This is a genomic window from Thalassobellus sediminis (assembly GCF_044386045.1).
Lineage (GTDB): Bacteria > Bacteroidota > Bacteroidia > Flavobacteriales > Flavobacteriaceae > Thalassobellus > Thalassobellus sediminis.
In genome coordinates, this window is record NZ_JBISCD010000039.1 from 288356 (window position 1) to 403698 (window position 115343).

Sequence of the window (115343 nt, forward strand, 5' to 3'; positions counted from 1 at the left end):
TAATGACACTTTCATAGGGAACCGTGTCAATTGTTTATTATTCTATTTATTGGTTTCGATTGCGCTCTAGCTGACAATGTGCTACAATTAAAACAAGACATAAAAAAAAGCCCATCAATAACGATGAGCTTTCTTTTAAACTTGAAAGTATATGTATTAGATAACTTTTACGTTCACTGCGTTTAATCCTTTGTTTCCTTCTTGAAGATCGAACTCAACAACATCGCCTTCGCGAATCTCGTCAACTAATCCAGAAATGTGTACAAAATGATCTTTATCTACGCCTTCTTCAGTGATAAATCCGAATCCTTTAGAATCATTGAAAAATTTTACTGTTCCTTTACTCATTGTAATGTAATTAAATTTATAATATTTATTGATTTGCAAAGGTGATACCATTTATTGGACATACAACATATTAATTCACTTATTTTCAATTCATTATAATTCATACAATATTTAAGGTGTTTCCATACTGATTTTAGGTTCTATAATTTCAATTAATGATCAAGATCCTAATACTTGTTCTAGTAAATTATATTGTAGTATAAAATATTGAACTTTAATGATTGAATATAGTTAATAGTTTAGTTTAAAATAAAATCGTCTTTCTTAAAACCATTATTAAATTTGATGTCGCTAAATGTATAAACTCCAATAGGTATATAGCTTCCGTCTTTATTAGGCATGAATCCTTTACGTACCGTAGAAATTAAAATACCATCCACTTTTTCGTAAGTCAAAGTCATTTTTAATATTGGTTTGTTAATACCCCAATCTGGTAATGAGAAGAAAAATTGATCTACTAAATGCGTCTTTGGGTTAAAATATAAGATGTATTCATCGTTTTTTTCTTTTTTTGTAATATTAGCATCATATATTAAACTGACCTTATCATACGTGATATCGCCTACTTTTTCTGTCCCTAGATATTTGTAATTTGTACCTGGATCTTTTAATTTGTACATCATCGTAAACCAATAAAAATTTACTTTACGTAAAAATATAGTGCCACCAATAGCTTTGGCCTCTGTTATTGCTTGTCCATCTAAAGTTAATGCAGGTTTACCATCAACATATGATTGTAAAGCAATCCCTTTTTTACCAGGTAACACATTTAAATCATGTTGCACGTAAGACGCCCAAGAATGCTCGCCATGAAATATATGACGTTCTATTGATACATCTTTTCCTTTTTCAAAATTATCATATACATAATGAAATTGAACATCTTTTTTTGCTGCTAATGTTTTGTAACCACCGTTTATAGCAACCAAAGCATCTAATAATTCGGCTGATTTTGTATCTGTATTTTGTGCACTAACTGAAAGTGTAAATACGAGTGTTACTAGAAAACTGGTAAGCGTACTTTTAATTTGCGAATTCACGTTTATAGAGGTTTTAAGTTAATAATTACTATAAAAGTCGTTATAAGTTCTAAAACTTACAGTTATACAAACTCTTTCTTATATCATTGCTTTATTGCAATACGTTGCCTTTTCAAAATCTCTTATACTCATTGAGATAATTGGAACGTTTGGAAACATAACTGTTAATGCTTCTATTATTTTTTTTGAAAGATTACTTTTTTGATCAACAGTGCGTCCTTCCATAATATTAGAAAATATATGAATGAAACTGTCTTTATCGTTCCCTATATTATAATATTTATATGGATTAATTCTGACCTTGATATCTCCTTTATCAAAAAGATTTGTAGATTCTGCAGTATCATACACGTTTTGCATAATATCCTTTGGAGATTTTAATGATGTTATATTTTCTGAACAATCTATTATAAAATGTGGCATGATTACTTTTTTAAAGTTTAAAACTTATTATACTCTTTCAGAATTTAGACGTATTTATATTTAATTCCAAACACCAGTCGCTGCTGTCTCTTTTGCGTATTGACTAAAATCTTTTGGCTTTCTTCCTAAAACAACTTCAATATCGTTGGTGATTTCAGAATTAGTTGGGTTACCTAAAACTTCAGAAAATAAATATTCAATCAACCATATAAAATCTGCAGGAACCCCTTGATCTTTCATAGCTTTCACATAAGCTGACAAACTAATTGGAGTAAAGGTGATTGCTTTTCCTGAGGCAATAGAAACCTCTTGAATAGCTTCATCGAAATTTAAGAGCCTTGGTCCTGTTAGTTGATAAATTTTTCCATTATGCTCCTTATTTAATAATGCGGCTACAGCAACATCTGCAATATCATCTGTGTCAACATAAGGAACTTTAGCTTCTGCTTGTGGTAATGCTACAAATCCTTCTAATATAGATTCTAGAAAAAAGCTTTCGCTGAAATTTTGATTAAACCAACTTGCGCGAACAATGGTATAATCTAATCCTGAATGAATAATTACTTGCTCACAAAGCTCTGCTTCTCTTTCACCTTTTCCAGAGAGTAATACTAGCTTTTTTATCCCGCTACGTTTTGCTTGTTTTGTTAGTTCTTCTATGGCTTCTAATGCTCCTGGAACTGCTAAATCTGGCTGAAAAGTGATATACACTTTATCCATGCCTTGCATGCTTTCTGACCATGTATCAGGATTACTCCAATCGAAAATAGGTGTTGCAGATCGGGAACCAACGCGTACATTATGCCCCAGATGATTTAAATTATCGACTACTTTACGACCTGTTTTTCCTGTTCCTCCGATTACTAAAATGTTTTCTTTCATGATTTTGTTATTTATTTATTATTGTTTAAATATTGTTTTTTGTTATTTGAATAAGGCTCATTATGAGTACTATAAATGATGCTATTGCGCTTAATGTTCTAATGAGATGAAATTGATTCCACTTGACTTCAAAGTTATTTCGAAGAGTTGTTAATTCTTCTTGAGATGCCGTTAGTAAATCTCGGTTATCTAGCATTTCATTTAGAGGTACGTTTCCAAAAATGGTAACTAATACAATTCCTAAGAAGTATACTAATACCGCTAAACCTAAAGGCCAAATAACTGAGCTTGAAGTGTTTTTGAATACAAACAAATTGATGATTCCTAGTATAAAAGGACCAAAAAACACTATAAAAAAAATGGGGTTTAAAATGGTTCTATTCATTTGTTGAAAGGACATTAAATACCCGTAATCATCTAGTCTTCCAATACCAGGGGTAATGGCATTAGCCCATGTAAAACACAAGCCTGCTGATAATCCTGTAAGTACTACTAATAAGCCTAAGCTTATATGTTGAAAAGTAAATTCCATAATCTTAAAGTTTTGATTTTATATGTATTGGATAAACACGCGCATAAAAATATAATGCTGCTACTATTAGAATTTCGAAAGCGATGATCCAGAAATCTAACGCAGTAAAAAAACTAAAGTGACTGCCTCCATTTGGTATAACATAAAGAGGCACCGTAATAAGTGCATCTAATGCAGCAGCAGTTATAAGTATGGTCTGCCCTACTTTAAGTCCGTGAGTGTTTTGATCCTTTTTGTAATAGAAAGCACAAGCAAACCATACCAAAGGCATAATGGTAATAAACAAGACTACGTTTGCCTGTGTATCTGCATTTTCTAAAATTGGAATGGCATATGAAATTGAATATAAAAGGAATGCAATTGTCCAAAGAATGATTCCTGTTAAAATGGCTCGTTTTGTTTTCATGTCTTTTTATTTAAAAGTTACATGGCAAAACTATAGCGTAAGCAAAAAAAGGATTTGTTTTAAAAGGAGGAAGAGTTGTTCGAAAAGGAGCTTACTTGATTTGACTAGGTCTGTAGCCAAACTTTTTTTCGAAAGCATTAGAAAATGAACTTAGGCTGTCATACCCAACATGCCATGCAGCTTCCTGAACAGTAAACTCTTGGTTTCTTATCATTTTATGAGCCATTGTAAGGCGTTCGTTTTGAAGATATTTAAATACTGGGACACCAAAAAAGGCTTTGAATTCTTTTTTTAAAGTAAACGTATTTAGCCCAATTTGTTTTGAAATTTCATTTAAAGAAGGTGGATTATCTATGTTTTCCAATAAAAGATCTTTAGCCTGAATCAACTTTTTACGTTCGAGTGATTTTATTTTCTCAGTTTTTAAAATTGCTAATTGCCCAAAATAATGAGAAAGTAAGGTGGTGATTTGACTTCTAAAAAACATCATTTTAGTTATTCCTTTATACTGAATATTGAAAAGAGAATCTACAATATGATGCATTTCGGGTGTCATTATAAATCTAGGTCCTTCAACATAATGATCAGAAGGGTTTACAAGCTGACTTAACATATCTCCAAATAATTCACCTTCATGATTAGGAAGTTTATCCAATAACTTAGTAGTTGTAGTAATTAAAACGCATTGCAAGGATTTATCTGCAGAAACTGAATGCTCAAATTCTACGTTTTCATCTGCATAAAAGGAAAGTGCTAATCCTTTAGTTTGCTTATAAGATTGTTGTTTTTCTCCATACTTGATATTTAAATTGACATTTCCAGAACCGTAAAAAGCTACAGCAATAAGCGGCTCATCAAAATAGCATGAATCTACTGTAGGTATACTAGCTTCAGCTTCTTCAATTAAAATAGTAAAATCATTTATGTCTATAATGTCTCTAGTCATAAAACGTATTTCAAAATATTACAAGATTTAAATTAATATACAGTAAAATATCCTGTTGTTAGTATGTTTTTACCTGCCCATACTTCAACACGATAATTTCCAGGAGACCAATAGGAATAGCTTTCACTATAACCATAGCCATTCCATAAATTAGCTACTTGCCAACTTTTAGGAACTAGAAATTCAAGTTTTGGCGAGCCTAAAAGTGTGCCATCTGGGTTAAAATATTTTAGAGTGAAATCGGTTGTAAAATCGGTTTTATTGTAATTTGGATTAGCAAATTTTATATTAGTAAATACCTTTCTTGTATTATTTCTTGAGAACCTATTAGTAAACACTTTATCTTCAGGCGCTTTTTCTCCTCCTTCGAAAAAATTAATCTCTGAAATTTCTCTTACAACTTTTCCGTCAGTAATATAAAATGATGCAGAACCTATTTCATAACCTTTAATACTAGCTTTAACATAATATTTTCCTGTTTCCCATATTCCTGCTTTATCGTACCCAAAACTTCTAGCAACAAAAGTTTCACTCTTTGTTTTAGGAATAATAGTTTCAACATTTGTAGTACCAAATAATCGCCCATCTGCAAAATAATAATCTAATGTAATATTGATGGGGTTATCACTTTTATTATAAAGATCATTTTTAAGCTTAAAATAAGTACCTATATGAGTTGCTTCACTCTTAAAAAACGAATTTCTAAGCATACTTGTTCCTTCTAAATGCTCGTAAAATGCCATGTATTTAACCGTTACATTTTGTGAATAAACAGCAACAAGGCTATAAAAGAAAAAGTATAGAAAAAAGTAAATTTGTTTTCTTTTCATGCTGCAATATACTATTTTTTATAATTTAGGTTTTACTGCTCCAGTATAACGTATTGAAGTTCTAGATGAACCATTAAGCACCAATTCACTGCTTAAATTAGGACGAAGTTTTATGTACACATTAAAACTTTCATTATTACTTTTAGCATTAAATGTTATATCATAACTCTGGTTCTTGTTTTTTATGACTTTATAGTTTTTAATTAAACCGCTAAATTTTATAGTGTTATCTCCGCCTCCATAATCAATTTGAGTCTGACGTTCTCCAAAATATGGTAAAAAAGAAGTAATAGTGTCTCCAGAAATGGTTAAAAAATTTGTATTACCAATTAAATTTATATTTCCTGCTGAGTTACCTGGTTGTAAAATGCCAGAATTTAAAGCACGTTGCATCGCAACTGTTACTTGCGGATATGCCCAATCAGATTTTATAGTAAATTGTTTTTTTTCTATTAGTTTACTTAAAGCTTTTTTTTCAGCATCTGTAGTATTATTTTTAGATGTAGCACAGGAAATAAAAGCGAGTGTTATAATAAATAGATAGTAATTTATAAGTTTCATTTTAAATGATTATTTATACGATCTAAAATACAAAAGATATGTCGCATTTTTTATAAAAATAGATAGATTGTATTTTTTATCTAAACAAGAACTTATACTTTAGTGTTTCATGGATTTAAAATTGAAGCAAATACAATTACAATATCAAGGTTATTTTAATACACCATTACTATGGAAAACGCATGAGGTTTTTGGCTTAATGCAATTAGAAATAAGCAATCAAAGACATTTTGTTTTTAATGACATAATTCCTGATAATCTACGATTAGGAAAACGTGTAGAACGCTTTGTTAGTAGAGAACTTGAAAAGGATGACCGCATAGAGGTTTTGCTAGAAAACACTCAAATACAGAACCAGAAACTAACTATTGGAGAGCTTGATTGTATTTTAAAGTTTAATGAAACACCTATTCATTTAGAAATTATTTATAAGTTTTATTTGTATGACCCCACTATTGGAGCTACTGAAATTGAACATTGGATTGGACCAAACAGAAATGATAATTTACTAAAAAAAATAACAAAATTAAAAGAGAAGCAATTACCGTTACTATATAACGTACACACGAAACCGCATATAGATGCGTTAAATTTAAATACTGAAAGCATTTTACAACGAGTTTGTTTTAAAGCACAATTATTCATACCATACAATACAAGTGCGGTAGATTTTAAATTACTAAATAAAGGCTGCTTAAAAGGATTTTATATTCCTTTTTCTGAAATTGAACAATTTACTTCTTGTAAATTTTATATTCCGAACAAAGTAGATTGGTTATTAGAAGTTCAAACTCACGTAAATTGGTTGTCCTATACCTCATTTGTTGAAAAAACAACCATTTTAATAAATAAAAAAACAGCACCTTTATGTTGGATAAAATTTCCTAAAGGAGCTGTTCAAAAATTTTTTATTGTGTGGTGGTCTTAAACACCAAAATTATGTGTTACTACTGATTTAATATTGTATTTTCATTTAAAATAATATCTTTTGTTGCCACATACATATTCTCTTTTTTATTAAGTTTTAACATACTCATAACAGCTTTTGCTCGACATGCTAAAGTTAAGTCTGGCAATAATGGATCATCATCAAAAAAGAATGATGTTAATTCATATTCTGCTTTTCCAGGTTCTTTAATAGTACGATGTATTTGTCTTAACTCCTTAGAACGTAAAAACTTCCCAGGAATAAAGGTATAAAAAGTGTATTGTCCGTCGGAATTGGTTTTTATCCAACCTCTATGTTTTATGTAACGCTTACGGTTTTCATCTCTTTTAAGGTCATAATTTCCATCTTCATCTGGTTGATGTATAAAAAGTATAACATTACTAGCAGGCGTTTTTCCATCACTTTGATAAATAGTTCCTGTAATTTTAAGCTTGTCTGCTTTCGTAGCGAAATCAGGAATAGTATCTGTATTATTTAGTTGTTTTTCAGAATAATCGAAGACTGCATTTCGCTTCTTGTAGTTTAGCGGAATATCGTTACTAGTACTTGCAGATTCTTGTGCAATAAGTGTGCTAAAACTTATTAAACACGCAAAAAACATTAGGGGCGTTAGTTTTTTCATGATAGTATTAATTGTTTAATATTCTCAAAACTAAACCATTATATTATCTCTTCCTAAAAAATCTTATGAACTATAAAATATACACGATGAAATGATAAAATCTAGATGAAATGCAATTAATAAAGAAATATTATAAAAAGAATGTACTATTCTATTTATTTATAACTAACGAATCAAGCACAGCACCACCCATAGATGCAATTGTTTTTAGTTTAAGTTGTCTTCCATCAATATTTATAAGTGTAAAATGCCCCCTATGAGCCGAAGCTGCTACAATATCTTTATCACATTGCCCTGGGTTCCAATCTTTTTTTAACTTCCCTCCTGCACCTGTAGTAATTTGTATAAAACCATTTTTTATATTGGCGTATTCATTTAGTGGCTTATTATATTTTTCAATAACATTTCCATTTTTATCAAAAGGCATAAGTCTTTCATAGGTATGTGCATGCCCGTTTAAAACTAAATCAACGTTGTATTTAGTAAATAACGGATACATATCAACCACAGCTTTATATTCAGGTTTGTAAGTGCAACTAATGCCGTTATGATGAAAGTATACAAATATCCAGTCATACTTATTTTGTGCGTTTTTTAAATCGTTTTCAAACCATTTTAATTGATTTTTCTGATCGTACATTTCTCCACTTCTAGTATCCAATGCAATAAAATGAGCGTTGCCGTAATCAAAAGAATAGTAGTGTTCATTATTAGGAAGTTTCCATTCGGTAGTAAAATTAGTATCAGGATTAACATGCCAATCATGGTTTCCTAAAGCAGGGTAAAACGGAATGTTTTTTAAGATAGGTTCCATAGGCTTAAAAAGATAAGCATCAGCAAAGAAACTTTCCCCGTCAGGATAAATAATATCTCCTAGCCCAAGTCCAAAGTTTGGACGATCCTTCAAATTATGTATTTGCCAAGATGTAATTTCAGGAAAACCTCCTTTGCTTACAGGTTCTCCAATATCTCCCATGGCATAGAAGGAAAAACTAGTGTTTCTTTCAGCTGGTTCCGTTTTAAAAAAGTACTCTTCACCCGAAGCTAGTAGTTTTTCATCTGTATAAATCGAGTAATAGTATTTTTTACCTCGCTCAAGACCGTTTATGGTAACAGTATTTCTTGTTTTAAAACTATCTTTTAATATATAACCATCAGCTGTTTTATTCATAGCTTTAGAGGTGCCATATTTTACTTTAGCATGCTCACCTTTATTTGTAATCCATAAAATACTAATACTATCTTTAAAAGCATTTTGTAAATATGGTTGACGCACCAACTGTACGGTATTTGTTTTATTGTAAGATGATTTGCAATTAAACACCAAGAATAAACAGGTTAGTATTGTTATTAATTGAAGAAAGTTTTTAGTTGAAGATTGCATAATTTAAATTTAGTGAGTAAAGATATAAGCTTCTGTATTATGCTAAGGTTAATATAATATTACAAAATTATGTTGAACAAGTACCCTGAAATAATAATACATAATGTTACTACAATAAAAAAGATAATAATTAATTTTATTGACATTATTTTTTTAAGAAGCATGGCTTCGGGTAATGATAGTGCAACAACCCCCATCATAAAAGAAATAGCAGTACCTAACGGAATGCCTTTACTTACTAAAACTTGAACAACAGGAAGTATGCCTGAAGCATTTGAATACATAGGAACAGCTAAAACAGTAGCAATAGGGACAGCAAAAACATTGCTTTTATTCATATACTGCTCAAAAAAACCTTCTGGAACGTAACCATGCATCATGCCTCCAATAGCTATACCTATTAACACATAAAGTATAACGCCTTTTAATATTTTAATAGTATCATTATAAATAACAGGTAATTTCTGTATAAATGATATCTGTTCTTCATTTTTGATATTCGTATTTTTATTAGATGTCATTAAAACTTCTTTAGCCCAAGGTGTTAATAAATTATCAAGTTTTAAGTGTTGTAAAATAAATCCAGAAATCGTTCCTAATAAAATACCACTAACTATATAAATTGTGGTAATTTTAATTCCGAAAAGCCCTAAAAACAAACCTATAGCAACCTCATTTACAAGCGGTGATGTTATTAAAAATGCATACGTTACTCCTAACGGAATACCACCTCTTACAAAACCTATAAATAAAGGAACAGAAGAACATGAACAAAATGGTGTGACAACACCAAAAAGACTTGCCATTAAATAGTCTAACCCAAAGAATTTATGTGTTGTAAGATAGTTTTTTACTCTTTCTACAGGGAAATAACTATTAACAAACCCCATTAAAAAAATGATTAGGATAAGTAGTGTAATAATTTTAATGCTATCGTAAATAAAGAAGTCTAAAGCTTTAGCAAAATGACTTGTAGGATCTAAATGAAAAAGCATTTGTTTTAAATTATCAATAAAATATGACAATAAATGAAACATAGCTATGATGTTAACAACTCTAATACTTCTGTTTTAGATGGTATTCTCCCTTTAATAACAACAACACTATTAACAACAATTGCTGGAGTTGACATAACATTATAATTCATTATTTCAGCAATATCTTCTACTTTTATAATACGAGCATCAATATTATTCTCATTTACAACTTCTTGAACAATACTTGTTACTGCGTTGCATTTTGCACAACCTGTTCCTAAAATACCAATTTTTTTCATCTGTTTTGTTTTATGATTTTTTTATTAGTAAGATGTAATACTCTATTAATTATATAATGAATATTCCAAAATAAATATGCTAAGAGATGATAAGTTAATATAAATCCGTGTAAAGTTACTCTAACTAAGTAAGGCTTAACATGATAATTATCATGTTAAGCCTTACTTAGTTAATTAAATAAATTAAAAATTTAGGTGACATTTTGTAAAAAAAATACTGATGATGATTTTTTAGTGAATTGAAGTTCTCAGTTAAAAATAAATTGTGATTTCTCACAATCATTAAAAATACATTAAAAATGTTTTTTTATAATTTATTCGACAAAAAGAAGCTTCTATATTTTGTTATATTTCATTTTTCAATAAATACACCACACAAATTTATTTTTATTTAAACCAATCAAAACTAATTAATTTATGCAAGATGTAATAGCTAATGTTGTTGAACAAAAAGAACTTATTTCAGCTATTGATACTGTTTGGGTTTCAATATGTGCAGCAATTATTTTTTTAATGGAAGGCGGTTTTGCACTTCTTGAAGCAGGATTTGTGCGTGCCAAAAACGCCATGAGTATTATTGCCAAAGTAATGATAGATATTGCATTTGGAGGTCTTGCTTTTTATGTAGTAGGGTTTGGTATTGCCTATGGAGCATCAAATGGGTGGTTTGCTTTTGATTTTGGAATAACAGAAGGAGATTTAGGCTTAGGATTAACGGTTTCTAATAAATTATTTTGGTTCATTCAATTAGGTTTTGCTATTGCAGCTATTTCAATAGTTTCTGGAGCTGTTGCAGAAAGAATGAAAGTATGGGCCTATGCCATTTTTGTTATAATTTTCTGTGCTATTATGTATCCATTAGCAGCTAATTGGGTTTGGAACCCAAACGGTTGGTTGGCAGTAAGAGGATTTAATGATTTTGCAGGATCTGCAGCGGTACATGCTATGGGAGGGTTTGCTGCTTTAGCTGCTGCCATTGTGTTAGGGCCGCGTTTAGGGAAATATGATGCTAATGGAAAACCCGTTGCAATTCCAGGGCATAATTTGCCATTAGCAGCTGTAGGTGGTTTTATACTATGGTTTGGCTGGTTTGGGTTTAACCCAGGGTCTACATTAGGTGCTGTAGGAAATTGGGAGTTAATAGGAACCATTGCTACTAACACTTTTTTAGCTTCTGCAGCTGGTGGTGTTGCCACTATGTTTTATACGTATTTTAAGTACGGGCAAATCGATGTAACAATGACCATAAATGGAGTTTTAGCGGGTCTAGTTGCAGTTACTGCTGGTTGTAATATCGTAGATTCAGGCGCTGCTATTATAATTGGATTAATTGCAGGTGTTTTAGTAGATGTTGCTGTACTTTTTATTGATAAAATTAAAATTGATGATCCGGTTGGAGCTATTGCAGTTCATGGTGTTAATGGATTATTCGGAACCATAGCTGTAGGTTTATTTGCAGCTGATGGTGGTTTATTCTTTGGTGGAGGAGCTAATTTATTAATTACCCAACTAATAGGTGTATTGGCTATTGGAGCTTTTTCTTTTATAGTCACTTTTATTATTATGAAAATCATGAAAAAGACTATTGGCATTCGTGTTAATAGATCGGAAGAAAGAGCGGGTATTGATGCCGTTTCGTTTGGAGTTGAAGCTTACACAACTTTTGAATAAAAATTAGTAGATTAAATTTAAAATTACAAAAATGAAAAAAGTAGAAGCTATTATAAGACCATCAAAACTAAAAGCAGTGCAACGGGGATTAAAAGAAGCCGATATTCCTTGTATTACTGTTATTCCTGTAAAAGGAACAGGATTACAAAAAACATATTCAGAACGTTATAGAGGTACCGAACAATCTATGATTCTTCAAAGTCGTGTTATGATTAATTGTGTAGTTAGCGATAAGCATTTGCAAAAATGTATTGATGTTATTAAAGATAATGCATGTGAAAATCAAGCAGGTGATGGTAAAATATTTATATATCATGTAGAAGATGCTATACGCCTTAGCACAGGAACGCAAGGTGTTGATGCTATTCTTTGAAATCTTTAATTTACTGAGGATTACAAGCTTTTAAAGAGCCTATAATTAAAAATAAAAGATACGTAATTGTTATATAGGCTATATATTTATATGAACCTAAAGTTGTAAATGAATAACTAAATAAACTAGGAGCAATTGCACTTGCGATGACTAAAAAACTCATCACCTTACCTGTTATTGCTCCTAAATATTTTCTTCCGTAATACCGTGGACATGTAACTGCATTTACTACTGCAAACAGCCCTCCAAGTATTCCTAAACCAATTATTAATAAATAAACACCTATTGGACTGGAAAGAAATAACAATCCTAACGAAGCTAGTATTCCACTAGCTTGCATGATGTATAAATAGATTTTATGGTGAATATAATCACTTAAAATATTGCAAAGTGTAGATACTGAAATAGCTATTATTGAAATTGGCACAAAAATAGCAATAGCTTGTGATTTAGAATAATCCTGACTAGCAAAGACTGACACCACATGAAAGGTAAAACCTGTTATAAAGAAACTATTAAATGCTAAGGTTAAACTAATCATCCAGAAGGCTCTTGTTGTTTTTGCTTCTATTAATGTGAAGTTTTTTTCTACTTTTTCTTTTGTTGTAATGGTTTTTACACTTTTAATATTTCCATCAGGTTTTAAATTAAAATCTTCAGGCCTATTTCTATAAAATTGAATGATGCAAATACTAAAAACAAATAAACAAAAAGCTAGTATTTGCCAACTCATTTCCCAACCATTATTATCAATAAGTTTACTAATTAAAATTGGAGAAACCGAAAAACCTAAAGAAACAGTAATACTACTTATAGAGTTTACTTTACCCCTATTTTTATCAAACCAGATCATAATCATATTACGAGATGCCATAGTTAAAACACCTTGACCACAGAACCTTATGAATAAAAACAAGATAGACATTAATGCAAAAGGTACTACCCAAGACTGTAAATCTATTAAAGATTTTAATTCCTCACTTATTTCAACGGAAACCGAACATAATAGTAATGATACTCCTAAAAAAAGCGCCGCAAAAAACGCAACATATCGAGCACCATAAGTGTCAAATAACACACCAGCTCTTGCTACAAAAAACGCACTTAAAAGGGTGCCAATCATGTAAGCATTACTAAATTGGTTTCTAGTAAGCCCCAGTGCGTTTTTTAAAGGATCTGTAAATACAGAAACGCCTACTGTTTGACCTGGAATACTTGCTAATACACCAATACTTCCAACAACTAATACAATATAGCCGTAATAAAATGGTGATTTATTTGGATTGATTAAAGAAAATCTATTCGTTTTCAGCATATATATAGATAGATGTTACATCTATTTTAAATTATTATGAATACAACAATTTTGAATTTTTAAAGAATTTCATTAATTACTTTAAACCAATCTTCAATATTCGATTTATTAGTATTCAAGGCTATACTTCCATTGCCATAGGGTGCATAAATATTTTCATTTGTAATAGAGAAGAAACCAACGGTTGGTGTTAACGAAGCACTTGCTAAGTGCATGACACCATTATCGGCTGCTAAAAAAACAGATGCATTTTTTATGATGGCTCCCATTTCTCGAATGTCTTTACTGTAGAAATTTGGTGCTTTGAAATTGATTTTTGAAATATTTTCAATAGGCAACATTTCTATAATATTATAATTAGGAAACTCTTTTTGTAAACGCTCATAAAAAGTTAACCACCAAGCTTCAGAATAGCACTTATCGCCTGTGGCATTGGTGTATATGCAAATGGTTTTTCTATCGTTTTTAATAATTTCATCTAAAATTTTCTTACCATTAGAAAGTTCAGAATCGTTCAATTTTATATCTAATAAAGGTACTTGATTTTCATTTTTAGGAAATCCTATTTTAGCTAAGTAATCTCTCAAATTATAAACAGGATACTTTGAAATGTGCTGGTAATCTTTATGCAGCTTCGCAATATCTTCATTTGCTTCGCCAAAAATTTTTATGGAAGCTTTGGCTAAGTTTGTTAATAATCTTCCAGAAGATGAGTTTTTATCACCATTAATTACTAAATCGTAGGTTTCTTTTTTTATTGATAACCATGACTTTGCATATTTAAATAAGTTACTAAATGGTTTTCTAGGAAGCTGAATTATTTTATCAATTTCTGCATAATTTTCAAAAACAGGATACGCAACACCACCTTTAACAAACAAATCTATTTTACAACCAGGAAACGTATTAATCACTTCTTGTACAATAGGCGTTAATAAAAGTTGATTACCTAATCTATGGTTAGGTCTAATAATTAAAACTCGTTTTATGTCTGATGCATTAAGAGAACCTATTTTTGGTTCAGAATAAGAACTACCAATATTTTTAGTAAGACTGTGCGTAATTTTTCTTCTTATGCTATTAATACGTTTTGAAAAACTCATTATAAATGCTGTTATATAAAGCGTGTAAAAGTACAAATACAGATGGTGGTAGGCAAACACAATACATGCACTTTAACTTATTTAATTATTTTTTATAACTATATGCAACCTTTTACTTTTTTATTTGTCTATAATAGTAACTTAAAAAATAAAACTATTTTTAAGACGAATTAAAGCTAGCGTAATTTAATTGGAAACCAACATTTTATATACACATAGAGAGCTTGTAGAAAACAGCAAGTTAGGTGATAGAAAAGCACAATATAAATTGTATGAGCTCTATGTAGACGCTATGTATAATGTTAGTATGCGCATGATGCATATTAGAGAGGATGCCGAAGATGTTGTGCAAGATAGTTTTATTGAGGCTTTTAATAATTTATCCTCATTTAGATATGAAAGTACATTTGGCTCATGGTTAAAGCGTATCGTAGTAAACAAGAGTATTAATTGTTTGAAGAAGAAAAAGATACCTGTTGTATCTATTGAAAATGAAATGTATCATATAAAATCTGATGATATTGAAGAAGAAGCTTCAGCAATGGATATAAAAAAGGTTATTGCAGGTATAGGACTCCTGCCCTCTGGGTATCAGCAAATAATAAACTTGTATTTAATTGAAGGTTATGATCATGGTGAGATTTCAGAAATATTAGATATAACTACATCTACTTCTAAATCTCAATACCACAGAGCAAAGAAAAAATTAATTGAAATTATAAAGACATTATGATGGATGATTTTGAAAAAAGCATAAAAGAGAATAGACTTCTTTTTGATGAGCATAAAGCCGACAGAAGTAAGCTTTGGGCAAATATTGAATCTAAATTAGATGAACCAGAAGCTAAACCTAAGGTTATAAAACTATGGCAAAAGCCCATATTTAGAGTCGCTGCTACTATTATAATTGCTTTAGGATTGTTTTCTTTAGTAAACACCATAAACACTAATGGAGGTGATCAACAGAATGGTTTTGCTAATCAAGAATTAAATGATATTGATGCGCATTATAAAGGTTTGGTAGCCTACCAAGTTAAATTGGTTGACAAGAATACTCAATTATCTCCTAAAGAGAAAAAACAATTTTTGTCTTTTATCGATGAATTAGATGTTGAATACGAAGCACTAAAAATAGAACTAAATAAAAATTTAGATAGTGAAATTATTTTAGAAGCTATTGTAATTAACTATAAGAAAAGAATAGAATTAATAGAGAACTTATTAAAGCAAATTAACAGTTCTAAAAAAATAGATGATGAAGAAGCATACACTTTATAAAAAAATAGCACTACTAATCCTAGTATTAGTAAGCTACTCAATACAGTCTCAGGAAATAGTGACGAAAAAAATTGAGAAAACCTTTAAAATGACGAATGCCGGTGAATTACATTTAGATAATAAATACGGTAATGTAATAATTTCTGGTTGGGAAGAAAACAAAGCATCTGTAGTTATTGATATAAAAGTAAATAATAAGAAAAAAGAAAATGCAAAAGCGCTTATTGATAGAATTATAGCAGACATAAAAAACGCAGGTGATTTTGTGAGCATTACTTCAGAAATATCAGAAAAAAACACCAGCTTCTTTTCTAGATATTTTAACAAAGTTAATCCGTTTGAGTTTGATAAAAGCAATGTGGAAATTAACTATAAAATATACTTGCCTATTAATGCAGAAATAGATGTTACTAATAAATTTGGAGATATTGTTATTGATAATTGGACTGGTAAATTAAAAGCCAACTTAGAGCATGGCGATTTATGGCTTAATGATGCTGTATCCAATGCTAATATTATTATGAAATTTGGCAAACTAAGAGCAAAATCGATTATATATGGAACCGTTAACATAAAAAATGGCGACATAGATATTGAAAACTCTAAAAACTTACTTTTAAAAACTAGTGGTAGTAATATAGAAATAAATACGGTTACTAATTTAGAACTCTATTCTAGTAAAGACGAAATAGCTATTGAATATGTAGGAGATATTACAGGTGAACTTTCTTTTTCAAAAGTTACTGCTCAAAATGTTGAAGATAAAATTAGTTTACTGATGAGTGTTGCAGATTTAAGAGTTTTTAAAATAAATCAATCAGATGCTATGGTTGATATCAATCAAGAATCATCAGACATTCATATAAACATTACGGGTCTATCATTTAAGTTTAATGCTACTTTAGAGCAAGGCTTATTAAGGTTACCTAAAACATTTTCAAATGTTAAAAGTAAAGTCATTAACAAAAGTGAAAGGCTTAGAGAAATTACAGCCAATTATGGGAACTTAAAAAAAGGTGTCTTTTCTTTTGCAGGAAAAAAAGGTGTTATTGTTTTAAATGAATAACAAAGGCTTTATAACTTATTTTATCTAAAACATATAAAAATAATCAATTAAATGCAGCCTTTTAAAAGTTGTGTTGTCTATACTAATAACAATTACCAAAAAATTAATCAAATCATGAAAAATTATAAACTAATATTCTTAATAATTCTAACTTTCTATTTCAGCAATTTACAGGCACAAGAACAAGGTAAATCTGATAGTGATTATATTGAGTTTAACGACAGGAAAAATACGGTACACGGTGTATATGTAGGATTAGGTATGTACTCTGGTAAAATACATGGAGCAGATACATATTTAGCAGATTTTAAAATTGCTTATGTAGCCAATCAACAATTTGAAGTTGGTTTTGTTGGAGTTGGTTTTTATTCCGATTTAAATAAGCGCGGATTAGATTTTAATAATAGAGATTTAGTAGGTGCTTATGGTGGATTACATTTAGAACCTATTTTATTTGGAAAATCATTATTAAGTGTATCTTTTCCTGTGCTTATTGGAGGAGGTGGTATCGTTTTACTAGATGAAAATGATATAGAGGATGTAGAAATAGAAGATGACGAATGGCAAGCTGTTTTTGTTGTAGAACCTGGTATTAATGTCTTATTTAATTTATCTAGATATGTACAACTAGAAGCTGGAGTTAAATACCGTTTTTCTAGTAAAATAGATTTAAATCCTGATTATGACTTTAATAATATTAATGGCTTTTCAGCTGGTGTAGGTATTAAAATTGGTGTGTTTAATATGGGGAGAAACCGATATAAAAAAAATATAACAGATGAAAATTAAAAAACTAAGTGATAAAATAAATTCTGTTCATGTTATTTCAAAAAACAACAAAGTATTTGTAAAATCGGAAGCGAACGAATGGTTTCCTATAAATTTTCAATGGATTCCAATTACAGGGCTTAATGATGCAATGAAACAAATATAAAGGCGAATTAAATATGACCATATGAATCATTAAATAAAAAATCATCAATCAATCAAAAACAATCAAAATGAAAACGAACAGATTAGTAATTATAATAGCCATTATAGTGTTAACTTTAAACTCATGTAGTGTAGACTCCATTAGAGTTTCAGTAAATGATACAATTACTTATAAAGATATTCCAGTTTCAGAATACAATACTCTTGAAATATCTAACAATTTTAAAGCATTTGTAACATTCTCTGATACTGAAGAATCTATTAAAATTGAAACTAATGAAAACCTTCAAGATTTAGTTATTGCTACAATTAAGAACAATAAACTTACCGTAAAATTAAAAAACAATATACATATTAATGGCTCAGCCACTCTAAATGTTTATATCACTACAAAGTCTATTACAGAATTTAAAGTAGCAGCAGATTCAAAAATATATCTAGAAAATACTTTAGTTGAAGATGATGTAAACATTCAGGTTACTGCAGATAGTTTTTTCTCTGGTGAAGTAGATATCAATAATTTAGAACTCAAATTATCAGCTGATGCAAAAGCGGATTTATATGGTAGTACTTCTCTATTAAAAACGAATCTTTCAGCAGATGCTAAACTTTCTGATTATGATTTAGTTGTTGAAGATTTAATAATTGACATGGCAGCAGATTGTGATGCCAATATAACTGTAACCAATACTATTGATATTGACGCTACAGCAGACTGTGTTTTACGTTATAAAGGAAATGCAGATATTATTCGTAAGCATTTAACAGCCAATTCTAGAATTAAAAAAATGGATTAATTTTTAGTTCTACCCTTATACCAAATATTCAAAACCATACCTCCTATAATCAATGCGATACCTAAGAGATTCCAAAACGTGTATATTTCACTAAATAAAAGGACTCCTAAAGAAGCTGTAAAAATAACTTCAACGTATTTTATAGGAGCTATTAGGTTTGTTGTAGCACTCTGAAAAGCTTTGGTCATAAATATTTGACCTATATAACCAAATACACCTAAACTAGATAAGAATAACCATTCTGTTTCTTTAGGTGTTACCCAATTGCCTATGGAAAGCACACCACCTAAAACAGTAGCAATAACCATAAAGTAATTAACAATAACTACTGGGTGCTCACTATTACCAATTTTACTTATAATAACGTAAACTAAACCACTAAGAACAGATGCTAGTAGCACAAGTAATAATCCAGTAGAATGTAATTGTGTATCTAAGCCTTTTAAAACAAGCACTCCAAAAAATGAAATAATAAAAAATAACCATTGCAATGGTTTTATTTTTTCACGTAATAAAAGAACAGCAAAAATAGCAGCAAATATAGGTGCTAAATACCTTAAAGATACTGCAGTACCAACAGACAGATACTTAACAGACATAAAAAACAACAACATAGAAGTTGCACCTGTTATAGCTCGTAAAACAAGAAGTTTACTCTTTTTTGCTATAATTGGAATTTTATTTTTTATTAGAAATCCAAAGGTAAAAAATAGCGAACCTAAAGATCTAAAAAATACTATTTGATACGAGTTAACATCCTTTAAATACTTAACCGTAGCATTCATACATGCAAATGCTAAAGTGCTAATTAGCATGAATTTTATAGCTTTTTTAGCGTCCAATACTTCTAGGTTTAAATTTTCGCTTAGAATTAATAAAATAAACACCTGTTAACAGTACAATTGCTGCAATTATAGATTGTGTTGTAATTTGTTCATTTAAAATCCACCATCCTAAAATTAATGCAATAATAGGATTAACATACGTAGATGTTGCTACCTTTTCAGGGGAAACAACTTTTAGCAAATAATTAAAAGCTGTAAACGCAATAATACTTCCAAATATAATAAGCACTAATATAGACCATTGTACATTAGAACTCCATGTAGAAGGCAAAGTCCAAGTTTCTCCAAAACAAACACTTGCTATTGCTAGCATAATACCGCCAGTAAGCATTTGGTAACCTGTATTTACAAAATAGTTTGATGGCAAATTTGCTTTTCCAACAAATAAGCTACCGTAAGCCCAACTAATCATACAAACAAAAATCATAATCATTCCAGTAATTTGACCTTCTTGACTAATGAGTTGTTTTTGACTTACCAAAAGATAAATACCAAAAAAACCTAATACAACGCCTATATAAGACATTGCTGATATTTTTTTTCCTTGCAGAATACGCATTAAGATAAGAACAACTAATGGTTGTGCAGAAATTTCTAAAGCAGTAAAACCACTATCAACATATTTAAGTGCCCATACAACAATGCCATTTCCAAAGGTTAAAAATAAGAAACCTGCTATAATCGCATTTTTAAATTGCTCTTTAGTTATTGAAATATCAACCTTTAAAATTTTTGCAATTATAAAAATAATAATACCGGCAACTAAAAATCGTATAGATGCTAGTTTAAAAGGAGGTAATTCGGTAACCGCTATTTTATTAAGTAAATAGGTTGATCCCCAAATAACATATATTGCAAAAAAGGCTAATGCAATTGTAATTGTTTTTCGAGATACACCCATTTTAAAAAATAAGGGTTAATAAAATATAATTTCTAAAAGAAAATGATTAAATCTTTTTTACACGAACGGCATTCATTCCTTTTTGTCCGCGCTCTAATTCGTAAGTAACTTTGTCGTTTTCCTCAATAGGTTCAAGGACACCACTAACATGTACAAAATATTTTTCTTGATTGATGCTATCTATGATAAAACCAAATCCTTTAGAATGATCGAAAAAAGAAACTTTACCTTCTTTGTTTGCTGGCTCTTCTTCTTCTCTATCTTCTTTTTTAGGAATTCCTAACTCAATACTCTCAGCTTCAACTTTTTCACGCATTGCTGGATCTGGTGGCGTATCGGTTAAATTTCCATTAAAATCTACATAAGCAAATTGAATACCTTGTGGGTTTTCTTTAGCTTCAGCTCTACGAGCTTCTTTCTTTTTTTGCTTTTCCTCTCTCTTTTTTAAGCGTTTTTTTTCTTTTTCTATTTTGTTAAATGTTACTTGCGATTTAGCCATAGTTTACGTAAAATATTTTTTTTAAATTCAGAACGTAAAGATACGCCTTATTTTAAGGATGTTATAATATTATTTAAGCTAAATTACTAAGTTTCTTATTCTTCTGGTGGATAGCCAAAAATTTGTTCGAATACTTCATCAAAATTGGAACGCAAGTAAGCGTTTAATTTCTTTCTATAATCACCTCTTAACCATTCAACAAAGTTATAAGTACTTTTACTTATGCATTTAGTATAGCGTTGTATTCTAAAGTCTATATCATCTCCTAGTTTTTTTGCTAAAGCCAAAGCATCATAAACATCTTCACTGTTTTCTATACATATTTTAGCATGTTGTGCGATAGAACGTTCTAAAACAACTTTAGATGATTCTCCATTTCTTATAGAATCAACATAGGTTTTTTGAATATCGAAATAGACATCTTTAGAATTTGAAAACTCAGCACGCAATGCATCTGGCATTTCATATCTAAAATTGCTTTCTAAATCTTCATCACTTAAAATAGCATCTAAGTAATAATTTGGTGACCTAAATATACGTTGCCAATCTAAATCGTCTCCCCAAGGACCAAAACGGTGGAAGTTATTTCCTAAATCAAGTACACTAAATGTTTTCTTGTTTTCTAAAACACGAGAACCTCGACCAATCATTTGATAATAAAGGGTTAACGACTTCGTTGCTCTATTTAAAATAATACAATCTACAGTTGGCTCATCGAAACCTGTTGTTAAAATACTTACCGATGTTAATATAGCATTTGGAGTTTTTTTAAACCATTTAAGTATAAGTGCTCGCTCTTTTTTACTGTTTGTATTATCTAAATGAGCAATTGGATACCCTGCTCTTCTAAAAGTATCATACACATGCAACGAAGTATTAATACCATTATTAAATATTAATGTTTTCTTACCTTTTGCACGTTCTTCATAGGCTTGTAATAGCTTAGAAAGCATATCATTAGCAGTATACAGATCTTCAGATGATTTTACCGTATAATCACCATTTGCACCAACAACTAAAGAGGTTAAACCAACATTGTAAGAGAACATTTCAGCACGTGCTAAAAAGCCGTTTTCAATTAAAGATTCTATACTTTCACCTACAATTAATTCATCATAATTGTCAGTCATAGGCAGCTCCATACTAGAACTTAGTGGTGTTGCTGTAACACCAAGTATAAACGATTGACTAAAGAACTTAAATAGTTTAGTAAATGAGTTATAGTGAGCTTCATCAATAATAACTAAACCAATATCAGAAATATCAAGTTTATCATCATTTAATCTATTATTTAAGGTTTCAACCATAGCAACAAAACAGCTATAATCTGCTTGATCACTTAAATCTGCCTTGCTATCAACAACTTTATTATGTACTCCAAATTCTGTAAGAACTCTAGATGTTTGTTTACATAACTCAATACGGTGTGTCATTACTAACACCTTCTTTTTATGATGCTTAAGATACTGTCTTACAATTTCAGAAAATATAACTGTTTTCCCTCCTCCTGTAGGTAATTGATATAGTAAATGATAATCATCTGGAGATTCTTCAAATGCAGTGAAAATCTTATCAATAGCACCTTTTTGGTAACTATATAAATTTTTGCCTTCTTTTCTTTCTTCTAATTCGATTTGTGAAATGGACATGTATCTTAACTTTTAGTAGCGTGCAAAAATAACATCTTTAAAGGGTTTTTAACGACTATTTTCTATTAAAATTTTTAAATGATTTAAACTAAAGTTAAATTCGTTAGTCATAAATATGATCTATTTTAATTAAGAGCTTATGTTTCGTTTTATATATTCTACTATTATTTTCCTAAGTATTTTGTCATGTACTAAAAACAATGAGCTAGAAATTGATGATAGTAAATTAACAGAATCTAAAGCCCCCAACATATTATTAGTAATTGCAGATGATATGGGTTTAGATGCAACTCCTGGTTACAACATTGGCAGTATAAAGCCCAATATGCCTAATTTACAAAGCATGATAAATACAGGAATAACCTTTAATAATGTTTGGTCGAATCCAACCTGTACACCTACTCGAGCTACTATTTTAACGGGCAAATATGGTTTTAGAACAAATATCACAGCTGTTGGAGATATTTTATCTACATCAGAAGTGTCTTTACAAAACTATTTAGACACCAACACCAATAACGCTTACAGTCATGCTGTTATAGGGAAATGGCATTTGTCAAATAATGTAACACATCCTATAGATATGGGAATAGATTATTATGCAGGCTTATTAGGAGGCGGTGTACAATCATACTATAACTGGAATTTAACAGAAAACGGGCAAACAATAACATCTACAGAATACAGCACAACAAAATTCACAGATTTAGCTATTAATTGGGTGAATAATCAAACACAACCTTGGTTTTTATGGTTAGCTTATAATGCGCCGCATACGCCGTTTCATTTGCCACCAAATAATTTGCACGATCAAGGAAGTTTACCTACAGACCAAACAAGTATAGATAACAATCCACTACCATATTATATAGCGGCAATTGAGGCAATGGATACTGAGCTTGGCAGATTAATAGCATCTATGAGTACTACAGAAAGAGATAATACCATTATTATTTTCATTGGTGATAATGGCACTCCAAATCAGGTAGCGCAAGGATATAATAGACGAAGAGTTAAGGGCAGTATTTATCAAGGAGGTGTAAATGTACCCATGGTAATTTCAGGAAAAAATGTAACTCGTACTAATCAGATAGAAAACGCATTAATTAACACTACCGATTTATTTGCTACCATTGCAGATATTGCTGGTAGCGGAACTACAGAAATTAATGATAGTAAAAGTTTTAGGTCGCTTTTTACTAATAATGAAGAATCAATTAGAAATTACGCTTACGCGGAAAATGATGATATTTCAGTTAGAAATTTAACTCATAAATATATATATTTCGATGATGGATCTGAAGCATTTTATAATTTGAATACTGATGCTTTAGAAGAATCTAATCTGTTAAATTCAAATTTAAGTAATAGTGATATAGCTATTAAGAATGAGCTAAGCTCAAAGTTACTTGAAATTAGAAATTAAGATTTAACAAACTTCCCTGTGTTTATAGAGACTACTTAAAAACTTATTTCTATTTTTATCTTTTCTAAATTATTGACTGAATTATGTATATAAACGACAAGACAGAAATTAAAGCGTATCAAGCTTCTGAACAACGTTATGACACCATGACTTATAAAAGATCTGGAAAAAGCGGTGTGCTTTTACCAGCTATTTCGTTGGGTTTATGGCATAATTTTGGTTTTGTTGATAGTATTCAAAATGCGAGAGATGTTTTGCGTTGTGCTTTCGATTTAGGAATAACCCATTTAGATTTAGCAAATAATTACGGACCGCCGTATGGTTCGGCTGAAGAAAATTTTGGAACTATTTTTAAAAAAGATTTTCAAAATCATAGAGACGAATTGTTCATAGCTTCAAAAGCAGGTTATGATATGTGGCCTGGGCCTTATGGGAATTGGGGTTCTAGAAAATATTTAATATCTAGTTTAGATCAAAGTTTAAAACGCATGGAACTCGATTATGTCGATGTTTTTTATCACCATAGACCAGATCCTGATACGCCTTTAGAAGAAACCATGGGCGCATTGTCAGATATTGTTCGTCAAGGAAAAGCCTTGTATGTTGGTATTTCTAATTATCAACCTAAAGAAACCCAAGAAGCTGCTGCCATTTTAAAGCGTTTAAACACGCCATTTATTTTACATCAAGCACGTTATTCTATGTTTGATCGTTGGGTTGAAGACGGCCTTTTAGATACACTTGAAGAAAACGGTGTGGGCTGCATTACATTTTCGCCACTAGCACAAGGGATGCTTACTAATAAGTATTTAAAAGGAATTCCTAAAGATTCTAGAGCTGCTAGAGATTTAACGTTTTTAAATGAAGATACTGTAAATAGTAATATTGAAAAAATTCAAAAACTGGCTGCTATTGCTGAGGCTCGCGGACAACAACTATCTCAAATGGCTATTGCTTGGATTTTAAGACAGCCACAAGTTGCATCGGTGTTAATTGGAGCTAGTTCAGCTAATCAATTAAAAGAAAACGTAAAAGCTTTAGATAATTTAGGTTTTACTGATGAGGAATTGAATTTGATTGATAGGATTGTTAACTAATTTATTTCACAAATTTCTGTGTTCCAATATTTCCTTTTTCATCTTCAATTAAAATAAAATAAAACCCTTTTTTTAAGGTTTCAACATTTATTGATTTGTTATTATTAAGTACATTTTCTTGAACCAACTTTCCGTTTAAATCGAATATTTTGGTTTTAATATTTGATAGATTGTTATTTGAGGAAACTATGTTTAGTTTGTCTTTTACAGGGGTTGGATATATTGAAAAAGATGGGTTTAGAGTACTTTTTGAAATTGATAATGTTTCATAAAAATACATCAAAGTATCTCCATTAGGAGCTGTAATATCAAGCTGGCGTGGTTGATCTAAATTCTCTTCATCAATTTCATAATAAAAACTGTTTTCATTACTTAAAACAGTGAAAAATTCTTTAAATTTAATCTCTATATCTCTAATGTATTCTGGAGTAACACTGCTAGCATAATCACAATCTCCTAATGTAGAGCCAGAGCCAAAAACAATTATTTTTGATGTATCTAGTCCAAAATTAACTTCAAATTTTATTTCATGAATATTACAAATACTAGTAGAAAAAAATCTCCCATTAGCATTTTTCATAAATTCTGATATTATCGGAGTTCCTTCTGAATTTAATGGCAAATTATAATTTTCTCCATCAATATTCATATTATACAAATACCAAGAACCGTTATCAATATCTATGGATTGAGAAAACCCTAAAGACGAAATAAGCAAGCAAAAAAAGATAAGGTATCTATTTTTCATAAAACAATATTATTATTACGCTAAGGTAATAAAAATATTACTCTTTCATAACGATAATAGTTGCTTTTACTCCAGTGGCAAGATTCCATTGGTTAGCAGATACTAAGTTTCCTGCATCATCAACAACTCTAAATTCTGCCGTATTAGGACCAGACGATCCTTGATTTAAAGCTAAAAAATCTATTTTATTAAATCCTGGTTGTAAATCTAACTTAAAACCTTTGAAACCTCCAGATAGAAACACTCTTGCATGTATAATATCATCATTTACAAGAACTTGAATAACATCTCCATCTACATAACCGTGGTCACGATATACTACATTAACAAATTTAGCTTTACTTTTAAAATCTCCTAAAAACTGATCGGTTGAACTACCATTGCGCTGTTCTACCTCTTCGGGTGTTAATTTTAAGTTTTCAATATTTTTATTAACCTGCTTTACATAAAGTTCCCCTGGATTTCCAAATTTTTCTTTTGGAAACATAGAAAATTCTTTTTTAGGTAAATTCAGGTTTGTTGATACTTTTGGAGTATTTAAATTATCAATATTTTTTGGTGTAATTATTTTAGGAGATATAGCAATATCTGTATCAATAGAGTCTTTAGGGCTTTCTATTGCTGGTATTGATATCGATTTATTTCTACTATCTATTTGTGCAAAAGTAGACAACGTAAAAATCATGAAAATAAAAAATGAAAAATGATACTTCATCGTTATTAATACTTCTTAAATTATAAGTGCTCGAATAATTGACATCAAATATAATTCTATATGATGAAAACATCAACTATGTATTAGGCATTTAGGAAAATATTAATACAAATACCGTTCCTAAATATTATTTTGTTCATTATATATGATCTTTTCTCCTACACTATGCTTATAAAAATTGTTAAAATTTGTTAATTCATTACTTTGTTATGCATAGTACTGTAACAAAATTGATTTTATGTCGTCTATCTAGTATAAATCAATTAAAAACAATCAATTATGAGAACTTTAAACAACAATCAATTATCAGGAACACTATTATCAACTAAAAGTAATAACTGGAACAAGAAAAGACGTTATAGATAATATAGCTTCTATTTTAAACAAAATTTTCATCAATCAATCAATCAATCAATCAAAAAACAACAGAAATCATGAGAACATTAAACAGTAATCAATTAACAAGAACATTAAAAACAACAAAAAGTAATCAATGGAATTTTAAAAGACGTTACAGATAATTAACATCTTTATAACCTAAAACTTTCATCAATCAATCAATCAATCAAAAACAACAGAAATCATGAGAACATTAAACAGTAATCAATTAACAGGAACATTAAAAACAACAAAAAGTAATCAATGGAACTTTAAAAGACGTTACAGATAATTAACATCTTTACTAACCAAAACCTTTAATCAATCAAAAAAATGAAACCAATTAATAGAATATCTAAGCACATAAACACGATGACTCAAGAAAACTTGTTTACAGGAAGTCGTGTATTAAATTTTCAACCATCACAAACTCTTATTTGGAGAGGTTCAAAACGATATGCTCATTAATTAATTGTCAATTACTTATGGTATTGTTTTTGTGAATAAGGATTCATATTAACATATAAATCTATAATTATGAGACAATCAAGACGAATGCCCGAAGTAAATGCAGGCTCTATGGCAGACATTGCATTTTTATTAATCATTTTCTTCTTAGTAACTGCAGCCATCCCAAAAGATAAAGGGATTACGAGAAAACTCCCTACCGAATGTCCGCCAGGAGTTATTTGTGATAGTAAAATAAAAGAACACAACCTTTTACGAATTGTAATTAATAGTAATGATGACATTATGGTAGAAAATGAAATCATTAAAATTGAAGCATTAAAAGATGTTACAAAACAGTTTTTAGATAATAATAAAGATGGAAGCTGTAATTATTGCAACGGACAACAGTCTGAAAAGGCATCAGACAACCCTAAAAAAGCTGTGATTTCATTACAAAACGATAGAAACACGAGCTACAATCAGTTTATAGCTGTACAAGATGAATTAACAAAGGCGCTTTTTGAATTAAGAAAAGAATATGCTAAAAATACTTATAACAAACTTCCAGAAGATTTAACGGCAAATGAATTAAAAGAAGTTAAAAAGGCTTATCCGTTTATTTTATCGGAAGCTGAAACTAAATAAATTATTGCACACCCTAAATACATTAAACCCGCAACGTTTTTATAAACCTTGTGGGTTTTTAATTAATAAGCCAAAAGATCTTTTAAAGCAGTTTCAAATTTGTTTTTAGAAAGATATTGTTCTTCTAATTGAGATGCAAACGGAATAGGTGTTTCCATGCTTGCTACACGTTTTACTGGTGCATCAAGATATTCAAAACAATGCTCCATGATACCTGCTGAAATATCACTCGCTATACCACCAAACAAAGAGTCTTCTTGTAAAATAATTACTCTTCCTGTCTTTTTTACCGAATTATAAATAGTCTCTGTATCTAAAGGCTGAAGCGTTCTTAAATCAATAACATCAGCATCAATTTCCAGGTTTTTATCTAAAGTTTCTAAGACCCAGTGAATTGCTGCTCCATAGCTTATTATAGTGACATCATCTCCTTTTTTTAAAACTGAAGCTTTACCAAACGGTAAGGTATAATAATCTACCGGTACGTCTTGACGAATACTTCTATACAATCCTTTATGCTCAAAAAACAACACAGGATTTGGATCATTAATAGCTGTATTTAACAAACCTTTAGCATCATACGGAAAAGCTGGATACACCACTTTTAATCCGGGTGTTTTAGTAAACCACGCTTCATTGGTTTGTGAATGAAACGGACCTGCACCAACGCCACCACCACAAGGCATTCGTATAACAACATCGGCATTTTGATTCCATCTATAATGCGATTTTGCTAAATAATTTACAATAGGATTAAAACCCGAACTCACAAAATCGGCAAATTGCATTTCAACAACACTCTTTATTCCGGCAATAGATAAACCCATAGCTGTTTCAACAATGGCCGATTCGCAAATAGGTGTATTTCTAACGCGGTCTTTCCCAAACTCATCAACAAAACCTTTAGTAATTTTAAAAGCACCGCCATATTCGGCAATATCTTGTCCCATAATAACTAAGTCCTCATGCTGTTGCATACTTTGTTTTAAGCTTTGAGAAACAGCATCAATAAATCGTATCTCTTTTAATTCTGAATTATTTTCAAACACCTGATATTTAAATTCTTGAAACACATCATTTAATTCGATAGTTTTATCAGGAATAATCGTTTCTTCATTAAAGGCAATCTCTAAATGTTCATTAATTTCACTTACAATAGCTTCCTTTATAGCAACTTCATCTTCTTCATTTAAAATGGCATTCGCTCTTAAAAAGGATTGAAAATTAATAACAGGATCTTTAGCCGCCCAAGTATCAAGAAGGTCTTGAGGCACATATTTTGTACCACTTGCTTCTTCATGACCACGCATTCTAAAGGTTTTAAATTCTATTAAAACAGGACGCGAATTTTCGCGAACACTTTCAACTATAGCTTTAATTTTTATATAAACCTCAATAATATTATTTCCATCAATAATATGAGATTCCATGCCGTAACCTATACCTCTATCGGCAATATCTTTACAATTGTATTGTTCTCTGGTAGGTGTCGATAATCCGTAGCCGTTATTTTCTACACAAAATAAAACAGGAAGTTTCCAAACAGATGCTACATTTAAAGCTTCATGAAAATCGCCTTCACTCGTACCTCCTTCCCCTGTAAAAACCGCAGTTATTTCGTTTTTGTTTTTCAATTTTGACGCTAAAGCAATACCATCTGCTACACCTAATTGAGGCCCTAAATGAGAAATCATACCCACAATTTTATATTGCTGAGTTCCAAAATGAAAAGAACGATCTCTCCCATTTGTAAAACCCGATGCTTTACCTTGCCATTGTGCAAATAATCGATACAAAGGAATATTTCTAGTTGTAAAAACACCTAAATTTCGGTGCATAGGCAATATGTATTCGCTATTATTTAAAGCCATAGTTACACCAACAGCAATAGCCTCTTGCCCAATACCAGAAAACCATTTGCTTATTTTTCCTTGTCGCAACAAAATAAGCATCTTCTCCTCTATCAATCTTGGTTTCAGCATGTTTTTGTACAACTGAATTAAAGTATTATTACCAAGAAGACTTGTATTGTATTCAATATTAAACGAATCAGACTCTTTTTTCATGAATTTGTAATAATATCTTATCAAATATAACAAAAATGTAAATATGATATTAAAAGTTCTAAAAAATTGAAAGTGACAAAATTTACAATGTTTTTGTACATTTGTAATACATTCAAATTAAATTATTGCGCATGAATATTATTCCAAGTGTCAATTTAAATGATTTCATTTCTAACGATTCTAATAGAAAACAAAAGTTTGTAGACGCTATTGGTAAAGCTTATGAAGAGATTGGCTTCGTAGCATTAAAAGGTCATTTTTTAGATGAAACTTTAGTTGAAAATTTATACAAAGAAGTGAAAAACTTTTTCGATTTACCTGTTGAAACAAAACAAGCCTACGAAATCCCTGGAATTGGAGGGCAACGTGGTTATGTGTCGTTTGGCAAAGAAAGCGCTAAAGGCAAAAAAGAAGGCGATTTAAAAGAGTTTTGGCATTTTGGTCAATATGTAGAAGATCATGATAAATTAAAAGCCGAATATCCAGAGAATGTTCTTGTTAAAGAGCTTCCTGAGTTTAATAAAATTGGTAAAGAAGCTTACCAAATGCTAGAAAAAACCGCAAAGTATGTATTACGGGCTTTAGCCTTGTATTTAGGTTTAGATGAAATGTATTTTGACAATTACATACATAACGGAAATTCTATATTACGACCTATTCATTATCCACCTATAACACAAGCACCAAATGAAGCTGTTCGTGCTGCTGCGCATGGCGATATTAACTTAATAACGCTTTTAATGGGTGCGCAAGGAAGAGGTTTACAAGTTCAAAATCATGAAGGCGAATGGATTGATGCCATAGCTGAAGTTGATGAACTTATGATTAATGTAGGTGATATGCTCTCTAGGCATACTAACAATAAATTAAAATCGACTATTCATCGCGTTATAAATCCGCCCAAAGAACTTTGGGGAACATCACGTTATTCTATTCCGTTTTTTATGCATCCTATAAGCGATATGAAATTAAATGTTTTAGACGGTTGTGTAGATGAAGAAAACCCAAAAGCATTTGAAGATATTACTGCTGGTGAATTTTTAACGGAGCGTTTAATAGAATTAGGATTGATAAAAAAATAGTTTACAGTTTTGAGTAAGCAGCTTCGGTAATAACTTTTATTTACTGTTTTATCTGCCTACTGAATACTGAAGACTGAAGACTTAAAAAAAATGGATTTACAAGACCAACTAAAAAACCTATTTCCAGATCATGTTGAAGAAACGCCTACAGAACATGTTGATGATGCTTCACAAATATGGATGCAAGACGATCCTTTAATTTGTAAATACGAAAAGCGAAAAGGCAAGCCTATTACCATTATTGAAGGCTATACAGGTGCTAACGAGGATTTTAAAATACTTGCCAAAGAGATAAAAACCAAATTAAGTGTTGGAGGTAGTTTTAAAGACGATAAAATAATTATTCAAGGTGATTATCGCGATAAAATTATGCAAATGCTAAAAGATAAAGGCTTTTTAGTAAAACGCGTAGGAGGTTGATTTTATATGGATAAAAAGACGCTTCATATTACCAATGGTACAGTTTTAACTAATATTTTAAATGAATTAAACATTGCTGGAGATAAACTTACTTGGCAAGAAATGCTTTGTGAAGGTCCAACTACAGAGCAAGTATATTCAGAAAAATTTATTGAACTTAGAAAAACTTTTTTTAGTTCTCATTACGATATAGAACTAGATATTTCAGAAATAAATGAAGAATTAGATAAACTAAATCATATGGAAAACTATTCTGAGATTGTGCTTTGGTTTGAATACGATTTGTTTTGCCACATTAACCTAATAGCAGTTATTAGCTTAATTCAGCAAAAAAAAATAACACTTCCTTTATATTTGGTAACAAGTGGAAGAGTTAGAGGAAGTAAAAACTTAAAAGGTTTGAGCGAACTAAACTCAGGTAATTTACTAAAACATTATCGAGATAAAATCAAGCTTACTCCCGAAGATATAGGTTTAGCAAAAACTATCTGGGGTATTTACTGCGGGAAAGATCATAATTTACTAAAACCTTACATAGTAAAAAGCTCCTCTTTTATTTATCTAAACAGCTGTTTAAAAGCTCATTTAGAGCGTTTTCCATACACTAAAGATGGTTTAAATAATATAGAGCGTAATATTTTAGAAATTATAAGAGATACTAATATAAAATCTTATCATCATTTATTAGGATATGCGCTTAATTACCAAGGATATTACGGTTATGGCGATTTACAAATATCTAGAATTATAGACAAGCTTAAAATTTTCATTATCGAAAGTGATAAAAGTTTAAAACTAAATAGAAAAGGTTTTGAAGCTTTATTAGGCAAGCACAACTTTGCTAAAGAAATTGATAATAACATAAAATACGGGGGTGTTTATAAATTCGATTTTCAATTCAATAAAAAACTAAACAAACTTGTAAAAACAATTCATAATGCCAATTAAAGAATCGGAATTGATATTAAACCCAGATGGTAGTATTTATCATTTAAATTTAAAACCCGAACAAGTTGCAAAAACTATTATTCTAGTTGGCGATCAAGATCGTGTTGAAAAAGTATCTAAACATTTTGATACTATTGAATTTAAAACTCAGAAAAGAGAATTTAAAACACATACAGGAAGGTATAAAGGAAAACGAATTTCGGTTGTTTCTACAGGTATAGGTCCTGATAATATTGATATAGTTTTAAATGAATTGGATGCACTTTTTAATATTGATTTAAAGACAAGACAGCCAAAAGAAACCCTCACAAAATTAGATATAATAAGAATTGGAACATCTGGTTCTTTACAAAAAGATATTCCTGTTGATGCGTTTGTTTTAAGTACACATAGTTTAGATTTAAACGGGATGCTTCACTCCTATCAAGTAAAAAACATTAGCAATAAAGCTATTGAAAATGCCTTTATAAAACAGACTAATTGGGATGCACAAAAGTCTAGACCTCTTGTAATTACAAATAGTATCGATTTAGAAAAAAGGCTAGATAGCAACATAACTTTTAAAGGTTTAACCGCTACTGCAGGAGGCTTTTACGGACCTCAAGGTCGCGTTTTACGTTTGCCAGTTCAAGATGCTAACTTAAATCATAACATGGATACATTTAATTTTGAGGGTGTAAGAATTTCAAATTTTGAAATGGAAACTTCTGCTATTTACGGTTTGTCTAAACTTTTAGGACATAATGCTGTATCTTTAAATGCTATTATAGCCAATAGAGCTACTGGAAATTTTAGTAAAAACCCTAGGAAAACTATAGAAAACCTTATTCTATATACATTAAATAAAATTGTTGAATAATCTATATTGATTACATGAAGAACGTAAAAGTTGGTGGTGTACCAGAACATTTTAATTTATCATGGTACCTAACCTTAAAAAATGGCGAATATAAAGAAGAAGGTATTAATTTACGATGGCAAGATTATCCTGGCGGAACTGGAGCTATGTGTAAAGCACTTCGTGAAAAAGAAATAGATATTGCAGTTATTCTTACTGAAGGAATTATTAAAGACATAATAGCAGGAAACCCAAGTAAAATTGTGCAAACTTTTGTGCAAACACCTTTAAATTGGGGAATTCATGTTGCTCATAATTCGCCTTACAAAAGCATTGAAGATTTAAAAGCAACAAAAGCAGCCATAAGTCGATATGGTTCAGGTTCTCATTTAATGGCCTATATTAATGCTCAAAATAATGAATGGGATTTAGAAAAAGATTTAAACTTTGAAGTTATCAAAAATTTAGATGGTGCCGTTGAAGGTTTAACCAATGGAGCAGCCGATTATTTTATGTGGGAGAAATTCACCACAAAGCCATTAGTAGATAATGGTACATTTAGACGTATTGGTAATTGTCCGTCTCCATGGCCATGTTTTGTTATTGCGGTTCGCGAAGATTTTATTATATCTAATAAAGATGAATTAAAAACTATTCTAGATATTATAAATAATACAACATCAGACTTCAAAAATATTCCTAGTATTGATAAAACAATTGCAAATCGTTACGAACAACAACTTGAAGATGTACAAGAATGGCTAAGTATTACAGAATGGTCACAAGAATTAATCGATAAAAAAACAATTATGAATGTTCAAAAAGAATTGTTTGCTTTAAATATTATTCCTGAGATTATTGAATATGAAAAACTCACCTACAAAATGTAATTTTATTGATTTTCAAAGGGTTATTAATACATATAAAAAATTTTGAAGAAGTTAAACAGGTTTCAATATATAATACGATTGGTCAAAAAGTTTATTCAGCTAAAGCAAAGAAAATAAATAGCCCAACTTTAAAAATAGATATTGAAACCAAAACTGGCAATGTTATTATAGTTAAAATAATTACAACAAATGGAGTTATAAATAAAACAATTATAAAGAAATAATTAATAGTGTTTTATTCTTTTTAAACCATCTAACAAGAATATAAATTCATGATAGGTGTTTTTTTTATAAAATTTGTTAAGTATTTGAATTATTTTTTTAATGAAAACCAAAGAGATTTATCATTAAATACCTAAACAAATGTTAATCCTTTATAAAATTGAAATTTAATACCCCATAATTACTATTTTTACCGCACTAAAAAACTAAAATGAAAAAACTATTATTAGCGTTTACAGTAATGTCAATGATTGCTTGTAAATCTGAACCTAAGGACTATGTAACCTTATCTGGGGAAATAACAGATAAAAATAGTGACTCTATTGTTATAAGAACGCGTACATTCTCAAAAACAATAAAAGTAAATAACGATGGTACGTTTAGTGATACATTAAAAGTTGAAACAGGGGTTTACGATTTATTTGATGGAAATGAATCTGCATTTGTTTTTCTTAAAAATGGTTATGAAATAAATATAGCTGTTGATACTAAGGAGTTTGATGAATCTATATCTTATTCTGGATTTGGTGCTGAAACAAACAATTATCTTGCGAAAAAGACTTTATTACAAGAAAGTATTTTCAATGCAGCACTTTTTGATATGGAAGAAGAAGCTTTTGCTAAGAGAACAATTGAAATTAAAAATGAATTTTTAAACCTATTAGAAAACTCTAAAGGTTTAGATTCAATAATATTAACTCAAGACAAAACAGATATAGAAAAGTTACCACAAGGTTTAATGGGAGCATATAAGCAACAACAAGCTAGAGCCAATCAATTTGCTGATTTTATAGGAAAACCATCGCCTTCTTTTGAAAACTATCAAAATTATGATGGCACTAAAACATCGCTTTCAGATTTTAAAGGTAAATATGTGTATGTAGATATTTGGGCAACTTGGTGCGGGCCATGTAAAGCAGAAATACCATCGTTAAAAAAAGTTGAAGCTGAATACCATGACAAAAATATAAAGTTTGTTAGTTTATCTCTTGATAATGCCAGAACACATGGTGGTTCTTGGGAAAAAGCTGTTGAAGATTGGAAAGCAATGGTTATTGAGAAAGAGTTAAGTGGTGTACAAATAATTGCTCCTGAAAATGGGCAATCTGAATTTGTTTCAGGTTATAGAGTTTCTGGAATTCCTAGATTTATATTAATAGACCCTGCAGGTAATGTAGTTGATGCTGATGCACCAAGACCTTCTAGTCCTAAGCTTATAGAATTGTTTAACTCATTAAGTATTTAGAAAAAATAATATATTGCAAAATAAAAATGCCGCATTAAAGCGGCATTTTTATTTTAATTACTTTTTTCTTCTTCGGCAGCTTCTTCACCAACTTCTTGAGGCGTTTCTGGTTGCTTAAATAAATCAATATAAGTTTCTCCAAGATATTCAATAATATGACTTGCAATTAAGCTTTGATATCCAAAATCTTCAACAGCTATATCGGCAGATCTTCCATGTAAATAAACACCAAAAATAGTGGCAGATAAACAATCATATCCTTGAGAAATTAACCCTGTTATAATTCCTGTTAAAACATCTCCGCTACCAGCTGTAGCAAGTCCTGGATTTCCCGTTGTATTAACAAATAGCTTATCTTGATATATAGTAATACTATTAGCTCCTTTTATTAAAATAATAACATCATACTTTTTAGAAAACTTTTTTACTTTATTAAGTTTATCAAAATCATCATTCCAGGGACCAATTAAGCGTTCTAATTCTTTAGGGTGTGGTGTTAAAACAGTTTGAACAGGTAATAATTTTAATAAGGTTTTCTTTTTAGAAAGGATATTAATACCATCAGCATCAATAACCAAAGGAGTTTTATTAGTTTTTAAAAACGTTTCAAAAGCTTTTGTTGTTTTGGTACTGGTTCCTGCTCCAATTCCAATACCAATAACGGTTGGTTCTATTTTAAATTTTATGGCTGTAATTTTCTCTTCATCAGCATCTGTAATAACCATAGCTTCAGGAAACGACGATTGCAAAACAGTATATCCGCATTTTGGAACAAAAGCAGAAATTAATCCTGCACCAATAGATAAAGCAGCTCTACTAGCTAAAGTTACAGCTCCTATTTTTCCGTAGCTCCCTCCTATTATTAAACTATGTCCAAATTGCCCCTTATGAGAAAACCTTTCTCGTGGTATGTACATTGGTAAAACATCATGCTTACCAATTAAATCTACTTCTGTAGTAGTTTCAAATAAAAACTGAGGATCTAGACCAATATCTAATACTTCCCATTGCACTGTATATTTAGCTGTTTCAGGTAAAAAGAAAACTAATTTAGGTGAAGCAAAGCTTAATGTGTAGCCTGCCCAAACAACAGCGTTTTCATCAGTTATAGCTGTATCTGTACTTAATCCAGATGGAATATCAATAGACAAAGTAAAAGCTTTAGTTTCTCTAAAATGCATAAACAAGGCTTTAACCCAATCGTCTATTGGTCTGTTTAAACCTATTCCAAAAACAGCATCTACAATAATATCATCTGGTTGTATTATTGGCTGTATTTCAAGAAAATCATCGGAACAACTTAAAAGTTTTGGCCACTTTTTAGTGACGTTTTTAATGCGATCATAATTAATTAAAAAGTCTTTAGAACGCTTGTCACTACAATTAATAATATAAGTATTTACGTTATAACCGTGTATAATTAAATGTCTTGCTAGTACTAAACCATCACCTCCATTATTACCAATACCACAAAACACATGAATAGGCACTTGAGCTCCTTGCATGCGCATGTGAATCCAATTAAAAATTTGTTCTCCTGCACGTTCCATTAAATCGGTTGAGGATATATTTTGTTTTTCTGCTGTTAGCGAATCACCTTGGTAGATTTGTTCTTTAGAAAATATCTTCATTAGTTTATTATTAATTTTTCAATACTTAATTGTATTCCTCTTTTTTTTTAAAAGAAATTAGCTTCAATATAAGAATACTGTAAAAAAAAAGTTTTTGTTTTTTTATAAGGCTAAAAGTAATACTTTTGATTTGTATTATTATAGATATAATGAATCATTTAATCCAAAACACAAGCACAATTCTTTCTTTTTTTACAAAAGGAAACACGTCTATTTTTGGAACAACTACAATTACTAGAACCCTTTGGGGTTGCTAATTATATATTCTTCGGGCTATCTTTGTAATTCTACCAATTACAATATTTTAAATTATTATTTCAATTATCAATTCATTAAAAAATGAAGGTTTTAAAATTTGGAGGAACTTCAGTAGGATCCTCAAAAAATATAAATAACGTTATTAGTATTTTAAAAAAATATGCTAATACAGATTCTGTAGTATGTGTCGTTTCAGCTGTTGGAGGTATCACAGACAAACTACTTTTAGCTGGTAAACAAGCACAAAATAAAGAGACAAATTATATAGATACTTTTAATCTTATTAAGGATATTCATTTTACTATTATAAATGAACTCAATCCTAATGAAAGTAATACCATTATAGAGTATGTTGATGGAAAATTAAGTGATCTTAAAAATTTATTAGATGGTATTTATTTAATAAATGAATTATCACCTAAAACATCAGATAAGTTAGTGAGTTTTGGAGAATTGTTATCTTCTTTTATCATTGCTGAAACTATGAAAAATCGTGGTTTATCTGCAGATCGTAAAAACTCTCAAGAATTAATGATTACCAATTCTAATTTCACAAAAGCTGAAGTTAATTATGGTATCACTAATAAAAACATTCAAGATTATTTTAAATCGGTATCACAGCAAATTACAATTCTTCCTGGTTTTGTTTCAAAATCGATTGTTGGAGAGCAAACAACTCTAGGTCGTGGAGGTTCAGACTTTACAGCTGCTATTGTTGCTGCCGCATTAAACGTAGAGCAGTTAGAAATTTGGACAGATGTAAGCGGTATGTTTACTACCAACCCAAAACTTGTAAAACAAGCCTATCCTATTGATAAAATATCATATAAAGAAGCTATGGAATTATCGCATTTTGGTGCAAAGGTATTATATCCTCCAACAGTTCAACCTGTGTTGGATTTACAAATTCCAATTCATATAAAAAACACTTTAGAACCAGAAGCGGTTGGAACTATTATCTCTAATGATGAAACAAACTCCACTTCTCCAGTGAAAGGTATTAGTAATATTTCAAATATTGCTTTACTTACGCTACAAGGAAGTGGTATGGTGGGCATTCCTGGTTTTTCTAAGCGTTTATTTGAAACCTTATCGCAGGAGAAAATCAATATTATAATGATTACACAAGCCTCATCAGAACATTCTATCTGTTTAGGTATTGACGACAAAGAATCTGATACTGCTAAAACAGCTATTGATACTGCTTTTGAGAACGAAATTGCATTACATAAAATAGATCCTATTATTGTAGAAAAGAATCTTTCTATTATTGCTTTAGTGGGTGATAACATGAAAAACCACCAAGGTATTAGCGGAAAAATGTTTAGCACATTAGGTAAAAACAATATTAATATTAGAGCGATTGCTCAAGGCGCATCGGAAAAGAATATATCTGCTGTTATTTCAGAAAATGATGTAAAAAAAGCGCTTAATACGTTACATGAGCAGTTTTTTGAAGCTAAAACAAAACAACTTAATGTCTTTATTACAGGTGTAGGTAATGTAGGTGAGAAATTAGTAGAACAAATACACCAACAACGTAAATACCTTAAAGAAAACCTTAAAATCAACTTAAGAATTGCTGGATTATCTAATTCTAGAAAAATGATTTTTGATGAAGATGGTATCGACTTAAAAAATTGGAAAGACCTTTTAGCAAATGGAGAAACAGCTACTTTAGATGGCTTTTTTGAGAAAACAAAATCATTAAATTTACGCAATAGTATTTTTGTTGATGTTACCGCTAATAAAGATGTTGCTAGTTTATACGCAAACTATTTACGAGAAAGTATTGGTGTTGTTGCTTGTAATAAAATAGCCTGTTCAAGTGAATACGAAAACTATAAATTATTAAAACGTTTATCACTTAAATACAATGCCCCTTACCTATTTGAAACCAATGTTGGTGCTGGTTTACCAATTATTGATACATTAAACAACTTAATTGCTTCTGGCGATAAAGTAAAATCTATTCATGCGGTATTGTCGGGTAGTTTAAACTTTGTTTTTAATAATTTTAATGATACAACCAAGTTTTACGATATTGTAAAACAAGCTGGAGCTGAAGGTTATACCGAACCAGATCCTAGAATTGATTTAAGTGGTGTAGATGTTGCTAGAAAAATACTGATTTTAGCAAGAGAAAGCGGAATGGAAATGAATTTAGAAGATATTGAAAACACACCTTTCTTATCTGAATCGGGCGTAAAAAGTGATACTGTTGATGATTTCTATGAAACTTTAATAACAGATGAAGCACACTACCAAAGTTTATTTGCTTCCGCGAAAGCGAATAAAAGTCAGTTAAAATATGTAGCTGCTTTAAATAACGGAAAAGCGAGTGTGAGTTTACAAGAAATTCCTGAAGGACATCCATTTTATAATTTAAAAGGAAGTGATAATATCGTGATGTTTTATACAGAGCGTTACCCAGAACAACCTATGATTATTAAAGGTGCAGGTGCTGGAGCCGATGTTACTGCTTCTGGATTGTTTGCAGATATTATTAGAATTGGAAATGATTAAAGCATGAATGAAATAAAAATATTTTCACCAGCAACTGTCGCTAATGTAGCGTGTGGCTTTGATGTCTTAGGCTTTTGTTTAGATAGTGTTGGTGATGATATGGTCATTAGAAAAACCGACAAAAAAGGGATTTATATCACCAAAATTGAAGGTTTTGATTTGCCATACGAAGCAGAATTAAATGTAGCTGGTGTTTCGGCATTAACTATGTATGAAGATGCTAAACCCGATTGTGGATTTGAAATTGAAATATACAAAAACATAAAACCAGGAAGTGGTATTGGTAGTAGCGCTGCTAGTGCTGTTGGAAGTGTTTTTGGAATGAATGAGCTTTTAGGACGCCCATACAATAAAACACAACTTACTGAATTTGCCATTAAAGGAGAAGCTATAGCAAGTAAATGTGAACACGCAGATAACCTTGCCCCTGCTATGTTTGGAGGTTTTACATTAGTAAAAAGCTTAAAACCGATGGAGATATTACAAATTCCTTCTCCAGATGATTTGTATGCGACTATTATTCATCCGCAAATTGAAATTAAAACATCGGAGTCTAGAGCTGTTTTACCTAAGCAAGTTTCTTTAACTGATGCGATTACGCAATGGTCTAACTTAGGAAGTTTGGTACATGCATTACATACAAGTGATTATAATTTAATTAAAAATTCGCTTCACGATGTTATTATAGAACCATATAGAAGCAAGTTGATTCCTCATTATGATGATGTTAAAACAGAAGTATTAAAAGCAGGTGCTTTAGGGGCTTGTATCTCTGGTTCTGGACCTTCAATTTTCTCTTTAAGCAAAGGGATCGAAACTGCTAAAAATGTGGAATATGCTATGAGAAGTGTATATGCAAAAACAGGTATTGAATTTGATATTCATGTTTCTAAGATTAATGCTGAGGGGATTAAAATAAAATAAGACAGAAGACAGAAGATTGATGACGCGAAGGGAAATCGCATCATAAAAATAAAGTTAAGAATAACTAATAAATAGATTCCTGCCTACGCAGGAATGACAACAAAATGAATTACTACAGTTTAAACAAACAAGTACCAAACACATCTTTTAAAGATGCTGTTATAAAAGGGTTAGCTCCAGATAAAGGATTATACTTTCCAGAAAGCATTACGCCTTTGCCAAAAGAATTCTTTCATAATATAGACAACTTATCATATTCAGAAATTGCATTTGAAGCCATTAAGCAATTTGTGTCTCCTGAAATTCCTGAAGCAGTTTTAAAAACCATTGTTGAAGAAACTTTATCATTTGATTTTCCTGTAGTAGAATTAAATAAAAATATTTCTACTTTAGAGTTATTTCATGGTCCAACCATGGCATTTAAAGATGTAGGAGCTCGTTTTATGGCGCGTTGTTTAGGCTATTTTAATAAGGATAATACTAACGAAGTCACTGTTTTAGTAGCAACATCTGGAGATACTGGTGGAGCTGTCGCAAACGGATTTTTAGGCGTTAAAGGTGTAAATGTCGTAATACTCTACCCTAGCGGAAAAGTGAGCGATATTCAAGAAAAACAACTAACAACTTTAGGTCAAAATATTAAAGCTTTAGAAGTTAACGGTACATTTGACGATTGTCAAGCTATGGTGAAAACGGCTTTTTTAGATGATACTTTAACTAGCAAAATGCAGTTAACATCTGCAAACTCAATTAACGTAGCACGTTGGTTACCACAATTGTTCTACTTTATGTTTGCTTATAAGCAATTACATAACAAATATGAAGACATTGTGTTTTCTGTACCTTCTGGTAATTTTGGTAATGTTTGCGCTGGTATGATGGCACAACAATTAGGCTTGCCTATTAATCATTTTGTAGCCTCTAACAACGCTAATAATGTGGTAACTCGTTATTTAATTTCAAAATTATACGAACCAAAACCTTCTGTTCAAACTATTAGTAATGCTATGGATGTTGGTGCTCCAAGTAACTTTATTCGTATTCAAGAAATTTATAAAAATAATTTCGAGAGTTTAAAAGAAAACGTATCGTCTTATAGTTTTTCTGATGATGAAACTAAAGAAGCTATGTTAGAAATTTATAACAGCTATAACTATGTAGCAGATCCACATGGAGCTGTAGGTTATTTAGGTTGTAAGTCTCATTTAAAAGAAAACCCAAGTGCTCATTGTGTATTTTTAGAAACAGCACATCCAACTAAATTTTTAGATGTTGTTGAAGAGGTTATTAAAGAAGAACAACCTTTACCAGAACAAATACAATCAGTTATGGGACAAGAAAAAGAATCAGTTGTAATTTCTACTTATGATGATTTGAAAACCTTTTTACTTAAATAGGTTAAATATAAAATTAGTCAATTTGAAGGAGCTCTTCTATTTTATAGCTTTATTAGTATTATGTACATGCTCAAAAAAGAAGAATAATCAGTTTTTACCTGAAAGTGATTTCTGTGCAAACATTCATAGAAATGATAGTTTAAGTCTTACTTCAGAATTAAAAGATATTTCTGAAAAAATGACCACCAAAACAGGAGTTTATGTTTTAGAAGACGGTGCGGGCTCAATGGTCGCTAGAGCATGGTTATCTGAATATTCTGAAAAAACTATTGATATTCAGTATTTCATTTTTTCAATAGACAATATTGGCTTGATTGCTTGCGATTATTTAGTAAGAGCAGCAGATAGAGGGGTGAAAGTTAGAATTCTTGTAGACGACATTATGGTTGATGCAGGAATTGAAGATGTTTTAGCGTTAAATTCCCATAAAAACATTAGCATAAAAATATATAATCCAGGTGTTAATCTAGGTAAAAACATTTTTTCAAAAATTAAAAAATTTGCTACCGATTTTAGATCAGCAAACCAACGTATGCATAATAAAACATTTATTGTAGACGGAAAGGTTGTAATTACTGGCGGTAGAAATATTGCTGATGAGTATTTTGATTACGATCATGAGTATAATTTTAGAGATAGAGATGTTTTATTAATTGGAAAAGAAACAAAACATGTTAGTGCTTCTTTTTCCGAGTTTTGGAATAATTCTTTGAGTGTTCCTATAACAGATTTAAGTGATAATACCGATAATATTGAGGCATATAATTTTGATAAGCTTCATGAGTATGCTTGTAATCCTGAAAATTTTTGGCCTCAAGTACGAACTAGAATCGAAAACCTACCAACTGTTTTTAGAGAATTAAAAAAATCAGAAAAACTGGTTTGGGTCGATACTGTTTCTTTTGTTTCAGACTTACCTGGTAAAAACGATGGAACAAGTGGTTTAAAAGGAGGTGGAATTTCTACAAGTAAACTTATTGAATTACTAAACACAGCTAAACACGCTGTTGATATTCAAACCCCTTATTTAATTACAACAGAATTAAGCAGAAACTTATTTAAAAACGCTATTGAAAGAGGCGTAAAAATTAGAATATTAACTAATAGCCTTGCTTCAACAGATAATACAGAAGCTTTTAGTGCTTATCAAAGTGACAGAACCAAACTTCTTGAAACGGGCGTTGAAATATTTGAATTCCGTCCTGATGCTGCAGAACGTGTTAGTATGATGACTGATGAATTACATGAAACTTTAGAAGAAAAACCTATTTTTGGTTTACATGCCAAAACAATGGTTATAGATGGAAAAACTACGGTAATAGGAACTTTTAATCTTGACCCTAGAAGTGCTAATTTAAACACAGAATGTATAACAATAATAGATTCTGAAAAAATTGCTAAAGGTGTTCTAAAAGGAATGAATAAAGAGTTTAAACCAGAAAATTCATGGAAAATAACACCAGATTTTAATCCAGATTCAAAGGTGAGTCATTTTAAAAGAATAAAAACTTGGACTCGTAAGGCATTACCAAAATCAATTCTTTAATTTACTTTGTTACAGTAAATGGGGCTTCTAGAAATCTTTTTATCATTTTAGAAATCTTTTTATGAGACTTTTTGGCTGGCATAAAACCTATAACACAAATATGTTCATTACCACTCATACCTTTAACTTCATATTTTCGTTCTTTCCCTGCTCTACCAAAACTATAAAGATCCATATTATGTAAGTTGCCTTTACGTATTTGCCTATGGTTTTCATTTGGCGCATCATCATCAGGAGTTTTCGCAAGAAACAGAACATTTTTCACTTTTGAGTCTCCTAAATAAAACCATTCTGGAGTAAAATCATAAAACTCACCGCTAGGTATATGTTTCTTTCCATCTGCTGTAACAAAATAATCCTCAGCATCTGCACTACCTCCTGCAACTCCTTCTAAAAGGAAACAATAATCTCCTTCAGATTTAAGTACTTTAATCGCTATATGATCTTTAAAAAACCAGTATTGAAACGTAAATTTACTATTAGATGATTCTAAAATAATATGATCTCCTTCAGTCTTATCATCAATAATTATCGTAGTTGATCCACTGTCTCTACCAGCATGACCAAAATTACCAATACTATTAGGAAAACCACGGAAATTACCATTTGGTCCAGGTTCTAAATAAGATGCAATCCAATCGTTACCTTCATTATCTATAAAACTTTTAAAACCAGAAACACCATTATCTTTCTCAAAATATACTGTTCCCATTGGCATTTCAATTTTATAACAGCCCGTTCCATGCCATTCAACCTCAGTAAGTTTTACTTTTTTTTCTTGAGAAAAACTAAATATTGAACAAACAAACAAGGCTATAAAAAAGATTTTAGTATTTCGAATATTTACCATGATATATGAGTTTTTTATAAATATATTATAAGAATTAATAACATCAAAGATAACGCATATATTTCGTTTATTTTTCTTTTTTTTCGTTTGCTTTCTTTTCATATCTTAGCAAAACTAAATAACAAATAAGGTTATTTGTTATATAAATATGTATTCATAAAATAAATAAAGGGATAAAAAAATGTCTAAACAAAAGTTAAAAAAAGCAGTCAAAATACTGCTTATGGGAGTATCTTCTTTGATGCTTTTAACACAATGTAGTAATGCTAAACAACAAAAAGTAAAGCCTAGAATATTAATTAGTACAGATATTGGAGGAACAGACCCTGACGATTTTCAATCTATGATTCATTTATTAATGTACGCCGATTTTTTTCAAATTGAAGGATTAGTATCTACTTCCTTTAAAACAGGAACTACACAAGACATTCTTGACATGATTGCCCTTTACGAAAAAGACTTAGGTAAATTAAAAAAACATGCACCAGCGCTTCCTCATCCAGATTCATTAAGAGCTATTTGTAAAGAAGGAGCAAAAGTAGGCGCAACTTATAAAGGTTATGATAGTCCTACAAAAGGATCGGAATGGATTATAAAATGTGCAAAAAAGAAAAGTAATCAACCTTTATGGGTTTTAGTATGGGGTGGCATAGAAGATGTCGCTCAAGCTTTGCATGATGCACCTGAAATTGAAAAAAACATTAGAGTTTACTGGATTGGAGGGCCAAATAAAAAATGGGGACCTAATGCCTATGCTTATATTGCCGAAAATCATCCAAACCTTTGGATGATTGAATCAAATGCAACATACAGAGGTTGGTTTTTAGATAAAGAATCTCCAAAAGATATTACAAATGCCTCATACTTTGAAAACCATATAAAAGGAAATGGAGCTATGGGAGTAGATTTTAAAAAACGCTATGGAGGTCATATAAAAATGGGTGATACTCCTTCTCTTGCGTATGTAATGAATGGTAATCCTGATGATCCAACTAGTGAAAGCTGGGGCGGTCAATACACTCCAATTACTCATAGTTCTAGATCTATTTTTAATCGTAATACAACGGTTGCTGATACTGTTAAGGCTTATGGCATTCAAGAATGGCGTTTTAAAGGTCCTGAATTATCAATTCCTCAAGACTCAGCGTGTTTCACAGTAACTATTTCAAAACAAGTTTGGCCAGGTTATTATTTAGGAAATGGTACTTATGGTTTTCGTTATTCTTCAAAAAAACCTGAAAAAGGAAGTTATTTAACATCGAGTAAAATACCAGAATTAGATGGGCAACATGGTGAATATGTTAGTATTAAACCTTGGCCAGGAAAAGAAGATGCAGACGATTATAAACTTGGACCTAACTGGTATGGAGACATGCCTAACCCTGAATTGTTCTTTGGTGTACAACAAGGTGCTAGAACGATTTCAAAGCACAGAGAAGCTTTTTTAATGGATTGGGCTAAACGATGGGAATGGATTAAAAATTAAGATTTTTTTCCCATTTGTTTCCAAATTCATATTATTAATTTGTATCAAAACCAACTAAACCAATTAAATACATGACAATAAAAACTAATAAGATTTTTCTATATATTTTATTCTTTTGTGGAATATTTCTTGTTTCAGCTCAAGAAAAACCAAGAGTTTTTGTTTTAACAGATATTGAAAATGAACCTGATGATGCTATGTCAATGGTTCGTTTTCTAGTCTATGCTAATAATTATGATATTGAAGGATTAGCTGCAACAACTTCTGTGCATCAACAACATGAAGTCGCAACCTATCGCATCAAAGAAATAGTTGAAGCCTATAGTAAAGTAAGAGACAATTTAGAAAAACATGAACCTGGTTTTCCAACAGGAGATTATTTAAAATCTATAATTACTGAAGGGCTTCCAGAATATGGTGTAAAAGCAGTTGGAGAAGGAAAAGATTCTCCTGCTTCTGAATTGCTAATACAATCGATTGACAAAAACGATACTAGACCATTATGGGTAACTGTTTGGGGTGGGCCAAATGTATTAGCTCAAGCACTTTGGAAAGTGAAACAAACACGATCGGCTAAAGAGGTTGATAAATTTATTTCAAAAATTCGTGTTTATACTATTTCAGATCAAGATGATAGTGGTCCATGGATACGAAAAGAATTTCCAAACTTATTCTATATTGTAAGTCCTGGATTTAATGCTGGTGGCGGTTATCATCATGCAACTTGGAGCGGTATAAGTGGTGATTTTTTTCATGCGCGCTGTGATGGCGGAGACTTTACCATTGTTTCAAATGAATGGTTAGAAAAAAATATTAGAAAAAAAGGCCCGTTAGGTGCTGAATATCCACATTGGGATTTCTTAATGGAAGGAGATACACCTTCATTTTTATCATTAATTAATAATGGCTTAAACGATCCTGAACATCCAGAATATGGTGGTTGGGGTGGTCGCTATGAATTATACACGCCACGTTACCGCAAATGGCAGCTTTATCCAGAAAGCAGACCAATTTATTCTGATGCAGAAGATGAAGTATTAGGTATAGATAGTCGTTGGCATCTAGGAAATCATGAAACTATTTGGCGTTGGCGTGAGGCGTTTCAAAATGATTTTGCTGCAAGAATGGATTGGACAATCAACACCTTCGACAAAGCCAACCACCCTCCTATTGTTAAAATTGGCCACGACATAAATTTGACAACAAAAATAGGTGATCGCGTTAATTTAAGCGCAAAAGGTTCCACTGATCCAGATGGAGACGCCCTGTCATATAAATGGTTTTACTATAAAGAAGCCGGAACTTTTTCTGTTTCAAGTGCTCGTAGTGGACAACCCGTTGAAATTCAAAATAACGATCAGCAAAACGCTTGGTTTGCAGTACCAACAAAACGATTAGGAGGTGATGGTACAGGAACTATGCATATTATTCTAGCAGTTACCGATCATGGTTCTCCTCGTTTAACACGCTATCAAAGAGTTATTGTTACAATAGAAAAATAAAAAGTATAAAGATGATAGATATTAATAAAGTATTCTTTTTAAAATTTTCTCTCTTATTAGTACTAATAATTACAGGCTGTAAGAATAATGTTGAACTACCAAATATGTCTGCTCACATCCCTTTTGATGAAGGTGAAGGTATTGAAATAACAGAAATGATTAGTGGAACTAAAGGTTTACTAAACAATACAAATGAAGATTCTGTATGGGTATCAGGTGCTTTAGGAAGCGCTATACATTTTGATGGTGAAGATGACCATATTATTATACCAAATAATCCTGCATTCGATTTTGGTGATGAGGATTTTTCAGTTTCCTTTTTATTGAAATGGCCAAAAGGTGTAAAACCTTACTATGAACATTTACTAACCAAAGGAGATTACCAAGCAAGTGTTGAAGGAGAAACAGGAAAACGCTGGGAAATAACATTTGTTGGTGGTAGAGGCGTTTGCTTTAATATTGATGATGACGTTAATAGGTCTTCTCTATTAGCACCTCTAGATGCATTCACAACCGGAGAATGGGTTCATGTTGTAATGGTTCGTGATACGAAAAACAAACAAATAAGAGCGTATGCAAATGGAGTGCTTCAAAAATCTATAAAACCATACGATAAATACTATGATGGTATAGATAGAGTTGGTAATATTTCCAATCCACAAGATTTGTATATTGGTGATGCCAGCCGTTTAGACAATCCTTTTCTTGGTGAATTAGACGATATTAGAATATATAAAAGCGCTTTAACAACTCAACAAATATTAAGTATTTCTGAACAATCAAGAATTAAGGTGTCTGCAGAAGCTATAAGCTCAAAAACAAACGCATCAGAAAAACCACGAATTATTGTTACTAGCGATGGTGAAATAGACGACGAATGCTCTATGGTTCGATTTTTATTATATTCAAATGAATGGAATGTTGAAGGCATTGTTACTTCTAGCTCACAATACCATTGGCGTGGACATAAATGGGCAGGAGATGATTGGATTGATCCTTATCTTGAAGCCTATACAAAAGTATATCCTAACTTAATAAAACACAGTAAAGAATATCCAACTCCTGACTATTTAGAATCTATTAATTTTCTTGGTAATGTTGATGCAGAAGGCGAAATGGATTCCATTACTCCTGGTTCGCAACACATTGTAAAAGTACTTTTAGATGAATCAGACAACAACCCTATTTGGCTTCAAGCTTGGGGAGGCACCAATACTATTGCTAGAGCACTAAAAACGATTGAAGAAGAGCATCCTGAAAAAATGGAATCTGTTGCTAAAAAATTACGTTTTTTCTTTATTTGGGAACAAGATGATACCTATCAAAAATATATACGTCAGCATTGGGGGAAATATAATATTCAAACCATCATATGCGACCAATTTTGGGCTGTTGCTTACCAATGGGACAAAATAATACCTTCTGATAAAATAGATTATTTTAAATCTAATTGGATGAAATCAAATATTTTAGAAAATCACGGACAACTTTGTTCTTTATATGAAGCCTATAAAGGTGGAAATGATAATGAAGGCTTTAGAGCAGAAAACCATAAAAAGAAAGATGATTTTAGATCTGAAGGTGATTCTCCTTCTTTTATTTATACCATTCCAACAGGATTAAGGTCTTTACAGTCTCCTTCGCATGGAGGTTGGGGAGGTCGTTATAAAAATGTTAGAGAAAACACTTGGTTAGATCCTGTTCCTGAAGCTAATTACACCTATCCTGAAGGACGATGGTATACAAGGTCTGCATTTGGGCGAAGCTATATGCGTGATACATATCCTGAAAATCAAGATTTAATGCACGAATATTTCAAACCAATTACGCGTTGGACAGATGCTTTACAAAACGATTTTGCTGCACGTGCCGATTGGTGTGTTAAGTCATTTGATGAAGCTAATCATGCTCCTATTGTATTACTTGACCATCCTTTAGATAGAAATACAAAAGTAGATAAAACCGTAAAACTTAGTGCTAAAGGAACTTATGATCCAGATGGCGATGAATTAACTTATAATTGGTGGCAATATGAAGAAGCAGACTCATACAATGGTAGTGTGGAATTTACTAATGCCGATAAGTTGAACGCTTCTTTCATTGTTCCTGAAGATGTAAAGAAAGGAGATACATTTCATATAATTTGTGAAGTAACAGATAATGGTTCTCCAAAACTTACAAGGTATCAACGTGTTATTTTTACTGTTAAATAATAAATAAAATGATTGTCAATACAATAAGATTTTTTGTTTATTTTTTTTAACAAAAACTTAGCACAAAGTATTGATCTAAAACTAACTACTATGGCAAATAACAAAAATACAGTATCAAGACGTAAATTTATTAAGACTACCAGCGCAACAGTTGCTGGTTCTATGTTAATTTCTCCAGCATTTGCTAGTATAATATTAAATGATAATGTAAAGAAAAAGATTGCTTTGGTTGGAACAGGTATTAGAGGCATTACTTTTTGGGGTAAATTTTTAAATGAAGAATACTCAGATGTTGTTGAATTTGTGGGTCTATGCGATATTAACCCTGGAAGAGTAGCTTTTGGTAAAGAATATATTGGTGCAGATTGTCCTGTTTACACCAACTTTGATGAGATGTTAGAAAAAACAGATATCGACCTCCTTATTGTCACAACAGTTGATTCAACGCATGATGAGTTTATTATAAAAGGACTTGATAAAGGTATAGATATTGCTTCAGAAAAACCAATGACTACCGATGAAGAAAAGTGCCAAAATATTATTGATGCACAACGTAGGTCTAAAGGAAAATTAATTAACGCATTTAACTATCGTTATGGTAAGTTATTTACAAAACTTAAAGAAATAATACAATCAAATGAAATTGGAGATCTTGTTTCTATTGATTTAAACTGGTACTTGAACACTTATCATGGAGCATCCTATTTTCGTCGTTGGCATGGGCTACGTCAAAAAGGAGGGACACTTTTACTACACAAAGCGGCACATCATTTCGATTTATTAAACTGGCTTATTGAATCTGATCCTGTTGAAATTCATGCGTATGGTGAATTAGAAAAATATGGCTCTAACAACCCCTTTAAAGGTGAAAATTGTAGAACCTGTGAGCATAAAAAAGATTGTAAATTTTATTGGGATATCACGAAAGATGATAGGTATATGAAACTTTATGTGGCTAATGAAAAACACGATGGCTATATAAGAGATAATTGTTTATGGAGAGAAGAAATTGATATTTTTGATAAAATGGTTGTACAAATTAAGTATGCCAATAGTGTACAGGTTAGTTATTCATTATCAACCTATTCTCCTTTCGAAGGTTTCCGTTTTGCTTTTAATGGAAAAGATGGTCGTTTAGAAACACATGAAGGTATTCCATGGCGTGATAATAATCAAGAAGATCAATCTAAAATACACGAAAAAGAGATGAGTCAATCAACCCACTCTAATGCTGAATTAAAATATCATGAAATTGTTTCACAACGAAACTTCGAAGATTATAAGCGTATAGAGTTTCCTTTTGTTCGCAAAGGACACTGGGGAGGTGATAAAATCATGTTTGATAAAATTTTTAGAGGTATTACAACCGATCCAAAATTACATCATGCTTCAGATGTTAGAGATGGTTCAATGGCGGTTCTTATTGGAATTGCTGCACGAAAAAGTATTGATGAACAAAGACCTGTCAAAATTACTGAACTAACAGATTTGATTCCTCAGGTAAACAAATGGGGTACATCCTAAATTAAATTGTAGGCACATAAGACAATATATTTGATAAATAGTTTTAAGAAGATGATTAAAAATATAAATGATTGTACAATTTTAAACAACGGGCTTAAAATGCCATGGCTGGGTTTTGGTGTTTTTCAAATAGAAGATGGAGCAAACGTAGAATATGCAGTTCGTCATGCATTAGATATAGGATATCGTAGTATTGACACAGCTTCTGTATATGGAAACGAAATTGGTGTTGGAAAAGCAATTAGAGATAGTGGCATAAAGCGTGAGGAAATATTCTTAACAACTAAAGTGTGGAATGATGACCAACGCAAAAAAAGAACTTTAGAAGCTTTTCAAGAAAGTTTAGATAGACTTGATACAGACTATGTCGACTTATATTTGGTACACTGGCCAGTTAAAGATTTTTACATTGAAACATGGAAAGTCATGGAGCAAATTTATAATAGTGGTCGTGCAAAATCTATTGGTGTTAGTAATTTTCTTATTAATCATTTAAAAGACATATTAGGTAATTGCAAAATTGTTCCTAGCGTAAACCAAGTAGAGTTTCATCCTTTTCTTTTTCAACCTGAGCTATTAAATTTCTGTAAAGATCATAAAATTCAAATGGAAGCCTGGAGCCCTTTAATGCAAGGACATATTGTTTCAGTACCAACGGTTCAAGAAATAGCAAAAAAACATAAAAAAACACCTGCACAAGTCACATTACGCTGGAACTTACAACATGAGGTTATTACAATTCCAAAATCAGTAAATCCTAATCGTATTGCAGAGAATTCTCAAATTTTCGATTTCGAGCTTTCTCAATCAGATATGGATAAATTAGATTCATTAAATCAATCGAAACATTTCGGACCAGACCCTGCTAATTTCAATTTTTAATAAAATATACAAACTAAACAACAAATACTTAAAAAAATGAAATTCAATATTTTAATAATAGCTTTAGGGTTCTTTTTGCAACCTTATCTAATAACGGCTCAATCACCATGGCAAGATCATGGGAAATTAGAAGTGTCATCAAACGGGCATTATATTCAACATAAAGATGGCAATCCGTTTTTATGGATTGGAGATACAGGTTGGGGTATGTTTCAACAACTTACCAGAGAAGAAGTCGACCTATATCTAGACAGCAGACAAGCTTTAGGGTTTACAGTCATTCAAGCAGTAGCACATTGGTCTCCACATGGTGGTGGTTTAAGCAGAAGCCCTGATAATGCAGTGAATGCTTATGGTCATAGTCCTTTTACAGGAGATGAAAAACATCCAAATACATCAGAACCACTCGTTGTTAAAGGTGGAAGCATGAATGCTCCTAATGATTATTGGGATCATGCAGACTATGTCATTAAAGCAGTAAAGAAGCGTAATATGTATTTAGCCCTTTTACCTTGTTGGGCATCTCAACTTGTTACAGGTACTCATGAATATACTACTGAAAAAGCCAAAATTTATGGCGCTTTTTTAGGCAAACGCTATAGTAAAGAACCTCACATTATTTGGGTTTTGGGAGGCGATACCAAAGCGCAATTTAGTGCTTATGACAAAAATCAAAAGTTTAGCGAATACGATTATCGTGATGTTTATAGATCAATGGCTGAAGGTATTGTAAATGGTGTTACAGGTAAAAAACCTGCTTGGAACGAAAAACATACAGCTTGGGATGACGTGTTTTTTACATACCACCCAAATGGAGATGCGCCTTATGGCTCATCGCAATGGTTTCATGATGATGTATGGCAAGATGTAAATGGTGTAGAAGTTTGGAAAGAAGTTAATGATGTATATAGAACCATGTTAAATGACTATCAATTAACAAGTCCCGTGAAACCTAGTTTATTTCTAGAAGGATCTTATGAATATGGAACATATAAACATGACTGTGGTTGGGTAACTCCTGTTCGTGTTCGCAGACAGTTTTATCAAACTTACTTTGCAGGTGGTGCAGGACATACTTACGGTGCTGGTCCTATTTGGTCAATGAGAGGCAATGAAGGTGATTATAACTGTGGATATACTTGGCAGGAAGCATTAAATTTCCCAGCAGCTAAACAAGTATCGGTAATAGGAAAACAATTTTTAAAAGACCATAAGTGGCATGAATGGATTCCAAATGGTAATGTCATTTCTGGTGTTGGTAAAAATGAAAGTTTAAAAACAGCTGTAACTACCAAATCAAATGATATGGCATTGGTATATTTTTCAAATAACTCACATTGCAAGGTTACTAATGTTTTAAATAAAAATGCCGAAGCCTATTGGTTTTATCCTAGAAATGGTAAAAAAGAAAACGTTACAGTATTTAAAGAAAACGAATCTAGAATAATGGCACCTCCATCAAAATGGGAAGATGCTATATTAATACTTAAAATTCAAGAATAAAATTATAAAAAATAAGGTTACATTTAAAGATGAATAAATCAATATACTTTTTACTAGTTCTTTTTATAACGTTATCATGCGTTGTAATTAATGCACAAGAAAACCAAACAGGTCGAATTCCACAATATGAAATTCCTTATACATATCCTTCAGAAGAAGGCATTAAAGACGTTTTAAATAGAATTAAAACTTACTACGAATCAACAAGTCCACAAACCATAATTGATGAGAAAACGGGAGAAGAAATCACCAATTTTTCAAAATTCAATCCTAATGCTGTTCCTTCAAAAGGTTTTTCAAGTGAGTGGTCGTATACACATGGCGTAGTTTTATCTGCATTCAGTTATATTGAAGATGTTACTGGCGATAAAACATTCTTTTCTGATAACATAAAGTTTTATGATTATGTTGTTAAACATTTACCCTATTTTAAGAATAATAAAGATAAAATTAAGAAGACTAAAATTGGTGGTTGGGGACGTATTTTAAATTTTCATGCTCTTGATGATTGTGGTTCTATTACTGCTGCAATGATTAAAACCTATTTAAAAACTAAAAATGATGATTATTTAGAGTTAATCAATCAAACAGCAGATCATATTTCAAATAATCAATTTCGTTTAGAAGATGGTACTTTAGCTAGAAACCGCCCACAATACAAGTCTGTTTGGGCAGATGATATGTATATGAGTGTTCCTTTTTTAACTAATATGGGAGTACTTACTGGCTATAATAAGTATTTTGATGATGCCGTAAAACAAGTGCTTCAAATGGCGAAACGCTTATACATTCCTGAAAAAGAATTATTTGATCATGGATGGAATGTAACGTCTGGCGATTATGATCCTCGTTTTTATTGGGGACGCGCTAATGGTTGGGTGTTAATGTCTATGGCCGAATTGCTTAGTGCATTACCTGAAAACTATCAAGGAAGATATGAAATTTTACATTTATACCGTTCTATGATACGTTCATTGGCGAACCTTCAAGGAGGTGATGGTTTTTGGCATAATCTACTAGATAAAAATGATACTTATACAGAAACATCGTGTACCGCTATGTTTACTTTTGCAATAGCAAAAGGCATTAATGAAGGCTGGATAAACCATGTTTACGGACCTGTAGCTATTACTGGTTGGAATGCTCTTCAAACACGAGTACTAGAAAATGGTGCTGTAGATGGTACCTGTGAGGGCACAACCTTTGCTCACGATAATAGTTATTATTATCATAGAGGAAAAAGTATTTATGCAACCCATGGTTATGGTCCTACACTGTATGCTGGAGCTGAAATGATTAGTTTGTTACAAAATGATAACATTGAAGTAAAAAAAACTAAAGCTAATTCTCGTAATAGTACTTTTCATTATTTATTAAAAAGTGAATGGCCTAAATAAAATTGAATAATTATATCTTTATAAGATGAAAATACTTGTAATAGAAGACGAACCTGAAATGAAAGGATTGATAAAACAATTCCTTGAAGACGAAAATTACGTTGTAGAAGTTGCTGATGATTTTAATTCAGGTTTAGATAAAATTGTATCCTATGATTATGATTGTATTCTACTAGATATTACATTACCTGATGGTAGCGGGCTCGATTTATTACAAAAATTAAAAACCTTAAAAAAAGCAGATAGTGTCATTATTATTTCGGCAAAAGATTCTATTGAAGATAAAGTAAAGGGCTTAAACCTAGGAGCAGATGACTACCTTACCAAACCATTTCATTTAACAGAACTTAATGCAAGAATAAAATCTGTAATACGAAGAAAAAAAACAGACGGACAAACTTTTTTAGAATTAGAGAATGTTAAAATTAATATTGAAGAACGGTCAGTCCTTATAAATAATGAACGTGTAGAACTCAATAGAAAAGAATTCGACATTCTTGTTTTCTTTGGTATGAATAAATCCAGAATTGTAAGTAAATCGGCTATTGCAGAAAATATATGGGGCGATTATATAGACCAATCAAATGATTTCGATTTCATTTATTCTCAAATTAAAAATCTTCGAAAAAAGCTTCGTAACCATAGTGCAGAAATAGATATTAACTCCGTTTACGGAATGGGTTATAAATTGGTTATTAAATAAATGAAGCATTCATAACTAAACCTTCAATACATAGAAAAATAATAGATATAAACAGATGAAACTAATAAACCATACCTTGTTAATTCTATCTGTAATATTATTTACAACGGTTGGTTTGTGGGCATTTCTTTTTTATTCGCAACTATTAAGTCAGGTTAAAACGGCTATTGATGAAGGACTTACTAATCATAAAATTGCTATTATAGACAATTTAAAAGATGATAAAACAATTTCTGAACAGTTAGATTTTTTAGACAAAAGTTATATTATAAAAAATGTAAACGAAGCATATGCGCTTCAAGTAAGAGACACCTATAAAGACACATTAATTTTTTCTAGCCTAAAGCACAATAATTATGAAGCACGTTTATTAACGACAGCCTTTGTAGCTTCAGATGGTAAATATTATGAGATGAAAGTACTCTCTCATGAATTAAATAAAGGAAAATTAATAAAGAAAATAATTACCTCGCTTCTATGGTTGTTTTTGCTTTTAGCATTAAGCACGTTTATGGTTAAAAAGTTTGTTTTAAAGAACACTTGGAAACCATTCTACCAACTATTAAATTATTTAAACAATTTTAGATTAGACAAAAGTAATTCTCAAGAATTATCTAAAACTAATATCGAAGAATTTACTTTATTAAATGAATCTGTTCAAAAATTACTGAATACAAATGTTGATATTTTTAATAGTCAAAAACAGTTTATAGAAAACGCGTCTCATGAATTGCAAACACCTATAGCTATTGGTATTAACAAACTTGAATTATTAGCTGAAAGCCCCGATTTATCTTCTGATCAATTAAAAAAAATAGGGAATATTATTGAATCCTTTCAACGATTATCAGGATTAAACAAATCGTTATTATTACTTTCAAAAATAGAAAACAAACAGTTTATTTCTAAAGAATCTTTAAGTTTTAATAACATATTAAGCAGAATAAAACAAGATTTTTTAGATTACTCAGAATTTCAAAAAATTAAAATAACTTATCTAAAAGAAGGCGATTGGGAATTTAATATGAATAAAAATTTGGCAGAAATACTTATTGTAAATCTTATAAAAAACGCCATTATTCATAACAAAAAAGAGCATGGAGAGGTTATAATTAAATTAACGTCATCGTATTTTACAATAGAAAACACTAGTGATATTCCTCGTATAAATGCTAAAAATTTATTTCAACGATTCAACAAAAACACAAGTAGTAAAACCTCAACAGGATTAGGATTAGCTATTGTAAAAGCAATTGCAGAAGTGTCTAATTTATCCGTTACATACTCATACAACAACAATCATATTTTTAAAGTAAAGAACAAATGAAAATATTAAAATTTATTCTACTATTTTTAATCACTACTACGTCTCTTTTTGCTCAAATTAAAGTTAGTTGTGTTGGTAATAGTATTACTGAAGGATGGAATGGAAACCCATCATATGTGCCAATACTTCAAAAATTACTTGGATCAGATTATATAGTTGAAAATAATGGTAAAAGTGGCGCCACTATTTTAAAAAAAGGGAACAAACCTTATAACCAGCAACATGCTTTTACAAAAGCAATTAATTCTAATGCCGACATTATAACTATTTTGCTTGGTACAAATGATACTAAATCTAAAAACTGGGACAATTATAGTAGTCAGTTTAAATCAGATTACATGTCATTAATAGACACATTACTATCTAAAAACAAGAATGCTAAAATATATCTAGTCATCCCCGTTCCCGTTTGTAAAGAGAATTATGGTATAAGAAACCATATTCTTAATTTAGAGATTCCAATAATTAAAGAAATTGCAAAAGAAAAAAGATTATCTATAATTGATGCTAATACACCGCTTCTCGCATCTTGTCACTATTTTAATGACGGCGTTCACCCAAATATTGAAGGAGCAAATGCTATAGCCATGCTGTTATATAAAAGTATAATCAAATAAATTTACTTTTTTATTCCATATTCTTTACAGTTTCATTCCCATTTGTTTCCATATTCATATTATTTATTTGCATTAAATTATAAATGATAGATGAGATACATGATACGAATAATAGTAATAATTGTATTTGTTTTTTTTGTAAATAATACATTTTCACAAAATATAGATCAAAGCAAAGTCCCTGCTGTAATCTTGAATACTTTTCAGATAAAATTTCCAAATGCAGATGATGTGCATTGGAAAAAGGAGGACAAAAATTACCAAATTAAATACAAAGTTAATAGTAAGTCACATATTGCAAAAATGGACTATAAAGGATCTGTTTTTGAACACTCACAAGATTTATACGTTAGCGAAATCCCTCAGTTAGTTTTAAATACTATCAAACCAAGAATTACCTATTTTGATATTGAAGATGCAGACAGGTATGAAAAAGGAAATAGAATAGTATACGAGATAAAATTTAGAATTGATGGAAAAAACCATTACTTCTGGGTAAACGAAAAAGGAAACTTATTAAAATATAGAAAGGTGTTAAAAAACAGTGAAATTCCTTTAGAAATCATGAATTTCATTAAAACCAAATACGGAAATATAGATATTAATTATTCTAAATATGTTGAAGAAGGAAGTGAAATAATATATATAGTTGATGGCGAAATTAAAGACATTAGCCATAATTTTAGGTTTGATGCTAATGGAAATATTATTAAACTTATTGTAGAGATTAATAAGTCTGAGGTTCCAAAATCTATAATTAAAACCTTATCAACTTCCTATGAGGGCTATGAAATTCGTAATGCCGATTTAGTAAAAGAAAATGGAGAAACAATTTATATCTTAAAAATAAGAAAATCAAAAAAACAAGTACACGTAACATTTAATACTAACGGTAAAATATTAAAAGTTAAATAATAAAATACAACATGCAAATAGCTAAATATATACCAATACTTATATTTACCCTAACAACAACTTTAGGTTTTACTCAAAATAAAGCTTCTAACTTTTTTAATAAAAAGTGGAATCATGTGGCAAAAAACATGCCTTCAAAATGGTATGGTTCAAATGAAGCAAAGTTGATTGCAGAAAATGTATTAATTGCCCAAAAAGACATTGGAGGATGGGAGAAAAACAAACCTCATCATCATAACCTTTCAGAATTAGAAAAAAAAGAATACATTAAAAATAAATATAAAAAAGGAGGCACATTTGATAATGGTTCAACAATTACCGAACTTATTTTTTTAGCAAAAGTATATTCTCATAATCCAGATGAGAGATACAAACAAGCTTTTATAAAAGGTGTAAATTATATTTTTATTGCACAATATAAAAATGGTGGATGGCCTCAATATTTCCCTATTAAAGATGCTAAAGACGAAATTCTTTTAGACCATACCGAACCATACTCTATGCATATTACATATAATGATAATGCCATGGTTAATATTATGATTTTTTTAAAAAAAATCTATAATAGCAATCAAGTATTTACTTCTTTAAAATTAAACAAATCAATAAAAAGAAAAGCAAAAAAAGCATTCTATAAAGGGATTGCCTGTATCTTAAACACCCAAATAATTGTAAAAGGAAAACGAACCATATGGTGTGCACAGCATGACGCAAAAACACTTGCTCCTGCAAATGCAAGAAGTTATGAATTAGCTTCGTTTAGTGGTGCCGAATCAGTAAATATTATATTGTTATTAATGGAAGAAGAAACACCTTCTAATAAAATTATCGCATCAGTAAATGGAGCTATAAACTGGTTTAAAAATCACAAAATTGAAGGTATTAAAGTAAAAGAAGAAATTCAAACAAATGGAAAGCGTAACAGAATTGTTGTTAAAGATGAAAACGCTTCACCCTTATGGGGCAGATTCTATGATTTAGACACTGAAAAACCATATTTCTGTGACCGTGACGGAATAAAGAAAAAAACGCTAGCCGAAATTGGTTATAATCGTAGAAATGGATATAGTTGGTATACGAATGCTCCAGAAAAAATATTAAAGAAATACCCTGAATGGCTTGCTAAAATTAATAAGTAGCCAGTTATCTAATAGCAAGAGATAATAAACTAAAAATAAATTTAAAATGAAAAAAGTAATTTTTAGTATCATATTAATGCTAATAGCATTTAATTTTCATGCGCAACAACTAGCCTTTCCAACAGCAGAAGGCTATGGAAAATATACCGTTGGTGGACGTGGTGGTAAAGTTTTTGAAGTGACTAATTTAAATGATAGTGGTGAAGGAAGCTTAAGAGCTGCAGTTGAAGCATCAGGACCTCGTACTGTAGTTTTTAGAGTTTCTGGAACTATTATTCTTGAAAAACCTTTAACAATTAAAAATCCGTATATCACCATTGCAGGTCAAACTGCCCCAGGTGACGGGATTTGCTTAAGAAAATGGCCTTTGGTAATTGGAACTAACGAAGTTATTATTCGATATATTAGAGTTCGATTTGGAAATGAATCTGGTTCAGATGCAGATGCTGTCTCAAGTAGATATAATAAAAATTTGATTTTAGACCATGTTTCAGCCAGTTGGAGTGTAGATGAAACCATGTCTATTTACCATTGTGAAAACATAACCGTACAATGGTGTCTTATTTCTGAAAGTATGTTTAATTCTAATCATATTAAAGGGTCTCATGGATTTGGAGGCATTTGGGGATCTAACTATAGTAGTTACCACCATAACTTAATAGCAAATCATTCAAGTAGAAATGTGCGCTTCGCTTCAGGCAGTGGTAATACCGATTATCGTAACAACGTTATATATAATTGGGGATACCAAAGTGCTTATGGTGGAGAAAACCAACAAAAAGGTAATGATAAATTTAATTTCTCTAACATTAATATAGTCGGTAATTATTATAAACCAGGACCAGCAACGCAACCAGGAAATGTTTCTTACAGAATAGTAAATCCGTCTCGCCGTGATGTAGTAACTGATTACGGAAAATGGTATGTAGCTGATAATTTTATGGAAGGAAGTCCTGAAGTTACTGCAAATAACTGGAACGGTGGTGTTCAACCTCAAGGTGGTGATACTGATATTGAAATATTAAAAGCAAAACAACCTTGGCCTGCTATGGAGATAAACCAACATACAGCACAAGAGGCTTATAAATTAGTATTGGATAATGCTGGTGCCATTTTACCAAAAAGAGATGCAGTAGACACAAGAGTTATAAGTGATGCTCGCAATGGCATTGCAACATTTGAAGGTGTTAGCTATAAAAAAACAAAAAAAGTAGCAGATTTTTCTAAAAAAACAGGCATTATTGATTCACCTGCTGATGTTGGTGGATGGCCAGATCTAAAAAGCACCCCTGCTCCACTTGATACAGATCATGATGGGATACCAGATGCTTGGGAACTTAAGAATAAGCTGAATCCAAATAATGCTGATGATAGAAATAATTTAGGTAAAGATGGCTACACCATGTTAGAAATTTACCTAAATAGCATAAAATAAACCGAAACATATTATTATGAAAAAACACATTTTCACTCTATTTGTTTGTACATTATTTTTAACAACTACATGGGCTCAACAATTAGCATTTCCAACTGCAGAAGGTTATGGAAAATATACCGTTGGAGGACGTGGTGGTAAAGTATATGAAGTTACAAACCTTAATGACTCTGGAGAAGGTAGTCTTCGTGAAGCAGTAGAAGCTAAAGGCCCTAGAACAGTTGTCTTTAGTATTTCAGGAACCATTATACTTGAAAGTGATCTTCGAATAAACAACCCATATATCACCATAGCAGGACAAACAGCTCCTGGTGATGGTATCTGCCTTAGAAAGTATCCGCTAATGATTAATGCTGACGAAGTAATTATCCGGTATATTAGAGTAAGATTTGGTGATGAAGCGCTTAAAGACGCCGATGCTGTTTCAAGTAGATATGTAAAGAACTTAATATTAGATCATGTATCTGCAAGTTGGAGTATTGATGAAGTTATGTCTATCTATCACGGTGAATATACAACCGTACAATGGTGTATTATTTCAGAAAGTTTATTCAACTCTAATCATCCAACAAAGGGCAACCATGGTTTTGGAGGTATTTGGGGCTCTAACTATAGCACTTATCATCATAATTTAATTGCAAATAACTCTAACCGAAATATCCGATTTGCTTCAGGTTGTGGTAATACAGACTATCGTAATAATGTGATATACAACTGGGGGTTTGAGTCTACATACGGAGCTGAATCTAAACAAAAAGGGAATGATAAGTTTAATTTCTCTAATGTAAATGTAGTCGCTAATTATTACAAACCTGGACCTGCTACAAAACCAGGAAGCATGACGCATCAAATTGCAGCACCATGGTCTCGTAATGGCGATAGTGATTATGGCAAATGGTATATTTCCGACAATGAAATGGTTGGTAGTGAAGCAGTAACAAATGATAACTGGAAGGGTGTTGTTCCTGCATTAACAGCTATTAAAGGAGTGCAAGAACACAACCCGAATAATTTAAAAGCAATTCCAGGTTTAAAACTTAATAAACCATGGCCAGCTATGGCAATAAAGCAACAAACAGCAAAAGAAGCTTATAATTCTATTCTTGAGCATGTTGGTGCTAGTCTTCCTAAAAGAGACACTGTAGATATTCGCATTATTGAAGAAACTCGCAGTGGAGAAGCTACATATGAAGGTCCTTCATATAAAAAGCATTATGATGTTCCTGATACATCTAAAAATTGTGGAATTATTGATTCACCAAACGATGTAGGCGGATGGCCAGAATTAAAATCAGTCCCAATTCCTATTGACACAGATCATGATGGGATGCCAAACTTTTGGGAAATACAAAATGGACTTAACCCTAATAATCCAGACGATGGAAATAACATTGGTGATGATGGGTATACCATGCTAGAAATATATTTAAATACTATAAAATAAAACCATTTATGACTAAAATTATTAAGACATTAACCATTTTATTATTCGTTGGAGTTAACCTAATTTCAGCACAAGAAAAACCAAGATTATTTGTTCTTACTGACATTGGTGGCGATCCAGATGATCAAATGTCTATGGTTAGACTTATGACTTATTCTAACCAAATAGATATTGAAGGACTTGTTGCTACCGAGGTAAAAGATAAAGTTAATCCAGAACGTATTCAACAAATAGTTGAAAATTATGGTAAAGTACGTAACAATCTAGAACTTCACGAAACTGGTTATCCAGACGTAGAATATTTACAAAAATGCATTTCAAAAGGAATTCCAATTGGAGGAATGGATGGTGTTGGTAAAGGAAAGGATTCTCCAGGATCAGAACTACTTATTAATGCCGTAGATCGTAAAGACTCTAGACCATTATGGGTAAATGTTTGGGGAGGACCAAGTGTTTTGGCACAAGCGTTGTGGAAAGTACGCAACACACGTTCAAAGCAAGAACTAGCAAAATTTGTTAACAAAATTCGTGTGTATGCTATTTCCGATCAAGATAATAGTGGCCCTTGGATACGTAAAGAATTCCCTGAACTTTTTTATATAGTTACACCCGGTGCCAATGCTGGTGGAGGGTTTCATCATGCAACTTGGATTGCCATTGGTGGCGATAAATTTCATGGCCGTTTTGGTGGCGCCGATTTTGAATTAGTAACCAACGAATGGCTAGAACGTAACATTCGTAAAAAAGGCCCTTTAGGAAAAATGTATCCGCATTGGGAATACATGATGGAAGGAGATACGCCTGCATTTCTTTATCTTGTAAATAATGGTTTAAACAATCCTGATCATCCTAATTGGGGAAGTTGGGGTGGTCGTTATGAATTGTATACACCAAAAACCGAAAAATGGTTTTATGAACCCGAAACGCGCCCAATATGGACCAATGTACAAGATGAAGTATTAGGCAACGACGGAGAATGGCACACCACAAACCATGCAACCATATGGAGATGGCGTGAAGCATGTCAAAACGATTTTGCTGCCAGAATGGATTGGACCATTAAACCCTATAATAAAGCAAACCACCCTCCTATTGTAAAACTCGAGCACCCAACTTATATCAAGGCAAAAAAAGGTGAGCGAATTGATCTTAGTGCATTTGGAACAACTGATCCTGATGGCGACCTACTGTCATATAAATGGTTTTGCTATGAAGAAGCAGGAACTCGTAGCATGTCCAACTCTAGAACGGGCAATAAACACGATATTGTAGGTTTCGATCAGCAAAAAGCTTGGCTTAACGTAAAAACCAGCCGTGTAATGCCTCCTGGTACAGGAACAATGCATATTATACTTGCTGTTACAGATAATGGTTCTCCTCGCTTAACACGATACAAACGCATTATTATTGATGTTGTTGAATAAATATATATTTTTTCTAAAGTAAAAGTATCATCAAAGTAAATTAGACATTCATGAATAAGCATTTTATAGCATTAGTTATTTCGTTATTCTTTTTCTCTATATCAAATTCTCAACAACTGGCCTTTCCTGGTGCTGAAGGATTTGGAGCATATTCAAAAGGTGGACGTGGCGGACAAGTAATAGAAGTAACAAATTTACTTGACGATCTAGATGGAGCTATAGAAGGTAGTTTACGTTGGGCATTTAAAAAAAGTTTACCAGAACCTACAACTATTGTTTTTAGAGTGTCTGGAATTATCAATTTAAAAAAGCAATTAAAAGGGAAGTTTAAAAATGGTTTAACACTTGCTGGACAAACAGCTCCAGGCGATGGTATTTGCATCCGTGGAAATAAAGTTAACCTTGGTGGTAGCTCTAATCTAATTATTCGTCATATACGATTTAGAATGGGACTTCATGAAGATAACTCTTTTGTTGAAGGTGGTGCTTTGGGTATTGAAAACGCTAATAATATTATTATAGATCATTGTACTTTTGGTTGGTCTGGAGAAGAAAACATGACTATGTATGATAATGATTTTACCACCGTTCAATGGTGTATTATACATGAAGGACTTTATGCTTCTGGACATGCTAAAGGTGCACGCAGTTATGGTGTGCAATGGGGCGGACAAAATGCAACGTATCATCATAACCTACTAGCTCACAACAATAGTAGAACGCCAAGATTTAACGGAAGTAAACATCATGATATAAAGGTGAAATACGAGTATATTAATAATGTGAATTACAATTGGGGGAAATCAAATTCTGCCTACGGTGCCTACATTGAAATAGCAAATGGTACTTATAACTGTAATTTTATTAATAACTATTATAAACCTGGGCCTGCATATCCGGGCACACAAAAATCATATTTCGCACAATCATCACATCACTCCATTCAAGGAGATTCTATAATTGCAAAATGGTATATGAAAGGAAATATTATGGAAGGTGATGCAAATAAAGCCTTAAACAAAGATAACTCCCTTGGTTTAGATGCTAAGTCTTATATGAATGCTAACGTTTCAAGAGTACAATTACTATCAAAAAACACATTTAAAATGCCACATATGCTTAATATAGAATCTACTAAAAAAGCATATAAAAATGTATTAGCAAAAGCAGGTGCTTTTCCAAGAGATATTGTAGATAAACGCATAGTATACGAAGTAAAAAATGGAATAGCCTCTGGAAAAGGAACCACTGAAAAATATCTAGATAAAAGAAAAAATAACGGTTTTATAAATAACCCTTTTTATCGTAAAACGAAAGGTATTATTGATAATCCTGTTCTAGCTTTTGGTGATAATGCTTATCCTGAATATAAAACAATTAATGTTCCTATTGATACAGATCATGATGGTATGCCTGATGCTTGGGAAAAGAAAAATGGACTGAATCCCAAAAAAGCAAATGATAGAAATAAAATTGGCAACGATGGGTACACCATGTTGGAAGTATATTTAAATGAAATAATAAATTAAATTTAACATTATGAAAAAACACATTTTAACATGTCTTGTTTTTGTGATAAGCTTAAATACGTCAATTGCTCAACAACTCGCCTTCCCTTCTGCTGAAGGATTTGGTGCCTACGCATTAGGTGGACGTGGAGGGCAAGTACTTTATGTCACCAATTTAAACGACAGCGGTCAAGGTAGTTTACGCTGGGCAATTGAACAACAAGGTGCGCGTACTGTTATATTTTCAGTTTCTGGAAATATTGAACTTAAAAGCAGACTAGAAATAAAGAATCCTTTTATAACTATTGCTGGTCAAACTGCTCCTGGAGATGGTATTTGCCTTTCAGATGAAACTTTAATTATTTTAACTCATGATGTTATTATCCGTCATATTCGTGTTCGCTTGGGTGATGGAAAACATGGTGTAGGAAGCAAACAAGGTAAAGATGGTATTAGCATATCTAAAGGAGAAAATATTATTGTAGATCATTGTTCTGTGAGTTGGAGTTTAGATGAAATATTATCTACATCCACCTATAAACCTTCTTTAAGTAAAGTTACTGTGCAGTGGTGTTTTATTACTGAAGCTTTAAATGTAGACAATCATGGGTATGGGTCTTTAATTCGAGGGACAGGTGGAGCAAAATATAGTTATTTGCATAATTTATACGCACATAATCATGGTAGAAATCCACGTCCAGGAAACTATAACTCAAATCCATATACAGAAGACCCAAAAGGATTACTTCTTGATTTCACAAACAATGTGCTTTATAATTGGGGTGGCGGTCATGCTGGCTATAATGCAGATTCTATAAGCGTAACACACCTAAATTATGTAAACAATTATCTTATCGAAGGTAAAGATTCTAAACAAACGGGCATTGCATATTCTACAGGTTCTCCGTATAATAAATCATTTTTTTCTGGTAATTATTACAACTACAAGCTTCCAGAAAACCCATGGGATCTTGTAGAATTTAAAAGTAGTTGGACTAAAAATAATATTCAAGATTATAAACAAACTAAACCTTTTGAAACAGGTCCTGTAAAAATAGAAGATGCAACTGTAGCTTATCAACGTGTATTAAATGAAGGCGGGGCTATATTACCAAAGCGTGACGCAGTAGATAAACGAATTGTAAATAATGTAAAGAACCGCACAGGTGAAATTATTAAAAGTCAAGATGATGTTGGAGGCTGGCCAGAATTAAAAACCAGCCCAATTCCTATGGATTCTGATGCAGATGGTATGCCAGATACATGGGAAATGAAAAACAAACTAAATCCTAAAAATGCAGATGATAGAAATATAATTGGTAAAGATGGATATACTATGTTGGAGATATATTTGAATAATATCTAAATTATAAATCAAAATTGAAATACAGTTATGATTAAAAACTTGATTTTATTTTTTTTATTAAGCTTATCAATTTCTACTAATGGACAAGATAAAAATACTAATAAATTCATAGAAGAAAATCAATATAATATCTTAGTAGCACAAGATGGTAGTGGCGATTATACAAAAGTACAAGATGCCATTAATGCTGTACCTAACAATAGTTCTGAACGAACTGTTATATTTATTAAACCTGGGATTTATAAAGAAAAAATATTGGTGCCTTCAGAAAAGAAAAAAGTAACCTTTTTAGGTGAATCATATAAAAATACAATTCTTACTTATGATGATCATGGAAAAATAAACCCAGATTACGCCAGTACTAAAGTATTAGCAGAAGATTTTTTTGCAGAAAACATTACGTTTCAAAATACCATTGATAGTAGAAAAGGTGGCTCCCAAGCTGCTGCTTTAAGAATTGATGCTGACAGGGCTGTTTTATATAAATGTAACATCACCGGATTTCAAGATACATTCTACTTAAAAACAAATACCAGATCATACATAAAAGACTGTATTATAGATGGTACAACCGACTTTATATATGGTGCTGGAATTGCTCTTTTTGAGAATTGTGTCATTAGAAACAGAAAGGATTCGCACATAACAGCTTCAAGTCAAGAATTAGGAGAAAATAAATTTGGTTTTATTTTTAAAAATTGTACCATTATCAAATATCCAGGAGAAAAAGTTTCTAATGCATCATTAGGAAGGCCTTGGGGAAATGGAGCTAATACTGTCTATTTAAATTGTGAAATAGGAAACCATATTAAACCAGAAGGGTTTGCGTCTTGGTCTACAAAACCAGATCATAAGTATTTTAACAACATCAATACTGCGTATTATGGATTATATAAAGGTACTGGTTATAATCCTAAAAAATTACTTTCTGTAGTTCATATATTAAACGATTCAGAAGCATCTAAATACACTAAAGAAAATATTTTTACAGCTAATAGTACTTCAGCAATCAATCTTGTTGGTGATTGGAATCCCGTAATTGAAAATAGTAGTAAATAATAAATTCTAGTCACAAGTTTTTTTTTCTTTTAACTTTTCATAAAAACACTCATCTATATTTTTTCAATACATTTGCTTTTCAAATTTTGAATTAATTTTAGATGAAAAATACAGCTTTAACCGAAACTCACGAAGCGCTTGGTGCAAAAATGGTTCCCTTTGCAGGCTATAATATGCCGGTGCAATATGAAGGTGTAAATGCAGAACATGAAACAGTACGTAAAGCTGTTGGTGTGTTTGATGTGTCTCATATGGGTGAGTTTTTAATTGAAGGAGAACATGCTTTAACTTTAATACAAAAAGTATCAAGTAACGATGCTACAAAGCTAACCATTGGAAAAGCACAATATAGCTGTATGCCTAATGACGACGGTGGTATTGTTGATGATTTAATTATTTACAAAATAAAAGAAGAAACTTATTTACTAGTTGTAAATGCTAGCAATATTGAAAAAGATTGGAATTGGATTCAATCTAAAAACGATGTTGGAGCTATCATGCGTGATTTAAGTGAAGATTATTCTTTACTTGCCATTCAAGGCCCAAAAGCTATTGAAGCGATGCAAAGCATAACAAGTCATGATTTAGCAGCCATAAAATTCTACAATTTTGTAGTAGGCGATTTTGCAGGCATTGAAAATGTCATAATTTCTGCTACAGGCTATACTGGTAGTGGCGGATTTGAAATTTATTGTAAAAACACCGAAGTAAAACAAATTTGGGATAAAGTATTTGAAGCTGGAGCCGATTTTGGAATTAAGCCTATTGGTTTAGCAGCTCGTGATACCTTACGATTAGAAATGGGTTATTGCCTTTACGGAAATGATATTGATGATACCACCTCGCCTATTGAAGCTGGTTTAGGATGGATAACAAAATTTACAAAAGACTTTACAAATTCAGCAGCCTTAAAAACTCAAAAAGAACAAGGTGTAAAGCGTAAGCTCATTGCGTTTGAATTAGACGAGCGCGGTATTCCGCGTAATGGTTATGATATTGTTGATGGTAACGGAAATAAAATTGGTGAAGTTACCTCAGGTACTATGTCTCCTAGCTTAAGCAAAGGTATTGGATTAGGCTATGTACCAACTGTTTTTGCAGATGTTAATAGCAAAATTAATATTCAAATACGTAAAAAGGCCATTCCTGCAACGGTTGTAAAATTGCCTTTTTACAAATAATTTATGCCAGATTTTCAATTAATTCTAGAAAGCATTTATCAAAATGCAATAAATGCTTCCGACAAAGGAGTTGTAGCATCTTATATTCCAGAATTAGCGCATATAGATAAAAATAATTTTGGTATTCATTTAAGAACATCCGATGGAAAACATTATGGTGTTGGTAATTATAACAAACCATTTTCTATTCAAAGTATTTCTAAAGTTTTAGCCCTATCAAAAGCGATGGCTTTGGTAGGCGAATCAATTTGGGAACGGGTTGATGTTGAACCTAGCGGAAACCCGTTCAATCATTTATCGTTGTTAGAAATTGAAAACGGAATTCCTAGAAATCCATTAATTAATGCTGGTGCTATTGTTATTGCAGATATTCTAGTTTCAAATTTAAAAAATCCGAAAGACGATTTTTTAAATTTCATTAGAGATTTAACAGGAGATAAAAGTATTAATTACAACAAAGATGTTGCCCTTTCTGAAAAAATAACTGGGTTTAAAAATTACGCAGCAGCTAATCTTTTAAAATCTTTCAATAATTTAGAAAATAATGTCGATGAGGTTTTAGATTTTTATTTCCATCAGTGTGCAATCGAAATGTCATGCAGTCAATTAACAAATGCATTTTCTTTTTTATCAAATAAAGGAAATTGTTTGCATGATAAAGTACGACTCACAAAAACACAAGCAAAACGTATTAATGCTATTATGCTTACTTGTGGATTTTATGACGAAGCTGGAGAATTTGCTTTTGAGGTTGGATTACCAGGGAAAAGTGGTGTTGGCGGTGGTATTGTAGCGCTTCTACCCGATCATTTTGTTATAACTACATGGTCTCCAGGACTCAATAAAAAAGGAAATTCTAAATTAGGAATGCTAGCACTTGAACAATTTACTAGCCAAACAAAACTATCTATTTTCTAGTTTGTTGTTAATGTGAAGTTTGATGTATGATAAAACGAAATGACAAGCATAGAATTTTAATTTTAGGCGCCAGCGGATTTTTAGGTGGCGTCATTTATAAAGAACTCTGCTCCTATTTCAGAACCTTTGGTACATACCGAATAACAAACAAAACTTTAGAAAAAAACAAACACTTTTTTCAGTATAATATTGAAGAAGATGATGTTTATGAAATTCTAGATATTGTAAAACCTACCATCATTATTTCGGCACTTCGAGGCGATTTTGCTGCTCAATTTGTTGCACATAAACACTTGGCAGAATATGTGTATACTAATAAAATTAAAATTATTTATATTTCCTCTGCTGTTGTTTTTGATGGTTACAGTAAGTATCCAAGTTACGAACTAGATAAAACCTATAGTAATAGCATTTATGGGCATTTCAAGATAAAAATTGAAAATATGTTGTTGCGCTTACCTAAAAAACAAGTTGCTATTATAAGACTTCCTATGGTATTTGGTGCGCAATCACCTAGAGTGTTAGAAATTATTCAGCAGGTAAAAGAAAAAACACCTGTAGAAGTGTTTCCTAATTTAATAATAAATGTTACTAACGATAACAAGTTAACACAACAAATTCATTATATAATTAACAGAAACAAATATGGTATTTACCACCTAGGTTCTAATGATTTGGTGCATCATGACGACTTTATTAAAGAAATAATTAAATCTTTAGAGTTAAAAAATGTTGTTTACAAACAAGTTTATACAACTAACGACGATCGGTATTTAGCAGTATTACCAAAATATAATTTACTTCCAAAAAATTTACAATTATTAAGTCAAGAAATATTAACAGAATTAGAAATATAAGCTTTCAAATGACTAAATTGGTGAAAATTTTCAGCAACAAATAAACATCTTAATTATGAGTAAATTATCTGAAGATGATATAGAAAAAAAATTGTTACAGTTTCCAGATTGGGAATATTATGATAATGCTATTCATGCAGAATTTGAATTTGAAAATTTCAAAGATTGCTTTAGTGCCATGAGCCGTATTGCGTTTGAATGTGAAGCCTTAAATCATCATCCTAATTGGTCTAATGTTTACAATGTACTTACTATTTCGTTATCTACACATTCTGCAAATGGTGTAACTCATTTAGATTTTAAATTAGCTGAAGCAATAGAAAATATTGTAGAACCTGATGAGGAATAATTTGCAATTAAGCAATAGGTTTTTAACTTTGTTAGATTAAATTTTTTTTAAATTAAAAAATTCCTTTTTTCAAGGGAATAAAAATAAAAACACAGTATTATGGGAAGAGCTTTTGAATTTAGAAAAGCACGTAAAATGAAGCGTTGGTCTGCAATGAGTAAAGCCTTTACACGTATAGGTAAAGACATAGTCATGGCAGTAAAAGAAGGAGGTCCAGATCCAGATAGTAATTCGCGTTTAAGAGCTGTTATACAGAATGCAAAATCTGTTAACATGCCTAAAGATAACGTAGAGCGTGCTATTAAAAAGGCTAGCGAAAAAGGTCAAGGCGATTATAAAGAAGTTATTTTTGAAGGTTATGCACCACACGGTATTGCTATTTTAGTAGAAACTGCAACCGATAATAATACAAGAACCGTAGCAAACGTTCGTAGTTATTTTAATAAATGTGACGGTAGTTTAGGTACATCAGGTTCTGTGGTTTTTATGTTCGATCATACTTGTAATTTCAGAATAAATGCAGAAGGATTAGATCCTGAAGAATTAGAATTAGAATTTATTGATTTTGGTGCCGAAGAAGTTTTTGCTGATGATGATGGTATTTTAATTTATGCCCCTTTTGAAAGTTTTGGAGCCATTCAAGCGGAATTAGAAAGTCGTGAAATTGAAATTTTATCGTCTGGATTTGAGCGTATTCCTCAAGTAACAAAACCTTTAACACCAGAACAAGTTGCTGATGTTGAAAAACTATTAGAAAAACTTGAAGAAGATGATGATGTACAATCTGTATATCACACCATGGAAGAATCAGCAGAGTAACTAAAATAAAAAATATATACAAAAAGAGTTTCACAGCTCTTTTTTGTTTTTAAGACAAAAAATTATGCAAACTATCAATTGGGGAATTATTGGGTGTGGCGATGTTACTGAAGTAAAAAGTGGACCAGCTTATCAATTAACAGAAGGTTTTAATATAAAAGCTGTTATGCGACGTGATGTTGAAAAACTAAAAGATTATGCTAAGCGTCATAATATAGAAACTACTTATACCGATGCTGATGCCTTAATAAATGATGATACCATTGATGCCATATATATAGCAACACCTCCAGACACCCATAAATTGTATGCAATAAAAGTAGCTGAAGCTGGAAAAATTTGCTGTATTGAAAAACCAATGACACCTAATTACGCAGATAGTCTGGAAGTATATAATGCTTTTAAAGAAAAAGAAATTCCGTTATTTGTTGCTTATTACAGACGCTCTTTACCAAGGTTTACTAAGATTAAAGAGTGGTTAGAAAATAATTATATTGGGGATGAAAGACATATAAATTGGAATTTTAGTAAACCAGCTAATGACATCGATAAATCTAGAGACTATAATTGGCGTACAGATGCTAAAATTGCTCCTGGAGGCTATTTTGATGATTTAGCGAGTCATGGTTTTGACTTGTTCGCTTTTCTACTTGGTAATATAAAAACTGCTAATGGTATTGGCTTAAATCAACAAGAAAATTACACAGCTAAAGATGCCATAACAGCATGTTGGCTACATGAAACAAATATAACAGGATCTGCCTTTTGGAACTTTGACTGTCATAATCATTTAGACGAAGTTGTTATTTATGGAAGTGAAGGGCACATTAAATTTTCTGTTTTTAATGATAATTCTATTGTATTGGAAAGTAATACTAAAAACGAAGAATTGTTTATTGAACACCCTAAACATGTACAAATACACCATGTGGAAGGTATTAGAGATATGTTAATAAATAAAGATTATTTACATCCTTCTTTAGGACAATCGGCAATACATGCCAATTGGGTTATGGATAAAATTTTAGGTGTTATTTAAAAAACGGGTAAACTATTTATTCTTAACATAAATTAATTTGAATCGTCCATTTGATTGGTCGCGTTGTTCCATTTCAAATTGATCTAACGATTTAAACAAAGGAGTTAATTTTGCAAAGCCAAAGTTTCTAGGATCAAAGTTGGGTTGCTTTTTAAGAATTAATGAGCCCACGTCTCCTAAAAAAGCCCAACCATCATCATCGGCTGCATCGTTAACAGAGTTTTTAAGAAGTCTAATGACTTTCGGTGTTATATTATATAAATTTTCTTTTTTATGAGCTCCTTCCTTAGTTTCCTTTTCATTATCATTTTTAAGAATTTCTAAATAAATAAATTTATCACATGCAACAATAAAAGGATTTGGTGTTTTCTTCTCTCCCATTCCATAAACTTGCATACCTGCCTCTCGTAATCTGGTTGCTAGTTTTGTAAAATCACTATCTGAAGACACTAAACAAAAACCATTAACCTTTTCGGAATATAAAATATCCATCGCATCAATTATCATGGCCGAATCTGTAGCATTTTTTCCTGTAGTATACGCATATTGCTGAATGGGCGTTATGGCGTTTTCTAACAGAATATTTTTCCATTTAGAAAGATGTGGCTTAGTCCAATCTCCATATATCCTTTTTATAGTAGGCGTACCATATTTAGCAATTTCTTCCATCATTTCTGAAATATATTTTGAAGGGATATTATCTCCATCAATAAGAACTGCTATTTTTGTATCTTTTATCATATTTTTTAAAGATACTGAAATATTAGAGATTGTGTGGTTTTGAAAATAAAAAAGCTACCTTAAAAGGTAGCTTTTGATTTTTAAGTATAAACTCAATGTTTCTTTTTAGGAACAAATAATTGTTTACTTTATGTTTCATTGATTAATACAATACTCTTAAATCAATATTTATGCCAAAATTAATCTATTTATTAGATAACACTAAGAATATATATGGATCTTTCCTTTTATTCCCTTAAAAAAATTATGCATAAATTTAAAATCATTTTCTATACTATTTGTAATATAAAATGGTTCTGAAATTTTATTCTTTTTATTTTCAAAATCGAAACCTACCATGATGATAGGTACATTCGCTTTTTTAGCTATATAATAGAACCCTGTACGCCATTCTTTTACTTTTTTTCTTGTTCCTTCAGGTGATAAAGCCATCCTAAATTCTTTCTTTTCTTTAAATAGTTTAGCTATAGCATCAACCTTATTTTCTTTTGTAAACCTATCAATTGGCGTACCTCCTAAAGCTCTAAAAAACCAACCCATAGGAAATACAAACAATTCTTTTTTTCCAACAAAATTGATTTTAATGTTTGACACAGATCGTAACAAAACACCAATATAGAAATCGTGCCAACTGGTATGTGGTACAGCAATTATAACTGCTTTCTTAATTGTATCTTTAGAAAAATTAGTATTACCAACAACTTGCCAACCTAATATTTTAAAATAAATAAGTTTGGCTAACCATTGCATATTACATTTTTTTATAAAGTTCTTTTAATTTTTTAGGAGTTGCTATTGTTTTCCAATTTTTACCTAATGCATTTTCCCATAACGGTTCTAAACTTAAAGCTATTCTGATCATAATATCAAACTCGTTATTGCTTAAATTGGAACAAATATCTTTAGGTAAAACAATATTATGAGTAGACATCATTTTTTGAAAAAGCTTTACTCCTTCAGGATAGAACTCTTCTAAATGATTAAATACAATACAATTACCAATACCATGTTTAGTTCCTAACAAATAGGATAATCCATAACTCATTGCGTGTGCAACACCAACTTGTGAATATGCAATACTCATACCTCCATGCCAGCTTGCCATCATAAGTTTATCTTGAGAACCTTTTATTGACAAGTTATTATCTAAAAACACTTCATTACACAAATCAAAAGCTTTTTCTCCATAACTCTGACTAAAAGCGTTTAGATAGGTTCCATTTAAAGATTCTATGCAATGAATATAACAATCCATTCCCGTATAAAACCATTGATCTGTTGGCACATCTTTAGTCAGTTCAGGGTCTAAAATGACTTGGTCAAAAGGTGTAAAATCAGAATTTATACCTAGTTTTTTTTCTGGTCCAGTGAGCACTGTTGTTCTTGACACTTCTGCTCCTGTTCCTGATATAGTTGGTACACCAACATGATAAATAGCAGGATTTTTTACCAAATCCCATCCTTGATAATCTTTAGCATCGCCTTCATTAGTTAACATAATAGATACTGCCTTGGCCAAATCTAGAAGCGTACCACCACCAATACCTATAATGCCAGAAGGTCGTTCTTTTGTATTTAAAATAATATCTTCAACTAATTCATCTACTTGAGATGTTTTAGGTTCTTCATTAGCCGAAATATAAATTATCTTATCGTCATACGATAAACTTATTCTTGATATTAACCAGGTATTATTTTTAAATACATCATCTATTAAATAAATGAAAGGGGCTTTAATACTTAATCGCTTTGGGGCAATTATATCATTTAGTTGGCTGAAACTACCTCTACCAAAAATAACTCTTGGCACCATTGGAAAGTTTTTATAACTCATTTAATTTATTTTCTTTTTCAAAAAGTAAAAATAGTATTATTTAATTTTACTTTGATAAATATTTTGTTTTTCAACTAAAAAGAAATATTATTTGATAGAACTATTTATTATAATAATTCTAAAATATCTTTTAAGCTCTCTAAGGTTTTATATGCTTTTCCATTCGTTTCTTTTTCGCTTACTTGTTCATGTGCCCAAGTAGTATGAAAAGGTACGTGTATGGCATTTGATTTTATATTTACTAAAGGCAAAACGTCTGACTTTAATGAATTTCCAATCATTAAAAATTCTGAAGGCTTTATATCTAAATGATTTAATAATTTAGAATAATTAGCTTCTTTCTTATCACTTAAAACTTCGATATGATGAAAATAATTAGTTAAACCAGATTTTTCTAATTTTCGTTCCTGATCTAGCAAATCACCTTTTGTAGCTAAAATTAATCTATATTCTTTTGATAGACTTTTTAAAACAGCTTCAACACCATCTAGTAATTCAACAGGTTTATTCAACATATCTTTACCTATGTTTAAAATGGCTTCAATAGTTTTATTAGATACTTCAAAATTTGATAATTCTAAAGCCATTTCTACCATAGACAATACAAAAGCTTTAACACCATAGCCATATAATGGTAAATTACCTATTTCTTTTTTAAATAATTCTTGATCTATTTTATTAGGCGTTTCATATTTAGATAATAAACTAGCAAATTCAGCTTCGGCATCACGAAAATAGGTCTCGTTTACCCAAAGTGTATCATCAGCATCAAAACCAATAACTTTTATGTTTTTATAATCTATTTCCATTCTTTTTTGGCGCGTTCTAAATCTTCAGGAGTATCAATTTCTACACCTTGTATATCTGTTTCAACCATTTTAATACGTTTTCCGTATTCTAAATAACGAATGCACTCTATTTTTTCTGAAGCTTCTAAAGGAAGCATTGGTAAATTATAAAAATCTAATATAGCTTGCTTTCTAAATGCATAAACGCCTTTATGCTTAAAATATTTGGCGCCTACATTAGTTTCTCTTGGATATGGAATTGGGCTACGTGAAAAATATAATGCAAAATCAGATTGATCTACAATAACCTTTACTGTATTAGGATTATTAATTTCGTCAATATCTGTAATATGAACCATTAATGATGCTAAATCGACTTCTTTATCAGGGTCGTTTTTAAACACATCAATAAGTTTAATTAATGATTCTTTATCAGTAAAAGGTTCGTCTCCTTGAACATTTATTACCACATCTATATCTAAAAACTCAACAGCTTCAGCAATTCTGTCACTTCCACAGTCGTGTTCCTTTTTACTCATGATGGCTTTTCCTCCGTTATTTACAATTTCATTATAAATAATATCACTATCGGTAACCACAAAAACATCATCAAATAAATTGGTTGCAACAGTAGCTTCGTATGTACGACGTATTACTGTTTTACCACCAAGGTCTTGCATAAGTTTTGCAGGAAAACGTGTTGCGCTATAACGCGCTGGAATCATAGAAATTATTTTCATTTATTCAATATTCAATTCTTTGTCAAAAATAGTACTATTTAATGAGTTAATTTTTTTTGGATTTAAACTTTTTATATAATTTAAAAATCACAATAAATAGTATCACTACTAAAACGATAGCAAGTACAGGAAAAAAAATTGAAATAATAGACATAACAACCGAAGTACCCGTTTCTATAGTCGCAACAATAGGGTTTGCTAAACCGCCTGTTGTAGCAGTAGATGCTAATCTTGTAGTACTTGATGTTCCTGCAATTGCTGCTGCTGTACCTCCTCCTGCTATAATTGCTAAAGACCATGTAACAACAGGGCTTAAATCGGCCACGGTAGACATCATGACTGCGGTTCCTGCTAATGCTGCCAATGGTACTGCTATACTGTCTAATAAGTTATCTATATACGGAATAAAATATGCAAATATTTCTACTACTGTAGCAACACCTAAAGTTATTAGTGCTGTTGTACTTCCTATCCATTGCCAAGATTCATTAAGTTGCCAAATATCAAAGTATGAAGCTAAACTTAATGCGAATAATGGTAAAAACACTCGAAAACCAACAGAAGCAGCAAGTCCTACTCCCAAACAAATACTTATAATTGTTTCTATTGTCATAGTTAAATATAATCAAAAACTATTCCTCAAAAAAATCGTCTTTAAAACCAATAAGATACAACTTTTCTTTAGCTCTAGTTACAGCAGTGTATAACCAACGTAAATAATCTTTATCTATACCATTTGGCAAATAAGGTTGTTCTACAAAAACTGTATTCCATTGCCCCCCTTGAGATTTATGACAAGTAATGGCATAAGAAAACTTAACTTGTAAGGCATTAAAATGTTTGTTTGCCTTTACTTTTAAAAACTTTTTATACTTGGCCGTTTCACTATCATAATCTTTCATAACTTCTTGATAAAGCCTGTTAGAATCCTCATAAGCTAAAGAAGGTGTTTCAGCATCAATAGTATTTAATAATAAAACGGTTTCAAACGGACGCATATTTGGGTAATCAACCATTCTTACCTTTACTTCAGCAAAGCGAAAACCATAAAGTTCTTCAATTTTAAATATTTCTAAAACTTCAATTATATCACCATTTGCTATAAACCCTGCATCCGTATTAGGCTTAATCCAAAAATAATTATTCTTAACAACCATTAAATAATCACCAGCCGATAATTCATTTTCATTAAATAAAATACGACTGCGTATTTGCTGGTTATATAAATTAGCTCGTTTGTTACTTCTAACAATAATAGCTGTTTCTTCGTTTCCTAAATTACTATAAGCATCGTTTATAGCATCCATAATATCATAACCATCAACTAGCCTAACAATATCTTTAAAATTGTTTAAATCAAACTTAAAAGCATCATGAAATGAACTAGACAATGTTTCTCGTAAAAAAGTGGCGTTAACAAGAATTCCTGAATCATGTTCTTGCCGCATGACTTCATCTAACTCCATTCTTGTTACTTCTTTGTTGTAATTTAAAGCTAACGTATTTTCATTTAGAGCAGGACTTAAATCTAATTTTACAGGAGGAAGTTGTGCCGTGTCACCTATTAAAAGCAATTTACATTTATGACCAGAATAAACGTACTGCATTAAATCATCTAAAAGAGAGCCATTTTCAAAAAGTTTAGAATCCCCTGGTGTATCAGGTATCATTGAAGCTTCATCAACAATAAAAATGGTATTTTTATGCTTATTAGGTTGTAAAACAAATTTAACACCTCCACCCTGATCTTTCTTAGGAAAATATATTTTTTTATGAATAGTAAAGGCTTCTTTTTTTGAGTAATTTGAAATTACTTTAGCAGCTCTACCCGTTGGTGCCATTAGTACAGCGCTTTTTTTTGCTTTCCATAAATTACTAACAATACAGCCTATAATGGTTGTTTTCCCTGTACCTGCATACCCTTTTAATAAATAAAGCGCATCAGGCGATTTATTAAAAATAAACTCGGATAATTGCTGTAAAACAATATTTTGTTTTATGGTAGGTTGAAACGGAAAGTCCTGTTTTATAAGGGAATAAAATTCGGATGAAGTCATTTAAATTAGATGGATTATAAATTATTCAAATATATAAATGATTTTTACGTGCTTTGGTTTTTACGATTAAAAAAAATTTGTAGATTTGCTAAATACCATTATAATAATTTATTTTTAATAAAAACCCATTATGCTAACATTTATTCTGATTACAGTTGCTGTAATATTAGTTACAATTGGCTTAGTAAAGCTAGTTGACAAATTTGTTCCTTCTAAATTTAAATCTGTATTAACTATCGTATTGTGGGTGTTAATATTTTTTCTAGGATACCAGACGTTTATGTCTGTTTACAATCCTGTTTTATTTGACCAAACAAAGGAGAAGCGTTACGCTGAAGTTATTAAAAATTTAATTGATATTAGAGATGCTCAATTAGCACATAAACAAGTTACCGGGGTATTTGCTGGTAATTTTGATAACCTAATAAAATTTATTGATACTGCTGAATACACGATTACACAACGTCGTGATTCAAGTGTTAAAGACTTAGTACAATCAAAAATATTTGGAGTAGATATTCCTAAAGACACTGTCATAATTGATACTCTAGGTTTTGTACCTGTAAAAGATTCTTTATTTAAAGCTTCAGATAGATATAAAACTATGATGAATATTCCTGTTGGTGAACCAGGGGCTAAGTTCGAACTTAAAGCTGGTTTTATTGAACAAAGTGATGCTAAAATTCCTGTTTTTGAAGCTAAAGTTAAAAAAGCCGTTATTTTGTTTGATCAAGATAAAGATTTAATAAGTCAAGAAAATGAAGTTGTTTCAGTAGAAGGCGTAAACGGAGATGCTCTTAAAGTAGGATCTATGGATGAAGTTAATACTGGAGGTAACTGGCCAAAAACTTATGGCAACAACGAGTAAAAATTTTAACAAACTAACTAATCTAGATCTGTCCATTCAAATAAGTTTGAGTGGACTTTCTTTTTGTACCCTACAAAGAGATAGTAATACTATCACTAGTCTAAAATATTTTGATTTTAATAAAAAGCTAAACACATTAGAACTTTTAGATAAATTACAGCACATATTTAATACTGAAGAAGAATTACAAGACAACTTTAACAATGTATCTATTATACATGATAATGAGCTTTCAACCTTAGTGCCAAAAGCTCTTTTTAATGAAGATTGTTTAGCTGATTATTTAAAGTTTAACTCTAAAATTTTAAAATCAGATTTTATAACTTTTGATAACATTCTTATAAACGACAGTGTGAATGTTTATGTACCATATATAAATATTAATAATTTTATTTATGATAAATTTGGTGAATTTACATTTAAGCACGCTTCTACCGTTTTAATTGAACAAATTTTACTCATAGAAAAGAATTCAGATAAAACAAAAGTATATGTTAATATAAATAAATCTAATTTTGAAATAGTTGTTGTAAACAATACGAGCCTAATTTTTTATAACACTTTTGAATATAAAACTAAAGAAGATTTTATTTATTACTTACTCTTCACTGCAGAACAATTAAAGTTAAACCCAGAAACTTTAAATTTAATTTTTCTAGGAAATATAGATACTAAAGACGAATTATATGTTATTGCCTATAAATACATTCGATATGTGTTTTTAGGAAATAGAGAAGACAACTATAAATACAATATAGAAGCACAACCAGTAAGCCATTTTAGTAATTTCACCTTAATTAAAAGTTTTTAATGCGTATTATATCCGGTTTATATAAAAGTAGAAAAATAGTAGCTCCTAAAAACCTACCTGTTCGCCCCACAACAGATATGGCAAAAGAGTCATTATTCAACATATTAAATAATACGTTTTATTTTAATGATATAGCTGTACTAGACCTTTTTGCTGGAACAGGCAATATAAGTTATGAATTTGCATCAAGAGGCACTGAACAGATTACTTGTGTAGATCAAGACTTTGGTTGTATTAAGTTTATTAATCAAACAGCTAATAAATTTGATATGCCACTACAAACAATAAAAAGTGACGTCTTTAAATTTTTAGAAAAAACCAAAATACAAGCAGATGTTATTTTTGCCGATCCTCCATATAATTTTTCTGAAGAATTGTTCTCTAAAATTCCAGAATTAGTATTTAAAAATAATCTACTATTAGAACAAGGCGTACTAATTATAGAGCATTCAAAACACACTAATTTATCTGCTTTACCAAACTATAATTACTCTAAAAGTTATGGCGGTAACATGTTTAGTTTTTTTGAAAACATGTAAGGTTAGAAAAACAAAAATTTTGTTAATTCGCTTTTATTTAGTACTTTAGATATCTCCTTAAGAGTCCCTGGCTCTATTTACATCTTCCTCTTTCCCAATTTATTGGGCTATTTGTTTATGGATTAAACTTAATATTAACAACTAAAACCATAAACAACATGAAAAAACTTTTTTTTATTACACTTGCATTAATTGTATTTATTGCTTGCCAAAATCAACCACAACGTTATTTTGCGAATTCTGTCGAAACTGAAACCCTAAAAGCTGGTATAGCAGCATACGAAAGTGGTGATTGGGATGCTTGGAAAAGTCATTTTGCTGATACTGCTAAAATTTATGTTAATTCTGTTAAACCAATGAGTGTTGAAGAAAGAGCTAATGGACTAAAAGGAATGACTAGTGCTATGTCTTCTTATGGATTTAACCATGATAAAGAATATATTGAAATGGTACTTGACAAAGAAGATGAAACTTGGGTTTATTATTGGGCAACTCATAAAGGCACATTTGCAGCAAATGCTAAGGAATTAGTAATACCTGTTCACTTAGCAGTCCAATTTATTGATGGTAAAGTTGTTGAAGAACATGTATATTTTGATGCTACATCTATGAATGCTGAATTTACAGCTATAGCAGAGGTTGAAGCAGAATCAACAAAAGAAGAAGAAGAAGAATAATCTATAAGAGAAATATACTAAACTAAAACATCATGAAAACAATTAAAACAAGCTTTTTTGTAATGCTCTTTTTATGCTTTACTTTTAATATATCACAAGCACAACAGGCTTTTCAAGTACATCAAGACAATGTAAAACCTTCCATGCTCATGGAATATGAAAAAATTGCCAAAGAGTTTAACGAGGCAAGCGTAACAAACAATGTTCAAGCTACATGGTTTACAGCCTCAACTAGCGATTTTAAATATTTTTACATCACGCCTATCGAAAATTTTGCCGATTTAGATAAACGTCCCTTTGCAGAAATGGCAAAAACAATGGGAGACAAATGGAAAGAACTATTTCAACGTTTTGACAAATGTTACGATTCTCACGGATCTTATATTCTTATAAAAGACGATACCCTTTCATACATGCCAGAAGGAGCTACAAATGCTCCAGCAGATGAAAACTACAGAGATTGGTTTTATATGTATTACACACCAGAAAATGCAGAAAAAATGAAAGAAGGCTTAAAAGCAGTAAAAGACATGTACACTAGCAAGGGATCCAAACAATATTACCGAATATATAAAAATGGTTTTGGCACTATGGAAAATTTCTACCTAGTCTCTATTGCTTCAAAAGATGAAATTGATTCGGCTCAAAAAAGCAAAGCCAACAAGGAGGTTTTAGGACCAGACAGATGGGATACCTTTAGCAAAATCATGAATTACACTACCCGAGTAGAAGAATATACTGGAGAAATGAGACCAGACTTAAGCTATTCTCCAAAAACAGATTAACCAACCAACCTTTTTTAACCCAAAAACCCTTCTTTAAATTAAAGAAGGGTTTTTTTATAGGTAAGTAAATTTATAAGCCGGATTCTGTATATCCTAAACTCGTTTCAGGATCGCTCCAAAAAAAGAGTTAGAATACCCTTATCATTTATCTGAGTGTATTGTTACCAATACACTTTAGCTGCCTACCCTCCAGTATCGAGCGTGCCGCCCTCAAGCACTGGTTTACATGACATTGCACCACATAGAGTTTACCTGGTTTCACTACAGCATTACCTGTACATACTTTCTGTTGCACTTTTCCTAACCTCACGGCTGGTGGCCATTAACCACTATATTGCACTACGGTGTCCGGACTTTCCTCCCAAGTACTGAAATAAATTCAGCACAAAAGCGATAAGGCAATCTACTTCCCGCAAAACTACAACAAACTGAAATTAAAATCTAAATAAAAAACATTTTCCTAAGCTTGTCTAAAATTCAGTTAAAATTGTTTTTATTTTTAAAATTTAAACATTTGGGCGTTACCCTTATCCTGAATTTAGTTCAGGACCAAGGGTCAGGCTTGAAGTTTATCCTGAGCGAAGTCGAAGGGCTACAAGTCCTCACTCCTAACGTCGCTGTGGGCTTTTCACTGCAATCCTTAACGCAGGTGTTTGCTGGCTTATGCTTTTTTAAATGAAAAGTTGTCTTATTTTGGAGAGGTTTGTTTAATGGTTACGTATAATGTTAATAGTGTGTTTAAGCACTAATTTAATAAATAGAAACATGCCAGCGGAAAATTCAACAGGAATTTTCCTAGTAGGCTAGAACCAGCCATTAATTTTATGCTTTGTTGGGCAACGTTATATTTCCTCAATTTCTCTTATAAAATCTTTTCCAATTTTATAAGGTGCTAATCTATTTAATGTATTTATTTGTTCTTCTAATATTTTTTTATCTATTTTATTCTTAATCATTACATTATACTCTAGTGGTGACTCAGCTTTATATTGTGCTGTTAGATCTTTGAAATAATCGTAAATTTTATTAAAATCATCTTTTGATTTTTCTGAAATCATCTCGATAACTTTATTCAGGTTATTTGAGTTTTTCTCTTTTAAGTAGAAACTTAAATAACTTATTAAATAATATGGCATTGGCGTTTTTTGATCTTCACTATTTTTTTTATCGATTTCAGCTTTTCTGTAAAGTAAATAAAGATATATTAGGTTATCAACTGTTAAGTACTCTGTTATTTTAGTTGAAAAAGTTTTGTAAAGTTCACTTGTTGGTTTTAAAACTTGACTTTTCTTCGTGTAAGCAAAATAACCATCTTTAATATATGCTAAAGCAACTTGTAATAGCTTATCAAGAGGTATTGCTATGTCAGTAATTCTAGTAAAGTTTGAATCTATATTTTTTATAGCTTTTGAAGCTTTAGCAACTAGTTTATTTTTCTCAACTGGTGTTAATTTTGAATATTTATGTTTATCACTTGGTTTTACCAATAATAAAAAACCTTTTTCTAAAAAGTGTTCTTGAATTCTTAAAAAATACTCTGTAGTCGATGCAAAAGCTTTCTCATTTATAGAATTTTGAGAATTTGTAAATTTTACTACCTTTTTATAAAAGTCAGGTGTTTTGTTCGTTTGAATTAGAATTTTTGTCATAACGTAAACACCATTAAAAGTAGTTGTTATTTCATTTGGTGAATAAGAATCTAAAACTTCATAAATAGTATTCACAGTTTGACAACCATTTACAATTTGGGGTTGGTCAAGTTCTAATTTGTTACTTGTTATTTTTTTTGAAGAATCACATATTATTGTAACTCCATTGTTATAATAAAAGAAATTTTTCCTTTCATTTTCATCTCTTAAAGTTTTAATTATTCCAGTATTTATGGAACTTTTTCCTAAGTATTCTCTTATATTTTCTTCAAATAGAGGATAGTCATTTTTCTTTGATTCTTTATACATTTCATATAAAGTTGTAATTGGTGTCATAATATAATAAGCTTCTGACATTCCAGGTAGATTATAGTCTTCTGGTTTTATTTGTAGAAAAGTACCTCTGTTTTTTGTAGTAATAATATGTTTAAACTTAATATCTTTTTTAAATGAAGCACCAAAATATAAATCATAGATATCCGCTAAAGAAAAGTGTTTTGCTCTTATTTCACAAAGAACTTGACGAGATCCTTTATTAAATTCGTTTATAACATTTATTATATCTTGGGTTATCTTATCATTTGTTATATAAAAATGTAACCAAACTTTATAACTATTATCAGATTTAGCTAAATTATAAGCTTTTTGTAATTCTAAATTTTTGTAGTTTCCTTCCTCTAATTTTCCTAATGATGTAGTTAAAAAATGTGATACTTCTTTGACATTTAAATTTGTATTTTCACTATAATATTTGTTTTGAATGAGAAATAATTCTTTTGTTTCCTCATAATGGACAAAACAATCAATTCCTTTATCATTATATTCTGTTATATTGTTTATTGCAACTTCTTCATCAACTTCATACATTTTTGTTTGTATCCAAAAATTAAAAGCATATTCATCTTTTTTAAGATTTGGGTCTAGATATAAATAACTTTCCTTAATAAAGTTTAAATCTTCTTGTAGTTGTTTTCTAAAGTTTGTTAAATCCATTCAGTTTGTTTTTAATGTTGCCCAACGACTTGATATGAAATCGTTTTAATTCTTTATATCTAATGTTAAACGAAGTTAGCTATTTTTTCTGACAAAATAAAGAAAAACATAACATCACAATTAATTTCATTTGTTAATAACTCCTATTAAATTCTAAGTTCAAAATTCTAAATTATCAATTGAATTTTTAACTTTGTTATCTATTCAAAAAGCATCAAAAGATGTTTAAATAATTAGGTAATTTGGAACACTTTGTAGTATCAGCTAGAAAATACAGACCTCAAACGTTTAAAGACGTTGTGGGGCAGCAAGCTATTACAAATACCCTACTAAATGCCATAGAACACAATCATTTAGCACAAGCTTTACTATTTACAGGACCACGTGGAGTTGGTAAAACAACTTGCGCTCGTATTTTGGCTAAAATGATTAATAGTGAAGGCAATGAAACCGAAGACGAGGATTTTGCTTTTAATATTTTCGAGTTAGATGCCGCATCAAATAACTCGGTTGATGATATTAGAAGTTTAACCGATCAGGTTCGTATACCACCACAAGTTGGAAAATACAAAGTCTATATTATTGATGAGGTACACATGTTATCTCAGGCAGCTTTTAATGCCTTTCTTAAAACTTTAGAAGAGCCACCAAAGCATTGTATTTTTATTCTTGCCACTACAGAGAAACATAAAATAATTCCAACCATCTTATCGCGTTGTCAAATTTTTGATTTTAAACGTATTACCGTTAAAGACGCTAAAGAATATTTAAAATATATTGCAGAACAACAAGGCATTACTGCTGATGATGATGCGCTACACATTATTGCTCAAAAGGCAGATGGTGCTATGCGTGACGCGCTTTCTATATTCGATCGTGTTGTTAGTTTTTCAGGAAAAAACCTAACAAGACAAGCCGTTACAGAGAATTTGAATGTTCTTGATTACGATACTTATTTTACAAGTACAGATTATATTTTAGAAAATAAAATACCTGAACTTCTACTACAATTTAATAATACGCTATCAAAAGGTTTTGATGGACATCATTATATTGCTGGTTTAGCATCTCATTTTAGAGATTTATTAGTTAGTAAAACTACCGAAACCATTGAATTGCTTGAAGTTGGCGATCAAACAAAAGAGAAATACTTAAAGCAGTCGCAAAAAGCGTCTCAAGATTTCCTTTTAAAAGGTATTGAACTTGCTAACGACTGCGATCTCAAATATAAAACCAGTAAAAATCAACGACTCCTCGTTGAATTATGTATCATGCAGCTTGCCTCTATCACTTTTGATGGAGAAAAAAAAAATAGCAAACATTACATAATACCAGCTTCATATTTTAAAAAGAAAGGCATTACGCCTGTTCCTGTTAAAGTTCCTGAACAAGTTTCTACAGAAAATAATACAACTCCAAATAAAACGGAAGTCACTACTGCAGCATCTAAGCATGTAGAATCTTTACAAGTAAAGGAACCTAAAAAAATTATATTAAAACAAGGCACAAAAAGAACTTCTGGACTGTCATTAAGTAGTATTCGGGCAAAAAAAGAGCATCAAATAAAACAAATGGATGTTGTTATTGATGAAGAAGATTTGCCAAAAGAAGATTTTACTGAAGCGGACTTAATAGCCCATTGGAAAAAATTTACTCAAATTTTAATAGAAAAAGGAAAGCATAATTTAGCTTCTATTCTATCTATGGATACGCCTAAAGTTAAAGGAACAACCGTACATTTAGAATACCCAAATGCGACAAACAAGGTTGAATTAGAGCGTCAGCAATATGATTTAATGGCCTATTTAAGGAAATCATTAAGCAACTATGATATTAGTCTAGATATTAGTGTAAATGAAGTTCTTGAAAAACAATATACTTACACTCCGGCTGATAAATTTGAGAAATTAAACGAAAAAAACCCTAATTTAGATCTTTTAAGAAGAACTTTCGATTTAGACATTTAAAACCTTACATATGAAAAAGTTACTATTATCTGTTTTATTGCTAAGTATTGTTTTTATTAGTTGTGATGGTAGAGACAGAAGATACAAATCGAATGCTGAAGTTTTACAAGAATCAAACCTTTTAAAATCGTTTTCTAATCAAACAAAATTCTTCCCAAATGAGTCTGTAGAGATTATTACAGATACTATTTTTAATAATGGCTTTCAAGTAAAGTTAAAATACAATGCGCTTGAAAATGACTTTATTTCTAAAACAACAAAATCTGATAATGATGCTTTAGTTCATAAAAATTATAAAAACTTTGAAGCAAACATATTAGTTTTAAAAGATGAAAAAGTTATTTCTAATGGTATTATAAATAAAACATTATTCCAAAATTACGAGACACCTTCTTTTTGGAAAAACGCGATTATGCAATATGTTTGGATAAACTATGAAACATCAACTGATACTTATATAAACTTAAACACATCGTTTCATATTCCTGAAACAGATATTTTTAAAGATTTTGCTATAAGTATTGATACCTTTGGAGGCATCAAAATAATGGAAATAAACCTTACTGAAAGCACTATATAATTATGCTAGGATTAAAACTACCAACAGACCCACGTTGGGTTAATATTGTTGAAAAAAACATTGAAGAAATACTAACCGACCATGCTTTTTGCGAACAAAAGGCAACAAGTACAGCTATTTCATTAATTGTAGGCTTTCCTGAATACACCGAATTAGTTCAAGAAATGACAGCTTTAGTAAAAGAAGAAATGAGTCATTTTAAAATGGTACATGATATTATTATAAAACGTGGTTGGGTACTTGGTAGAGATAGAAAAGATGATTATGTTATACAGCTATTAAAGTTTTTTCCTAAAGGTGGTAGCAGAACAACACAATTGGTACATAGACTTTTATATGCTGCATTAATAGAAGCCAGAAGTTGTGAACGTTTTAGATTATTATCTGAAGAATTAGAAGATAAAGAGTTAGCAAACTTTTATAGAAATTTAATGGCTAGTGAAGCAAATCATTACACCATGTTTTTAGGATTTGCTAGAAAGTATGGTAATAAAAAAGAAGTTGACACCAAATGGCAACAACTTCTTGAATATGAATCTGATATTATGAGTAAATTAGGTAAAACTGAAGCTATTCACGGTTAAAATTTATAACCAACTCCAATTTGAATATTTGTGTTTTTTGCTTCAACACCAAAAGTGTCATCAAAAACATTTGATAAACCGTATATATATCTAACATCAGCAAATAGTACGTGTGTTAATTTATATTCTAATCCTGCTACACCAGAATAGGCGAAATTTTTAGCACTATCGTCAACCTTACGAACTTTTATTCCAACTTGTGGACCTAAGCCTAAATGAATTTTCTCACTTAGTCTAAATCTAAATAAAATAGGAGCTTGAATATAATCTAAATTTAAAATTTCTATTTTAGCACCTTCAGGAGAAAATTGAATTTCTGGAACTAATGAAATAGATTTAGATAAACCAATATCTGCAAAAAAACCAATATAAAAACTGTTTCTATGCCTATTCTCTATTGTTGGAGAATCATCAAAATTTAAGTTAGAAATAGTTAAACCTGATCTAACTCCATACTTAACTCCTTGAAAAGTTGAGCCTTTAGACTTCTTTTCTTCAGTCTCATTTTCTTGAGAAAATCCAGAAAAAGAAATAACAAGTAGGATTGTTAATAGTAATAATCTTTTCATAATTAAATAGTTTTGGGTTATAATTATATGATGACGAATATATATTAATTATGTCAAATACTAATATTTTAAAAGATAAACTGCAAAATATTACTGTGTATTGCTAGAAACAGTATCATAATATATACTTTTTATAATACCATCTGCTAACCCTATTTTTGGAACATATATATTTTTTGCTCCACTCCATTTCATTGACGACAGGTAAATTCTCATGGCTGGAATTATTACATCGGCTCTATCTTGATTTAAGGATAGTTCTGTAATTCGTTCTTCATAAGAATAAGTTTGAAGCGTGTTATAATAAGATGTTAAATAAAAATAAGTTAATGGTTTCCCCATGGCTTTTCCTGATACTTTAAATATTTTATTAATATTTCCACCAGACCCTATAACACTAATTTTTTCATAACTCTCAGTGTTTGTTTTAATCCATGATTCTAATTCTTGCCAAGATTCTTTTTTAACTATATCATTGAGCAAACGAACCGTTCCTATTTTAAAAGAACGCGATGCAACTTGTTCTCCTTGATGAATTACTGTAAACTCTGTACTACCCCCACCTACATCAACATATAAATATGTTTTATTATTATCTATATATTTATTTAAATCTGTGGCTGCAATAATGGCTGCTTCTTCTTCACCTCCAATAACATCAATACTTATACCGGCATGTTCTAAAACTAAATCGACAACTTTTTTACCATTTTCCGATTCACGCATTGCCGATGTTGCACAGGCTTTATATTTAACCACCTTATGAGATTTCATTAAGAGTTTAAACGCTAACATCGTATCTAATATACGTTGTGTATTCTCTTTAGAAATTTTATTTTTAACAAAAACATCGGCTCCTAAACGAATAGGAACACGCACTAATGAATTTTTCTTAAACTGAACTGGTTTACCTTTTTGCTCAATAATATTTGAAATTAGCAATCTTACTGCATTTGATCCAATATCTATAGCTGCATATTTTTTTATTGAAAGCATATTAACTTTTTATCTTATTTAAGTAATAATCGTAAGTAGCAAACTGAGATCTTACTTTTGGCTTATCATTTACTCGATATTCATTGTCTTGCGATTCATTTAATAATCGTGCTTTCACATTATCATTCCAACAAATATTATAAGTATCTAAAATTTCTTGTTTTATATATTCATCATAAATAGGACAACTTACCTCTACCCTATTATCAATATTTCTTGTCATCCAATCTGCCGAAGAAATATAAACTTTAGTATCGCCATCATTTCCAAAAATATAAACTCTGGTATGTTCTAAAAATTTATCAACAACACTTATTACTTCTATGTTTTCACTCATTCCTTTTACTCCAGGAATTAAACAACAAAGTCCTCTAATAATCATTTTAATTTTTACTCCCGCTCTACTTGCTTCATATAGTTTATCAACCATTTTATAACTTGATATACTATTCATTTTCAGTTTTATTAAACCTTCTTTTCCTTCCTTTACATTTTTAATTTCAGCATCAATTAATTTAAAAACTGCTTTTTGTGTGTAATGCGGAGAGGTTATTAAATGTTTATATCGGTATATTTTATAATTGGTTTCAAAAAAGCTGAAAATTTTATTTACATCTTTTAAAATACGCTGATCTGATGTAAACAATGTATAATCTGTATAAATCTTAGCAGTAGATTCATTAAAATTACCTGTACTTACAAAGCCGTAACGTTTTAGTTTTTTATTCTCTTCGCGTTCTATAACACACATTTTACTATGCACTTTTAACCCTGCAACACCAAAAACCAAATTAACGCCTTCTTCTTCCATTTGTTGAGCATAATTAATATTCGCTTGCTCATCAAATCGTGCACGTAACTCTATTGATACAGTAACCGACTTACCATTAATTGCGGCATTAATTAAAGAACTGGCTATATGCGAAATTTCGGCTAAACGGTATATGGTAATTTTAATTGTTTTTACAGCTGGATCTAAGGCTGCTTCTCTTAAAAACTTAACCACATATGAGAATGTTTGATATGGCGCATAAAGCAAATAATCTTTTTCTTTTATAGCTTTAAATATGCTTGCCTCTAAACTAAGTCCTTTTATAGGTAGCGGTTCTATTTTATTATACAGTAAATCGGTTCTACCTAAACTAGGGAAGCTTGTATAATCTCTTCTATTGTGGTATCTACCTCCAGGAATAATACTATCGGTAGTATCAATACCCATTTTAGACATTAAATATTGTAAAGTATCACCATCTATGGTTTTATCATATACAAAACGAACAGGTTCTCCTACTTCTCTGTGCTTAACACTGTCTGATATTTTTTCAATAAAACTTTTACTTAAATCACTTTCAAAATCAAGTTCACCATCACGAGTAATCTTAATCATATGTGCAGAAATACTTTTGTAATCAAAAATATTAAAAATATCACTTAAAGAATGACGTATTAAATCATCAATCATTATTATAAAACTCTTTTCGTCTTGTTCTGGTAATACAACAAATCTGTTTATTGCTTTAGGTATTTCAATAAGCGCAAATTGCTTTGTTCCATCTGTCATCAACATTTTTACTGCTAAATAAGCTGCACTATCTTTTAAATTAGGTAAAACAACTGAATCATTTAAAATAATAGTTACCAATGCTGGACTTACCGTTTGTATAAAATATTTTTTTATAAAGTCATGTTGAGAACTATCAATCTGTTCTTCATTTATTATATAAATATTTTCATCTTCTAATCGGCTTCCAATTGTATGTAAAATTTCTAAACTCTTACTTTGTTGTTTTATTACAATTTTGGTTATCTGCTCCAAAAGTTCCTTAGCTTTAATACCTCCAAGTTCACTTTTACCGCCTTTTCCTGCTTCTACAATACGTTTAACTGTAGCATATCTAACTTTGAAAAATTCATCTAAATTATTAGAAAATATTCCTAAAAACCTTAATCGCTCAATTAACGGAACAGTCTCATCAGAAGCTTCTTGCAAAACTCTAGCATTAAATTGCAACCAGCTTATTTCTCTGTTTATATAAATATTATCTTGGTTTTCTGATTTAGTCATTGAATTTAACTGGATTATAATTACTGAACAAATATATTCTATTTCACATAAATAGCCTTACAAAAAAGCTTTGTGAAATTGTTAATAATTAAGATGATTTAATTAGTACTATTGTTTTAAATCTTTAGGAAACAATGTAAACACCGTTTTACCTTGTTTTAAATCATTCCAATCTTTAATCTCAAATTCAATACTAACAACACCACAGGTAGGAACATTTTCTATGTATTGATCTCCAAAACTATTTACAAACGCTGTAATGGCATGATTATGCCCAAAAACCATTAAATTATTAATTGAATTATTACATTCTTCTATAACTCTCTTTAAGTTTCTGCCTTCAAAATCATATAAATCATGATTAAAAGAAACAATATCGTTACTAATATTAAGGTTAGAAATAAATATATCGGCGGTAGTTTTAGCTCTTATAGCATCACTAGACATTAACATATCTAATCCTTCCTCCTTGCTATATAGCGATTTTGAAACCATATTAGCATCACTTAGCCCTCTTTCATTTAAAGGTCTTTCATGATCTATTACATTATGTTTCCATGAAGATTTGGCATGCCTTACTAATATTAGTTTTTTCATAAAAATTCGATTAAACGCGTTATTTATCGTTAAAATGTTGTTTTTATCGATAAAATTCATTTTATTTGCTTCTTAAAGGTAAGTAAAATAGCAGAAATGCTAAAAATAATTATAAAATTTAATAGCTAAACAACTAATAATCAATATGAAAACAAAAATTAACACAAAAGTCTTTATATGTAATTTTCGTACTCTTTATCGGTTTTTTTAGTTTTTTATCATAATTTTTTGAAAATATAAATCATTGTATGTTCATTTGTTTTAAATATAAAATTAAGAGAGCCCAAATCTAGTTTAATATTATAAGTTTTAGAATCGCTTAACCGACATTCTTCCCTCACTACTTTATAAAATTAGAATTTAGATTGCAATTAAAATGTTGTAACTAATAATACCTAATACCTAAATTAACAATAAAGTAACATTTTGTTACTCAATTTTTTTGACCTATGAAAACAACTACATTTAATCTGTTAACAAAAACAAGCGTTCAAATAAAGCATTATTTGTTTGCTTTTACTTTACTGTTTATAGGATTTTATCAAGCCCATGCAGATTGTACGATTCCAAGTAGTATGACAGGATCGCAATTAGTCGCATACATTAATGATCCATTAAATAATTGTGGTGGGGAAGTGACTATTCCTGCTGGTGTTATTATTACTATTACTGATGATGTAACTATTCCTGACACAGTAGATAAAATTATTATTGAAGAAGGTGGCCACATATGGTGGACTGCTAAAGCTGTTTTAATATTATTTGAAAATACAGCAATCAAAATAGAAGATACAGATTCTACTTTCGGTGAGCCTATTGGTGTATCCGGTAGTCAATCGTGCAACAACAATGTACAAATAAGAATTGGAGATATTGAATATTCACGATGTGTAGGTGGAGGTAACAACTGTATTATATTTGCTGATTTAATCGACGCAGGTGGAACACCTCAGTTAGACCCTGATTTTGAGATAAATCCTGATTTACCGAGTGGAACTGTATGCTTTGGCCCTACAGATATAGGTATTAATCTTGGAGGTCTAATTAGTGGTACTGTAACATACTCTTGGGAAGTATCTCCTAATAATACTGGGCCTGGAGATGTTACTTTTTCAAATACAAATACTGAAAACACTACAATCGATGTTACACTACCAGGAACTTATACTATAAGAGCTAACTTAAGCATAGCATTAGGTATTGAAGGTTCTTCTTGTGCAAATCAAAGCGTGGATGTTTTTGCCGATTTTGAAATAACTTTTCTTGCATCAGTTACTGCAAGCACAATGTACGTCAACCCAAGTACAACTGGAAATGGTACATGTGGATTAAGTGTAGATTTTGATGGAGAAGCCGATAATGTAGGAACTGCTCCTACTTATTTATGGGTTTTTGGTGATGGAAATACAAGTGATGAAATAGATCCTACTCACACATATACAACACCTGGAACCTATACTGTAACATTTACTGTAACAAATAATGATGCTGGAACTTTACCAGCATGTAATTCTGCAACTACTTCACAAGAAATTATAATAACAGATTCAGACCCAGAAATTACTTGTCCTGGAGATTTTGAATTTAGCAATGATACTGATAGTTGTGGTTATACTGTAACGAACAATAACTTAAACCCTACTGCAATTACCGAAGACTGTGCTGTTTTTTCTGTTTTAAATGACTATAATAATGGTACTACTTTAAATGGAGCTACTTTTCCTGTAGGAACTACTACTGTAACTTGGACTATAACTGATGGATCTAACAATGTTGATACTTGTTCTTTTGATGTAACTGTTAATGATACTCAAATCCCATTAATTACTTGTCCTGCTCCTATTAATGTTGATGCTGATGCTAATTCTTGTCAGGCTACAAACCTAAATATTGTTGAGCCTACAGCTACTGATAACTGTGCTACTACATTTACATTTACTGGTACGCGTTCTGACAACTTACCATTATCTGATCCATACCCTGTTGGAATTACAACTATTACATGGGTGGCTAACGATGGTACTAACGACAGCTTAACTTGTGATCAGATAGTAACTATTACTGATGCGCAAGCTCCTGTAATTACTTGTCCAGATAATGTTTTAGCCAATACTTCTGATGATGGGCTAGGTAATTGTTCAACAACTGTATCACTAGGTACCCCTATAACAAATGATAACTGTGGGATAAAATCTGTAGTCGCCCAAGTTGGTGGTGTAGATATTAATCCTGCTACTTTTGAATTTGATTTAGGTGAAACTATAGTTACTTGGATTGTAACAGATAACGCAGATATAACAGCTTCATGTAACCAAACTGTAACGGTAGTTGATGATGAATATCCTCGTTTTGATGCGCCTTCAGCCATTACAATTAGCTGCGAAGATGATCCAAATGATTTAACCTTGACTGGAACTATCACAAGATTAAATATCGATAATTGTGACACTACTCCTTTAGACCCTCAATACTCTGATAGCATTGCGCCTGGTAGTTGTGCAAATGAATCGATTATAACTCGTACTTGGAGCTTATATGATAATACTGGAAATTTTCATACTCATACTCAATTAATAACCATTCAAGATAACACTGTTCCAGTTATTACAGGAACTCTTAGCTCTTTTAACGCTAATGGTTGTGATGCTAATGCAAAACCTGCTGCAGAAACTACAGTAGCTGGCCTTGAATCACTTGGCTTAGATATATCTGATGCTTGTTCTAATGATGCAAACTTAACTGTTACTTTTTCTGATAGCGCAAATGGCAGTTGTCCAATTGTTATTACTAGAACTTATACTATTACAGATGAATGTAATAATGCTACACAAGTTGATCAAATTATTAACATAGAATCTCCTGAGATTACTTATAACAATCCTTCTGATGCAGATCTTCAGTCTTGTGATTTTAATAATCAAGGTGAAATAGATACTGCTTTTACAAATTGGGTAAATGCTCAGTCAACTGCTATTGCAGAAGCTGGTGGGTGTTCTCCTGTGTTAACTAACAATAGCGCTTCGGCTACCGTTCCTGATAAATGTTCTGGTGGTACTGCTACTGTTACTTGGACTATTACAGATCTTTGTGAAACTATTAATACTATTACCGCTGATTTCAATCTCACTAAACAACAAGATATTGGGCATGAAGAACCAGACAACAAAACTGTTGAGGCTTGTTCTTTTAATAACTCTAATCTTTTAGATGCTCAAGCAGCTCTAGATGCAGATATAGCTGCATGGGTAGCTCAAGAACAATTTGATACAAGAGTTATCGAAGGTGGATGCTCCCCTACAATAACAACTAACTATGGTTCTCAGTCTATAGATTTTTGTACTGGTGGAACAGTTACTATTACCTTTACAGTTAATGATGATTGCCAAGGTCATTCTCATGATGCTACCTATACTTTAATTCCTGCTGATGATTTAGTTATTAGTGATGTTCAAAATGAAACAGTTCCTGCTGGAACTTATTCAACTCAAAAAGACTTAGATGATGCTTTCGCTTTATGGTTAAACAATTTCTCTGTAAGCGGAGGATGTAATCCATCGGGGGAATTTGCTGAACAATATACAGCTCCTGCTTTATGTGGTGGTTCTGTAAATATTATTTACAATGTATCAGATTTATGCCAAACAGGACAAGACATAGCTACTTTTGAAGTAATTTCTGTAAACCCTTTAACAATTAGTGATGTTCAAGATCTTACTGTGAATGCTTGTGACTTTGCTGACCAAGCGGCTTTAGATTCAGCCTTTGCTAATTGGATCGCTGGGTTTAATGTAACTGGTGGTTTTAATCCACAAGCTACAGATATTAGTGCACTTGCTGCTCCTGCTTTATGTGAGGGTGGTAATACGAGTGTAACTTATAATGTAACGGACTTATGTGAGTCTGGTCAAGATACAGCTACATTTACAGTAACTCCTGCTGATGCGTTAACAATTAGTGATGTTCAAGATCTTACTGTGAATGCTTGTGACTTTGATGATCAAGCAGCGTTAGATACAGCCTTTGCTAATTGGATTGCTGGGTTTAGTGTAACTGGTGGTTGTGATCCGCAAGCTACAGATATTAGTGCGCTTACTGCTCCTGTTTTATGTGAGGGTGGTAATACGAGTGTAACTTATAATGTAACGGACTTATGTGAGTCTGGGCAAGATACAGCTACATTTACGGTAACTCCTGCTGATGCCTTAACAATTAGTGATGTACAAAATGAAACAGTTTCTGCTGGAACTTATTCAACTCAAAAAGACTTAGATGATGCTTTCGCTTTATGGTTAAACAATTTCTCTGTAAGCGGAGGATGTAATCCATCGGGGGTATTTGCTGAACAATATACAGCCCCTGCTTTATGTGGTGGATCTGTAAATATTATTTACAATGTAACAGATTTATGTCAAACAGGACAAGACATAGCTACTTTTGAAGTAATTTCTGTAAACCCTTTAACAATTAGTGATGTTCAAGATCTTACTGTGAATGCTTGTGACTTTGATGATCAAGCAGCTTTAGATACAGCCTTTGCTAATTGGATTGCTGGGTTTAGTGTAACTGGTGGTTTTAATCCACAAGCTACAGATATTAGTGCACTTACTGCTCCTGCTTTATGTGAGGGTGGTAATACGAGTGTAACTTATAATGTAACGGACTTATGTGAGTCTGGACAAGATACAGCTACATTTACGGTAACTCCTGCTGATGCCTTAACAATTAGTGATGTTCAAGATCTTACTGTGAATGCTTGTGACTTTGATGATCAAGCGGCTTTAGATTCAGCCTTTGCTAATTGGATTGCTGGATTTAGTGTAACTGGTGGTTGTGATCCGCAAGCTACAGATATTAGTGCACTTACTGCTCCTGCTTTATGTGAGGGTGGTAATACGAGTGTAACTTATAATGTAACAGACTTATGTGAGTCTGGACAAGATACAGCTACATTTACGGTAACTCCAGTAACACCTGTTGTTTTTGATCAACAAAATTTACCTGAAGATCTAACTGTAGAATGCGATAATGTTCCTAGTGCAAGTAACCTAACTGCATCAACAAGTTGTGGAACTATAGAAGTGAATTATAATGAAAATAAAATGATTGATGGTGATTGCCCTTCTTCTTACATATTGATAAGAACTTGGACGGCTATTGATCAATGTAATTCAATAATAACACATACACAAACTATTAAAGTTCAAGATACTCAAGCACCTACAGCTTCACCTTTCGATGTAGTATTAGATGTAAGTTGTACAAATATTCCAGATATTCCATCAATAGAATTCACAGATAATTGTTCTGTAAATATTATAGAAAAATTTGAAGAAACAAATTCATATGATGAAAACAATTTAATGGATTACCAAATTGTAAGAACTTGGACGGTAACAGATGAGTGTAACAATACAGCTGAATTCACTCAAACTATCAATGTTACTTTGGATGAAGTTGTTACTCAAATAACTTCTCAACCTAGATGTTATGACGATGGTATAGTTGATCTAAATTCTTTTTTAAGTAATACTAGTTTAAATGGAACTTGGGAGATAGTTGAAGGAGACCCTATAGCTACAATTAGTGGTAATCTATTTAATCCTACAACTCTAGAACTTAGCGATGATTTTTTACCTGAAGATGGTGGAATTGATTATCTATTCAAATACACAACTTCAGAAAATGGTTGTATAACTGTCATTGAGTTATCCATGAATATAAATGCCGATTGTGTAGTATTACCTTGTGGTGAAAATGATATTGAAATTTCTAAAGCAGTAACTCCTAATGGAGATAGTTACAATGAAACCTTTGATATAATGGGTATTGATTTATGTGGTTTTGTTGCAGAAGTACAAATATTTAACCGTTGGGGAGCCTTAGTATATGAATCAAATAATTACACATTAGGTAGTCTTGACACTTCTGGATCACATGGAGATTGGAATGGATCTGCTCCAAAAGGTTCTCTAGGAAATGCTGAGAAAGTACCAAACGGAACTTACTATTATATAATTGTATTAAAAAATAGTGGATTGAAACCATTTACAGGCCCAATTTACTTAGGAACCAAATAAAATACCTAACCTATGAAACTTTTAAAAAATTACATAATCGCTATTTTGTTGTTTAGCTGTACTATTTCGGTAGCACAACAGCTACCGCAATTTACCCAATACATGTACAATGCAATTTCTATTAACCCTGCATATGCTGGAAGTAGAGAAGCTTTAAGTATTGTTGGATTACACAGAAGCCAATGGGTAGGCTTTGACGGCGGCCCAATAACTCAAACACTTTCTATTCATACACCTTTGAGAAATGATAGAATAGGGTTAGGATTATCTTTTATTGAAGATGATTTAGGACCAGAAAATTTCTCTTATTTATATGGAGATTTTTCATATTCAATTCCAACAGGAGTGGATGGAAAATTAGCTTTTGGAATAAAAGCAGGTTTTACTCAATATAGTTTAGATGCAGATTTTAGAGAATCTGAAAGCTCAGACCCCTTAATTTATGGAATTCAAAATCGTTGGACTCCAAATATTGGTTTAGGGGTATTTTGGAGTACTAATAAATGGTATGTTGGTTTATCTACACCTAGAGTATTAAATACTGATAGAAATACAGAAGAAGGATTTGAAGCTTTAGAACGTTTAAGCTATTATTTCACTGGAGGCTATGTATTCGATTTAAGCAAAACAGTTAAATTCAAACCTTCTTACTTAATTAAAGCAACTAATGGAGCCCCTATATCATATGATCTAACTGCAAATTTCTTATTTAACGAGAAATTTTGGCTAGGAGGTTCATATAGGATTAATGAATCTACTGGTGCAATAGGAGGTTTTCTTGACTTTCAAGTTTCAAGACAATTACGTGTTGGTTACGCTTACGAAAAACCGATTTCAGATATATCAAGATATACGAATGGAACACACGAGGTATTACTTATTTACGAATTCAAATTCTTAAGTTCGAAATTAAAATCACCAAGATATTTCTAATCATAATTTAATATGAAAATCAAAAATTACATATTAGTTTGTATCATACTGCTATTGAGTTTTAATGCCTTTTCTCAACAAGGAAAACAAAAAAAAGCCGATACATTATTTAATAAGTTTTCTTTTGTAAAAGCTGCTAAAGTATACAAAGAACTTATTCAGGATAATTACAATAAAGAATATGCTACAAGACAGCTTGCAGATTGTTATGCTTTTTTAAGAGATCCAAAAAATGCTTCTAAATATTATAAAAGTGTTGTTAATCAAGAAAATGTACCTGTAGAATACTACTATAAATATGCGCAATCACTTCGTGGTATAAAAAAATATGACGATTCCCAAATATGGCTAAAGCGTTACAAAGACTCTGGAGGTGTAGTAAATTCAAATGATTTCTCAAAAGATATTAATTTTATTACAAGTGTTTTTGGTGCTAAACAACAGTATTTTTTAGACAGAGTACGTTTTAATTCTAAATTTAGTGATTTTGGAGCTATTGAATATGATGGAAAAGTTTATTTCACATCAGCTAGAGATGAGGGTGTTGGTATTAAACGCTTATATGGTTGGAATGAACAACCTTTTTTAGATGTCTATGTTACAGATGCTAAATCTAAAAGTAATGTAGATCATACAGGTAAAATAAAAGGGGACATTAACTCTATATATCATGATGGCCCTATAGCAATTACAAAAGATGGTAAAACAATGTATTTTTCTAGAAATAATTTTAATAAAGATATTGAAATTAAAGATAGAAAAGGATTAACCAATATGAAAATTTACCGTGCAACATTAGTAGATGGTTTATGGACAAATATTGAAGACCTTTCAATAAATGGAGATGGTTTTTCAACACAACATCCTGCATTAAATATTGATGATACTGAGTTATATTTTACTTCAGACAGACCTGGAACTAAAGGAGGTTCAGATATATGGAAAATTGATATTCTTGCTGATGGTAACCTAAATAATCTAAAAAATTTAGGAGATGTCATAAATACAGAAAGCGCAGAAGGATTCCCTTTTATAAATAATGAAGGTGTGCTCTTCTTTTCATCAGATGGACATACAGGTCTAGGCTTATTAGATATTTTTGGAACAATTAAAAGCGAAGATAACGAAGATGAGTTTGTAGATGTTATCAACTTAGGAGTTCCGGTCAATTCTAATAAAGATGATTTTTCTTTTACTATGAATTCAAATGGTATTACGGGGTATTTCGCATCTAATAGAACTGGTGGTCGTGGTAGTGATGATATATATGCATACCATAGAGAACTAGTTTTACATGTGGAAGGAGTAGTTACTGATGCTATTAATGTAAAACCAATAGCAAACGCAAAGATTACCTTGTATGATGAAAAAGATCAGCAAATAGCTTACATGCAAACTGACGAAGAAGGATATTATCAAATAAATATAGATAGAAATAAAGATTACAAAATTATTGCTAGTCAAGAAAAATATATTGATGATTATAGAAATTTTACATCAAAAAACCTACAAACAGAACTTAAAACGATTACTGCTAATTTAATATTAAACCCTGTTCAAGATGTTGTAAAACTTGCTGAATTAAACACTATTTATTTTGATTTCGATAAGCATAATATTAGAGAAGATGCAGCTTTAGAGCTTGATAAAATTGTTGATTTAATGCTAAATGAGTACCCTGAAATGGTAATACGTATTGAGTCACACACAGATTCTAGAGGTAAATTATCATATAACGATAAACTATCTATTGATAGAGCTAACTCAACATATGAATATTTAATTTCTCATGGTGTAGCACCAGAACGCATTACTGAACACCAAGGATTTGGAGAACGTAGATTAACAAATGGATGTGAAGATGAATCTGACTGTGAGGAAAATGATCACCAATTAAACAGAAGAACACAATTTATTGTGGTTAAAATGGAATAGATAATATGATCGCAATACTATTTTGTGATAAATAAACTTAAAAGCAAAATAGCTTTTTAAAAATATAACCCCATGAAACTAAAAAACTACTTATTAGCTTGTATTTTATCTTTTATTGGCTTTTCGACATTTGCACAATATGGCACACAAAAAAAAGCCGACAATTTATTCAATAAATTCTCTTATACAAATGCAGTAAAAGAATATAAATCACTTATAGAAAAAAATTACAATTCAAATTATGCAACCAGGCAATTAGCAGATTGCTATGCTTTTTTAAGAAATCCAGATAGTGCAGTTGTTTATTATCAAAAAGTAGTCGAGCAAGAAAATATTCCTGTAGAATATTATTACAATTATGCTCAAGCTTTAAGAGCAGTTGAAAATTATAAAAAATACCGAGTATGGATGCGTCGTTTTAAAAAAGCTGGAGGAAAAATTAATGAAAATAATCTTCTAAAAGATAGCGATTTTGTTAATTCTATTTTTAATGCAAAGCTACAATACTTTTTAACTGATGTAAATTTCAATTCAAAATATAGCGATTTTGGGGCTTATGAACAAGATGGGAAAATATATTTTGCATCCTCAAGAGACGAAGGTGTTTCAACAAATCATATCTATGGATGGAATGGAGAACCTTTTTTAGATATCTATACAGCTAATAACAGAACCGATAGTTTAATTGATCATAAAACAAAACTAAAAGGATCAATTAATTCTATTTATCATGACGGCCCTTTAACTATGACAAAAGATGGAAAAACCATCTATTTTTCAAGAAATGATTATAATAAAAACGTTTTAGGAAAAAATGAAGAAGGAATAAGTAATCTTAAAATTTATAAGGCAACTTTAGCTGACGACAAATGGACAAATATCGAAGAACTACCATTTAATAATAACTCCTACTCTACTGGCCATCCTGCATTAAATAAAGATGAGACAAAATTATATTTTGCTTCAGATATGCCTGGATCAATTGGTGGAACAGATATTTTTTATGTAGAAATAAATAATGGTTCTTATAGTGAACCTAAAAATGCAGGAAATATTATCAACACTAATAAAAATGAGCGATTCCCTTTTATTAATAGTGAAGATGTTTTGTTTTTTGCTTCAGACGGACACCCAGGTTTAGGGTTATTAGATATTTTTGGAACAGTTTCTGACAAAAAAAATAATATTGTTAGTGTTATTAATTTAGGTGTTCCAGTAAATTCAAGTAAAGATGATTTCTCTTTCTTTATGAATGATGATGGTTTATCAGGTTATTTTGCTTCCAATAGAAATGGAGGTATTGGTAGTGACGATATTTATGCCTACGACAGAATTCCACAATTAAAAATAGAAGGAACAGTTGCTGATACACTTAATAATCCTATTGCAAACGCTACTGTTGAATTACTTGATAATAATGGAAATATAATTAGCTATTTAGAAACAGATGAAGAAGGTTATTATGAAATAAATGTTGATAGAGATTCTAACTACAACCTAAATGTTAAAAAGGATGGTTATACAGATAAATCTAAGGTTATTACAACTAAAGGAATAGAACGTAGTGTAAAAATTATTACAGCAGATTTTGTACTAAACAACAAAAAAGAGGTCTTACCTATTACAGAACTATACCCTATTTACTTTGATTTTAATAAATATAATATTAGAAAAGAAAGTACTACTGAATTAGATAGAATAGTTAACTTAATGATGAATACATATCCAGATATGGTTATTGAAATTAAATCATATACAGATTCTAGAGGAACAGCAAAATACAATAAAAAATTATCTATTGAAAGAGCGGTGGCTACCTATAAATATTTAATAAATAAAGGTGTTAGCCCAGATAGAATAACTGGATACAATGGTTATGGCGAACAAAATTTAGTAAATGGTTGCAATGGCACTATTAAATGTACTGAAAAGCAACATCAACTTAACAGACGCACACAGTTTATTGTCATAAAAATGGAATAATATAACCATATAATACTAATTAAAAGACCATCAAAAGCTCTAATCTTTTGGTGGTTTTTTAGTTTATTAAAGCAATCTATTCTTCTTTGTGTAACAAAACTTTATTGTTATCGTCATCTTTTAAAGGTGACTCTAATGAAAATATATAAAATTACGTCGGAAATTAAAGAAACCTGGAAAACAATAATTCTATTTTTATTAATATTATTTACTTTAAGTTCTTTAGCTTATTATGCAATTTTAAAATTAAACCCAACAAGCATATATATTGGCTATTTAATGCTATGTCCAGCTATCGCTTCATTTATAACATTAAAAATTAGAAATAGAACTATTTCAAGTCTTCCTTGGAATTTAAAAAAATTTAAGTATTTAAAACTAGCCTATTTTACACCTATAGCATATACTTCAATTAGTTATATATTAATTTGGATATTTGGTTTTGGAGATTTAATAAATACTAATAGAATTTTAAAATGGAGTAAAGAATTAAATATTGACAGTACAAATCAAACAATTGTAATAATTGTAATGATTTTTCTATTATTATCAGTTGGAGTCATAAAAAATTTAGGATCTACACTAGGTGAAGAAATTGGTTGGCGTGGATTTTTTATATTCGAATTAAGAAAAGTTATGCCTTTCAAAGCACTTTCTATTTTAAGCGGTATTATTTGGGCTCTATGGCATTATCCGTTAATAAATTTGATTTACGGAAAAGGAGAACTTCTTTTATTTCATATAGTTGCATTTACGATTATGATAATTGGAATTTCTGTAATACTGGCATACTATACATTTAAATCTAATAGTTTTTGGCCTGCAGCTGTATATCATTCTATTCACAATATTTACATACAAAAAGTATGTACTCCAATGACCATTTATAATGATAACACAACCTATTGGATTGATGAATATGGCATTATGATTCCATTAATCACAACCTTTTTCGCAATTTATTTTTGGCAAAAAGCTAGCAACGAAAATTTATAATAAAAAAATCCTCTCAATTTTGAGAGGATTTTATACCTAAAGCTATATAATAACAATTAAGTTATTAAAAATAACCATATATTTTCTTCAATACACAATAACCACATTACACTTTGTTGCTATTAATCAGAAAACTAAAGGTTATATTGTTATTATTTTTTTATAAATATGTTCGTGTAATACCACTTTCCAAGCTCGCTTTCTTCAGCTGAAATACCAAAATTTGTAAAGTCTCCTTCTATATTAGCTTTATGACTTTCACTTTTTAACCAAGCTCTTACAACAGATTCAGCTGATGTATAACCATAAGCAACATTTTCTGATACTTTTTTAGCATTAGCATTAGATTTTAAATATTCACTACGTTGATAAAAATTTGCATGAGAAACTTCATTGTTATCAACCATGTAATCTGTATGAGTATAGGCCACAGATTTTATAAGAGTCATATCTAACAAAGGACTTAAGCCCAAAGATAATCTGTGATTGTTAATGAGTTCTAAAATTTGAACTTCTATAGGTTTTGTTTGGGGAATATCGGTTAAATTCAAAGCAATTGCATCTGCTTTATCTTCAAAGCTGTCGGTTGTACATGAAAATAATGTAAACACAGCTAATAATGCCAATAATGGCAGTTTGGTTAATAGCTTCATAAGTAGGTAACTTTAGATTTGGTATTGTAAAGTTAGTTGACTACTTAAGCAAAAACTGTTAACAAAATGTTAAAATCGACTAAAAACATGTTGTTAATCGATTTTTATTACATATAGTCGATTAAATACAATGTAAATATAGTTAAACATGTAATTAAGCGACTTTTTAAGGAGATAATCGATTAATGGACCATCTGTAATCTTCTAAAAGTTGATATCTAACTCTATCATGTAACCTATTAGGACGCCCTTGCCAAAATTCAATTTCATTAGGTTTTACAATATAGCCACCCCATGTATCAGGTCGTAAAATTTCTTTACCTTCATATTGTTTTCCTATTTGTAAGAGTTTGTTTTCAAGAAATTTTCTATCCTTTATTACCTCACTTTGATTTGAAACTAAAGCACCTAATTGACTTCCTCTGGGGCGAGATTCAAAATAACCATCACTTAAATTCTCTGCAATCTTTTCAGCTTTTCCTTTTATAATAATTTGACGTTCGGCTCCATGCCAAAAAAATGACAAGCAAACATTTGGATTAGCTTCAATTGCCCTACCTTTTTCACTTTTATAATTAGTGTAAAAAATAAAACCTTCATAAGTATATTTTTTTAATAACACTACTCTATTCTTAGGATAACCATCTAATCCTATTGTTGAAACTGTCATAGCATTGGTTTCATCTTCAGCAAAAAATGAATCAACTTCATAAAACCATTTTTGAAATAATTCCATAGGGTTTTCTGGTACTTCACTTAAAAGCAATGCTCCTTTTTCGTATGATTTCCTGTAATCTCCTAAGTCTGTATTCATTATAAATAAAGAATTATTTTTATATGTTAATTTTTTTTGTTGTTAAATAAAAACATATAAATTTAAGAATTAATTAATAGTATGCACTTTGAAAACAGTAAATATTCTAAAGAGTTTAAGTTTAAAAAATTAGAGTACCCTTTTGGTAACTTTTATTTATGTGAAAAGTTTTTTATTTCAGAATTAAATGACGGTGTACATTTTAATTGGGAAAAAATCCAGCTTGTTATGGACGATTTAATTAAGCACTATAACCATGATACAAGTTTAGCCTACATTTCAAATCGAATTAATTCATATTCTATAGATCCACATACATGGAAACAAACATTAGATAAATATAAAATTATAATTGCTAGTTCAATTGTCGCATATACAAGCTTTACTTTCTATAACGCATCACTTGAAAAAGTTTTTTCTGAAAAAAGTATTAAACGTTGCCTCAATTTAAAAGAAGCTATAGAATGGTCTTTAAGCTTAAGAGAGTTTAATTACTAAAGTCAAAAACTTTTCCGTCTTCGCATAATTCAACATTACTAAAAACCGCTTGTGCTTCTTCTTTAAAAGGTTTTAAGCTATCATAACGGGTAGAATAATGTCCTAATAACAATGTGCCTGCGTTTGATAATTTAGCTATACTAGCAGCTTCTTTAGCAGTAGAATGTTTTGTTTTAGACGCTAAGTGTGCATGCTTATCTAAAAAAGTAGATTCGTGATAAATAACACTTACATTTTTTATAATAGGAACAATATCTTCTTTATAACAAGTATCGCTACAAAACGCATAACTCTTTGGAGGATTACCAGGTTTTGTTACGAGTTCATTTTTTACCAACTCTCCAGCTTCATTTTCTACATCAAAACCTTGTTTTAGCTTTCTGTAATAAGCTTTATTAATATTAGCAGATTCGGCAGCATAAACATTTAATTTACGTTCCCCTGCTTTCTCTTTAAACAAAAAACCATTGGTATAAACTCTGTGTTTTAATGGAATGGTATGTACTTCTACTTTATCATCTTCAAAAATTAATTCCGATTTTTCGGAAGTTAATTCGTGAAAATAAAGCTTATAATTAGTCCAAGAATCGGCTAATTTCATTTGTAACACAACAATTTCTTTAATGCCTTTTGGTCCGTAAATATGTAAATCGGTTTCTCTTGTAAGTAATCTAAATGTTGAAATTAAACCTACAAGTCCAAAAAAATGATCGCCATGTAAATGCGATATAAATATATGCTTAATACGATTAAACTTAATTTTATGTTTTCGTAATTGTACTTGTGTACCTTCGCCACAATCAATTAAAAACATATGATTGTTAATCTCTAAAACCTGAGACGTTGTATTATTTAAAGTTCTTGGAGTCGCACTATAACAACCTAATATGGAAAGTTTCATCTGTAGATGTTTATTGTTTGTAATTTAGTGCATCGTTTACAGAAAATTTACTTTTAAATGAAAAAGCAAAAGGTGTATCTCCGTGTGTATTAATATAATCTAATCTAGTTTTTGCATCTTCAAATGTTGGTTCATAGCCTTCTGGTATATACCAAAATGCCATATGCATCATTTTCATTTTACTAAACCATTCCTTTTTTCGTTTAAAAACTTCAATATGACCAGAATTGTAGGTGTAATTAAAAAGGGATTCTAAATTTTCCCAAACAGACATGTTTATTATTATAGAATCATCTTGAAAAACACGAATAGCTTCTTCTTTATCTTCATCTTTCAATCTCCAAACAAAACCATCCGCATCATCTGCAATGGCATTCATTTTATCAACATTATTTACAAAATCTTGCATAATTGGATCATCCATTGGAGCCAACATTTTAGCAATATTTACTTGGGCAAGATGAAACTTACTCATAATTAAAGCCCTAAATCACGCTCTATGTCTTCCATTTCAATAATATCATAAGCTTCTTGTAACGTAGGTACAAGTATAATATCATCTGGAATTGTATCTAAATCTACATTGTCTGAAACAATAACAAAAGAGTGATTTTCTTCTCTGTGTATATTAGATATTTGAAGAAATTCAGCAATATCCTTATTGTTTAACTTACTTAAAGACGCTAACATAACAATAATATTATCGTTCTTAAATTTAGGATATAATGTTTGTAATTTTTTAACTAACTCTATAACTGTAGCTTTTTCTTGGGTAATAATTGAAGTATTACCGTTTTTATCAATAATCATAGATTTACTGTTTTATTTTAGACGCTAATAAATAAATAGCTGCCATTCTTATAGCAACGCCATTTTGAACTTGATCTAAGATGATGGCCTGTTTAGAATCTGCAACATCACTAGTAATTTCTACACCTCTATTTATTGGGCCAGGGTGCATAATTGTAATTTCTTTATCTAAAGAATCTAACAATTCTTTATTAACTCCAAACTGTTGTGTGTACTCTCTTGTAGATGGGAAATAGCTAATATCCATGCGCTCGTTTTGAACACGAAGCATGTTTGCTACATCACACCAATTCAACGCCTTAATTAAGCTTGTTTCAACTTTTACTCCAAGCTTACTAATGTGCTTAGGAATTAGTGTTTTTGGTCCGCAAACCATTACTTCTGCACCTTGAAGTTGTAGTGCAAATATATTTGAAAGTGCTACTCTACTGTGTAAAATATCTCCAACAATTACTACTTTTTTTCCGCCAACTTCGCCAAGTTTTTCTCTAATAGAATATGAATCTAATAAAGCTTGTGTTGGATGCTCATGAGCACCATCACCTGCATTAATAATACTAGCATTAACATGCTTTGATAAAAAGACGCCAGCTCCAGGATTTGGATGCCTCATAACCACCATATCTACTTTCATAGATAAAATGTTGTTTACAGTATCTATTAAAGTTTCCCCTTTTTTAACTGATGATTGTGCCGATGAAAAATTAATAACATCTGCCGACAATCGTTTTTCAGCTAATTCAAAAGATAATTTTGTTCTGGTTGAGTTTTCAAAAAAAAGATTAGCAATAGTAATATCTCTAAGCGAAGGTACTTTTTTAATGGGTCTATTAATCACTTCTTTAAAATGATCGGCAGTTTCAAAAATAAGTTCAATATCTTTTTTATTTAGATATTTGATTCCTAATAAGTGATTTACACTTAACTCGCTCATGATTAACTATTTATTTTTCAATTAAATAAACCGAATCTTCATTGTCATGCTCTTTCCAGTTTACTTTTACTTTTTCATTATTTATAACATCTACTTGTCGCCCTCTATAATTTGGCTGAATAGGTAAATGCCTACTAAAGCGTCTATCAATAAGCGTTAACAGTTCAATTTCATTGGGTCTACCAAAAGACTGTATCGCAGTTAAAGCTGCTCTAATACTTCGCCCTGTGTATAAAACATCATCAATAAAAACAATGTTTTTATCTTCAACTAAAAAATTAATTTTTGTGCTATTAGCTTCTAAAGGTTTTTCACTACGTCTAAAATCATCTCTATAAAACGTAATATCTAAATGCCCTAGTTGTACGTTTTTAACCTTATAATCTTCTTTTAAAATTTTAGCTAAACGATCTGCTAAAAACACACCACGTGGTTGTAAACCAATTAAAACGGTGTTAGAGAAATCGTTATGTTTTTCAATAAGCTGACAAGCCAATCGATGAAGAATGATGTTTACCTCTTTTGCGTTAAGTAAAACTTTTTGACTCATATTTAATATCCAAACGTGTTTGGAGTACAAAGGTAATGCAAAAAATTAGAAGTTAAAACCCAAAACTTAATCTTTATTATGGCGCTACCCTATCGGGTCGGGCTATACGCTACAAGTCCTCGCTCGTACCTCGCTGTGGGCTTTCCTCTGCTATCCCTAGCGCATGGTTCGCAGCGGTAGTAATCTATACAAACTTTAGTGGAAAAATCTTTAATACATCAAAAAAATTAAAAATAAAAATGCTTCATGAAATACGAGGTTTAAAATCTTTTAATCGTAATCATTAAATTTATTTGAATTTACTTTATTGCATTCTTTAATCGCTTAAAATCGGTTTCTTCTAACTTCTTATCGTTATAACGAGGATATCCTAAATAAATAACTTTCCCCTTTTCTGTGTCATATAGGCTATTAAAATATGTCACATGTGAAGATGTTGAGGATATTTGGCTATTATGCCTATCAGCCACACTAACACTAGTACCTGGAGAAGTCTTTGTAATTGGTCTAGTTACTTGCATAATTTTTTTTATGACAACATAGTTAGCTTGTTCTTCAGTTATTACCTTATCAATAAAATCTTTAGTTACTAATTGATAATCATAAGGATAGTATTTGATGATTTCTTTTTTAAATTCCTCTATTATTTGATTCTCATCAATTAAAAGAGTCTTATTTTCGATATCTTTTTTATAGAGGGAAGTAATTAAACCTCTTCGATATTTTTTCAATTCTTTACGATCTTCACTAACGGCCGAAACTAAATCACTATGTAATCGTTTTAAACAAAAATATATATCTCCATACGAATAATTTGTATCTTCATCATTATAAATTGTAACGTAATGAGGCACAACAAAATCGTTTTGGACACTAATAATAAAACTATTACCTGGAGCCATTCTCCAATTATATTTTATAAATTCCAAATAAGCATATGAATCACTACTCTTTTTGTCTTTTAATAATGTTTTATAAATTTCAGGTGAAATAAACTCAACAGAAGGAGAAAATGTCCAAATTTCATTAATAACCTTTTTTAAATATTCATTAAAACCTTTTTTTGCTAATTCTCCTTTTTCATAAGCAAAAACCACCTTTAATGGTTTCTCTTTTAAGCTCTTTATTTCATCAATTTTACTTTTTTGAACACCAAATTGAGCATTAGCAGAAATAATAAATAACAATGTAATAAGTGTTAAATAGATTTTTTTCATTTTAAGTTTACTATTTTTTTATTCAAATCAAATATAACAAGAAATATCTTTCAATTTTTTTTACCCATAAAAAAAGCCTTCAATTTCTTGAAGGCTTTAATTTTATAAATGATTAAGAAATATTATTTCCCGTCCATTTTATCTTTAAGAGCTTGTAAAGCATCATTAGCATCCCCAAGAGTTGGTTTTGCTTCAGCCGCTGCACTTGCTGCTTTCTTAGCTGCTGCTTTAACGTTTTTAATCTCTTCTGCTTTGAATATGGCAGTATGAGATGCTACAACACGTTTAAATTCTTTGTTAAATTCAATGATTTTAAACTCAGCACTATCTCCTTTTTTAAGTTTCTTACCATCTTCCTTTTCAAGGTGACGAGAAGGTACAAAAGCAACGATATCTTCGTTAAACTCTACAGTAGCACCTTTGTCTACGATTTCAGAAATCTCAGCAGTATGAACTGTTTCTAAAGCAAACTCAGTTTCATATTTATCCCAAGGATTAACAGTTGTTTGTTTATGACCTAAAGATAATTTACGTCCTTCAACATCTAACTCTAATACAACAACATCCAATTTATCACCAACTGCACAGAACTCAGATGGATGTTTGATTTTCTTAGTCCAAGATAAATCAGAGATGTAAATCAATCCATCAATACCTTCTTCTAATTCAACAAAAACACCAAAGTTTGTAAAGTTACGCACAATACCTGTATGCTTAGAAGCTAATGGGTATTTACCTGTAATATCTGTCCAAGGATCTGTACTTAATTGTTTAATACCAAGAGACATTTTACGATCTTCTCTATCTAAAGTTAAGATTTGTGCTTCAACTTCATCTCCAACAGAAACAAAATCTTGAGCAGAACGTAAGTGTGTAGACCAAGACATTTCAGAAACGTGAATTAATCCTTCAACACCATCAGCAACTTCAATAAATGCACCGTAATCTGCGATTACAACTACTTTACCTTTTACTTTATCACCAACTTTCACCTCTTCTGCAAGAGCTTCCCATGGGTGTTTAGATAATTGTTTAAGACCTAATTGGATTCTAGATTTGTTTTCATCAAAATCAAGAATAACAACATTTAATTTTTGATCTAACTCAACAATTTCATTTGGATGATTGATTCTAGACCAAGATAAATCTGTAATATGAACTAATCCGTCAACACCACCAAGATCGATAAATACACCGTAAGAAGTTATGTTTTTAACAACACCTTCTAGTACTTGACCTTTTTCTAATTGACCGATGATTTCCTTTTTCTGTACTTCAATATCTGCTTCAATTAAAGCTTTATGAGATACTACTACGTTTTTAAATTCGTGGTTGATTTTTACAACTTTGAATTCCATAGTTTTATTAACATACTGATCGTAATCTCTAATTGGCTTCACATCAATTTGAGAACCTGGTAAGAACGCTTCAATTCCAAAAACATCTACAATCATACCACCTTTAGTTCTGCATTTTACAAAACCATTAACGATTTCGCCAGTATCATGCGCATTGTTTACACGATCCCATGCTTTAATTACTCTTGCTTTTCTGTGAGATAATACTAATTGTCCTGTTGCATCTTCACGAACATCAATTAATACTTCTACTTTGTCTCCAACTTTTAAGTCTGGATTGTAACGAAATTCGTTTAAAGAAATAACACCTTCAGATTTAGCGTTGATATCAATAATAGCATCTCTATCAGAAATGTGAACTACTGTACCTTCAACAACTTCATCATTTAAAGTGTCAACGAAATTTTCTGCTACTAATTTTTCAAATTCTTTAAGTTGTTGATCATCAACTTCATCAATACCTTCTTGGTAATTGTGCCAGTTAAAATCTGCTAAGAATTTTTCAGGGTTTGCTTGTGCTTCAGATACTACTGGAGCTTCAACAGTTGTTGCTTCAGTTGCTTCAACTTCAGCTTGTTTTGCTTTTTCAGCCATTTAAAATAATCTTGTAATTATTATAAAAATCCGTCTTTTCGAAAATCTATGTAATTACCTTTTTGTATTCTGTATGTTTCGGAAGATTTAAGCGTTTAACACACAGAAGTGTTATTTATTTTTAGTTTCATTCCTTTTATCTTTCCGACGATCCGCTAAAAGGAGTGCAAAAATACATATTATTGAGATAATTACCTAAAAATGAATAAATAAAAATTTATGTGACTTTTTAAAAACCTAAGTGTCTTAACTTACAAGAAGAAACCTTAACTGTTTATTAATATAGTATTGAATAAGAAATTTACTATATTAACGAGCGCAAATAACATTAAAAATTATTAAATTATGACAATGAAAGCAAAATACCAAGCAGTACTAGATTTAGGAGAAGCATTAAACATTAAAGATGGTAACGTAACAGAAGAAAATGGTGTTCTTAAAGTAAAAGGAATGGCAAGTACACAATACGAAAAAAACCTAATTTGGGATAAAATTAAAGAAATTGGTGGTGCTGAACCTAAAGATATTTTAGCTAACATTACTGTTGAAGACACAAGTGTTTATGCAGTTCATACTGTTGTAAGCGGAGAAACTCTTGGAGGAATCGCTAAAAAATATTACGATAGTGCTTCTAAATATAACGCTATTTTTAAAGCGAATACAGATATTTTAAGCAACCCTGATGTTATTCACCCAGGACAAGAATTAAAAATTCCTAATCTATAATTTAATAGATTTATTATAAAAAAAAGCGGCAATTAATTGCCGCTTTTTTTTATTCATTATCCTCAATAGTCATTTTAGCTAATTGTAGTATTTTATTAAACTGCTCCTCTAAAGTTAGGTTAGAATTATCAATTTCAATAGCATCCTTTGCTTTTGTTAAAGGCGAATCTTTTCTGTTAGAATCTAAATAATCACGCTCTTCCACATTTTTAAGAACATCGTCATAAGCGACATCATCTCCTCTTTCTATTAATTCTTCATAACGTCTAATAGCTCTTTTTTCAGCAGAAGCTGTCATAAATAATTTAAGTTCTGCCATAGGAAAGACAACGGTTCCAATATCGCGCCCATCCATAACAACACCTTTATTGTCTCCTAATTTTTGTTGTTGTTTTACTAATTGCTGTCTAACTTCGGAAATAGCTGCCACTTTACTAACAAAACTAGAAACCTCAAGTGTTCTAATTTCCTTTTCAATATTTACATTATTTAAATACACTTCGGCAAAACCTAAAGTTTCATTAAAGGCGAAACTTATATTTATTTTTGGTAATTGATAAATAAGCGCTTCTACATTAAAATCGTCCTTACTTATAAGTCCGTTTTGCATGGTATAAAATGTTACCGCTCTATACATAGCTCCTGTATCAACATATACATAGCCTAAATGTTTAGCTAACTGTTTGGCAACTGTACTTTTTCCTGTTGATGAAAAACCGTCTATGGCAATGGTAATTTTATTCATTATAATCTTAAAAATTTAAAGAGCCTAAAGTACTTAAACTGCACTAAAATGAAAAATACTAATCACTTTAATTATTATTAAATAAAAAACATTGAGTAAAACTGAATACTGCTACTGTTTACTGAAAACTATTCTTTACTGTAAATCTATTTGTAAACCAAAAAAGTTTGAATTGGCTGCACTTGTGTATTTAGCATGTGTATAACTAAATCGCATTTTATTCATTTTAATTGAAAATCC

At 30.9% G+C, this 115343-nt stretch carries 110 protein-coding genes and 1 other RNA gene (1 of these 111 cut by a window edge); 63 read left to right on the plus strand and 48 right to left on the minus strand.

The annotated features are described in order from the left end of the window. Positions 1 to 156: 156 nt before the first annotated feature. The 9 genes from ACH5TW_RS06005 to ACH5TW_RS06045 all read right to left on the minus strand — a co-directional run bounded on the left by ACH5TW_RS06005 (position 157) and on the right by ACH5TW_RS06045 (position 5968). Positions 157 to 348 (minus strand): cold-shock protein, encoded by a 192-nt coding sequence (locus ACH5TW_RS06005; protein WP_439335591.1) that lies wholly within the window; start codon positions 346 to 348, stop codon positions 157 to 159. Between the two features lie 239 nt (positions 349 to 587). After that, a complete protein-coding gene (locus tag ACH5TW_RS06010) occupies positions 588 to 1388 on the minus strand; it encodes a hypothetical protein (RefSeq protein WP_439335592.1) in 801 nt (266 codons plus the stop codon). Between the two features lie 78 nt (positions 1389 to 1466). Further along, positions 1467 to 1811, minus strand: a complete 345-nt coding sequence (locus ACH5TW_RS06015; RefSeq protein WP_439335593.1) for a 5-carboxymethyl-2-hydroxymuconate Delta-isomerase — start codon at positions 1809 to 1811, stop codon at positions 1467 to 1469. A gap of 60 nt (positions 1812 to 1871) precedes the next feature. Continuing rightward, positions 1872 to 2693 (minus strand): NAD(P)H-binding protein, encoded by an 822-nt coding sequence (locus tag ACH5TW_RS06020; protein WP_439335594.1) that lies wholly within the window; start codon positions 2691 to 2693, stop codon positions 1872 to 1874. Positions 2694 to 2718: 25 nt separating this feature from the next. Then, positions 2719 to 3225 carry an anthrone oxygenase family protein gene (locus ACH5TW_RS06025; protein ID WP_439335595.1) on the minus strand — a complete coding sequence of 169 codons (507 nt, stop codon included), beginning with the start codon at positions 3223 to 3225 and terminating at the stop codon, positions 2719 to 2721. Between the two features lie 4 nt (positions 3226 to 3229). Next, on the minus strand, positions 3230 to 3631 hold the full coding sequence (locus ACH5TW_RS06030) for a DUF5367 family protein (protein ID WP_439335596.1): 402 nt from the start codon (positions 3629 to 3631) through the stop codon (positions 3230 to 3232). 91 nt (positions 3632 to 3722) lie between these two features. Continuing rightward, the gene (locus ACH5TW_RS06035) at positions 3723 to 4577 is read right to left on the minus strand and encodes a helix-turn-helix transcriptional regulator (RefSeq protein ID WP_439335597.1); all 855 of its coding nucleotides are present in this window, start codon (positions 4575 to 4577) and stop codon (positions 3723 to 3725) included. 32 nt (positions 4578 to 4609) lie between these two features. Next, positions 4610 to 5407, minus strand: coding sequence for a hypothetical protein (locus ACH5TW_RS06040; RefSeq protein ID WP_439335598.1), 798 nt, complete (start codon positions 5405 to 5407; stop codon positions 4610 to 4612). Positions 5408 to 5425: 18 nt separating this feature from the next. Next, positions 5426 to 5968: a DUF4251 domain-containing protein gene (locus ACH5TW_RS06045; RefSeq protein WP_439335599.1), complete on the minus strand. Its 543-nt coding sequence runs from the start codon at positions 5966 to 5968 to the stop codon at positions 5426 to 5428. A 109-nt stretch (positions 5969 to 6077) separates the two neighbouring features. Here ACH5TW_RS06045 and ACH5TW_RS06050 point away from each other — a divergent pair, with 109 nt between their 5' ends. After that, positions 6078 to 6896: a DUF1853 family protein gene (locus tag ACH5TW_RS06050; RefSeq protein ID WP_439335600.1), complete on the plus strand. Its 819-nt coding sequence runs from the start codon at positions 6078 to 6080 to the stop codon at positions 6894 to 6896. Between the two features lie 19 nt (positions 6897 to 6915). Here the strand turns inward: ACH5TW_RS06050 and ACH5TW_RS06055 are convergent, their stop codons facing one another. The 4 genes from ACH5TW_RS06055 to ACH5TW_RS06070 form a co-directional block, all read right to left on the minus strand. Continuing rightward, complete coding sequence (locus ACH5TW_RS06055) at positions 6916 to 7539, minus strand: hypothetical protein (RefSeq protein ID WP_439335601.1); 624 nt, start codon at positions 7537 to 7539, stop codon at positions 6916 to 6918. A 151-nt stretch (positions 7540 to 7690) separates the two neighbouring features. Next, on the minus strand, positions 7691 to 8923 hold the full coding sequence (locus ACH5TW_RS06060) for a purple acid phosphatase family protein (RefSeq protein ID WP_439335602.1): 1233 nt from the start codon (positions 8921 to 8923) through the stop codon (positions 7691 to 7693). 59 nt (positions 8924 to 8982) lie between these two features. After that, positions 8983 to 9960: a permease gene (locus ACH5TW_RS06065; RefSeq protein WP_439335603.1), complete on the minus strand. Its 978-nt coding sequence runs from the start codon at positions 9958 to 9960 to the stop codon at positions 8983 to 8985. A 2-nt stretch (positions 9961 to 9962) separates the two neighbouring features. Next, positions 9963 to 10199, minus strand: a complete 237-nt coding sequence (locus tag ACH5TW_RS06070) for a thioredoxin family protein (protein WP_439335604.1) — start codon at positions 10197 to 10199, stop codon at positions 9963 to 9965. A 417-nt stretch (positions 10200 to 10616) separates the two neighbouring features. Here ACH5TW_RS06070 and ACH5TW_RS06075 point away from each other — a divergent pair, with 417 nt between their 5' ends. Together ACH5TW_RS06075 and ACH5TW_RS06080 are read left to right on the plus strand one after the other, a co-directional pair. After that, positions 10617 to 11870 carry an ammonium transporter gene (locus tag ACH5TW_RS06075; protein WP_439335605.1) on the plus strand — a complete coding sequence of 418 codons (1254 nt, stop codon included), beginning with the start codon at positions 10617 to 10619 and terminating at the stop codon, positions 11868 to 11870. A gap of 31 nt (positions 11871 to 11901) precedes the next feature. After that, positions 11902 to 12243 carry a P-II family nitrogen regulator gene (locus ACH5TW_RS06080; protein WP_439335606.1) on the plus strand — a complete coding sequence of 114 codons (342 nt, stop codon included), beginning with the start codon at positions 11902 to 11904 and terminating at the stop codon, positions 12241 to 12243. 10 nt (positions 12244 to 12253) lie between these two features. Here the strand turns inward: ACH5TW_RS06080 and ACH5TW_RS06085 are convergent, their stop codons facing one another. Together ACH5TW_RS06085 and ACH5TW_RS06090 are read right to left on the minus strand one after the other, a co-directional pair. After that, the gene (locus ACH5TW_RS06085) at positions 12254 to 13558 is read right to left on the minus strand and encodes an MFS transporter (RefSeq protein WP_439335607.1); all 1305 of its coding nucleotides are present in this window, start codon (positions 13556 to 13558) and stop codon (positions 12254 to 12256) included. A 59-nt stretch (positions 13559 to 13617) separates the two neighbouring features. Next, entirely contained in the window at positions 13618 to 14661 is a 1044-nt protein-coding gene (locus ACH5TW_RS06090) for a glycosyltransferase family 9 protein (RefSeq protein ID WP_439335608.1), read from the minus strand. 190 nt (positions 14662 to 14851) lie between these two features. Between ACH5TW_RS06090 and ACH5TW_RS06095 the strand changes: the two genes are divergently transcribed. The 6 genes from ACH5TW_RS06095 to ACH5TW_RS06120 all read left to right on the plus strand — a co-directional run bounded on the left by ACH5TW_RS06095 (position 14852) and on the right by ACH5TW_RS06120 (position 18735). After that, positions 14852 to 15394: an RNA polymerase sigma factor gene (locus ACH5TW_RS06095; protein WP_439335609.1), complete on the plus strand. Its 543-nt coding sequence runs from the start codon at positions 14852 to 14854 to the stop codon at positions 15392 to 15394. Then, a complete protein-coding gene (locus ACH5TW_RS06100; RefSeq protein ID WP_439335610.1) occupies positions 15394 to 15939 on the plus strand; it encodes a hypothetical protein in 546 nt (181 codons plus the stop codon). The genes ACH5TW_RS06095 and ACH5TW_RS06100 overlap by 1 nt, the downstream gene beginning before the upstream one ends. Beyond that, positions 15914 to 17005, plus strand: coding sequence for a DUF4097 family beta strand repeat-containing protein (locus tag ACH5TW_RS06105; RefSeq protein ID WP_439335611.1), 1092 nt, complete (start codon positions 15914 to 15916; stop codon positions 17003 to 17005). Before ACH5TW_RS06100 ends, ACH5TW_RS06105 begins: the two co-directional genes overlap by 26 nt. A 114-nt stretch (positions 17006 to 17119) precedes the next feature. Then, positions 17120 to 17794, plus strand: a complete 675-nt coding sequence (locus ACH5TW_RS06110) for a hypothetical protein (protein WP_439335612.1) — start codon at positions 17120 to 17122, stop codon at positions 17792 to 17794. Next, entirely contained in the window at positions 17784 to 17939 is a 156-nt protein-coding gene (locus tag ACH5TW_RS06115; protein WP_439335613.1) for a hypothetical protein, read from the plus strand. The genes ACH5TW_RS06110 and ACH5TW_RS06115 overlap by 11 nt, the downstream gene beginning before the upstream one ends. Before the next feature lie 67 nt (positions 17940 to 18006). Next, positions 18007 to 18735: a GIN domain-containing protein gene (locus ACH5TW_RS06120; RefSeq protein WP_439335614.1), complete on the plus strand. Its 729-nt coding sequence runs from the start codon at positions 18007 to 18009 to the stop codon at positions 18733 to 18735. Here ACH5TW_RS06120 and ACH5TW_RS06125 read toward each other — a convergent pair. The 4 genes from ACH5TW_RS06125 to ACH5TW_RS06140 all read right to left on the minus strand — a co-directional run bounded on the left by ACH5TW_RS06125 (position 18732) and on the right by ACH5TW_RS06140 (position 22629). Beyond that, complete coding sequence (locus ACH5TW_RS06125) at positions 18732 to 19577, minus strand: DMT family transporter (RefSeq protein ID WP_439335615.1); 846 nt, start codon at positions 19575 to 19577, stop codon at positions 18732 to 18734. The two genes, ACH5TW_RS06120 and ACH5TW_RS06125, sit on opposite strands and share 4 nt — an antisense overlap. After that, entirely contained in the window at positions 19567 to 20481 is a 915-nt protein-coding gene (locus tag ACH5TW_RS06130) for an EamA family transporter (RefSeq protein WP_439335616.1), read from the minus strand. The genes ACH5TW_RS06125 and ACH5TW_RS06130 overlap by 11 nt, the downstream gene beginning before the upstream one ends. Positions 20482 to 20527: 46 nt before the next feature. Beyond that, positions 20528 to 20980, minus strand: a complete 453-nt coding sequence (locus ACH5TW_RS06135; RefSeq protein ID WP_439335617.1) for a cold-shock protein — start codon at positions 20978 to 20980, stop codon at positions 20528 to 20530. Positions 20981 to 21075: 95 nt separating this feature from the next. Continuing rightward, positions 21076 to 22629: a DEAD/DEAH box helicase gene (locus tag ACH5TW_RS06140; protein WP_439335618.1), complete on the minus strand. Its 1554-nt coding sequence runs from the start codon at positions 22627 to 22629 to the stop codon at positions 21076 to 21078. A 139-nt stretch (positions 22630 to 22768) separates the two neighbouring features. Between ACH5TW_RS06140 and ACH5TW_RS06145 the strand changes: the two genes are divergently transcribed. Beyond that, the gene (locus ACH5TW_RS06145; protein WP_439335619.1) at positions 22769 to 24055 is read left to right on the plus strand and encodes a sulfatase-like hydrolase/transferase; all 1287 of its coding nucleotides are present in this window, start codon (positions 22769 to 22771) and stop codon (positions 24053 to 24055) included. Between the two features lie 83 nt (positions 24056 to 24138). Next, entirely contained in the window at positions 24139 to 25152 is a 1014-nt protein-coding gene (gene mgrA, locus ACH5TW_RS06150) for an L-glyceraldehyde 3-phosphate reductase (RefSeq protein WP_439335620.1), read from the plus strand. A 1-nt stretch (position 25153) separates the two neighbouring features. Here mgrA and ACH5TW_RS06155 read toward each other — a convergent pair whose 3' ends face one another. Beyond that, positions 25154 to 25900, minus strand: a complete 747-nt coding sequence (locus tag ACH5TW_RS06155) for a T9SS type A sorting domain-containing protein (RefSeq protein ID WP_439335621.1) — start codon at positions 25898 to 25900, stop codon at positions 25154 to 25156. Between the two features lie 37 nt (positions 25901 to 25937). After that, positions 25938 to 26615 carry a hypothetical protein gene (locus ACH5TW_RS06160; protein ID WP_439335622.1) on the minus strand — a complete coding sequence of 226 codons (678 nt, stop codon included), beginning with the start codon at positions 26613 to 26615 and terminating at the stop codon, positions 25938 to 25940. Positions 26616 to 27326: 711 nt separating this feature from the next. On the opposite strand from ACH5TW_RS06160, the gene ACH5TW_RS06165 reads away from it, so the two are divergent. Together ACH5TW_RS06165 and ACH5TW_RS06170 are read left to right on the plus strand one after the other, a co-directional pair. After that, complete coding sequence (locus ACH5TW_RS06165; protein WP_439335623.1) at positions 27327 to 27461, plus strand: hypothetical protein; 135 nt, start codon at positions 27327 to 27329, stop codon at positions 27459 to 27461. A 69-nt stretch (positions 27462 to 27530) separates the two neighbouring features. Next, positions 27531 to 28088 (plus strand): ExbD/TolR family protein, encoded by a 558-nt coding sequence (locus ACH5TW_RS06170; RefSeq protein WP_439335624.1) that lies wholly within the window; start codon positions 27531 to 27533, stop codon positions 28086 to 28088. Between the two features lie 62 nt (positions 28089 to 28150). Here the strand turns inward: ACH5TW_RS06170 and ACH5TW_RS06175 are convergent, their stop codons facing one another. Continuing rightward, positions 28151 to 30154 (minus strand): alpha-ketoacid dehydrogenase subunit alpha/beta, encoded by a 2004-nt coding sequence (locus ACH5TW_RS06175; RefSeq protein WP_439335625.1) that lies wholly within the window; start codon positions 30152 to 30154, stop codon positions 28151 to 28153. 131 nt (positions 30155 to 30285) lie between these two features. On the opposite strand from ACH5TW_RS06175, the gene ACH5TW_RS06180 reads away from it, so the two are divergent. From ACH5TW_RS06180 to ACH5TW_RS06210, 7 genes are all read left to right on the plus strand, one after another. After that, a complete protein-coding gene (locus tag ACH5TW_RS06180) occupies positions 30286 to 31236 on the plus strand; it encodes an isopenicillin N synthase family dioxygenase (protein ID WP_439335626.1) in 951 nt (316 codons plus the stop codon). A gap of 90 nt (positions 31237 to 31326) precedes the next feature. Next, entirely contained in the window at positions 31327 to 31656 is a 330-nt protein-coding gene (locus tag ACH5TW_RS06185; protein ID WP_439335627.1) for a translation initiation factor, read from the plus strand. Positions 31657 to 31662: 6 nt separating this feature from the next. Beyond that, positions 31663 to 32604 carry a DUF1835 domain-containing protein gene (locus tag ACH5TW_RS06190; RefSeq protein ID WP_439335628.1) on the plus strand — a complete coding sequence of 314 codons (942 nt, stop codon included), beginning with the start codon at positions 31663 to 31665 and terminating at the stop codon, positions 32602 to 32604. After that, a complete protein-coding gene (locus tag ACH5TW_RS06195) occupies positions 32594 to 33463 on the plus strand; it encodes a nucleoside phosphorylase (RefSeq protein WP_439335629.1) in 870 nt (289 codons plus the stop codon). Before ACH5TW_RS06190 ends, ACH5TW_RS06195 begins: the two co-directional genes overlap by 11 nt. Positions 33464 to 33477: 14 nt before the next feature. Beyond that, complete coding sequence (locus tag ACH5TW_RS06200; RefSeq protein ID WP_439335630.1) at positions 33478 to 34332, plus strand: substrate-binding domain-containing protein; 855 nt, start codon at positions 33478 to 33480, stop codon at positions 34330 to 34332. Between the two features lie 5 nt (positions 34333 to 34337). Further along, positions 34338 to 34556, plus strand: coding sequence for a hypothetical protein (locus ACH5TW_RS06205; RefSeq protein WP_439335631.1), 219 nt, complete (start codon positions 34338 to 34340; stop codon positions 34554 to 34556). Between the two features lie 209 nt (positions 34557 to 34765). After that, positions 34766 to 35800 (plus strand): TlpA family protein disulfide reductase, encoded by a 1035-nt coding sequence (locus ACH5TW_RS06210; protein ID WP_439335632.1) that lies wholly within the window; start codon positions 34766 to 34768, stop codon positions 35798 to 35800. Positions 35801 to 35853: 53 nt separating this feature from the next. On the opposite strand, the gene ACH5TW_RS06215 is transcribed toward ACH5TW_RS06210, so the two are convergent. Continuing rightward, the gene (locus ACH5TW_RS06215) at positions 35854 to 37431 is read right to left on the minus strand and encodes an NAD(P)H-hydrate dehydratase (protein WP_439335633.1); all 1578 of its coding nucleotides are present in this window, start codon (positions 37429 to 37431) and stop codon (positions 35854 to 35856) included. 339 nt (positions 37432 to 37770) lie between these two features. Here ACH5TW_RS06215 and thrA point away from each other — a divergent pair, with 339 nt between their 5' ends. The 4 genes from thrA to ACH5TW_RS06235 all read left to right on the plus strand — a co-directional run bounded on the left by thrA (position 37771) and on the right by ACH5TW_RS06235 (position 44082). Beyond that, positions 37771 to 40215, plus strand: a complete 2445-nt coding sequence (gene thrA, locus ACH5TW_RS06220) for a bifunctional aspartate kinase/homoserine dehydrogenase I (RefSeq protein ID WP_439335634.1) — start codon at positions 37771 to 37773, stop codon at positions 40213 to 40215. 3 nt (positions 40216 to 40218) lie between these two features. Next, a complete protein-coding gene (locus ACH5TW_RS06225) occupies positions 40219 to 41139 on the plus strand; it encodes a homoserine kinase (RefSeq protein WP_439335635.1) in 921 nt (306 codons plus the stop codon). 104 nt (positions 41140 to 41243) lie between these two features. Next, positions 41244 to 42536: a threonine synthase gene (gene thrC / locus ACH5TW_RS06230; RefSeq protein WP_439335636.1), complete on the plus strand. Its 1293-nt coding sequence runs from the start codon at positions 41244 to 41246 to the stop codon at positions 42534 to 42536. A gap of 22 nt (positions 42537 to 42558) precedes the next feature. Next, positions 42559 to 44082: a phospholipase D family protein gene (locus tag ACH5TW_RS06235; protein ID WP_439335637.1), complete on the plus strand. Its 1524-nt coding sequence runs from the start codon at positions 42559 to 42561 to the stop codon at positions 44080 to 44082. A 1-nt stretch (position 44083) separates the two neighbouring features. Here ACH5TW_RS06235 and ACH5TW_RS06240 read toward each other — a convergent pair whose 3' ends face one another. Then, positions 44084 to 44932 carry a hypothetical protein gene (locus ACH5TW_RS06240; protein WP_439335638.1) on the minus strand — a complete coding sequence of 283 codons (849 nt, stop codon included), beginning with the start codon at positions 44930 to 44932 and terminating at the stop codon, positions 44084 to 44086. 181 nt (positions 44933 to 45113) lie between these two features. On the opposite strand from ACH5TW_RS06240, the gene ACH5TW_RS06245 reads away from it, so the two are divergent. From ACH5TW_RS06245 to ACH5TW_RS06360, 24 genes are all read left to right on the plus strand, one after another. After that, positions 45114 to 46418, plus strand: a complete 1305-nt coding sequence (locus tag ACH5TW_RS06245; RefSeq protein ID WP_439335639.1) for a nucleoside hydrolase-like domain-containing protein — start codon at positions 45114 to 45116, stop codon at positions 46416 to 46418. A 71-nt stretch (positions 46419 to 46489) separates the two neighbouring features. Next, positions 46490 to 47920: a nucleoside hydrolase-like domain-containing protein gene (locus ACH5TW_RS06250; RefSeq protein ID WP_439335640.1), complete on the plus strand. Its 1431-nt coding sequence runs from the start codon at positions 46490 to 46492 to the stop codon at positions 47918 to 47920. 11 nt (positions 47921 to 47931) lie between these two features. Beyond that, positions 47932 to 50133 carry a nucleoside hydrolase-like domain-containing protein gene (locus tag ACH5TW_RS06255; protein ID WP_439335641.1) on the plus strand — a complete coding sequence of 734 codons (2202 nt, stop codon included), beginning with the start codon at positions 47932 to 47934 and terminating at the stop codon, positions 50131 to 50133. 90 nt (positions 50134 to 50223) lie between these two features. Further along, complete coding sequence (locus ACH5TW_RS06260) at positions 50224 to 51657, plus strand: Gfo/Idh/MocA family oxidoreductase (RefSeq protein WP_439335642.1); 1434 nt, start codon at positions 50224 to 50226, stop codon at positions 51655 to 51657. A gap of 51 nt (positions 51658 to 51708) precedes the next feature. Then, positions 51709 to 52539, plus strand: coding sequence for an aldo/keto reductase (locus tag ACH5TW_RS06265; protein WP_439335643.1), 831 nt, complete (start codon positions 51709 to 51711; stop codon positions 52537 to 52539). A gap of 36 nt (positions 52540 to 52575) precedes the next feature. After that, positions 52576 to 54042 carry a glycoside hydrolase family 140 protein gene (locus ACH5TW_RS06270; RefSeq protein ID WP_439335644.1) on the plus strand — a complete coding sequence of 489 codons (1467 nt, stop codon included), beginning with the start codon at positions 52576 to 52578 and terminating at the stop codon, positions 54040 to 54042. A 29-nt stretch (positions 54043 to 54071) separates the two neighbouring features. Further along, a complete protein-coding gene (locus tag ACH5TW_RS06275; RefSeq protein ID WP_439335645.1) occupies positions 54072 to 55439 on the plus strand; it encodes a glycoside hydrolase family 88/105 protein in 1368 nt (455 codons plus the stop codon). 25 nt (positions 55440 to 55464) lie between these two features. Further along, positions 55465 to 56142 carry a response regulator transcription factor gene (locus tag ACH5TW_RS06280; protein ID WP_439335646.1) on the plus strand — a complete coding sequence of 226 codons (678 nt, stop codon included), beginning with the start codon at positions 55465 to 55467 and terminating at the stop codon, positions 56140 to 56142. Between the two features lie 55 nt (positions 56143 to 56197). After that, positions 56198 to 57469 carry a sensor histidine kinase gene (locus ACH5TW_RS06285; protein ID WP_439335647.1) on the plus strand — a complete coding sequence of 424 codons (1272 nt, stop codon included), beginning with the start codon at positions 56198 to 56200 and terminating at the stop codon, positions 57467 to 57469. Continuing rightward, positions 57466 to 58086, plus strand: coding sequence for a GDSL-type esterase/lipase family protein (locus tag ACH5TW_RS06290; RefSeq protein WP_439335648.1), 621 nt, complete (start codon positions 57466 to 57468; stop codon positions 58084 to 58086). Before ACH5TW_RS06285 ends, ACH5TW_RS06290 begins: the two co-directional genes overlap by 4 nt. Positions 58087 to 58185: 99 nt before the next feature. Next, positions 58186 to 59001: a hypothetical protein gene (locus ACH5TW_RS06295; RefSeq protein ID WP_439335649.1), complete on the plus strand. Its 816-nt coding sequence runs from the start codon at positions 58186 to 58188 to the stop codon at positions 58999 to 59001. 11 nt (positions 59002 to 59012) lie between these two features. After that, positions 59013 to 60140, plus strand: coding sequence for a pectate lyase (pelA, locus tag ACH5TW_RS06300; RefSeq protein ID WP_439335650.1), 1128 nt, complete (start codon positions 59013 to 59015; stop codon positions 60138 to 60140). Between the two features lie 46 nt (positions 60141 to 60186). Next, entirely contained in the window at positions 60187 to 61575 is a 1389-nt protein-coding gene (locus tag ACH5TW_RS06305) for a pectate lyase family protein (protein ID WP_439335651.1), read from the plus strand. Positions 61576 to 61591: 16 nt separating this feature from the next. After that, the gene (locus ACH5TW_RS06310; protein ID WP_439335652.1) at positions 61592 to 63019 is read left to right on the plus strand and encodes a pectate lyase family protein; all 1428 of its coding nucleotides are present in this window, start codon (positions 61592 to 61594) and stop codon (positions 63017 to 63019) included. 8 nt (positions 63020 to 63027) lie between these two features. Further along, the gene (locus ACH5TW_RS06315; protein WP_439335653.1) at positions 63028 to 64443 is read left to right on the plus strand and encodes a nucleoside hydrolase-like domain-containing protein; all 1416 of its coding nucleotides are present in this window, start codon (positions 63028 to 63030) and stop codon (positions 64441 to 64443) included. Between the two features lie 50 nt (positions 64444 to 64493). Beyond that, entirely contained in the window at positions 64494 to 65972 is a 1479-nt protein-coding gene (locus tag ACH5TW_RS06320; protein WP_439335654.1) for a pectate lyase family protein, read from the plus strand. Positions 65973 to 65982: 10 nt separating this feature from the next. Further along, positions 65983 to 67317, plus strand: a complete 1335-nt coding sequence (locus ACH5TW_RS06325) for a pectate lyase family protein (RefSeq protein WP_439335655.1) — start codon at positions 65983 to 65985, stop codon at positions 67315 to 67317. 39 nt (positions 67318 to 67356) lie between these two features. Continuing rightward, a complete protein-coding gene (locus ACH5TW_RS06330) occupies positions 67357 to 68376 on the plus strand; it encodes a pectinesterase family protein (RefSeq protein ID WP_439335656.1) in 1020 nt (339 codons plus the stop codon). A gap of 101 nt (positions 68377 to 68477) precedes the next feature. Beyond that, complete coding sequence (gene gcvT, locus ACH5TW_RS06335; RefSeq protein WP_439335657.1) at positions 68478 to 69557, plus strand: glycine cleavage system aminomethyltransferase GcvT; 1080 nt, start codon at positions 68478 to 68480, stop codon at positions 69555 to 69557. Positions 69558 to 69560: 3 nt separating this feature from the next. Continuing rightward, positions 69561 to 70475: a glutaminase gene (locus ACH5TW_RS06340; protein ID WP_439335658.1), complete on the plus strand. Its 915-nt coding sequence runs from the start codon at positions 69561 to 69563 to the stop codon at positions 70473 to 70475. 26 nt (positions 70476 to 70501) lie between these two features. Continuing rightward, positions 70502 to 71332, plus strand: a complete 831-nt coding sequence (locus ACH5TW_RS06345) for a sugar nucleotide-binding protein (protein ID WP_439335659.1) — start codon at positions 70502 to 70504, stop codon at positions 71330 to 71332. Between the two features lie 55 nt (positions 71333 to 71387). Further along, positions 71388 to 71681, plus strand: coding sequence for a 4a-hydroxytetrahydrobiopterin dehydratase (locus tag ACH5TW_RS06350; protein ID WP_439335660.1), 294 nt, complete (start codon positions 71388 to 71390; stop codon positions 71679 to 71681). Between the two features lie 99 nt (positions 71682 to 71780). Continuing rightward, positions 71781 to 72500, plus strand: a complete 720-nt coding sequence (locus tag ACH5TW_RS06355; RefSeq protein ID WP_439335661.1) for a YebC/PmpR family DNA-binding transcriptional regulator — start codon at positions 71781 to 71783, stop codon at positions 72498 to 72500. 64 nt (positions 72501 to 72564) lie between these two features. Then, entirely contained in the window at positions 72565 to 73539 is a 975-nt protein-coding gene (locus tag ACH5TW_RS06360; RefSeq protein WP_439335662.1) for a Gfo/Idh/MocA family protein, read from the plus strand. A gap of 12 nt (positions 73540 to 73551) precedes the next feature. On the opposite strand, the gene ACH5TW_RS06365 is transcribed toward ACH5TW_RS06360, so the two are convergent. The 7 genes from ACH5TW_RS06365 to ACH5TW_RS06395 form a co-directional block, all read right to left on the minus strand. After that, positions 73552 to 74280 carry an NYN domain-containing protein gene (locus ACH5TW_RS06365; protein ID WP_439335663.1) on the minus strand — a complete coding sequence of 243 codons (729 nt, stop codon included), beginning with the start codon at positions 74278 to 74280 and terminating at the stop codon, positions 73552 to 73554. 201 nt (positions 74281 to 74481) lie between these two features. Continuing rightward, on the minus strand, positions 74482 to 75030 hold the full coding sequence (locus tag ACH5TW_RS06370) for a 1-acyl-sn-glycerol-3-phosphate acyltransferase (RefSeq protein WP_439335664.1): 549 nt from the start codon (positions 75028 to 75030) through the stop codon (positions 74482 to 74484). 1 nt (position 75031) lies between these two features. Continuing rightward, complete coding sequence (locus tag ACH5TW_RS06375) at positions 75032 to 76114, minus strand: iron-containing alcohol dehydrogenase family protein (protein WP_439335665.1); 1083 nt, start codon at positions 76112 to 76114, stop codon at positions 75032 to 75034. Positions 76115 to 76221: 107 nt separating this feature from the next. Continuing rightward, positions 76222 to 76923: an HAD family hydrolase gene (locus tag ACH5TW_RS06380; RefSeq protein ID WP_439335666.1), complete on the minus strand. Its 702-nt coding sequence runs from the start codon at positions 76921 to 76923 to the stop codon at positions 76222 to 76224. Continuing rightward, positions 76914 to 77642 (minus strand): 3-deoxy-manno-octulosonate cytidylyltransferase, encoded by a 729-nt coding sequence (gene kdsB / locus ACH5TW_RS06385; protein WP_439335667.1) that lies wholly within the window; start codon positions 77640 to 77642, stop codon positions 76914 to 76916. The genes ACH5TW_RS06380 and kdsB overlap by 10 nt, the downstream gene beginning before the upstream one ends. 46 nt (positions 77643 to 77688) lie before the next feature. Continuing rightward, positions 77689 to 78255 (minus strand): DUF4126 domain-containing protein, encoded by a 567-nt coding sequence (locus ACH5TW_RS06390; RefSeq protein ID WP_439335668.1) that lies wholly within the window; start codon positions 78253 to 78255, stop codon positions 77689 to 77691. A gap of 19 nt (positions 78256 to 78274) precedes the next feature. Continuing rightward, on the minus strand, positions 78275 to 79699 hold the full coding sequence (locus ACH5TW_RS06395; protein ID WP_439335669.1) for an ATP-dependent DNA helicase: 1425 nt from the start codon (positions 79697 to 79699) through the stop codon (positions 78275 to 78277). A gap of 130 nt (positions 79700 to 79829) precedes the next feature. Between ACH5TW_RS06395 and ACH5TW_RS06400 the strand changes: the two genes are divergently transcribed. From ACH5TW_RS06400 to ACH5TW_RS06420, 5 genes are all read left to right on the plus strand, one after another. Continuing rightward, positions 79830 to 80567, plus strand: coding sequence for a hypothetical protein (locus ACH5TW_RS06400; RefSeq protein WP_439335670.1), 738 nt, complete (start codon positions 79830 to 79832; stop codon positions 80565 to 80567). After that, complete coding sequence (locus tag ACH5TW_RS06405) at positions 80551 to 81378, plus strand: DUF3822 family protein (protein WP_439335671.1); 828 nt, start codon at positions 80551 to 80553, stop codon at positions 81376 to 81378. Before ACH5TW_RS06400 ends, ACH5TW_RS06405 begins: the two co-directional genes overlap by 17 nt. Then, complete coding sequence (locus tag ACH5TW_RS06410) at positions 81378 to 81917, plus strand: RsmD family RNA methyltransferase (RefSeq protein WP_439335672.1); 540 nt, start codon at positions 81378 to 81380, stop codon at positions 81915 to 81917. The genes ACH5TW_RS06405 and ACH5TW_RS06410 overlap by 1 nt, the downstream gene beginning before the upstream one ends. 158 nt (positions 81918 to 82075) lie before the next feature. Further along, entirely contained in the window at positions 82076 to 82594 is a 519-nt protein-coding gene (locus ACH5TW_RS06415) for a nuclear transport factor 2 family protein (protein ID WP_439335673.1), read from the plus strand. 32 nt (positions 82595 to 82626) lie between these two features. Beyond that, complete coding sequence (locus ACH5TW_RS06420; protein WP_439335674.1) at positions 82627 to 83379, plus strand: hypothetical protein; 753 nt, start codon at positions 82627 to 82629, stop codon at positions 83377 to 83379. 57 nt (positions 83380 to 83436) lie between these two features. On the opposite strand, the gene rnpB is transcribed toward ACH5TW_RS06420, so the two are convergent. Beyond that, positions 83437 to 83789, minus strand: an RNA gene (gene rnpB, locus ACH5TW_RS06425) — RNase P RNA component class A. A 432-nt stretch (positions 83790 to 84221) separates the two neighbouring features. Then, a complete protein-coding gene (locus ACH5TW_RS06430; protein ID WP_439335675.1) occupies positions 84222 to 86021 on the minus strand; it encodes an AIPR family protein in 1800 nt (599 codons plus the stop codon). A 242-nt stretch (positions 86022 to 86263) separates the two neighbouring features. On the opposite strand from ACH5TW_RS06430, the gene dnaX reads away from it, so the two are divergent. Genes dnaX through ACH5TW_RS06445 form a run of 3 tightly spaced genes read left to right on the plus strand, consistent with a single transcriptional unit; the run spans position 86264 to position 89152 of the window. Beyond that, complete coding sequence (gene dnaX / locus ACH5TW_RS06435; protein ID WP_439335676.1) at positions 86264 to 87988, plus strand: DNA polymerase III subunit gamma/tau; 1725 nt, start codon at positions 86264 to 86266, stop codon at positions 87986 to 87988. Positions 87989 to 87998: 10 nt separating this feature from the next. Further along, on the plus strand, positions 87999 to 88568 hold the full coding sequence (locus ACH5TW_RS06440; RefSeq protein ID WP_439335677.1) for a hypothetical protein: 570 nt from the start codon (positions 87999 to 88001) through the stop codon (positions 88566 to 88568). A gap of 2 nt (positions 88569 to 88570) precedes the next feature. Next, positions 88571 to 89152, plus strand: a complete 582-nt coding sequence (locus ACH5TW_RS06445) for a MiaE family protein (protein WP_439335678.1) — start codon at positions 88571 to 88573, stop codon at positions 89150 to 89152. Here the strand turns inward: ACH5TW_RS06445 and ACH5TW_RS06450 are convergent. From ACH5TW_RS06450 to ACH5TW_RS06465, 4 genes are all read right to left on the minus strand, one after another. Then, the gene (locus ACH5TW_RS06450) at positions 89149 to 89721 is read right to left on the minus strand and encodes a porin family protein (RefSeq protein ID WP_439335679.1); all 573 of its coding nucleotides are present in this window, start codon (positions 89719 to 89721) and stop codon (positions 89149 to 89151) included. The two genes, ACH5TW_RS06445 and ACH5TW_RS06450, sit on opposite strands and share 4 nt — an antisense overlap. 90 nt (positions 89722 to 89811) lie before the next feature. Next, the gene (locus ACH5TW_RS06455) at positions 89812 to 90717 is read right to left on the minus strand and encodes a Ppx/GppA phosphatase family protein (protein ID WP_439335680.1); all 906 of its coding nucleotides are present in this window, start codon (positions 90715 to 90717) and stop codon (positions 89812 to 89814) included. Position 90718: 1 nt separating this feature from the next. Next, complete coding sequence (ppk1, locus tag ACH5TW_RS06460; RefSeq protein WP_439335681.1) at positions 90719 to 92782, minus strand: polyphosphate kinase 1; 2064 nt, start codon at positions 92780 to 92782, stop codon at positions 90719 to 90721. 108 nt (positions 92783 to 92890) lie between these two features. Next, the gene (locus ACH5TW_RS06465) at positions 92891 to 93379 is read right to left on the minus strand and encodes a SixA phosphatase family protein (protein WP_439335682.1); all 489 of its coding nucleotides are present in this window, start codon (positions 93377 to 93379) and stop codon (positions 92891 to 92893) included. A gap of 449 nt (positions 93380 to 93828) precedes the next feature. On the opposite strand from ACH5TW_RS06465, the gene ACH5TW_RS06470 reads away from it, so the two are divergent. From ACH5TW_RS06470 to ACH5TW_RS06490, 5 genes are all read left to right on the plus strand, one after another. Next, a complete protein-coding gene (locus tag ACH5TW_RS06470) occupies positions 93829 to 99456 on the plus strand; it encodes a T9SS type B sorting domain-containing protein (protein ID WP_439335683.1) in 5628 nt (1875 codons plus the stop codon). Positions 99457 to 99468: 12 nt separating this feature from the next. Then, positions 99469 to 100389 carry a PorP/SprF family type IX secretion system membrane protein gene (locus ACH5TW_RS06475; protein ID WP_439335684.1) on the plus strand — a complete coding sequence of 307 codons (921 nt, stop codon included), beginning with the start codon at positions 99469 to 99471 and terminating at the stop codon, positions 100387 to 100389. 12 nt (positions 100390 to 100401) lie between these two features. Continuing rightward, positions 100402 to 102324 (plus strand): OmpA family protein, encoded by a 1923-nt coding sequence (locus ACH5TW_RS06480; protein ID WP_439335685.1) that lies wholly within the window; start codon positions 100402 to 100404, stop codon positions 102322 to 102324. A 72-nt stretch (positions 102325 to 102396) separates the two neighbouring features. Next, positions 102397 to 104307: an OmpA family protein gene (locus tag ACH5TW_RS06485; protein WP_439335686.1), complete on the plus strand. Its 1911-nt coding sequence runs from the start codon at positions 102397 to 102399 to the stop codon at positions 104305 to 104307. A 135-nt stretch (positions 104308 to 104442) separates the two neighbouring features. Further along, on the plus strand, positions 104443 to 105303 hold the full coding sequence (locus ACH5TW_RS06490; RefSeq protein ID WP_439335687.1) for a CPBP family intramembrane glutamic endopeptidase: 861 nt from the start codon (positions 104443 to 104445) through the stop codon (positions 105301 to 105303). Positions 105304 to 105455: 152 nt separating this feature from the next. Here ACH5TW_RS06490 and ACH5TW_RS06495 read toward each other — a convergent pair whose 3' ends face one another. Both ACH5TW_RS06495 and pdxH read right to left on the minus strand, forming a co-directional pair. Then, positions 105456 to 105956, minus strand: a complete 501-nt coding sequence (locus ACH5TW_RS06495) for a CAP domain-containing protein (protein ID WP_439335688.1) — start codon at positions 105954 to 105956, stop codon at positions 105456 to 105458. A 166-nt stretch (positions 105957 to 106122) separates the two neighbouring features. Beyond that, entirely contained in the window at positions 106123 to 106770 is a 648-nt protein-coding gene (gene pdxH / locus ACH5TW_RS06500) for a pyridoxamine 5'-phosphate oxidase (RefSeq protein WP_439335689.1), read from the minus strand. Positions 106771 to 106851: 81 nt separating this feature from the next. Between pdxH and ACH5TW_RS06505 the strand changes: the two genes are divergently transcribed. Continuing rightward, complete coding sequence (locus ACH5TW_RS06505; RefSeq protein ID WP_439335690.1) at positions 106852 to 107268, plus strand: hypothetical protein; 417 nt, start codon at positions 106852 to 106854, stop codon at positions 107266 to 107268. On the opposite strand, the gene ACH5TW_RS06510 is transcribed toward ACH5TW_RS06505, so the two are convergent. The 7 genes from ACH5TW_RS06510 to rpsA all read right to left on the minus strand — a co-directional run bounded on the left by ACH5TW_RS06510 (position 107258) and on the right by rpsA (position 113632). Next, on the minus strand, positions 107258 to 108169 hold the full coding sequence (locus ACH5TW_RS06510) for a ribonuclease Z (RefSeq protein ID WP_439335691.1): 912 nt from the start codon (positions 108167 to 108169) through the stop codon (positions 107258 to 107260). The genes ACH5TW_RS06505 and ACH5TW_RS06510 overlap by 11 nt on opposite strands. A gap of 10 nt (positions 108170 to 108179) precedes the next feature. Beyond that, the gene (locus ACH5TW_RS06515) at positions 108180 to 108644 is read right to left on the minus strand and encodes a DUF3291 domain-containing protein (protein WP_439335692.1); all 465 of its coding nucleotides are present in this window, start codon (positions 108642 to 108644) and stop codon (positions 108180 to 108182) included. Positions 108645 to 108646: 2 nt separating this feature from the next. Then, positions 108647 to 108979, minus strand: a complete 333-nt coding sequence (locus ACH5TW_RS06520; RefSeq protein ID WP_439335693.1) for a ribonuclease Z — start codon at positions 108977 to 108979, stop codon at positions 108647 to 108649. A gap of 4 nt (positions 108980 to 108983) precedes the next feature. Beyond that, complete coding sequence (locus ACH5TW_RS06525) at positions 108984 to 109913, minus strand: aspartate carbamoyltransferase catalytic subunit (protein WP_439335694.1); 930 nt, start codon at positions 109911 to 109913, stop codon at positions 108984 to 108986. A gap of 10 nt (positions 109914 to 109923) precedes the next feature. Then, complete coding sequence (gene pyrR / locus ACH5TW_RS06530; protein WP_439335695.1) at positions 109924 to 110463, minus strand: bifunctional pyr operon transcriptional regulator/uracil phosphoribosyltransferase PyrR; 540 nt, start codon at positions 110461 to 110463, stop codon at positions 109924 to 109926. Positions 110464 to 110762: 299 nt separating this feature from the next. Then, positions 110763 to 111680, minus strand: a complete 918-nt coding sequence (locus tag ACH5TW_RS06535) for a hypothetical protein (RefSeq protein WP_439335696.1) — start codon at positions 111678 to 111680, stop codon at positions 110763 to 110765. Positions 111681 to 111802: 122 nt separating this feature from the next. Continuing rightward, positions 111803 to 113632 (minus strand): 30S ribosomal protein S1, encoded by a 1830-nt coding sequence (gene rpsA / locus ACH5TW_RS06540; protein ID WP_439335697.1) that lies wholly within the window; start codon positions 113630 to 113632, stop codon positions 111803 to 111805. 345 nt (positions 113633 to 113977) lie between these two features. Here rpsA and ACH5TW_RS06545 point away from each other — a divergent pair, with 345 nt between their 5' ends. Continuing rightward, the gene (locus ACH5TW_RS06545; RefSeq protein WP_439335698.1) at positions 113978 to 114358 is read left to right on the plus strand and encodes a LysM peptidoglycan-binding domain-containing protein; all 381 of its coding nucleotides are present in this window, start codon (positions 113978 to 113980) and stop codon (positions 114356 to 114358) included. 49 nt (positions 114359 to 114407) lie between these two features. On the opposite strand, the gene cmk is transcribed toward ACH5TW_RS06545, so the two are convergent. Further along, entirely contained in the window at positions 114408 to 115103 is a 696-nt protein-coding gene (gene cmk / locus ACH5TW_RS06550) for a (d)CMP kinase (protein ID WP_439335699.1), read from the minus strand. A gap of 135 nt (positions 115104 to 115238) precedes the next feature. Next, positions 115239 to 115343: the final stretch of a type IX secretion system protein PorQ gene (gene porQ, locus ACH5TW_RS06555; protein WP_439335700.1), read on the minus strand. It continues 915 nt past the right edge of the window; only the last 105 of its 1020 coding nucleotides appear in the window; the start codon falls outside the window, past its right edge; its stop codon occupies positions 115239 to 115241.

What these genes read in the sequence shown, in the direction of transcription:
- ACH5TW_RS06455 (WP_439335680.1), bottom strand. Translation starts at nt 90,717, where the DNA reads ATGCTTTCAATAAAAAAATATGCAGCTATAGATATTGGATCAAATGCA.
- ACH5TW_RS06470 (WP_439335683.1), top strand. Translation starts at nt 93,829, where the DNA reads ATGAAAACAACTACATTTAATCTGTTAACAAAAACAAGCGTTCAAATA.
- ACH5TW_RS06275 (WP_439335645.1), top strand. Translation starts at nt 54,072, where the DNA reads ATGAATAAATCAATATACTTTTTACTAGTTCTTTTTATAACGTTATCA.
- ACH5TW_RS06420 (WP_439335674.1), top strand. Translation starts at nt 82,627, where the DNA reads ATGAAAACAATTAAAACAAGCTTTTTTGTAATGCTCTTTTTATGCTTT.
- ACH5TW_RS06465 (WP_439335682.1), bottom strand. Translation starts at nt 93,379, where the DNA reads ATGAAAAAACTAATATTAGTAAGGCATGCCAAATCTTCATGGAAACAT.
- ACH5TW_RS06405 (WP_439335671.1), top strand. Translation starts at nt 80,551, where the DNA reads ATGGCAACAACGAGTAAAAATTTTAACAAACTAACTAATCTAGATCTG.
- ACH5TW_RS06170 (WP_439335624.1), top strand. Translation starts at nt 27,531, where the DNA reads ATGAGACAATCAAGACGAATGCCCGAAGTAAATGCAGGCTCTATGGCA.
- ACH5TW_RS06040 (WP_439335598.1), bottom strand. Translation starts at nt 5,407, where the DNA reads ATGAAAAGAAAACAAATTTACTTTTTTCTATACTTTTTCTTTTATAGC.
- ACH5TW_RS06215 (WP_439335633.1), bottom strand. Translation starts at nt 37,431, where the DNA reads ATGAAGATATTTTCTAAAGAACAAATCTACCAAGGTGATTCGCTAACA.
- ACH5TW_RS06050 (WP_439335600.1), top strand. Translation starts at nt 6,078, where the DNA reads ATGGATTTAAAATTGAAGCAAATACAATTACAATATCAAGGTTATTTT.
- ACH5TW_RS06410 (WP_439335672.1), top strand. Translation starts at nt 81,378, where the DNA reads ATGCGTATTATATCCGGTTTATATAAAAGTAGAAAAATAGTAGCTCCT.
- ACH5TW_RS06280 (WP_439335646.1), top strand. Translation starts at nt 55,465, where the DNA reads ATGAAAATACTTGTAATAGAAGACGAACCTGAAATGAAAGGATTGATA.
- ACH5TW_RS06020 (WP_439335594.1), bottom strand. Translation starts at nt 2,693, where the DNA reads ATGAAAGAAAACATTTTAGTAATCGGAGGAACAGGAAAAACAGGTCGT.
- ACH5TW_RS06340 (WP_439335658.1), top strand. Translation starts at nt 69,561, where the DNA reads ATGCCAGATTTTCAATTAATTCTAGAAAGCATTTATCAAAATGCAATA.
- ACH5TW_RS06140 (WP_439335618.1), bottom strand. Translation starts at nt 22,629, where the DNA reads ATGTCCATTTCACAAATCGAATTAGAAGAAAGAAAAGAAGGCAAAAAT.
- ACH5TW_RS06145 (WP_439335619.1), top strand. Translation starts at nt 22,769, where the DNA reads ATGTTTCGTTTTATATATTCTACTATTATTTTCCTAAGTATTTTGTCA.
- ACH5TW_RS06075 (WP_439335605.1), top strand. Translation starts at nt 10,617, where the DNA reads ATGCAAGATGTAATAGCTAATGTTGTTGAACAAAAAGAACTTATTTCA.
- ACH5TW_RS06400 (WP_439335670.1), top strand. Translation starts at nt 79,830, where the DNA reads ATGCTAACATTTATTCTGATTACAGTTGCTGTAATATTAGTTACAATT.
- ACH5TW_RS06350 (WP_439335660.1), top strand. Translation starts at nt 71,388, where the DNA reads ATGAGTAAATTATCTGAAGATGATATAGAAAAAAAATTGTTACAGTTT.
- ACH5TW_RS06260 (WP_439335642.1), top strand. Translation starts at nt 50,224, where the DNA reads ATGGCAAATAACAAAAATACAGTATCAAGACGTAAATTTATTAAGACT.
- ACH5TW_RS06135 (WP_439335617.1), bottom strand. Translation starts at nt 20,980, where the DNA reads ATGGCTAAATCGCAAGTAACATTTAACAAAATAGAAAAAGAAAAAAAA.
- ACH5TW_RS06225 (WP_439335635.1), top strand. Translation starts at nt 40,219, where the DNA reads ATGAATGAAATAAAAATATTTTCACCAGCAACTGTCGCTAATGTAGCG.
- ACH5TW_RS06115 (WP_439335613.1), top strand. Translation starts at nt 17,784, where the DNA reads ATGAAAATTAAAAAACTAAGTGATAAAATAAATTCTGTTCATGTTATT.
- ACH5TW_RS06320 (WP_439335654.1), top strand. Translation starts at nt 64,494, where the DNA reads ATGAATAAGCATTTTATAGCATTAGTTATTTCGTTATTCTTTTTCTCT.
- ACH5TW_RS06415 (WP_439335673.1), top strand. Translation starts at nt 82,076, where the DNA reads ATGAAAAAACTTTTTTTTATTACACTTGCATTAATTGTATTTATTGCT.
- ACH5TW_RS06325 (WP_439335655.1), top strand. Translation starts at nt 65,983, where the DNA reads ATGAAAAAACACATTTTAACATGTCTTGTTTTTGTGATAAGCTTAAAT.
- ACH5TW_RS06070 (WP_439335604.1), bottom strand. Translation starts at nt 10,199, where the DNA reads ATGAAAAAAATTGGTATTTTAGGAACAGGTTGTGCAAAATGCAACGCA.
- ACH5TW_RS06255 (WP_439335641.1), top strand. Translation starts at nt 47,932, where the DNA reads ATGATAGATATTAATAAAGTATTCTTTTTAAAATTTTCTCTCTTATTA.
- ppk1 (WP_439335681.1), bottom strand. Translation starts at nt 92,782, where the DNA reads ATGACTAAATCAGAAAACCAAGATAATATTTATATAAACAGAGAAATA.
- ACH5TW_RS06015 (WP_439335593.1), bottom strand. Translation starts at nt 1,811, where the DNA reads ATGCCACATTTTATAATAGATTGTTCAGAAAATATAACATCATTAAAA.
- ACH5TW_RS06490 (WP_439335687.1), top strand. Translation starts at nt 104,443, where the DNA reads ATGAAAATATATAAAATTACGTCGGAAATTAAAGAAACCTGGAAAACA.
- mgrA (WP_439335620.1), top strand. Translation starts at nt 24,139, where the DNA reads ATGTATATAAACGACAAGACAGAAATTAAAGCGTATCAAGCTTCTGAA.
- ACH5TW_RS06290 (WP_439335648.1), top strand. Translation starts at nt 57,466, where the DNA reads ATGAAAATATTAAAATTTATTCTACTATTTTTAATCACTACTACGTCT.
- ACH5TW_RS06505 (WP_439335690.1), top strand. Translation starts at nt 106,852, where the DNA reads ATGCACTTTGAAAACAGTAAATATTCTAAAGAGTTTAAGTTTAAAAAA.
- ACH5TW_RS06005 (WP_439335591.1), bottom strand. Translation starts at nt 348, where the DNA reads ATGAGTAAAGGAACAGTAAAATTTTTCAATGATTCTAAAGGATTCGGA.
- kdsB (WP_439335667.1), bottom strand. Translation starts at nt 77,642, where the DNA reads ATGAAAATAATTTCTATGATTCCAGCGCGTTATAGCGCAACACGTTTT.
- ACH5TW_RS06195 (WP_439335629.1), top strand. Translation starts at nt 32,594, where the DNA reads ATGCCAATTAAAGAATCGGAATTGATATTAAACCCAGATGGTAGTATT.
- ACH5TW_RS06080 (WP_439335606.1), top strand. Translation starts at nt 11,902, where the DNA reads ATGAAAAAAGTAGAAGCTATTATAAGACCATCAAAACTAAAAGCAGTG.
- ACH5TW_RS06085 (WP_439335607.1), bottom strand. Translation starts at nt 13,558, where the DNA reads ATGCTGAAAACGAATAGATTTTCTTTAATCAATCCAAATAAATCACCA.
- ACH5TW_RS06250 (WP_439335640.1), top strand. Translation starts at nt 46,490, where the DNA reads ATGACAATAAAAACTAATAAGATTTTTCTATATATTTTATTCTTTTGT.
- ACH5TW_RS06310 (WP_439335652.1), top strand. Translation starts at nt 61,592, where the DNA reads ATGAAAAAACACATTTTCACTCTATTTGTTTGTACATTATTTTTAACA.
- ACH5TW_RS06030 (WP_439335596.1), bottom strand. Translation starts at nt 3,631, where the DNA reads ATGAAAACAAAACGAGCCATTTTAACAGGAATCATTCTTTGGACAATT.
- ACH5TW_RS06545 (WP_439335698.1), top strand. Translation starts at nt 113,978, where the DNA reads ATGACAATGAAAGCAAAATACCAAGCAGTACTAGATTTAGGAGAAGCA.
- ACH5TW_RS06395 (WP_439335669.1), bottom strand. Translation starts at nt 79,699, where the DNA reads ATGACTTCATCCGAATTTTATTCCCTTATAAAACAGGACTTTCCGTTT.
- ACH5TW_RS06375 (WP_439335665.1), bottom strand. Translation starts at nt 76,114, where the DNA reads ATGAGTTATAAAAACTTTCCAATGGTGCCAAGAGTTATTTTTGGTAGA.
- thrC (WP_439335636.1), top strand. Translation starts at nt 41,244, where the DNA reads ATGAATTACTACAGTTTAAACAAACAAGTACCAAACACATCTTTTAAA.
- ACH5TW_RS06345 (WP_439335659.1), top strand. Translation starts at nt 70,502, where the DNA reads ATGATAAAACGAAATGACAAGCATAGAATTTTAATTTTAGGCGCCAGC.
- ACH5TW_RS06180 (WP_439335626.1), top strand. Translation starts at nt 30,286, where the DNA reads ATGAATATTATTCCAAGTGTCAATTTAAATGATTTCATTTCTAACGAT.
- ACH5TW_RS06100 (WP_439335610.1), top strand. Translation starts at nt 15,394, where the DNA reads ATGGATGATTTTGAAAAAAGCATAAAAGAGAATAGACTTCTTTTTGAT.
- ACH5TW_RS06265 (WP_439335643.1), top strand. Translation starts at nt 51,709, where the DNA reads ATGATTAAAAATATAAATGATTGTACAATTTTAAACAACGGGCTTAAA.
- ACH5TW_RS06360 (WP_439335662.1), top strand. Translation starts at nt 72,565, where the DNA reads ATGCAAACTATCAATTGGGGAATTATTGGGTGTGGCGATGTTACTGAA.
- ACH5TW_RS06165 (WP_439335623.1), top strand. Translation starts at nt 27,327, where the DNA reads ATGAAACCAATTAATAGAATATCTAAGCACATAAACACGATGACTCAA.
- ACH5TW_RS06355 (WP_439335661.1), top strand. Translation starts at nt 71,781, where the DNA reads ATGGGAAGAGCTTTTGAATTTAGAAAAGCACGTAAAATGAAGCGTTGG.
- ACH5TW_RS06525 (WP_439335694.1), bottom strand. Translation starts at nt 109,913, where the DNA reads ATGAGCGAGTTAAGTGTAAATCACTTATTAGGAATCAAATATCTAAAT.
- ACH5TW_RS06445 (WP_439335678.1), top strand. Translation starts at nt 88,571, where the DNA reads ATGCTAGGATTAAAACTACCAACAGACCCACGTTGGGTTAATATTGTT.
- ACH5TW_RS06295 (WP_439335649.1), top strand. Translation starts at nt 58,186, where the DNA reads ATGATACGAATAATAGTAATAATTGTATTTGTTTTTTTTGTAAATAAT.
- ACH5TW_RS06045 (WP_439335599.1), bottom strand. Translation starts at nt 5,968, where the DNA reads ATGAAACTTATAAATTACTATCTATTTATTATAACACTCGCTTTTATT.
- ACH5TW_RS06240 (WP_439335638.1), bottom strand. Translation starts at nt 44,932, where the DNA reads ATGGTAAATATTCGAAATACTAAAATCTTTTTTATAGCCTTGTTTGTT.
- ACH5TW_RS06185 (WP_439335627.1), top strand. Translation starts at nt 31,327, where the DNA reads ATGGATTTACAAGACCAACTAAAAAACCTATTTCCAGATCATGTTGAA.
- ACH5TW_RS06105 (WP_439335611.1), top strand. Translation starts at nt 15,914, where the DNA reads ATGATGAAGAAGCATACACTTTATAAAAAAATAGCACTACTAATCCTA.
- ACH5TW_RS06485 (WP_439335686.1), top strand. Translation starts at nt 102,397, where the DNA reads ATGAAACTAAAAAACTACTTATTAGCTTGTATTTTATCTTTTATTGGC.
- ACH5TW_RS06055 (WP_439335601.1), bottom strand. Translation starts at nt 7,539, where the DNA reads ATGAAAAAACTAACGCCCCTAATGTTTTTTGCGTGTTTAATAAGTTTT.
- ACH5TW_RS06440 (WP_439335677.1), top strand. Translation starts at nt 87,999, where the DNA reads ATGAAAAAGTTACTATTATCTGTTTTATTGCTAAGTATTGTTTTTATT.
- ACH5TW_RS06380 (WP_439335666.1), bottom strand. Translation starts at nt 76,923, where the DNA reads ATGGAAATAGATTATAAAAACATAAAAGTTATTGGTTTTGATGCTGAT.
- ACH5TW_RS06390 (WP_439335668.1), bottom strand. Translation starts at nt 78,255, where the DNA reads ATGACAATAGAAACAATTATAAGTATTTGTTTGGGAGTAGGACTTGCT.
- ACH5TW_RS06285 (WP_439335647.1), top strand. Translation starts at nt 56,198, where the DNA reads ATGAAACTAATAAACCATACCTTGTTAATTCTATCTGTAATATTATTT.
- ACH5TW_RS06480 (WP_439335685.1), top strand. Translation starts at nt 100,402, where the DNA reads ATGAAAATCAAAAATTACATATTAGTTTGTATCATACTGCTATTGAGT.
- ACH5TW_RS06315 (WP_439335653.1), top strand. Translation starts at nt 63,028, where the DNA reads ATGACTAAAATTATTAAGACATTAACCATTTTATTATTCGTTGGAGTT.
- thrA (WP_439335634.1), top strand. Translation starts at nt 37,771, where the DNA reads ATGAAGGTTTTAAAATTTGGAGGAACTTCAGTAGGATCCTCAAAAAAT.
- ACH5TW_RS06060 (WP_439335602.1), bottom strand. Translation starts at nt 8,923, where the DNA reads ATGCAATCTTCAACTAAAAACTTTCTTCAATTAATAACAATACTAACC.
- ACH5TW_RS06515 (WP_439335692.1), bottom strand. Translation starts at nt 108,644, where the DNA reads ATGAGTAAGTTTCATCTTGCCCAAGTAAATATTGCTAAAATGTTGGCT.
- ACH5TW_RS06245 (WP_439335639.1), top strand. Translation starts at nt 45,114, where the DNA reads ATGTCTAAACAAAAGTTAAAAAAAGCAGTCAAAATACTGCTTATGGGA.
- ACH5TW_RS06270 (WP_439335644.1), top strand. Translation starts at nt 52,576, where the DNA reads ATGAAATTCAATATTTTAATAATAGCTTTAGGGTTCTTTTTGCAACCT.
- rpsA (WP_439335697.1), bottom strand. Translation starts at nt 113,632, where the DNA reads ATGGCTGAAAAAGCAAAACAAGCTGAAGTTGAAGCAACTGAAGCAACA.
- ACH5TW_RS06065 (WP_439335603.1), bottom strand. Translation starts at nt 9,960, where the DNA reads ATGTTTCATTTATTGTCATATTTTATTGATAATTTAAAACAAATGCTT.
- pdxH (WP_439335689.1), bottom strand. Translation starts at nt 106,770, where the DNA reads ATGAATACAGACTTAGGAGATTACAGGAAATCATACGAAAAAGGAGCA.
- ACH5TW_RS06200 (WP_439335630.1), top strand. Translation starts at nt 33,478, where the DNA reads ATGAAGAACGTAAAAGTTGGTGGTGTACCAGAACATTTTAATTTATCA.
- pelA (WP_439335650.1), top strand. Translation starts at nt 59,013, where the DNA reads ATGCAAATAGCTAAATATATACCAATACTTATATTTACCCTAACAACA.
- ACH5TW_RS06475 (WP_439335684.1), top strand. Translation starts at nt 99,469, where the DNA reads ATGAAACTTTTAAAAAATTACATAATCGCTATTTTGTTGTTTAGCTGT.
- ACH5TW_RS06495 (WP_439335688.1), bottom strand. Translation starts at nt 105,956, where the DNA reads ATGAAGCTATTAACCAAACTGCCATTATTGGCATTATTAGCTGTGTTT.
- ACH5TW_RS06110 (WP_439335612.1), top strand. Translation starts at nt 17,120, where the DNA reads ATGAAAAATTATAAACTAATATTCTTAATAATTCTAACTTTCTATTTC.
- ACH5TW_RS06155 (WP_439335621.1), bottom strand. Translation starts at nt 25,900, where the DNA reads ATGAAAAATAGATACCTTATCTTTTTTTGCTTGCTTATTTCGTCTTTA.
- ACH5TW_RS06450 (WP_439335679.1), bottom strand. Translation starts at nt 89,721, where the DNA reads ATGAAAAGATTATTACTATTAACAATCCTACTTGTTATTTCTTTTTCT.
- ACH5TW_RS06210 (WP_439335632.1), top strand. Translation starts at nt 34,766, where the DNA reads ATGAAAAAACTATTATTAGCGTTTACAGTAATGTCAATGATTGCTTGT.
- ACH5TW_RS06090 (WP_439335608.1), bottom strand. Translation starts at nt 14,661, where the DNA reads ATGAGTTTTTCAAAACGTATTAATAGCATAAGAAGAAAAATTACGCAC.
- ACH5TW_RS06120 (WP_439335614.1), top strand. Translation starts at nt 18,007, where the DNA reads ATGAAAACGAACAGATTAGTAATTATAATAGCCATTATAGTGTTAACT.
- ACH5TW_RS06035 (WP_439335597.1), bottom strand. Translation starts at nt 4,577, where the DNA reads ATGACTAGAGACATTATAGACATAAATGATTTTACTATTTTAATTGAA.
- ACH5TW_RS06175 (WP_439335625.1), bottom strand. Translation starts at nt 30,154, where the DNA reads ATGAAAAAAGAGTCTGATTCGTTTAATATTGAATACAATACAAGTCTT.
- ACH5TW_RS06510 (WP_439335691.1), bottom strand. Translation starts at nt 108,169, where the DNA reads ATGAAACTTTCCATATTAGGTTGTTATAGTGCGACTCCAAGAACTTTA.
- ACH5TW_RS06520 (WP_439335693.1), bottom strand. Translation starts at nt 108,979, where the DNA reads ATGATTATTGATAAAAACGGTAATACTTCAATTATTACCCAAGAAAAA.
- pyrR (WP_439335695.1), bottom strand. Translation starts at nt 110,463, where the DNA reads ATGAGTCAAAAAGTTTTACTTAACGCAAAAGAGGTAAACATCATTCTT.
- ACH5TW_RS06305 (WP_439335651.1), top strand. Translation starts at nt 60,187, where the DNA reads ATGAAAAAAGTAATTTTTAGTATCATATTAATGCTAATAGCATTTAAT.
- ACH5TW_RS06130 (WP_439335616.1), bottom strand. Translation starts at nt 20,481, where the DNA reads ATGGGTGTATCTCGAAAAACAATTACAATTGCATTAGCCTTTTTTGCA.
- gcvT (WP_439335657.1), top strand. Translation starts at nt 68,478, where the DNA reads ATGAAAAATACAGCTTTAACCGAAACTCACGAAGCGCTTGGTGCAAAA.
- ACH5TW_RS06025 (WP_439335595.1), bottom strand. Translation starts at nt 3,225, where the DNA reads ATGGAATTTACTTTTCAACATATAAGCTTAGGCTTATTAGTAGTACTT.
- ACH5TW_RS06190 (WP_439335628.1), top strand. Translation starts at nt 31,663, where the DNA reads ATGGATAAAAAGACGCTTCATATTACCAATGGTACAGTTTTAACTAAT.
- ACH5TW_RS06430 (WP_439335675.1), bottom strand. Translation starts at nt 86,021, where the DNA reads ATGGATTTAACAAACTTTAGAAAACAACTACAAGAAGATTTAAACTTT.
- ACH5TW_RS06365 (WP_439335663.1), bottom strand. Translation starts at nt 74,280, where the DNA reads ATGATAAAAGATACAAAAATAGCAGTTCTTATTGATGGAGATAATATC.
- ACH5TW_RS06370 (WP_439335664.1), bottom strand. Translation starts at nt 75,030, where the DNA reads ATGCAATGGTTAGCCAAACTTATTTATTTTAAAATATTAGGTTGGCAA.
- cmk (WP_439335699.1), bottom strand. Translation starts at nt 115,103, where the DNA reads ATGAATAAAATTACCATTGCCATAGACGGTTTTTCATCAACAGGAAAA.
- ACH5TW_RS06160 (WP_439335622.1), bottom strand. Translation starts at nt 26,615, where the DNA reads ATGAAGTATCATTTTTCATTTTTTATTTTCATGATTTTTACGTTGTCT.
- ACH5TW_RS06535 (WP_439335696.1), bottom strand. Translation starts at nt 111,680, where the DNA reads ATGAAAAAAATCTATTTAACACTTATTACATTGTTATTTATTATTTCT.